Source organism: Micromonospora marina, from assembly GCF_900091565.1.
GTDB lineage: Bacteria > Actinomycetota > Actinomycetes > Mycobacteriales > Micromonosporaceae > Micromonospora > Micromonospora marina.
The window spans coordinates 227706-341404 of the sequence record NZ_FMCV01000001.1 but is presented as its reverse complement, the minus strand read 5'-3'; the positions used below and the strand labels follow the sequence as shown (position 1 = coordinate 341404).

Here is a 113699-nt window from a genome sequence, read left to right as displayed (position 1 = left end):
CGGTGCCCGGCTCGCCGCCGGCCCGCTGCTCGGCGTCGGCGATCAGCTGGACCGCGTCCGCCGCGAACGAGGAGAAGCCGTTGTAGCCGCCGAACCGGGCGGTGTAGTCCTGGAACCACTGCCGTCGCGCGGCCTTGGCCGGGGTGGTGGCGATCACGTCGTCGATCACCATGGTCTGGGTGAAGATCAGCGTCGCCTCGTCGGTCGAGCGGGCCGACGGGCCCAGGAAGAGGTCGCCGGCGGCCGTGGCGTCGAAGAACAGCGACCCGCGGAACTTGCTCTGCCGGGCGGTGGTGGCGGCGAGCATCGCCTGCTCCGGCGTGGTCCACAGGACCAGTGCCTGCGGTTTGCCGTCGATCAGCTCGTTGATCTGCGTGCCGACCTCGGTGTCGGTGACCCGCACCGACTCGTTGCCGACCAGCTTGATCGGGGTCTTGCTCAGTTCGCGGCGCAGGGCGGCGAGCCCTTCCTGGCCGTAGCCCTCGGCGCTGTGCAGCAGCGCCACCTTGCGGATGTTGCGCCGGTCCAGTTCACCGACGAGCGCGGCGGCGCTGTCGGTGGCGTTCGGGGCGAGCTTGAAGACATATCGGCGCTCGGCCACCGGCTCGGTGATGGCACTCGACGACCCGAGTGCGATCGTCGGAATGCGCTTCTCGCCGATCGTTCGGGCCGCGCCGACGGCGCATTCGTTGCAGCCGCCCATGATGACCGCGCTCACGCGTGAGTCACTGCTGAAATCGTTGATGTTCCGCAAGGACTCCGCCGCGTCCGAGCGGTTGTCCTTGACCCGCAGATCGATCTTCCGGCCGCCCAGCGCGCCGGAGGCGTTCAACTGCTCGACCTTCAGTTGCAGAGCCCGTTGGTAGACCTTGCCGACCGGCGCCGACGCGCCGGAGAGTTCCAGGTCGGCGGCGATCACGATCGGGCTGGTGTCCTGCGGTTCCCCGCCGATCCCGCAGCCGGTGAGCGTGGTGGCCAGCACGGCCGATGCGAGCGCCGCGATGCTCGCGGAGCGGATGGGGCTCAACTCAGTCCTCCAGGTGCGGCGCGGGCCGACGCCCGACCACCGCCGCTCGTCCGTCCTCAGTGGAGGAACGGGATTGGTTTGCCGTACGGTGTGCGCGAAGCCTGCAAAACCTTGCCAATGCCGGGGCCTGTGGTCAAGCGGGGATGTCGGGTGCTGTTTCGGGACAACCATCCCACATGCTGGGGTCACGGAGCATTAACCGACAATTACTGCACAGAAGCGTGTGACCACTCTGGAGTGACATCCCCTGTTCAGGGGGTCGGAGAAAAGAAGGTATTAGGTGATCGGATCCCGGGTTGCGTCAGCCGCGACCGTTTCCTGCCTCACTGCGGCTTCCCAAACAGGATCTCGTCTGATGAAATCGCGGCCGTGCCGCGCGCGGCGCTGGCCGCTGCGCCAGGCACGGGTCAGCGGGTCGCGCGTGGAAGAAACGACGGAGGCGATGTCGTGAGCACCGGACCTACGGCCCTGCCCGGGACCCCCGACGCCGAACAGCGGAACCGGCGCCGGCGCCTGCCCAGGCTGCGCGACGCGCGGATCCGCTCCAAGCTCGCCCTCATCCTGGTCGTTCCGGTCGCAGCTGTCATCGCACTGGCAACTATCCGACTCGTCTCGGTCGGTCAGGGCGCGTACGAGGCGGACCAGGTCCGGGCGCTGAGCGCGGTGTCGGTCGACATCGCGGCGCTCACCCAGGACCTGCACAAGGAGCGGATGGCGGCGGCGGTCTTCCTGGCCGACGCGAACCAGAAGCCGGACGCCTACAACCTGCGGGTGCGCCAGACCGACGAGCGCATCGCGGCGTACCAGGACGAGCGGGGTAGGCTCGGCGACCTGACGGGCGCCATCAGCAACCAGCTCAAGGTGATCGACGCCCACCTGTCCACGTTGAACGGCACCCGCCAGGAGGTGCTGGACCGGCTGCAGATGCCGGTGGCCGAGGCGGCCCTGCGCTACGGCATCGTGCTGGACGACCTGGTCGCGTACAGCGACGCGCTGGCCCAGCAGCCGGGCGCGGACAGCCTGGCCGACGCCCGCCGTGCGGTGGCCGCGTTCGCCCACGCCAAGGCCGAGGTGGCCGAGGAGCAGGCGGTGGCCTTCACCGCACTCGACGGCGGCGCGGTCGACGAGGAGCAGTTCTCGTCCTTCGTGGCCACGCTCACCGGTCAGCAGGAGGCGCTGCTCACCTTCTCCCGGACCGCGACGCCGAGCCAGCGGGCCCTGGTGGACCGCACCGTCTCCGGTGACGCCGTCCAGCTCGCCGACCGGGTCGCCGGCGACATCTCCCGGTCCGTCGGGCGCCCGGCGCTGGTCACCCGCGACGAGGCGTCCGCCGCCGTCGGCGCGGTCGACGACCTGATGCGGTGGGCCGAGATCCAGCTCCTGGACGACATGCTCGCCGACGCCGACGAGGTACGCGCCGACGTGATCCGGCAGGCGATCGTGGAGAGCCTGCTCGTGCTGCTCACGCTCGCGGTCGCGGTGACGCTCGCCGTGGTGCTCGCCCGCTCGCTCAACGACTCGCTGCGGCGGCTGCGTGAGGGCGCGCTCGCCGTGGCCAACCACGACCTGCCGGACGCGGTGAGCCGGCTCCAGAACGTCAACGCCATCGGCGACGGCGGCGTGGACGAGATCGTCCAGCAGGTACGGGATCCGATCAAGCTGAGCAACCGCGACGAGGTCGGCCAGGTGGCAGTGGCCTTCAACGTGGTCCACCGCGAGGCGGTCCGGGTCGCGGCCGAACAGGCCGCACTGCGGACGAGCGTCTCGGCGATGTTCCTCAACCTGGCCCGCCGCTCGCAGAGCCTGGTCGACCGGATGATCGGCGAGCTGGACGCGATCGAGCGGTCCGAAGAGGACCCGAAGCGTCTGGCGCAGCTGTTCGAGCTGGACCACCTCGCCACCCGGATGCGCCGCAACGACGAGAACCTGCTGGTGCTCGCCGGCGCCGACTCGGCCGTGCCGCGTCGCGACGACGCGCTCCTGGTCGACGTGCTGCGCGCTGCGCAGTCCGAGGTCGAGCTCTACAACCGGATCGAGTTCGGCACCGTCGACAACGACATCTCGGTCGCCGCGCACGCCGTCAACGACGTCGTCCGGCTGGTCGCCGAGCTGCTCGACAACGCCACCCGGTTCTCGCCACCGAACACCGCAGTGGTCGCCGACGGCCGCCGGATCCGCGACTACGTGCTGATCCAGATCGAGGACCGCGGTCTGGGCCTCAGCGACGACCAGCTCGACTCGCTCAACCGGCGCCTGGCCGCGCCGCCGACCGTCGACGTGGCGGCGTTCCGGCTGATGGGCCTGGCCGTGGTGAGCCGGCTCGCGTCCCGCTACGGGATCCGCGTCGAGCTGCGCCGCAACGTCGAGGGCGGCACCGTCGCCCAGGTCACGCTGCCGAACTCGACAGTCGTGCTGCCGGCCAACCGGGGCCAGGCCCCGCTGACCCGGCCGCGTCAGCCGCTCGCCGTCGAGCAGTCGCCGCTCAGCCAGGTCGGCGGCACCGACGCACTCGCCGGCGCCGGGCGGGGCGCGGCCACCGCGACGCTCGCCGACCAGTGGCGCGGGACGACCACCGCTCCGCCGTCCCGGTGGCAGACGCCCGCCGAGACGCGCGACACCACGCCCGCCGTGCAGCTGGGTGGGGCGACCGGCGCGCTGCCCACGGTGGCGACGCCCGCCCCGGTGGCCGCGGCGCCCGCGCCCGCGACCGCGCCGGCTCCGGTCTCCGGAGCGGGCTGGTCGGCGGGGGGACCGACGGTGGCGTACCCGGCGCTGGACCCCCTGCCGAAGCGGACGCCGGGTGTCGAGACCACGGCACCCGCGTCCCAGGCCGCGCCTCCGGCCTACCAGCCGCTGGCCGCGGCGCCGGCGGTGGAGAGCACGCCGGCGACGCCGGTGGTGGCCCGGCCCGAACAGCGGGCCGAGGCGCCGATATTCCGGGAGATGGAGGCGGTCTGGTTCCGTTCGCACGGAGACGACGAGACCACGATCTTCACCCGTCCCACGTTCGACGAGCCGCCCGCGCCGGCACAGCCGGCGGTGGCACCCCCCACGGCGTCGGCACGTCCGAAGCTGCCCACCCGCACCCCGGGGGCCCAGGCGTCGGGGCTGACCACGCCGCCCGCGTACAGCCCGCCGGACGTTCCGGCCACGCCGCCGGCGGCCGCGACGCCGCCCCCGGCGCCACCCGCCGCCGAGCCCGCGCCCGCGCCGTCGATCGACCCGGAGGCCTGGCGTACGGCGGCCGACGAGGGCTGGTCGCGGGCCAACCGTGCCGCGGAGCCCACCACCGGCGGCACCACCCGCTCCGGTCTGCCCAAGCGGGTGCCGCAGGCCCAGCTCGTGCCCGGCGGGATAGAGCCGAAGAGCGGCCGGGACCGCAGTCGGCGCACGCCGGACGAGGTACGCGGCCTGCTCTCCGCCTACCACCGTGGCGTCCAGCGGGGCCGTACGGCCGGCGCCGATCTGAACAGCACCTCGACCAAGGAGACGAACCGATGAACAGGCCGGCGGCCATGCAGGACATGGGGTGGCTTCTCACCAACTTCGCCGACAGCGTCGCGGGCATCGCGCACGTGGTGGCGGTGTCCGCGGACGGGCTGCTGCTCGCCTCCTCCCGGGACCTGCCCGGCGACCGGGCCGACCAGCTCGCCGCGATCACCTCCGGCGTGGTGAGCCTGACCGAGGGCGCGGCGCGGATGTTCAGCGCCGGCGGGGTGTTGCAGACCGTGATCGAGATGGACAGCGGCTACCTGTTCCTGATGTCCATCAGCGACGGTTCGTCGATGGCCGTGCTCGCGGCGCGCAGCTGCGACGTCGGCCAGGTGGGTTACGAGATGGCGCTGCTGGTGGAGCGGGTCGGCCAGGCGCTGGTCCCGCTGCCGAGGGACGCGGTCCGGTCCTGATCGGACCGGGGAGCTGACGACCGGAGCCGGTGCGGCTCCGAACGAGGGGAGGTGATCGCGAGATGGACCCGCGACGTGATCCACGTGGCGCGCTGGTGCGTCCGTACGCGGTCACCCGGGGCCGCACCGAGCCGTTGCAGAACATCGCGCTCGAAGCGGTGCTGTCGAGCACGCCGACGCAGTCGGCCGAGGCGCGTTTCGCCGGGCACGACAAGTACCGCATCTCCTCGGTCTGTGAGGGCCGGGCGCAGTCGCTTGCGGAAATCGCCGCTTACACCCGGATGCCGCTGGGCGTCACCCGGGTGCTGGTCGCCGACATGGTGGCCGAGGGCCTGCTGACGCTACATACTGCCGCTCCCGCGACGGGTTTCGCGGCGCGGATGAACCTGCTTGGAAGGGTGCTAAGTGGACTTCGCGAACTATGACCCCGACGGGGCGAGCCGCGGCCGGGAGATCATCTCCGCGAAGATCGTGATCGCGGGTGGCTTCGGCGTGGGCAAGACCACGCTCGTCGGGGCGATCTCCGAGATCCAGCCGCTGACCACCGAGGCGCTGATGACCGCGGCTGGCGTGGGCATCGACGACGCGTCGAAGGTGCCGGGCAAGGAGACCACCACGGTCGCCATGGACTTCGGCCGTATCACGATGGCCGAGGACCTGATCCTCTATCTGTTCGGGACGCCGGGCCAGACCCGCTTCTGGTTCATGTGGGACGAGATCATCCGGGGCGCGGTGGGCGCGGCGGTGCTCGTGGACACCCGCCGGATCACCGACGCGTTCGCGCCGCTGGACTACTTCGAGAACCGCAAGCTGCCGTACGTCGTGGCGTTGAACCGCTTCGGCGACGCGCCGCACTACGAGCTGGAGGAGGTCCGGGAGGCGCTCGCGATCTCCCCGGACGTGCCGATGGTCATGTGCGACGCCCGCCAGCGGGACTCGGTCAAGCAGGTGCTCGTCACGGTGGTCGAGCACGCGATGCTCCGCCTCCAGGCCGAGCACGGCTACCCGGCCTCGGTGGGCTGACCGCCTGCGGGTCAGTCGACCCGCAGGCGGTAGCCCCGCTTGACCACTGTGTGCACCACACGGGGGGCGTTCAGCCCGGCCCGCAGGCGGGCGACAGCCATCTCCACCGCGTGCTCGTCGGCGCCGCGCGGCAACGTCCGCAGCAGCGCGGTGCGGGAGAGCACCTTACCCGGCGACGCGGCCAGCGCCCGCAGCACCGCCATCGGCGCCGGCGCCAGCTGACGCAGCTCCCCGTCCACCACCGCGGCGTGCCCGCGCAGCGTCAGCACGTGCCCGGCCGCCTTCACCGAGACCGTGCGCCGGGGCAGTTCCTCGACGATGGTGCGGACCAGGGCGCCCAGCCGGGCCCGGCTCGGCGCGCTCACCGGCACCCCGCGCCGCACCAGTGGTTCGGCGGTGACGGTGCCGACGCACCCGGCCAGCACGTCGCCGCGCAGCGCCTCCAGCACCGTCTCGGTACGGTCCCCGGCCGCCCGCAGCAGTGCCTCGGCCGCCGGGGCCGAGGTGAACGTGACGGCGTCGACGAGACGCCCGGCCACCAGGTCGATCAGCCGGTGCAGCGGCGCCGGGTCGGCCGGTGGCGCCCACCGGTACACCGGCACCTCGATCACCGTGGCGCCGGCCGCCACCAGCGCGTCGGCGCACTCGGGCTGCCGTTCACCGTGTAGCTGCATCGCCACCACCTGGCCGGCCACCCCGCGCCGGACCAGGTGCTCGACCACCTCGTCGCAGCTCTCCGACTCCGGGGACCAGTGCTCGCGCAGCCCGGCGGCACGGATCGCGCCGGTCGCCTTCGGACCACGGGACACCACGTACGCGCGGTCGAGCGTGCCGCGCAGCGGCTCGGCCAGCCCCCAGCCCTCGGCCGCCTCCAGCCAGCCGCGCATGCCGATGCCGGTGTTGGCCATCAGCACGTCCGGCGGGTGTTCCAGGCAGGCCCGGGTGGCCTCACGCAGGTCGGTGTCGTCGGCCAGCGGGACGATCCGCAGCGCCGGGGCGAGCACCACCCGCGCGCCGCGCCGCTGGAGCAGCGCGGCCAGTTCGTCGCGCCGCCGGTCGGCGGTGACGCCGATGGTGAAGCCGGCCAGCTCGTCCCGCATCATTCCTCCTGCCGTAGCCGCACCTCGACCAGGCCGTCCCGGCAGCGCACCGGGTGCCGGCGCAGCGTCACGCCCGGCAGGTCCAGGCACCGCCCGGTGGTGAGGTCGTAGACCTGCTTGTGCAGCGGCGAGGCGAGCGTGGGCACCCCGCCCCGGCTGCCGACCAGGCCCCGGGACATGACGTACGCGCCGCCGACCGGGTCGAGGTTGTCCACCGCGTACAGGCCGTCGGTGGTCCGGAAGACCGCAACCTGGACGTCCTGGACGAGCGCGGCCACGCCCCGGTCGGGGTCGAGCCGGTCCAGCGGGCAGACCGGGGTCCAGTCCAGCGTGACGACGGGCCTCATCGGCGTACCTCCGGCAGGCCCAGCACGACGGGCTGGCGACGGTGCCCGCCGTCCGGGGGCGTGCCCCGGACCGGCACCGGCTGACCCCGCTCCTGGGTGAACGTGATGGACGGGTCGGGCACGTCGGGCGCGTTGACGAAGGAGGTGAAGCGGCGCAGCCGGTCCGGGTCCTCCAGCACGTCGCGCCACTCGTCGGAGTAGCCCGTGACGTGCCGGGCCATCGCCGCGTCGAGGTCGGCGCAGAGCCCGAGCGAGTCGTCCACGAGCACCGACCGGAGGTGGTCCAGGCCGCCGTCCATGGCCTCGATCCAGGCGGCGGTGCGCTGCAACCGGTCGGCGGTGCGAATGTAGTACATGAGGAACCGGTCGATCAGGGTGACCAGTTCGGCGGTGCTCAGGTCGGTGGCGAACAGGTCGGCGTGCCGGGGCCGGAAACCGCCGTTGCCGCCGACGTACAGGTTCCAGCCGGTCTCGGTGGCGATGACGCCGAAGTCCTTGCTCCGGGCCTCGGCGCACTCCCGGGCGCAGCCGGAGACCGCCGACTTGAGCTTGTGCGGCGCACGCAGGCCCCGGTAGCGCAGCTCCAGGGCGACCGCGAGCCCGACCGAGTCCTGCACGCCGTAGCGGCACCAGGTGTCGCCCACGCAGGACTTCACAGTGCGCAGCGCCTTGCCGTACGCGTGGCCCGACTCGAAACCCGCGTCGACCAGCCGGCGCCAGATCTGCGGCAACTGGTCGACCCGCGCGCCGAACAGGTCGATCCGCTGCCCTCCGGTGATCTTGGTGTAGAGCCGGAAGTCGCGCGCCACCTCACCGATCGCGATCAGCTTCTCCGGGGTGATCTCGCCACCGGGAATCCGCGGCACCACCGAGTAGCTGCCGTCGCGCTGCAGGTTGGCCAGGAAGTGGTCGTTCGTGTCCTGGAGCGACGCCTGCTCGCCGTCGAGCACGTGCCCGGTGCCGAGCGACGCCAGGATCGAGGCCACCACCGGCTTGCAGATGTCGCACCCGCTGCCGCGCCCGTGCTCGGCGACGAGCCGGGAGAACGTACTGATGCCCCGCACCCGGATCAGGTCGAACAGCTCCTGCCGGCTGTGGTCGAAGTGCTCGCACAGCGCCGTCGACTGGCGTACCCCGGCGGCGTCCAGCAGCTGCTTCAGCATCGGGACGCAGGAGCCGCAGCTCGTACCGGCGCGGGTGCACGCCTTCAGCGCCGGCACGTCGGTCGCCCCACCGGCGATCGCCGCGTCCAGGTCGGCCCGGGTCACCGCGTTGCAGGAGCAGACCTGCGCGGTGCCGGGCAACGCGCCCGCACCCGCGCCCGCGCCGCCGGCCGGCGCAAGCAACGCCAGCGGGGGAGCGGGTAGCGGCCCGCCGACACTGGCCCGCAACGTCGGGTACGCGCTCGCGTCCCCGACCAGCACGCCGCCGAGCAGCGTCCGCGCGTCGTCGGAGAGGACCAGCTTCGCGTACGAGCGGGTGGCCGGATCGGTGTACGTCACGTCGAGGCAGCCGGGGGTGACGCCGTGCGCGTCACCGAACGAGGCCACGTCCACGCCGAGCAGCTTGAGTTTCGTGGCGGTGTCCGCGCCGGGGAACGTCGCCGCGCCGCCGAGCAGCCGGTCCGCGACCACCTCGGCGGTGGCGTACCCGGGGGCGACCAGACCGTGGCAGACCCCGTCCACCGCCGCGCACTCGCCGACCGCCCAGATCCGCTCGTCGGCGGTCCGGCAGGACGCGTCCACCAGCACGCCGCCGCGCGGGCCCAGCGGCAGCCCCGCCACCCGGGCCAGTTCGTCGCGTGGACGGATCCCGGCGGCCACCACCACCAGCTCCGCGTCGACGGTCCGGCCGTCGGCCAGGTCGAGTGCGGCCACAGTGCCGTCCGGCCCGGTGCGCAGCGCCGTGGTGGCCACCCCGAGGTACGGCGTGACGCCCAGCTCCTCGACGTACCGCCGGAGCATCGCGCCACCCGCCTCGTCCACCTGGACCGGCATCAGCCGGGGCGCGAACTCGACAACGCTCGTGGCGAGTCCGAGCAGCCGCAGCGCGTTCGCCGCCTCCAGCCCGAGCAGCCCGCCACCGATCACCGCGCCGGTACGGCGGCCCCGGGCGTGCTCCCGGATCGCGGACAGGTCGTCCAGCGTCCGGTAGACGAAGACGCCTGGCAGATCGGTGCCGTCGACCGGCGGCACGAACGCGTACGAGCCGGTGGCCAGCACCAGCGCGTCGTACGGGTACTCGCCGGCCGCCGTGGTCACCACCCGCCGGGCCCGGTCGACGCCGGTGGCCGGTTCGCCGAGTCGCAGGTCCACTCCCGCGTCGGGGGTGTGCAGGTTCAGCTCACCGGCGTCCACCCCGTCGAACACGGCCGAGAGCCGCACCCGGTCGTACGCCGGGCGCCGTTCCTCGGCGAGGACCGTGACCCGCCACCGCCCGTCGGTGTCCCGGGCCCGCAGCGCCTCGACGAAGCGCTGCCCCACCATGCCGTTGCCGACGACGACCAGCCTGCTGACCCGCTCGGTCATGACCCCACCTCCACCGTCTCGCGTACCTCGTCGGTTGTGGACGGATCCGCCTCGGCGAGCCAGCCGGCGATGCCCGCCACCGCGTCCCGGCAGCTGCCGCAGCCGGTGGCGGCCCGGGTCGCCGCGGACAGCGCCGCCGCCGTCCGGGCGCCCGCCCGCCAGCACGCCACCAGTGCGCCCTTGCTCACGTCGTTGCACCGGCACACGGTCGCGGCGTCCGGCATCAGCGCCGGTGACGCGGCCGGTCCGGCCGGCATCTCGCCGAACGCCCGGCCGAGCAGCAGCGAACGCCGGTCCGCCGGCACCGGCGCGCCCCTGTCGAAAAGCTGCACCACGGTGCCGACCGCCGGATTGTCGCCGAGCAGGATCGCGCCGGTCAGTCGCTCGTCCCGGATGCGCAGCCGGGCGTAGGTGCCCCGGGCCGGGTCGGCGAAGGTCAGCTCCTCGACCGGTCCGTCCGGGTCGCCCGTGCCGGCCACGTCGCCCATCGCGGCCAGGTCGATGCCGGCCGCCTTGAGCCGGGTCACCGCCGGCCGGGGCCGGTAGCGGGCCAGCGGGTCCGCGCCGGTCAGCACGTCGGCCACCACCCGGGCCTGTGCCCAGGCGGGCGCGACCAGCCCGGTCAGCGTGCCGTCGTGCTGCGCGCAGTCGCCGATCGCGGAGATCCGCCGGTCGCTCGTCCGCATCCGGTCGTCCACCACCACACCCCGCTCGACGGCGAGCCCGGCCGCCGCGGCGAGCGCGGTGTCGGGGCGTACCCCGCAGCAGAGCACCAGCAGGTCGGCGTCGAGCGGTTCGGCGTCGCCCAGGTGCAGGCGGACGCCGTCGGCGTCGGCGGTCACGGCGGTCGCCGGCACCCCGAGCCGGGACCGGACGCCCAGGCCGGCGAGCGTGCCCGCGAGGACCGCGCCGGCGGGCGGGTCGAGCTGCCGTTCCATCAGGTGGCCGACCGGGTGGACCACAGTCACGTCGAGACCCCGGGCGGCCAGCCCGCGGGCCGCCTCCAGACCCAGCAGCCCGCCGCCGAGCACGATCACGCGTCGCGCGCCCTCGGCGGCGGCGAGGATCCGGCGGCAGTCGCCGAGCGTGCGGAACGGGACGACCCGCTCGGGCAGCGGGGCGAGGCCCGGCAGCGGCGGCACCACGGCCCGGCTGCCGGTGGCGAGCACCAGGTGGTCGTACCCGTGCCGCTCGCCGTCGTCGGTGACCACCTCGCGGGCGGCCCGGTCCACGGCGGTGACCGCCGCGCCGGTGCGGACCCCGACGCCCGGCCCGATTGCTTCGACCAGTTCCACGTCCGGCTCGCCGATGCGCCCGGCGAGCAGCGTGGAGAGCATGATCCGGTTGTACGCGCGGTGCGGCTCCGCCCCGAGCACTGTGACCGAATGGTTCCCGCCGCGCGCGTGCAGCTCGGCGGCGAGCCGGGCGCCGGCCATGCCGTAGCCGACGACGACGATGCGCTCGCTCATGCCGCCTCCACCCGGACCGCGCAGATCTTGAACTCGGGCATCCCGGAGACCGGGTCGAGGGCGTCGTTGGTGACCGAGTTGGCGCGTTGCGCGCCGGGCCAGTGGAACGGCGCGAAGACGGTGTCCGGCCGGATCGCCGTGCTGAGCCGGGCCGGCGCGCGCAGTTCACCCCGGCGGGAGACCACCCGTACCGGTGTCCCTTCGGTCACGCCGATCCGGGCCGCCAGGTCCGGGTGCAGCTCGACGAAGCCGCCGGGTGCGGCCCGGCGCAACGCGGCCACCCGCCGGGTCTGCGCGCCGGACTGGTACTGCGCGAGCACCCGGCCGGTGGTGAAGTGCAGCGGGTAGTCGGCGCACACCGGCTCGGCGGCCGGCCGGTGGGTCACCGGATGGAACCGGGCCCGGCCGTCCGGGGTGGGGAAGCGGTCGGCGAACAGCCGGGGGGTGTCCGGGCCGTCCCGGTCCGGGCAGGGCCAGAACACGCCGGTGTCGGCGTCGATCCGGTCCCAGGTGATCCCGGCGTAGTCGGCCGGCCCGCCGGCCGAGGCCCGGCCCAGCTCCGCGAACACCTCGCGCGGATCGGTCGGCAGCGGGGGCCCGCCGGTCAGCCGTCCGGCGAGCGCGGCGAGGATCTCCAGCTCGGTACGGACGCCGGCGGGTGGCTCGCGCAGTGCCCGGCGGCGCAGCACCCGGCCCTCCAGGTTGGTCATCGTCCCGTCCTCCTCGGCCCACTGGGCGACCGGCAGCACCACGTCGGCCAGCTCGGCCGTCTCGGAGCGGACGAGGTCCGCCACCACGAGCAGGTCCAGGGCACGCAGGCGGGACTCGACCCGCGCCGCGCGGGGCGCGGAAACGACCGGGTTGGAACCGAACACCAGCAGCGCTTGCGCGCCGGACGGCGTGCCGAGGGCGTCGAGGAGCTGGTACGCCGGAACACCCGGCCCGGGTAGCGAGTCCGGGTCGACGCCCCACACCCCGGCCACGTGCGCGCGGGCCGCCGGGTCGTCGATGCGCCGGTATCCGGGGAGCTGGTCGGCCTTCTGCCCGTGTTCCCGGCCGCCCTGTCCGTTCCCCTGCCCGGTCAGGCAGCCGTAGCCGGAGCCGGGACGGCCGGGCAGGCCCAGGGCGAGTGCCAGGTTGATGAAGGCGGTGACGGTGTCGACGCCCTTGGCGTGCTGCTCGGCGCCCCGGGCGGTGAGGACGACCGCCCGGTCCACTGTGGCCAGTGCGCGGGCGGTCGCGTACAGGTCGGCCACCGACACGCCGGAGAGCCGTTCGACCTCCGCCGGCCAGTAGCCGGCCACCGTCCGCCGGACCTCGTCGAAGCCGGTGGTCCGCTCCGCGACGTACGTCCGATCCAGCCAGCCCTCGGTGAGCGCGATGTGCAGCAGCGCGTTCGCCACCGCGAGGTCGGTGCCGGGCAGGGGTTGCAGGTGCAGGTCTGCCTGGCGGGCGGTGGCGGTGGCGCGCGGATCGACCACGATCAGCCGGCCGCCGCGTTCCCGCAGGTCGGCGACGTGCCGCATCAGCGGCGGCATGGTCTCGGCCGGGTTCGCGCCCACCAGCAGCAGCGTGTCCGCGCGGCCGAGGTCGGCGAGCGGGAACGGCAGTCCACGGTCGATTCCGAACGCCCGGTTCCCGGCCGCGGCGGCCGAGGACATGCACCAGCGCCCGTTGTAGTCGATGTGCCGGGTGCGCAGCGTCACCCGGGCGAAGCGGCCGAGCGCGTACGCCTTCTCGTTGGTGAGCCCACCGCCGCCGAAGACCGCGACCGCGTCCGGCCCGTGGCGGTGCTGCACGTCCCGGACCCCGGCGGCGACGCGGTCCAGCGCCTCGTCCCAGGCCGCCGGCCGCAGCTCGCCGCCGGGCCGGTCGCGCAGGAGCGGGGTGGTGAGCCGCTCCGGGTGGTCGAGCAGGTCGGCGGCGGTCCAGCCCTTCTGGCACAGCCCGCCCCGGTTAGTGGGGAAGTCGCGTGCGGCGACCTCGACACCGTCACCGGTGGCGCGCAGCACCATGCCGCACTGCAACGCGCAGTACGGGCAGTGCGTGGCGGCCTCGACGGGGCGCAACCCCGTTCGCGTCGCCGTGCGTGCACCGTCTGTCATGTCGGAAAAGCGTGCCGTCGGGCGGTTTCCGGTCCGGGTCTGCTCTGTTTCGGTCCTGTCACGACCGCTTCACACCGCACGTGGGTGACGTCGTTCTCCGCGGGGTTTGCAATGTGGGAAGCTTGTCTCAAATGACGGGAGCAATGATGAGCGTGGCGGACGCGTTCGACGCGGTGGCCGGCAGCTACGACCAGGCCCGGCGCCGACTCGTGCCCTGCTTCGACGCCTTCTACGGCACCGCTGTCGAGGTGGCCGCACCCCCGCTGCGCGCCGCGCTCACCGCCGGGCGTACCCCCGAGGTGCTGGACCTCGGCGCGGGCACCGGCCTGCTGTCCCTGCTGCTGGCCGCGGCCGTCCCCGGGGTCCGCCTGACGCTCGTGGACGGCGCCCCCGGCATGCTCGCGGTGGCCGCCGCGCACCTGGACGCCCGTGGCGTGCCGCACCGCACGGTCCACGCCGACCTGGCCGGCCCGCTGCCCGCCGGCCGCTACGACGCGGTGGTCTCCGCGCTGGCCGTCCACCACCTCGACGACTCCGGCAAGCGGGCGCTGTACCGGCGGGCCGCTGACGCGCTCGTCCCCGGCGGGGTGTTCGTCAACGCCGAGCAGGTCGCCGGGCCGACCTCCGCGCTGGACCGCCGCTACGACGAGGTGTGGACGGCCCGGATCACCGAGCTGGGCTCCGACGCCGAGGAGATCGCCGCCGCGCGGGAGCGGATGCGGCACGACCGGCCGGCGACGGTGGCCGAGCAGTGCCGGTGGCTGGCCGAGGCGGGCCTGGTGGACGTGGACTGCTTCTTCAAGGAATGGCGCTTCGCGGTCTTCGGCGGTCAGCGGCCGGGGGGACCGGCGAGATGATTCTCGAGCCGCTCGGCGAAACGGGGTGCGCCGGCCTTCCGTAGGTGGGCGATCAGTTCGACCAGGTTCTTGTCCTCGGCGACCAGGCTGCGCCGGTAGTAGTCGATCTGCCGCGCCATCGTCTGCAGGACCAGCGGCGTCGAATGGTCGGCCACCCAGTTGAGGAACTCGTCGGCGGTCAAGACCGACAGTGATTCCCGTACGCATTCCGGCGGAAAGGCGCGCCGGTCGTCGGTCACCAGGATGTCGGCGCGCCCGTGGACGGCGGCGGCCAGCACGTGCCGGTCGTCCGGGTCCGGCGGGCACGGCACGTCGTTCGGCGAACAGCCGGTGACGAGGCCGTACGGGAACGCCTGGACGAAGCGTCGCCGCTGCCCGCCGATCGCCTGCTCGGAATGCTCGGGCCGCTTGCGGCGCAGGCGGTACATCCATTCCGCCAGGACGTCCTCGCTGTACCGCAGATCGAAGACGGCGCAGTCGCCTTCGAGCGCGAGAAGGCTGATCCAGTCGCGAAGGGTCCTGGAATAGAGAACGTTCGCGTCCAGGAACACCAGGGCGGCGCTGGGGATCACAGTGGACACCCTACCCAGCGCCCCGTGGCCGGTCCGGGAACTACACGTCGTCGGTGAAGCCCAGCGCGTCGGACTCCCACATCAGGGCCTCGTACGACTTCCGTCGCTCCTCCATCTGCCGTTGCCGGAATGCGAGGACGTCGCGGAGGAAGAGGCGCCGGTGGCTCCCGACGCGGTGGGACGCGATCGCCCCGCTCTCCAGAAGGCGCACGAGTGTGGGGCGGGACATGCCCAGCAGCTTCGCCGCCTCGGTCGTCGTCAGTTCGCGGGAGACGGCGCTGATCGCGACGCCGTCGCCGCGGGCGAGCATCGCCGAGATCTGATGGAGGACGTCGAACATCTGGGCGGGAACCTCGACCTCTTCGCCGTCCGCCGAGACGAGGCGGGCTACCCCCTCGCCTGCGTCAAGGGGGTGCCGCACGAGGAACTCCTCCATGGCGGCTGCCTTCTGGCGCTCCGCTCCATCGGTGGGCATGACCGAGGCGGCCATGCCGGTGCTGAGGCTCATGGCGGCTCCCTGTGGCAGATGCGGCTCGCGTCCTGACCGTCCGGACTCATCCCATGGTCCCTTCCAAGTGCAATATCCGCAACCAGCTTCGGTTGTTTCACCTGATGGTGTCCCAATCCCCGATCGGCGGGGACGAGGATGACTGGCGGTCACACCGATGGGTAGTCTTCCCGGCATGACCGCCAAGGTGACGTTGTCGTTCTCCGACGAGACGATCGAGGAGGCGCGTCGGTTCGCCAAGCGGGAAGGGCTCTCCCTCTCCGCCTGGATGGACCAGGCCGCCCGGGAGAAGGCGCTGCGGGAGGTCTTCACCGCGCACGCCGACGCGGTCGGCCGCGCCGGCCTGGACCTGGAAACCGCCGCCGTGGCCGACGCCCAGGAGGCCGCGCTCGTCGACGACGCCCTGTTCGGCGGGCGTCCGCGTGCTGCGTAGGGGTGAGGTCTGGCGCATCTCCGGCGCCCGGGAACGGCTCGGCCTGGTGATCAGCTCCGACGTCTACAACGCCACGGCGGTGCCCATCGTGATCGTGGCCGAGGTGGTCGAGGAGACGCTGCTGCGCGACTCGCCGCTCGCCGTGCCGATGGGCCCGTACGTGGTGATGCCCGACCGGATCTCCGCACCGATGAAGAAATGGTTCACCGAGTGCGTGGACGTGGCCGACACCGAGACCATGCAGCGGGTCGGCCGGGCGCTGCGGATCCTCCAGGAGCTGTGAGCACCTCACCGGCGCCGTCCGGCGGACGTGCGATCTCCGTTGCCGGGCCGACGCGCGCGGGGCACGCCGGGGAAACCACCGGCTGAGAGCGTCGCCCTCGTCATCGACGAGGAGGAGTCCGTCAGTGAGCACGCTCGCTTCCGCACCGACCACGCCGCCGGCCCCCACCGCCGGCCGGCTCACCGAATGGCGGCCGGAGGACCCGGCGTTCTGGGCGGCCGGCGGCGCCCGGGTGGCCCGGCGCAACCTGTACGTCTCGATCTTCGCCGAACATGTCGGCTTCTCCGTGTGGAGCCTCTGGTCGGTGACGGTGCTGTTCCTGGGCCCCGAGTACGGCATCGACCCGGCCGGGAAGTTCCTGCTCACCGCCGTGCCGGCCGCGCTGGGCGCGGTGCTGCGGCTGCCGTACACGCTGGCCGTGGCCCGGTTCGGCGGCCGGAACTGGACCATCGTGAGCGCCCTGCTGCTGCTCGTGCCGGCGGTGCCGATGGCAGTGCTGATCGAACCCGGGGTGTCGTACGCCACGCTGATGGTGCTGGCCTGCCTGTCCGGCGTCGGCGGCGGCAACTTCGCCTCGTCGATGGCGAACATCAACCTGTTCTTCCCGGAGCGGCTCAAGGGCCGAGCACTCGGGCTCAACGCCGGCGGCGGCAACCTGGGCGTACCGGCCGTGCAACTCGTGGGGCTGGCGGTGCTGGCGACCGCCGGCGCCGCGTACCCCCGGTTGGTGCCGGCGGTCTACCTGCCGCTGATCGTGCTGGCCGCGCTGGCCGCGGCCCGGTGGCTGGACAACGTGCCGGGGGCGCGCAACGAGCCCGGCGCGCTGCGCGCGGCCGCCCGCGACCCGCACACCTGGGTGATGTCGCTGCTCTACGTGGGCACGTTCGGCTCGTTCATCGGCTTCGGGTTCGCCTTCGGCCAGGTGCTCCAGCTCCAGTTCCACGAGCGGTTCCCGACGCCCGTCGACGCCGCCTGGCTGACCTTCCTCGGCCCGCTGATCGGGTCGCTGATCCGGCCCGTGGGCGGCCAGCTCGCCGACCGGCTGGGCGGCGCCCGGGTCACGTTCTGGAACTTCGTGGCGATGGCCGCCGGGGCCGGGCTGGTGCTGTACGCCGCCCGGGACCGGTCGTTCCCGCTCTACCTGGCCGGGTTCCTGGCGCTGTTCGTCTTCTCCGGCATCGGCAACGGCTCGACGTACAAGATGATCCCGGCGATCTTCCGGGCCCGGGCCGTCGCGGAGGGCGAGCTGACCGGCGATCCGGAGGCGGCGCAGCGGCGGGCCCGGCGGCTGTCCGGGGCGGTGATCGGCATCGCCGGGGCGGTCGGCGCCTCCGGCGGCGTGCTGGTGAACGTGGCGTTCCGGCAGTCGTTCCTGACCTCCGGCACCGCCGACGCCGCCTACCTGGCCTTCATCGGCTGGTACGCGCTCTGCTTCCTGGTGACCTGGGTGGTCTACCTGCGCCCCGGGCCGCGTACGCTGACCAACGTGTGACCTGTGCCATGACGAACCCGCAGGCCACGCGCGGTGCGACCCCGTTTTGACCTGCCGCCGGGCGGCCGGGTATCGTTGCCTGCTGTTGTACGACATTCTTAGGCGTGCCGCATCAGGTACGCTTGGTCGTTCGTGCGCGCTGGTCCGGCTGGGTACTCCCGGTCACCTCGGCGCGCGACCCCAGACCGACGACGAGACAAGGTAGACCTGTGCGTACGTACAGCCCGAAGCCGGGTGAGATCGAGCGTCAGTGGCACGTCATCGACGCCTCTGATGTCGTGCTGGGCCGCCTGGCGACCCACGCCGCCACGCTCCTGCGTGGCAAGCACAAGCCGACTTTCGCGCCGCACGTCGACACGGGCGACTTCGTCGTCATCGTGAACGCGGGCAAGGTCGCGCTGACCGGCAACAAGCGTCAGACGAAGGTCGCTTACCGCCACTCCGGTTACCCGGGTGGCCTGAAGCGGGTCGGCTACGACGAGCTGCTGACCAAGCGGCCCGAGCGGGCCATCGAGCTGGCCGTGAAGGGCATGCTCCCGCACAACAAGCTGGGCCGCCAGATTCTCAAGAAGCTGAAGGTCTACGCCGGTGCCGAGCACCCGCACACCGCGCAGCAGCCGGTGCCGTTCGAGATCAAGCAGATCGCGCAGTGAGCGCGGGCGAAGGAAGCAGCATGACCGACATCACCGCCACCGAGGTCGCCCCCGAGGCCACCGAGGCGCCGGCGCCCGTCGCGCGCGCGCCCCGTGGTGACCGCCCGATCCAGACCGTGGGTCGGCGCAAGGAAGCCATCGTCCGGGTCCGGATCGTGCCGGGCACCGGCAAGATCACCTGCAACGGCCGCGACCTCGAGGCCTACTTCCCGAGCAAGGTGCACCAGCAGCTCATCAAGGACCCGCTGGTCACCGCCGAGAAGCCCGAGGCGTTCGACGTGATCGCCAACCTGCGTGGCGGCGGCACCACCGGCCAGGCCGGCGCGCTGCGGCTCGCCATCGCCCGGGCGCTGATCGTCAGCGAGCCCGACGACCGCCCGGCCCTGAAGAAGGCCGGCTTCCTGACCCGTGACGCCCGGGTCAAGGAGAGCAAGAAGTACGGCCTCAAGAAGGCCCGCAAGGCTCCCCAGTACTCGAAGCGCTGATCACCACAGGCGCCTTGTACTTCTGACGGACGGCCGGTCCGCTTCCCCTCGCCGGGAGGCGGACCGGCCGTTCCGCGTTTCTCTCCTTATCGGCAGTTCCACGGAGGTTGGCGGGTATGGGCCGGTTGTTCGGCACGGACGGCGTACGCGGGCGGGCGAACGCGGATCTCACCCCGGAGTTGGCGCTGGCGGTCGCGGTGGCCGCGGCCCACACGCTGGCCGAGACCGACAAGAGCCATCCGCCGCTCGCGGTGGTCGGCCGGGACACCCGGGCCAGCGGCGAGATGCTGGAGGCGGCGGTGGTCGCCGGGCTCACCAGCGCCGGCGCCAACGTGGTCCGGGTCGGCGTGCTGCCCACCCCGGCGGTGGCGTTCCTCACCGCCGAGGCCAAGGCCGACCTGGGCGTGATGCTCTCCGCCTCGCACAACCCGATGCCTGACAACGGCATCAAGCTGTTCGCCGCCGGCGGGCACAAGCTGCCCGACGAGATCGAGATGCGGATCGAGGAGGCGGTGAAGGCCAACGCCACCACCGCCTGGAAGCGCCCGATCGGCGCCGGCGTGGGCCGGGTACACGACCTGCTCGACGGCGCCGACCACTACGTCCAGCACCTGGTCGGCACCGTGCCGCACCGCCTCGACGGGATCAAGGTCGTCGTCGACTGCGCCAACGGCGCGGCGGCCGACGTCGCCCCGGTCGCCTACCGGGAAGCAGGCGCCGAGGTGGTCGCCATCCACGCCGAGCCGGACGGGCTCAACATCAACGACGAGTGCGGCTCCAACCACATCGACGCGCTGCGCGCCGCCGTGGTCGAGCACGGCGCCCACCTCGGCATCGCCCACGACGGCGACGCCGACCGCTGTGTCGCGGTCACCGCCGACGGCGACGAGGTCGACGGCGACCAGGTCATGGCGATCCTCGCGCTGGCCATGCGGGACGCCGGCGAGCTGACCCAGGACACCCTGGTCGCCACCGTGATGAGCAACCTCGGTCTCCGGCTGGCCATGTCCGAGCACGGCATCCGGCTGGTCGAGACCAAGGTCGGCGACCGGTACGTGCTGGAGGAACTGCGCGCCTCCGGTCTGGCGCTCGGCGGAGAGCAGAGCGGACACATCGTGCTGCCCGCCTACGCCACCACCGGCGACGGCGTGCTGACCGGCCTGCACCTGATGGCGCGGATGGCCGCCACCGGCACCTCGCTGGCCGAGCTGGCCGCCGTGGTCACCAAGCTGCCCCAGGTGCTGATCAACGTGCCGGTCGGGGACCGTACCGTCGGCGCCGCCGCACCCGCCGTCCGCGCCGAGGTCGAGCGCGCCGAGGCGGAACTGGGCGAGACCGGCCGGGTGCTGCTGCGGCCCTCCGGCACCGAGCCGCTGGTGCGGGTCATGGTCGAGGCGGCCACCGAGACCACCGCGCGCGAGGTCGCCGAGCGCATCGCCGAGCAGGTCCGCACCGCCAGCCCGGCCGCCTGACCGGACCGGCCGCCTGGTCCGGCGGCCCGCCGGCCACCTGATCGAGTGCGGCGAGCTGCTCCCGGACGGAGGCCGGGCGTACGCCGGAGAGCATCGTGTCGCAGCCGCGCTGGGCGGCGAACCGGCGCAGCCGCGTGACCTGCCCGTCGCTCATCCCTTCTCCTGGAGCCGGCGCAGCCGGGTCACCGCTTCGGCCAGCACCTCGGATCGCTTGCAGAACGCGAACCGGACCAGCCGGCGGCCGGCCTCCACGTCGTCGTAGAACACCTGCGTGGGCACCGCCACCACACCGCAGCGCTCCGGCAGCGCCCGGCAGAACTCCACCCCGTCCCGGCCACCCAGCGGCGTGACGTCGGCGGTGACGAAGTAGGTGCCCTCCGGCGCGAGCACGCCGAAGCCGGCGTCGGCCAGGCCGGCGGCGAGCTGGTCCCGGCGGCGTTGCATGTCGTCCCGGAAGCCGGTGAAGTACGCGTCCGGCAGCCCGAGCGCCACCGCCACCGCCGGTTGCAGCGGCCCGGCGTTGACGAACGTCAGGAACTGTTTCACCCGCAGCACCGCCGCCACCAGCGGTGCCGGACCGCTCACCCAGCCGACCTTCCAGCCGGTGCAGGAGAACGTCTTCCCGGCCGACGAGATGCGCAGCGTCCGCTCCCGCATGCCGGGCAGCGTGGCCAGCGGTACGTGCGGCGCGGCGGCGTCGGTGAACACCAGATGCTCGTAGACCTCGTCGGTGACCGCGTACACGTCGTGTGCCCGGCACAGCTCGGCCACCGTCGTCAGCTCGTCGGCGGTGAAGACCTTGCCGGTCGGGTTGTGCGGCGAGTTCAGCAGCACCAGCCGGGTACGTGGCCCGAACGCGGCGCGCAGCTCGTCCGGGTCGAACGCGTACCGGCCGTCGGGGCCGGGCCGCAGCGTCACCGGACGGCGGACCGCACCGGCGAGCGCGACCGAGGCGGCGTACGAGTCGTAGTACGGCTCGAAGCAGATCACCTCGTCACCCGGCTCGCAGAGTGCGAGGATGCTCGCCGCGACCGCCTCGGTCGCCCCGGCGGTCACCACGATCTCGCCGTCCGGGTCGTACTCCAGCCCCCAGAACCGGCGCTGGTGGTCGGCGACGGCGGCGCGCAGCGCGGGGATCCCCGGACCGGGCGGGTACTGGTTGTGGCCGGTACGCAGCGCCTCGGCGGCGGCGGCGAGCATCTCCGGCGGGCCGTCGGTGTCCGGGAAGCCCTGCCCGAGGTTGACCGCTCCGGTGCGCACTGCGAGCGCGGACATCTCGGCGAAGACGGTGGTGCCGAACGGCCGCATCCGGGCCACCAGGGGATCGGTCGTCGTCACGGCGGCCAGCCTACGGCCCGCCGCCGACCGCTCACCAGCCGAAGCAGGCCACACCCCATCTTCCCGAGTTCTGGGCGACGACCTTGCCGTCGATGGTTATCCGGCAGGTCACTTGGCCGGCGCGTCCGGCGCTTGTGACGATCTGGACCCGCTCACGGTCGCTTGTGGTGAATCTCAGCCGCCAGGGCGAGTCGACGGAGTCGAGCAGGTGGAAGTCGCCGTTCGCGTCGTAGAACTGCACCTCAGCCTCGCCCTCGGAGCCGGTCACCTCGTACAGGACGGTGAACCGGCCCGGGCCGCCCGAGGGGGTCGTGGCCGGCGTGGCCGGGGGAGGGGTGGGCTCGTCGGCCCATCCGTCGGGTTCGCCGTAGAACGGGTCGTCGTACCGCTCGCCGGAAGCGCTCCCGCCGTCCATGGCCCGGCCGAGGAAGGACAGCCCGACGCAGCCGCAGACGATGAGCGCCAGCACGGTGACGATGCCGATCACCAGGCCGGCCACCCAGCCGTTGCCGCCGCGCTGTGCCGGCATGCCCGGATACGCGTACGGCGGCGGGTAGGGCCCGGGCGGGTGCGGGCCGGGCGGGTACGACCCGGCCTGGTAGGGGCCGGGCGGGTAGGCGCCCGGCCCCCAGCCGGGCGGTGCCGGGTGGCCCGGGGCGCCGGGCTGGGACGGCCGCCCGGCCGCGCCTGGGAGCCCGGACGCCTGGGGATCGCCGGGAACCGGTGGGACGGCCGGGCGCGGCATGGCGACCGGGTCGGCCGGAGCTGCCCAGCCCGGTTCGCCCACCGCCCGGCCGGTGCCGCTCGGGGACGCGGCCGGGTCGGCTCCGGACGCGCTCACCGGGCCGGCCGCCGCCCACGGGCTCGGAGCCGGGGGCGGCGACCAGGGCGCGGGAGGCGTCCACGGCTGCGGTGCGGCCAGCGGGTCCGGCGGCGTCCAGGACGAGGGCTGCGGCGTGGCCGGCGCGGCGGTCGGGTCGCTCGGTCCGGCGGCCGGTTCGGGGGCGGGGGTCGTCTCGGACATCAGGTCAGCTCACAGGGGTACGGCGCGGACGACCGCGGAACGGTGGGCCCGGGGGGACGGCACCCGGCCTCAATGTAGGCGGTGGTGGTCGGCTGCGCGGTCCCGGCCGGCGGTCCGCGTGCCGCGTCCCGAACCGGTCCGGACGGGCGGAACGACGTACGTGCTCGGTTCGCTCAAATTCAGTGATCGTTAACCGGCTTTCCGAGCACGCGCGATGAGCGAAACTCGGCTAGGCTGCGGACCATGTGTGGAATCGTGGGTTACGCCGGTGCGCGCCCGGCACTCGGCATCGTGCTTGACGGACTGCGGCGTCTCGAATACCGCGGCTACGACTCGGCCGGTGTCGCCGTGGTCTGCGAGGACGAGCTGCTGACCGAGAAGAAGGCCGGCAAGCTCGCGAACCTGGAGAAGGTCCTCTCCGAGCGGGCGGCCGACAACCCCGACGACTGCGCCGCCAGCCCGATCGGCATCGGCGACGGCACCACCGGCATCGGCCACACCCGGTGGGCCACGCACGGCGGCCCGACCGACCGCAACGCCCACCCGCACCTCTCCCCGGACGGCCGCGTCGCGGTGATCCACAACGGCATCATCGAGAACTTCGCGAAGCTGCGCGCCGAACTGGAGGACGAGGGCGTCGAGTTCGCCAGCGACACCGACACCGAGTGCGCGGCGCATCTGATCGCGCGCGCGCTGGCCGACCTGCGCTCGGCCGGTGAGACCGACAGCCCGCAGCTCCTCGCCGCCGCCATGCGCGTGGTCTGCGCCCGCCTGGAGGGCGCGTTCACGCTGCTCGCCGTCGACGCCGGCATCCCCGGCGCGGTGGTCGGCGCCCGGCGCAACTCGCCGCTGGTGGTCGGCCGGGGCGACGGCGAGAACTACCTGGCCAGCGACGTCGCCGCGTTCATCGAGCACACCCGGGACGCGGTCGAGCTGGGGCAGGACCAGATCGTCCTGATCACCCCGGACAGCATCGACATCACCGACTTCCACGGTCAGCCGGCGAGCGGCACCGACTTCCACATCGACTGGGACTCGTCGGCCGCCGAGAAGGGCGGCTACGACTGGTTCATGCTCAAGGAGATCGAGGAGCAGCCGCAGGCCATCGCCGACACGCTGCTGGGCCGGCTCACCGAGACCGGCGAGATCGCCCTCGACGAGGTCCGCCTCAGCGAGCAGGACCTGCGCGACGTCGACAAGATCTTCATCGTCGCCTGCGGCACCTCGTACCACGCCGGCCTGGTCGCCAAGTACGCCATCGAACACTGGACCCGCATCCCCTGCGAGGTGGAGCTGGCCAGTGAGTTCCGCTACCGCGACCCGGTGCTGGACCGGTCCACGCTGATCGTGGTGATCTCGCAGTCCGGCGAGACCATGGACACGCTGATGGCGCTGCGCCACGCCAAGGAGCAAAAGGCCCGCGTGCTGGCGATCTGCAACACCAACGGCTCGACCATCCCGCGTGAGTCCGACGCGGTGCTCTACACCCACGGCGGCCCGGAGATCGCTGTCGCCTCCACCAAGGCGTTCCTCACCCAGGTCGTCGCCTGCTACCTGATCGGCCTGCACCTGGCCCAGGTGCGCGGCATCAAGTTCGCCGACGAGGTGGGCGCGGTGGTGGCCCAGCTCCAGGAGATGCCGGGCAAGCTGCGGGAGCTGCTGGACCGGATCGAGCCGGTCCGTGAGCTGGGCCGCGAGCTGAAGTCCGAGCCGACGGTGCTGTTCATCGGCCGGCACGTGGGCTACCCGGTGGCGCTGGAGGGTGCGCTGAAGCTCAAGGAGCTGGCGTACATGCACGCCGAGGGCTTCGCCGCCGGCGAGCTGAAGCACGGCCCGATCTCGCTGATCGACCAGGGCACCCCGGTGATCTGCATCGTGCCCTCCCCGGTGGGCCGGGGCATGCTGCACGACAAGGTCGTCTCCAACATCCAGGAGGTCCGCGCCCGCGGCGCCCGCACCATCGTGATCGCCGAGGAGGGCGACCAGGCGGTGGTCCGCTACGCCGACCATCTGATCTACGTGCCGCGTACGCCGACGCTGCTGGCGCCGCTGGTGACCACAGTGCCGTTGCAGGTGCTGGCCGCGGAGATCGCCGCCGCCCGCGGACACGACGTCGACCAGCCCCGGAACCTGGCCAAGTCGGTCACCGTCGAGTAGCGGATCCCGTCCACGGTCCCTCCGCCCGTCCACCGGGCGGAGGGACCGCGTCGTCTCCGGCCCGCCTCGCGGGCGACCGCCGGACGGGCGTGGCCGGCCGCCGGAAGGCCACGGGTGGCGGGTCATCGGCCCAGCACGATCCGCGCCATGCCGTCCAGCGCCGGGTTGCCGGGATCCCAGTAGCCGGTGTGGCCGTGCGGAGCGCTCGGGAAGCGCCTCCCGCCGAAGCCCGGCGCGCTCGGGTCGGCGCCGAACCAGAGCCGCTCGCCGTGCGGGTCGAGCACGGCGAGCGCCGGACCGAGCGGCGTACCCGCGAGCAGGGCGCGGCGGGCCAGCTCGTCCGGCGGCCGGGCCAGCCGGATCACGTCGTCCGGCGCGGTCGACGACCAGACCTGACCGGCGGGCATGCGCAGGTCGGCGGCGTGGTCCACGCCCACCCCCGGCGAGCCGACGAAGACCAGCGCATCGGCGCCCAGCCCGTGGTCGCGCGCGGCGGTGCCGACCACGAGCGAGCCGTAGCTGTGCCCGAGCACGGTCTGCCGGGCCGGTGGGCCCTCGTGCGCGGCCCGCAGCCCGTCCTGGAACCGGTGCAGTGCCGGGCCCGCGTCCGCGGCCTGCCGGGTGCCGGCCGCCTCGGTGAGGAAGTCGGGCGCGTCGTAGTCCAGCCAGAGCACCGCCGCCGTCTCCTCGCCCGGCCCGAGCGCCGCGCACCGCTGCCACACCCGCGCCGCCCGGCCCAGCTCGGCCGGCGCGTCGGCGAGATCCGAGGTCATGCCCGGGACGTAGGTGAGCACCGAGGCGGCGCGGTCCGGGTTGCCGAGCGCCACCACCGCGCGGCCGTCGCCGGCCGGGTCCAGCCCCAGCAGGTACGCCCGGGGCGCCCCGCCCGCGGCCAGCCGATCGCCGAGCCCGTCCAGCCCGCGCAACGCCGCCTCGACGGCGGCGAGCCGGACCCGCCGGGACGCCTCCAGCGGCCCGGCCGGAAGCGGGTGCAGCAGCGCGAGCCGCCGCGCGAGCAACTGCTCCCGCCGGTCGCCGAGCAGCAGCCGGTTCGCCTGGTCCCGGGCGGCGGCCGGAAGCCCGTCGAGGCGTCCGATCCGGCCCGGTTCCCGTCCCACCAGCCAGCGCCGTTCGGCCGCGTTCAGTCCGGCCCACCAGCGGCTCACCTCGGCCGGTCCGGCGCCGGCCCCGGGCCGCCACGCGGGCGGGACGCTCACCCAGCCGCGTACCGCAGCGGTGGTCAGCTCCGCCAGCCTTCCGGCCGCCTCCCGGTCGGCGGCACCGGCGAGCGTCAGCGCGCCCTGGATCGCGGCGTGCGCCTGGACCACCGCCGGTCCGGTCTGCGCCACCGGCCGCGCCGGGTCGGGCCGGACCGCGCCGGTGCGGTCGACGAGCAGGCCACCGGACTCGGCGCGGGCCACCTCGGCACCGAGCCGGGCCTTCGCCGTGCCCAGCCGGGCGCCGAACTCGGCGAGCACCTGGTCGACCTCGACCAGCGCGGGCAGCACGTCGGTGAGGTCGGTGCGCAGGTCCTCGATGCGCCGCCGGGCGGCAGTCGAGGCCGCGCCCGACCACCCGGGCCGGAGCCCGCCGATCCGGGCGGTCAGCGCGTCGGCGCGCTGCCGTACCGGCCCGGCGAGGCCCCGCCACGCCGTACCGGCGGCCGGCCAGGCGCCCGGATCGGCCCGCCAGAGCTGCGCGTAGCCGACCGGCACGTCCGCGGGGCCGCCGCCGGACCGCCCGCCGGGCCCTCCGGGGCCTGGCACGGGCTGCCCGGGGGCACCGCTGCTCACCGGAGTACCCCGGTGAGGCGGCGGGCGGCGCGTTCGTCCACCGCCTCGTAGCCGTCCGCCCCGTGGCGCAACGCCTGCGCGGTGTCGGCCACCCGGGCACCGAGCGCGCCGGACCAGCGCCGCACGGCCGACTCCAGGTCGGCCAGCGCCACCGCGGACCGCCAGCCGTCCGGCGCCGCCACCAGCAACGACTCCGGTGCCGCGCCCGGCCCGCAGGCCAGCCGGTACGCGTCGTCGGCCAGCTCGCGCGCCACCGATCGCAGCAGCTCCGGGTCGACGTCGAACGGTCTCTCCACCATGTGCCCTCCCTCGCCCGGCGCCACCGGCCGGCCCCGGAACCGGGACGCTAGGCGGTACCCGACGGCGGCCGCCGACCCCTGTGGACAACGTGCCGGGTTGTCCACAGGGACTGTCTGCGAGCCGGTCCCGGGCGTGTACCGCCGGTAGGGTGAGGCCGTGATCGGGGGAGCCGCGAAGTGGATGCTGAGCCGGCGCGACGAGCGGGGTGGGGTGGCATGAAACAGGTGTGGCGGGTCGCCGACGTCCGCGCGGCGGAAGCGGGCCTGATGGCCACCCTTCCGGCCGGTGCGCTCATGCAGCGGGCCGCCGCCGGGCTGGCCCGCCGCTGCGCGTTGCTGCTCGCCGGCCGGGGCGGCGTCTACGGCGCCCGGGTGCTGGTGCTCGCCGGGTCCGGCGACAACGGCGGCGACGCCCTGTTCGCGGCCGCGCACCTGGCCCGCCGGGGCGCGGCGGTGACCGCGCTGCTGCTCACGCCGGGCCGGGCGCACGCCGAGAGCCTGGCCGCCCTGCGCGCCGCCGGTGGGCGGGTCGCCGACCGGCCGCCCGCGGTGGTCGACCTGGTGCTCGACGGCATCGTGGGCATCGGCGGCACCGGAGGGCTCCGGGAGACGGCCGAGCAGCTGGCCGCGAGCCTGACCGGGCAGCGCGGGCGCGACGGCACGCCCGCCACCGTGGTCGCTGTCGACGTGCCCAGCGGCGTCGCCGTCGACACCGGTCACGTCCCGCTCACCGACGCCGGGCGGCCCCGGGCGGTGCGCGCCGACGTGACTGTCGCCTTCGGCGCGCTCAAGCCCGCACTTGTCGTCGGTCCGGCCGCCGAACTGGCCGGCGAGGTCGAACTGGTCGACATCGGGCTGGCGCCGTGGCTGCGCGGCACGCCCGCGCTCCAGGTGATCGAGCGGACGGACGTGGCCGACTGGTGGCCGGCGCTGGGCGCGTCGTCGGAGAAGTACGCCCGGGGCGTGGTCGGGGTGGCCACCGGCTCGGCCACGTACCCGGGGGCCGCCGTGCTCTCGGTCGCCGGGGCGCTCGCCGGTCCCACCGGCCTGGTCCGCTACGCCGGAAGCGCCAAGGACGAGGTGCTGCACCAGCACCCGTCGGTGATCGCCACCGGCCGGGTCGCCGACGCGGGGCGGGTGCAGGCGTGGGTCTGCGGCTCCGGGCTCGGCACCGGCGAGGAGTCCGCCGCCGAGCTGCGCGCGGTGCTCGCCGCGCCGGTGCCGGTGGTACTCGACGCGGACGCCCTGACGCTGCTCGTCGACGGCAAGCTGGCCGACCGGCTGCGCGGCCGGGACGCGCCGATCGTGGTGACGCCGCACGACCGGGAGTACGCCCGGCTCTGCGGCGAGATGCCGGGGGAGGACCGGGTCGCCGCCGCGCTGCGGCTGGCCGCCTGGATGAACGCTGTGGTGCTGCTCAAGGGCGACCGGACGGTCGTCGGCACGCCCGACGGCCGCGCGTACGTGAACCCGACCGGCACCCCGGTGCTCGCCACCGGTGGCACCGGCGACGTGCTGGCCGGGTTGCTCGGCTCGCTGCTCGCCGCCGGGCTCGCGCCGGAACGGGCGGCGGCTGCGGCGGCGTACCTGCACGGGCTGGCCGGCCGGGAGGCGGCGCGCGGCGGACCGGTGACCGCGCCCGACGTGGCCGCGGCGTTGCGTCCGGTACTGGCCCGGCTGGCCTGATCCGGCCGGCGGCGGGTGGCGGCGGGCACCGCCCGCCCGGCTCACGGCGCTGATGATCACTGACGGAAGTAGGCTGGGGACATGTGGCAGTCGGAGGTGCGCGTCGACCTGGACGCGATCCGGGAGAACGTGACCCGACTCAGGGCCGGCACCAGCGCCGAGCTGATGGCGGTGGTCAAGGCCGACGGGTACGGCCACGGCATGGCGCATGCCGCCCGCGCGGCGCTCGACGCGGGGGCGGACCAGCTCGGCGTCTGCACGCTTGACGAGGCGCTGCGGTTGCGCGAGGCGGGGATCACCGCGCCGGTGCTGGCCTGGCTGCTCGACCCCGGCCTGCCACTGCACGACGGGATCACCGTCGGCGTCGACCTCGGCTGCGCCAGCCTCGCCCAGCTCGACGAGATGACCCTTGCGAGCCGCCGGGCGGACCGCCCGGCCCGGCTGCACCTCAAGATCGACACCGGGTTGTCCCGGGGCGGCGCCACCGTCGCCGACTGGCCGGCGCTGCTGGAGGCCGCCGCGAAGGCCCAGGCCGACGGCCTGGTCGAGGTGGTCGGCGTGTGGAGCCACTTCGTGTACGCGGACTCGCCCGGCCACCCCACCACCGACCGCCAGCTCGCCGTGTTCCGGGAAGGGCTGGAGATGGTGACGCGCGCCGGGCTGCGTCCGCGCTACCGGCACCTGGCCAACTCGGCCGCCACGCTCACCCGGCCGGACACCCACTTCGACCTGGTCCGCCCCGGCATCGCCGTGTACGGCCTGTCGCCGGTGGCGGGCGAGCAGTTCGGTCTGCGACCCGCCATGACCGCCCGCGCCCGGGTGATGCTCACCAAGCGCGTCGCGGCCGGCACCGGCGTCTCCTACGGGCACACCTACCTGACCGAGCAGGAGTCCAACCTCGCGGTGGTGCCGCTCGGCTATGCCGACGGGGTGCCCCGGCACGCCTCGAACACCGGGCCGGTGCATCTCGCCGGCAAGCGCCGGACCATCTCCGGCCGGGTCTGCATGGACCAGTTCGTGGTCGACTGCGGCGACGACGAGGTGGCCGCCGGCGACGTGGTGACGCTGTTCGGCGGCGGCGCGGACGGCGAGCCCACCGCCGACGACTGGGCCGAGGCGGTCGGCACCATCAACTACGAGATCGTGACCCGCTTCGGCGGCGTGCGCGTGCCCCGCGTCTACGACGGTGAGCGCGCATGAGTGTCCGGTTGCCGCGACCGCGTACCGCCGCCGGCAAGGTGGCCGGGCTGGTCGGCGCCGCCGTCGGTGTGGCCGCCGCCGGGCTCGCGGCGGGCGTGGTCAGCGAGCGGGTGCTGGTCCGCCGGCTCAGGAACGACCCCGCCGACCGGTACGCCGACGAGGTCTTCGGCGAGCAGCGCAGCGACGAGACGTACCGGCTGGAGATGCCGGACGGCACCGACATCCACGTGGAGGTGGTCGAACCGACCCGTCCGGTGACCGGGCACCCGACGGTGGTGCTGGTGCACGGCTTCTGCCTGGACATGGGCACGTTCCACTTCCAGCGCAAGCGGCTCGCCGAGCGCGGCGACCACCGGGTGGTGGCGTACGACCAGCCGGGGCACGGCCGCTCCGGCCGGCTGGAGAGCGGTGAGTACGACCTGACCGCGCTGGGCCACACGCTGCGCCGGGTGCTCGACGAGGTGGCCCCGGACGGCCCGCTGGTGCTGGTCGGGCACTCCATGGGCGGCATGACGATCATGGCGTTGGCCGAGCTGTACCCGGAGATGTTCGGCGACCGGGTGGTCGGCACCGTGCTGATGGCCACCTCGGGCGGTCTGGCGGCGGAGACCAAGCTGGTGGCACCCGCGCTGCTCGGCCGCGTCGGCTCGCCGGTGCTCTACATGATGAGCAACGCCACCCGGTACGGCGGCACCGTGATCGACCGGGCGCGACGGTCGACCTCGAACGTGGCCTGGCTGCTCACCCGCAAGTACGGCTTCGGCACCTCGAAGCCGAGCCCGGCCCTGGTGTCGTACGTCGAGATGATGAACTCGCGCACCTCGGCCGACACGGTCACCCGCTACCTGCGCACGATCGCCACCCACTCCCGGTTCCCGGCGCTGGCCGCGCTGGCGGGCACGCCGGTGCTGGTGATCGTGGGGGACAAGGACATGATCACGCCGGTGACGCACTCCGAGGAGATCGTCCGCCGGCTGCCGCACGCCGAGTTCGTGAAGATCCACGACAGTGGGCACGTGGTGATGCTGGAGCACGCCGACGAGGTGAACGTGGCGCTGGAGAGGTTCCTGGACTCGCTATGACGGTGGTCGTGGAGCTGAAGACCGTCGAGGACACCCACGAGTTCGGGCGGCGGCTGGCCGGGGTGCTGCGCGCGGGCGATCTGCTGCTGCTCAGCGGCCCGCTCGGGGCCGGCAAGACGGCGCTGACCCAGGGCATCGGCGCCGGCCTCGGCGTACGCGGGGACATCACCTCACCCACCTTCGTCATCGCCCGGGTGCACCGGCCCGACCCGGCGCGGGGTGGCCGGGTGACGCTCGTGCACGCCGACGCGTACCGCCTGGGTGAGGCCGCCGACCCGCGTGCGGAGATCGACGACCTCGACCTGGACGCCTCGGTGGACGAGGCGGTCACCGTGGTGGAGTGGGGCGAGGGGATGGTCGAGCAGCTGGCCGACGCGCATCTGCGGGTACGCATCGACCGCCGCGACGACGACACCCGGGCGGTCACGCTGGAACCGGTCGGCGGCGACTGGGCCGCCCGGCTGGCCACCCTCGGCTGAGCGCTGTCGTACCCGCTGCCTAGAGTCCCGGGGACGACTGCGAAAGGTTGCCGATGCCCGACGACGCCCCCGCCCTCGACCTGATGGCACTCCTGCCCGAGCCGTGGCGGGAGGCGCTCGCCCCCCACCTGGACCCGGCCCGCACCGCGGCGCTGGCCGAGTTCGTCGCCCGGGAGTACGCGACCGCCACCGTCTTCCCGCCGCTGGAGGACCTGTTCTCCGCGTACCGGCTGTGCGGGCCGGCCGACACCAGGGTGCTGATCCTCGGGCAGGATCCGTACCACAAGGCGGGTCAGGCGCACGGGCTGAGCTTCAGCGTGCGTGAGGGGGTGGCGGTGCCGCCGTCGCTGCGCAACGTCTTCAAGGAGCTGGGCGAGGATCTGGGCGTGCCGAAGCCGCGCAGCGGCAACCTCGACGGCTGGGCCGCGCAGGGTGTTCTGCTGCTCAACTCGGTGCTGACGGTGCGGCAGGCCACGCCCGGCTCGCACGCGAACCGGGGCTGGGAGGAGTTCACCGACGCCACCATCCGGGCACTCGACGCGCTCGACAAGCGCGTGGTCTTCCTGCTGTGGGGCGGCTACGCCCGTAAGAAGGCGGCGCTGGTGACCAACCCGCAGCACGTGGTTCTGGAGGCCGGGCACCCGAGCCCGATGAACCCGCGCGGCTTCCTCGGCAGCCGCCCGTTCAGCGCGGCCAACAAGGCGCTGGCCGACGCGGGGCTGCCCACCGTCGACTGGGAACGCTCAGCCGGCTGACCCGTCCGGCGCCTCGCCCGCCGCGGCGAGGCGTCGGCGGTACCGGGACAGCAGTTCGGCCGCGCGCCGGTCGGTCACCTCCACCTCGACCAGCGGCTCGACCGGATACACACGTTCACCGAGGCGGACCTCGACGGGCGCGGGCAGTTCGTCGCACATCCGGGCCCGCAGCTCGCCGTAGCGGGTCCGCCAGCGGTGCTCGCCCGGCTCCTCGGGCTCGGTGTGGATGCCGCCCCACTCCTGCCATCTGGCGTTCCAGCGCTGTGCGTAAGCCCGATCGAGGAACGCGCTGAACCGGGCGGAGTCCCGCCACCGCACCGCGATCTCGACCGCGTCCACCGGCAGTGACGCGCCCTGCAACAGGGCCGCCGTGCCGCCCGACAGCACGTATGGCAGGTCGCCGAGGGCGTCGATGATCCGGTCCAGCCCGAGATGCTCGATCCGCTCGGTCGGCGCGGTCCCGGCCAGCTCGTCCAGCGCCGCGTCCAGGTGGCTGTCCAGCGGCTCGACCTCGATTCGCAGTTGCCGCCCGAGCGCGGCCAGCAGGCGTTCCGCGGTGGTCAGGCTGGGCAGCCGGTCGCCGCGCTCGATCCGGGCGATGGCGGCCTGACTGATCCCGGCCCGCCCGGCCAGCGCCTGCTGGGTGAGCCCTGCTTGTTCGCGTTCACGCCGCAGGGTGCGGGCGACCTCTCGAACGAGGCGACTCTCCGTCATCCCCGGAGAATGGCAGTCCTCTTCCGAGCCTTATGCCTCTGAGTCATATTCATGACCCAGAGGCATAAGGCTCGCACCGCTTCTCTCTTTGATCCGGGCGCTACGCACCGTGACCGGGCGTGCGGCGAGGGCGTGCCCGGGGCGGGCGGAGCAGGCGGCTAGGCTGGCTTACCGTGCTCGTACTCGTGGTGGACTCCTCGACGCCCGCGGTGACCGCGGCCCTGGCCGAGGTCTCGGCGGACGGCGTCGCGCTCCGCGCGTCCCGGTGCACTGTCGACGCCCGCGCCCACGGCGAGCTGCTCGCGCCGCAGGTCGACGCCGTGCTGGCGGACTCCGGCGCGCGGCCCGCCGACCTGGCCGCGATCGTCGCCGGCCTCGGCCCGGGCCCGTTCACCGGGCTGCGCGTCGGGCTGGTCACCGCCGCCGCCATGGGTCAGGTGCTGGGCGCACCCACGTACGGTGTCTGCTCGCTGGACGGGATCGGCCACCCGGCGGCCGCCGGCGAGCCGGTGCTGGCCGCGAGCGACGCGCGGCGCCGGGAGATCTACTGGGCCGTCTACGACGGCGCCGGCCGGCGCCTGGCCGGGCCGCAGGTGGCGGCCCCGGCGGTGGTCGCGGAACGGGCGCGCGGCCTGGCGGTCACCGTCGCGGCCGGTGATGGCGCACATCGGTACGCGGACGTGCTGGGGCTGCCGGTACGCGACGAGCCGCGTTACCCGGACCCGCTGGCGCTGGCCCGTCTCGCCGCGCCGCGGATCCGCGCGGGCGCGCCCGGTGAGACGCTCACCCCGCTCTACCTGCGTCGCCCGGACGCGGTCGCGGCCACCGGCCACAAGCCGGTCCTGCCATGAGGCTGGGCCGGTTCCGCTGGTGGCACATCGACGAGGTGCTGCCCGTCGAGGCGGACCTGTTCGGCGCCGAGCAGTGGTCGGCGGCCATGTTCTGGAACGAACTCGCCAACGGGCACTTCTACCTGGTCGCCACCGACGACGACGGCAGCCTGCTCGGCTACGCCGGGCTGGCCGTGTCCCCGCCCGACGAGGCGTGGGTGCAGAACGTCGCGGTCCGCCGGGACGCCCAGCGCCGGGGGATCGGCCGCCTGCTGCTGGAGGCGCTGCTCGCCGAGGCGGCCCGGCGCGGCGCCCGCAGCACGCTGCTGGAGGTCGCCGCGGACAACGCGCCCGCGCAACGGCTCTACGCCGGCTACGGCTTCGAGCCGATCGGCGTACGGCGCGGCTACTACCAACCGAGCAACACCGACGCGCTGGTCATGCAGCGCAACGAGGACTGACGCGCATGGCTGACGAACCCCTGATCCTCGGCATCGAGACCTCCTGCGACGAGACCGGCGTGGGCATCGTGCGCGGGCACACGCTGCTCGCCGACGCGCTCGCCTCCAGCGTCGAGGAGCACGCCCGGTTCGGTGGCGTGGTGCCCGAGGTGGCCAGCCGCGCCCACCTGGAGGCCATCGTGCCGACCATGGACCGGGCGCTGCGCGAGGCAGGCGTCACCATCGCCGACATCGACGCCATCGCCGTGACCTCCGGGCCGGGCCTGGCCGGCGCGCTGCTCGTCGGGGTCGCCGCCGCCAAGGGGTACGCGGTGGCGGCGGAGAAGCCGGTGTACGGCGTGAACCACCTCGCCGCGCACGTCGCGGTGGACACGCTCGAACACGGCCCGCTGCCCGAGCCCGTTGTCGCGCTGCTGGTCTCCGGCGGGCACTCCTCGCTGCTGCGCGTCGACGACCTGGCCCGCGACGTGGTTCCGCTCGGCGCCACCATCGACGACGCAGCCGGGGAGGCGTTCGACAAGGTGGCCCGCCTGCTCGGGCTGCCGTTCCCCGGTGGGCCGTACATCGACCGCGAGGCGCGCGCCGGTGACCCGGCTTCGATCGCCTTCCCGCGCGGGCTGACCGCCGCGAAGGACCTGGTCGGGCACCGGTACGACTTCTCCTTCTCCGGCCTGAAGACGGCTGTTGCCCGCTGGGTGGAGGCGCGGCAGCGGGCCGGTGAGCCGGTGCCGGTCGCCGACGTGGCCGCGTCCTTCCAGGAGGCGGTCTGCGACGTGCTCGTCGGCAAGGCGATCGACGCGTGCCGCAGCAGCGGCATCGACACGCTGGTGATCGGCGGCGGGGTGGCGGCCAACTCGCGACTGCGGGCGATGGCCGAGCAGCGGGCCGGCAGGCACGGCATCCGGGTGCGTACGCCCCGGCCGAAGCTCTGCACCGACAACGGCGCGATGGTGGCCGCGCTCGGCTCCCACCTGGTGGCCGCGGGCGTCGCGCCGAGCCGGCTGGACCTGCCGGCCGACTCGGCGATGCCGCTGACAGTGGTCAGCGTGTGAGCGGGGAGGGGACCGACATGATCGTCCGCATGTGGGAGGCAAAGGCCGAGCCGTACGGCTTCGCCGACCTGATCACCTGGGTCTGCGAGACCGCGCTGCCCGAGTTCGAGCACGACCCGATGCACGTCTCCAGCGAGGTGTTCTCCTCCACCGACCACCGGCTCGTGGTCGTCTCCAAGTGGCGTAACACCCCTCGGGAGCTGCCCGAGCCGCCGGCCCGCCTGATCGCCCGCCCGCCGCACAGCTGGGACTTCACCCAGGTCGACCGCTGACGCGACGGCCGTCACGACGGCCGGAATTGGTTGGCGCCCGGGTCGCCCGGCACCTAGCGTCGGTGGGTCATGCGCTTCTCACCGGCCGGCGATCCCGGCACCCCGACGCGCGGTCGGCCACCCGGTACCTCGTGTGGCTCGCCGGGCGGCACCCCGTCATCTTCGGCGCCGGTCTCGCACTCGGCGTGCTCTGGATGCTGGCCCAGGCGCTGGTGCCGGCCGTGCTCGGCCGCGCCGTGGAGGCCGGCCTGGCCCAACGCGACCCGGACGCGCTGGTCCGCTGGAGCCTGGCCCTGCTCGGGCTGGGCCTGGTGCAGGCCGTCGCCGGGATCCTGCGCCACCGCTGCGCGGTGCACAACTGGCTCGGCGCCGCCTACCGCACCGTGCAGGTGACGGTGGACGCCACCAACCGGCTCGGCGCGGCGCTGCCCCGGCGGGTCGCGGCGGGTGAGGTGGTGAGCATCGGCACCGCCGACATCGAGCACATCGGCAGCGCCGTCGACATCACCGCGCGGGGCGCCGGCTCGGTGGTCGGCATCGTCACCGTCGCGGTGATCCTGCTCAGCGCCTCCCAGCCGCTCGGCCTGGTGGTGGTGCTCGGGGTGCCGCTGCTGATGGCGCTCGTGGCGTTGCTGATCCGCCCGCTGCACCGGCAGCAGGCCGCGTACCGGGACTCGACCGGCCGGCTCACCGCCCGCGCCGCGGACATCGTCTCCGGTCTGCGCGTACTGCGCGGAGTCGGCGGCGAGCCGGTGCTGTCGGAGCGCTACCGGCAACGGTCGCAGGCGTTGCGCTCGGACGGACTGCGGGTGGCCCGGGTCGAGTCGCTGTTGCAGGCCGCGCAGATCCTGCTGCCCGGCGTCTTCGTGGTGCTGGTGACCTGGCTGGGCGCCCGGTACGCGCTGCGCGGCGAGATCAGCGCCGGTGAGCTGGTGTCGTTCTACGGCTACACCGCGTTCCTGGTGAGCCCGCTGCGCAACCTCACCGAGGCGGCCGACAAGCTGACCCGGGGACACGTCGCGGCCCGCCGGGTGGTCCGGTTGCTGCGGCTCGCGCCGGAGTTCACCGACCCGGCCACCCCGGTCCCGGTGCCGGCCGGACCGGGTGAGCTGGCGGACGTCCGGTCCGGGCTGGTGCTGCGACCGGGACGGCTCACCGCGCTCGCCGCCGCCACCCCGCAGGACGCCACCGAGATCGCCGACCGGCTCGGCCGGTACGCCGACGGGGACGTCACGCTGCACGGCGTACCGCTGCGGGACGTGGCGCTGGCGACGGTGCGGGAGCGGATCCTGGTGGCCGACAACGACGCGCAGCTGTTCAGCGGCGTGCTGCGCACGGAGCTGGACCCGCACGACCGGGCCGAGCCCGGCGCGGTGGCGGCGGCGCTGGCGGCGGCGAGCGCCACCGACATCGTCGAGGCGCTGCCCGGCGGCCTGGACGGCGAGGTCGCCGAACGCGGCCGGGAGTTCTCCGGCGGGCAGCGGCAACGGCTGCGGCTGGCCCGCGCGCTCGTCGCCGACCCGGAGACGTTGATCCTGGTCGAGCCGACCAGCGCGGTGGACGCGCACACCGAGGCCCGCATCGCCGAACGGCTCGGCCCGGCCCGTCACGGACGCACCACGCTCGTCTGCACCACGAGCCCGCTGGTGCTCGGCCACGCCGACCACGTGGTCTTCGTGGAGGACGGCAAGGTCGTCGCCGAGGGCCGGCACGAGGAACTGCTCGCCGGTGAGCCGCGCTACGCCGCCACGGTGAGCCGGGAGGAGGACCGATGAGCAACGCGCTGCCCGTCGCCGACGTCGCCCAGGTCCGCCGGTACGTGCGGGAGCTGATCCGCCGGCACCCGCGTGGCCTGGCCGCCGCGCTCGGCCTGCACGCGCTCGCCGCGGGCGCCGGGCTCGTCGCCCCGCGCCTGCTCGGTGACCTGGTGGAGGGGATCTCCCAGGGCATCGCCGAGACGACAGTGGACCGGGTCGTGGCGGCCATCGCCGCGTTCGTGGTGGTGCAGGCCGTGCTGGTCCGCTTCGCGCATCTGGCCTCGGCCCGGCTCGGTGAGCGGGTGCTCGCCGAGTTGCGGGAGGAGTTCGTCGACCGGGTGCTCGCGCTGCCGCTGGCCACGGTCGAGCGGGCCGGCACCGGTGACCTGCTCACCCGCACCTCGCGGGACGTCGCCGCGCTGTCCCGCACGGTCCGGTTCGCCGGGCCGGAGACGCTCATCGCGGCGCTGACCGTGCTGCTGATCGTCGGCGCGCTGGTGCTGACCGGCCCGCTGCTGGCGCTGCCCAGCCTCCTGGCGGTGCCGGTGCTGTGGGCCGGCACGCGCTGGTACCTGCGCCGCGCGCCGCAGGGCTACCTGCGGGAGAACGCCGCCTACTCGGACATCACCGACGGGATCAGCGAGACGGTCGACGGGGCGCGGACCACCGAGGCACTGCGTCAGGAGGCCCGCCGCCGGGCCCGCGGCGACGCGGACATCCGCCGGTCGTACGCGGCCGAGCGTTACACGCTCCACCTGCGGACCGTGTTCTGGCCGGTGGCCGAGTTCGGCTACCTGGTGCCGATGGTGGCGACCCTGCTCATCGGCGGCTGGTTCCACCTGAAGGGCTGGGCCAGCCTCGGCCAGGTCACCGCCGCCACGCTCTACGCCCAGCAGCTCACCGACCCGATCGAGCGGCTGCTCGGCTGGCTGGACGAGTTCCAGGTCGGCGGCGCGTCGCTGGCCCGGCTGCTCGGGGTGGCCGCCGAGCCGGACGAGCGCGCCCCGGCATCCCCCGCGCCGGCCCGGCCCGGCGGCGCGGGCCGGCTCGCCGCGCACGACGTCCGGTACGCGTACCGCCCGGGACACGACGTGCTGCACGGCGTGACGCTGGAACCCCGGCCGGGGGAGCGGCTCGCGATGGTCGGCCCGTCCGGGGCGGGCAAGTCGACGCTGGGCCGGCTGCTGGCCGGCGTGCACGCGCCGAGCGCCGGGGAGGTGACAGTGGACGGCCGTCCACTCGCCGGGATGCCCCTGGCCGAGCTGCGTACCCATGTCGCGCTCGTCAGTCAGGAGCACCACGTGTTCATCGGCACGCTCGCCGACAACGTGGCAATGGTCCGGCCGGACGCCGACCCGGCGCGGGTACGCGCGGCGCTGTCCGCCGTCGACGCGCTGGACTGGGCGCTGGCCCTGCCGGACGGGCTCGACACACCGGTCGGCGCGGGCGGCCACCCGCTCACCCCGGCGCAGGCGCAGCAGGTCGCGCTGGCCCGGCTGGTGCTCGCCGACCCGCACACGCTGGTGCTGGACGAGGCCACCTCGCTGATCGACCCGCGGGCCGCCCGGGCCCTGGAACGGTCGCTGGCGGCGGTGCTGCACGGCCGTACCGTCATCGCCATCGCGCACCGGCTCTTCTCCGCGCACGACGCGGACCGCGTGGCGGTGGTCGACGACGGCCGGATCACCGAACTGGGATCACACGACGAACTGGTCGCGGCCGGTGGCTCGTACGCCGCGCTGTGGCGTTCCTGGCACGGCTGAGGACACGCGACGGGCTCCGGCGGACGCGCCGGGGCCCGCTCGACGACCGGGTCACGAACGGCGGGTCAGCCGCCAGGTCGCGTACCCGCCGGTGCCGAGCGCGATCAGGAACACCGCCCACACCACCCCGGTGCCGACCTGGAGTCCACCGCCGCTGCCCACGTTGGCCTGGGCGGCGGCGACGAGCGAGTCGCTCTGCGCGGGCGGCAGCGCGGCCGGCGGCAACTGCTGCCAGCGCACCAGCCCGGTGCTCTCCAGCATGGTCATGTGGTCGTTGACGAACTTGTTGGCGTCCTCGGCCAGCTTGCGCACGATCGGGTCGCGGGTGCTGGCCCGGACCGCGCCGATCACCGGGAAGATCTTGCCGTGGGCGACCCGCAGCCGGGTGACGAAGATCTGGTCGAACCGGGCGCCGGTGGCGTTCTGCATCTCGGTCAGCCACCCCTTCTGCTCGCCGGTCGGGTCGCTCGGCAGCGTGGCACCCAGCTTGTTGGCCGCCTGGACCACGAGCTCGTCCAGCTCCGCGTGCTGCTTGGCGATCTCCGCGCCGACCTCGCGTACCCGGGCGGACTGGCCCTTCTCGGCCGCCATCAGTCCGGCCGGCATCTCCCACAGCCCGGCCAGCCGTACGCCGTTGAGCAATGTCATGTCCGCGGCGTTCATCTGCACGCCGGGAGTGGGTGCGGCCTGCGCCGTCCCGGGAACGACACCGATCCCCGCGCCGAGTGCGGCGAGCAGCAGGACCACCCGGTGCGCCAGCTTGCGGCGTGCGGATTCCAGCGATGCCATGGTTGCGGTGCCTCCTCGGTCCGGACCGGTACGCGTGTCGTGGACGGCCGCCCGTCCGCACACTGGTACGGATCGGCGGGCCGATCAGTTCAGCGGGTCGGCGAGGAGTCGTTCGAAGGCCAGCTCCGCGGCGCCGATCAGCGCCGCGTCGCCGCCGAGCTTCGGGGTACGCAGCCGCACGTGCTCCAGGCACGCGGGCAGCCCGTTCGAGTTGAGCCGGCTGCGTACCTGCGCGGCGGCGGCCAGGTAGAGGTCGCGCATGGTGCCGCCGAAGATGACCATTTCCGGGTTGAAGATGTTCACCAGGTTCGCGACGCCGAAGCCGAGCCAGTCGCCGGCCTGCCGTACCGCGGTCTGGGCTCGGGCGTCGCCGCGGTCGGCGGCGTCGAAGACGGCGAGCAGCGCGTCCCGGCCGCGCGCCTCGGACCGGCCGGCGGCCCGCAGCAGCCCGTGCTCGCCGATCTCGGTCTCCCAGCAGCCGCGCCGGCCGCAGTCGCAGCGCACCCCGTCGCGGACCACCACCATGTGGCCGACCTCGCCGCCGTAGCCGCCGTGCCCGGTCAGCCGCCGGCCCCCGGCGATGATGCCCGCGCCCACACCGACGTCGCCGTAGAGGTAGATGACGTTGTCGCAGCCGACCGCCGCGCCCCGGGCGTGCTCGGCGTACGCGGCCACGTCGGCCACGTTGCCCACCGTGATGGGTACGTCTATCCCCAGCTCGTCGGCGAGCGCCGCACCGATCGGCTCGTCCACCCAGCCGGTGGTCGGGCTCAGCCGGACCAGGCCGTCCTCCCGGCGGACCATGCCGCACACCGCCAGCCCGGCACCCACACAGACCGCGTCCGGCGGCACCGACTGGTGCATCTCCTTCACCGCGCCGGCCAGCAGCGGGGCGGCCTCCCCGGCGACCAGTGTGCGCGGCCGGTCCATCTCCCGGCGGTCGAGCACCTCACCGCCGAGCCCCACGCGCGCCGCCCGCAGCCGGTCCACCTCGACGCTGTACGCGTACGCGTAGACCCGCCCCGACTCGGGCCGGACGACGAGTGACGGTCGTCCGGCCCGGCCGGTCTCCTTCGGCGTCCCCTCGCTGACCAGACCGGCGCCGGCCAGGTCCGCGGTCAGCGCGCCGATGGTGCTGCGGTTGAGTCCGAGCGCTGTGGTCAGCTCGGCCCGGGTGGTGGCGCCGTGGACGTGCACGTAGCGGAGCAATGCGCCCAGGTTCTGCCGACGGATCTCGTCCTGACTGGGGCCCGCGCGCATTGCCACCGCCATGGTTCCCGTACCCCGGGTCAGCGCGTGCCGGTGGCGGCGGCCCGCCGGCGCGACAGCGCGTCGATGGTCGCGGCGGCGAGCAGCACCACGCCGGTGACCACGTACTTGACGCCCGAGCTGTATCCCATCAGTCCCATACCGTTGTCGATAACCGCGATCACCGCGCCACCGAGCACGGCGTCGAGAACCCGGCCCTTGCCGCCGAAGAGGCTGGTGCCGCCGATCACCGCCGCGCCGACGGCGTAGAGCAGTACGTTACTGCCACCGGTGTTGGGGTCGACCGAGTTGGCCCGGCTGGCGGCCACGATGCCGCCGATCGCGGCCATCGAGGAGCAGATGACGAACACGGAGACGCGGATCCGGTCGACGTTGATGCCGGCCCGGCGGGCCGCCTCGGCGTTGCCGCCGACCGCGTAGATGTGCCGGCCGTAGCTGGTGCGCTGGAGCACGAAGGTCCAGACGACGAGCAGCAGCGCGATGAGCGGCACCACGATCGGTACGCCCTTGAGCGAGACGACGAGCACGTTTCGGCTGCGCTCCAGGTTGAGTACGTAGACCGCCATGCCGAGGATCACGGCCAGGCCGGCGATCCGGCCGGCGACCACCGCGATCGGGTCGGTGAGCAGGCCGCGGGCAGCCCGGTTGCGGTGTCGCAGCAGCTGCACGGCCGCGTATCCGGCGACGGCGACGGCGGCCAGCGACCAGCCAAGCACGGGGGAGAGGTTGCGGTTGGCGATCGCGACGAGCACGTCGTCCCGGACGGCGATGTTGGCGCCCTCGTCCATGAGCGTCAGCACGACGCCCTGGAAGGCCAGGAACCCGGCGAGCGTCACCACGAAGGACGGGATGCCGACCTTGGCGACCAGCAGGCCCAGCACGGTGCCGATCACCACGCCGGTGACGACGGCGGAGAGCACCGCCACGTACCAGGGGTAGCCGAGCACCGTCACCACGTTGGCCAGGATCGCAGCGCAGACGCCACTGGCGAAGCCGGCGGAGAGGTCGATCTCGCCGAGCAGCAGGACGAAGACCAGACCCATGGCGATGAGCGTGACCGCCGCGCCCTGGGTGAACAGGTTCGCCAGGTTGCCGGCGGTGAAGAACGACGGGCGGGCGATCGAGAAGCCCACCGCCAGTGCGACGAGCATGACCACGGCGGGGAGCGCACCGATGTCGCCGCCGCGGACCCGGCGCCAGTAGTTGTTCACGTGGCTGCCCAGGGTCGGTGTCGGCGTGACGCCGGCCGGGCCTTCCTTCTTCGTGACGGTGGCGGTCATCGGACGGCTCCTGGGGTGGTGTCGGCGGGCGCGGCGCCGTTGCCGCCCGGCTCGCCGGTGAGGCCGAGGCTGCCGGAGCGGCCGGCGGTGATCAGCTCGACGACCTGCGAGTGGGTGATGTCGGTGGTCTTCACCTGGGCGACCATCTGGCCGAGGTAGAGCGCGGCGATCCGGTCGGAGACGGCGAAGACGTCGTTCATGTTGTGCGAGATGAGCACCACGGCCAGGCCGTTGTCGGCCAGCCGGCGCACCAGTTCCAGCACCTGGGCGGTCTGCGCGACGCCGAGCGCGGCGGTCGGCTCGTCCAGGATGACCAGCCGGCTGTTCCAGAGCACGGCCTTGGCGATGGCGACCGTCTGGCGCTGGCCGCCGGAGAGGCTGGAGACGTGCTGGCGCAGCGACTTCACGGTGCGCACGCTCAGGCCGGCGAGCGTCTCGGCGGCCATCTGCTCCATGGTCGGCTCGTCGAGCACGATGCCGCTGCGCTTCTCCCGGCCGAGGAACATGTTCTGCACGATGTCGAGGTTGTCGCAGAGCGCGAGGTCCTGGTAGACGACCTCGATGCCGAGCGCGGCGGCGTCCCGGGGGCTGTTGATGCTGACCGGCCTGCCGTCGAAGACGAACTCGCCGGCGTCGGTGGGGTGGATGCCGCTGATGCACTTGACCAGGGTCGACTTGCCGGCGCCGTTGTCACCGACGAGCGCTGTCACCTCGCCGGCATGCGCGGCGAAGGCGACGTCTCGCAGCACCTGGACGGGACCGAAGCTCTTGTCGATCCCGCGTAGCTCCAGCAGGGGGGTTGCGGACACGGGGTTCTCCTTTGGGCGGAGGGAGGTCTCGGATCCCGTCCGGCGCGGGTGCCGCCCGGCCCGGGAGAACCCGTGCCGGGCGGCACCGCCTGAGGCGGGTGGGTCAGCTCACGCCGGCGTCGGTGCAGAGCTTGGCGAAGGCACCGGTGCAGAGCTCCTCCTTGGTGACGTAGCCGTCGGCCACCACGTCCTTGACGTTGTCCTTGTAGATGGCCTTGGGCTCCAGCAGCACGGCCGGCACGTCCCGGCCGCCCTCCGGGTCCTTGACCGTCTGGCCGGTGTCCTTCTGCTCGCCCTTGGCCAGCGCGATGGCCAGCTCGGCGGCGGCGTCCGCCTCCTGCTTGACCGCCTTGTAGACGGTCATGCACTGGTCACCGGCGAGGATGTTCTGCAGGCCCTCCTTGGTGGCGTCCTGACCGGTCACCGGGACCTTGCCGTTGAGCTTGTTCTTCTTCAGCACCGAGATGGCCGCGTTGCCGAGGCCGTCGTTGGCGGCGAGCACACCGTCGATCTTGCCGCGGGCCTTGGTCAGCTGCTGCTCGAAGATCGTCGCGGCCTGCGCGTTGTCCCACGCGGGTACCGGGTCGTCGGCGACCTTGGTGTACTCCTTCGAGTCGAACTTCGGCTTGAGCACCGAGTCGTACCCGTTCTTGAACAGGGTGGCGTTGTTGTCGGTCGGCGAGCCGTTGAGGTACGCGATCGACGGGTTCTTGACGCCCTTGTCGGTCAGGCACTTGCTCAGGCCCTCGCCCTGGAGCTTGCCGACCGCCTCGTTGTCGAAACTGACGTAGTACTGGGCGGAGCCGCCAAGGGTCAGCCGGTCGTAGTCGATTGTCGCGACGCCCTGCGACTTGGCCTTGTCGAGCACGGCCTTGCCGGTGCCGGAGTCCAGGTTGACGATCATCAGGACGTTGACGCCGTTGGTGATCATCTGGTCGGCGATGGTCTGGAACGCGGTCTTGTCGTTCTGCGCGTTCTGGATGTCGGACTCGACGCCGGCCGCGTCGAACGCCGCCTTCAGGTACTTGCGGTCCGCGCCCTCCCAGCGGGCGGAGGACTTGCTGTCCGGCAGGATCACGCCGATCTTCGGCTTCTTGGCGTTGGAGCCGCCGGCCTCGTCGGACGAACCGCCGTTGTCACCGCAGGCGGCCATGCTGCCGGTCGCGAGCAGACCGACGGCCGCGAAGGTGAGGAAGCCCTTGCGCATGTGCAGGGTCCTTTCGGAGGTGGGGGAGTGGTGTTTTGTTGTGCCCGGCAACGTATTCCCCGCTTCCGGTGCGCCGCAAGACTGCCGAGGTCAGAAGTTTGTTGGCGGCGGTAACAATTCAGCAACGCGGTTGTCACCCGGTGGACACCCTCGGGACAGCGCGCTCCGGGGAGCCCTCCCGTACGGACCGTCACGAGCTCGCTCAGGCGGACGCGATCGGTGCCGTCGTCGCCCCGGTGAGCGCCACCAGATCCGTCGGTGCGAGCTGCACCTGCAACCCCCGGCGACCCGCCGAGACGTACACCGTCGGGTACGCCAGCGCGGAGGCGTCGACGACAGTCGGTAGCCGCTTGCGCTGCCCGAGCGGGCTGATGCCGCCACGGACGTACCCGGTCGCCCGCTCGGCCCTCGCGCGGTCGGCCATCGTCGCCCGTTTGCCGCCGGCCGCGGCGGCGAGCGCCTTCAGGTCCAGCTCGCCGGTCACCGGCACCACCGCCACCGTCAGCCCGCCGTCGACCTCGGTGACGAGCGACTTGAACACGCGCTCGGGCGCCACCCCGAGCGCCGTCGCGACGAGCGCGCCGTAGTTCGGCGCATCAGGCGAGACGTCGTAGGTGTGGGTGCTGTGGGCGATCTTCCGCTTGCTCAGCAACGCGATCGCCGGAGTGCCAGGGCCCGCCACGGGCTCAAGCTAACCCGCGCGCAGCGGCACCGCGAGCCGGGTCAACCGCCGGCCGGAGCCGGCCGGCAGACGAGCACCGTGGGATCGCCCGCCACCCGGGTCAGCGCCAGGCTCGCCGCCTCGTCGCCGGACAGCCGCAGGTCGCGGCGCAGTTTCTCCGGCTCCAGCGCCGAACCGCGCTTGCGGATCTCGACCCGGCCGACCCGCCGCTCCCGCAGCAGGGCGCGCAGCCGCTTCAGCGAGAACGGCAGCACGTCGGTGATCTCCAGGCAGCGGGCGAACGGAGTGGGCCGGGCCTCGTCGGCGTACAGGTAGGCGATCGACGGGTCGGCGAGCGTGGCGTCCAGGTCGGCGGCCAGCTCGGCGATCAGGTGCGCGCGCACCACCGCCGGGTCCGGGTCGTAGAGGAACCGCCGCACCGGTCCCACCGGCGCCTCGACCGCGCCGGTTCCGGTGAGGTGATAGGAGGGGACCCTTTTACTACCTGAGGCGTTAAGAAGGGGCCCTTCCTTCTCGCGCAGCAGTGTGGCGCGGCGCGGGACGGCGGCCAGGTCGCCGCACCAGAGCGCCGCCTCGACCAGGTCGCCGTCGACGCTGACCCACTCCGCCTCCGCGCCCGCCGGGATCAGCGCGTGGTCCAGTCCGGGCGCCACCTTCACCACGGTGCGCGGCACCCGCGCGGCCAGGCCGGTGACGAAGTCCCACGGCGGCGAGTAGGCGTTCGGGTCGAAGACGCGCCGGCCGGTGCCGGCCCGCCGCCGCGCCGGATCGCAGAACACCGCGTCGACCCCGCTCACGTCGAACGCCGTGGCGTCACCGCACTCGACCGTCACCAGGTCGGCGAGCCCGGCCGCCTCGGCGTTCGCGGCGGCCATCGTGGCGGTCACCGGGTCGGCCTCCACCGCGTACACCCGGATGCCGGCGCGGGCCGCGGCGAGCGCGTCCGCCCCGAGGCCGCACCCCAGGTCGGCCAGCGTGGTCACGCCCGCGGCGCGCAGCCGTGCCGCGCGCCGGTCGGCGACCGCGCGGCGGGTGGCCTGCTCCAGCCCGGCCCGGGTGAGGAGCATCCCGGCCGCCGCCGCGCCGAACTTGCCGTCCGCGCGGCGGCGCAGCTCCGCCTGGGTCAGCGCCGCCGCGGCGAGTCCGCCGGGGATGCCGGCCGAGCGCAGCGCGGCCGCCGCCGCCAGCGGGTCGCCGCCGGCCACCCGCTCGGCCGCGGCGAGCGCCGCCGACCCCTCGGGGGTACGCAGCGCGGCGAGCTGGTCGAGATCCACGCGCTCATTGTCCCGGCCCGGTTCCGGCGCGACACGGAGGGCGACGCGTTGGCACTCTCCTTGACGGAGTGCTAGCCGAGGAATAACCTGCGATTAGCACTCTCACCCTGAGGGTGCCAACCCCCGAGCCTCGCGCCCGGAGGTTGAGCGCCAGGCGGACCGGCACCCGCGACGACGGCCCCGCCCGGTGGCATGAGGCAGATTGACGCTGGTCGGCGTGCCGGCCGGCAACGACACCAAGTACCCGGGAGGGTATGCCCGTGACTACCGCGACCAAGGTTGCGATCAAGCCGCTCGAGGACCGCATCGTGGTCCAGGCGAACGAGGCCGAGACCACCACCGCCTCGGGCATCGTGATCCCCGACACCGCCAAGGAGAAGCCGCAGGAGGGCACCGTCCTCGCTGTCGGCCCGGGCCGGATCGACGACAAGGGCAACCGCGTGCCGATCGACGTGAAGGTCGGCGACACCGTCCTCTACTCGAAGTACGGCGGCACCGAGGTCAAGTACGCCGGCGAGGAGTACCTGGTGCTCTCCGCCCGCGACGTCCTCGCGGTCATCGAGAAGTAAGCAACCGATCAGTGTCGTTGCCCCGGTCCGGCTCGCCGGGCCGGGGCAACGTCGCTTCGAAGGGATACTGATGGCGAAGATCCTCAGCTTCTCGGACGACGCCCGGCACCTGCTGGAGCACGGTGTCAACGCCCTCGCGGACGCGGTCAAGGTCACCCTCGGCCCGCGCGGGCGCAACGTCGTCCTGGACAAGAAGTTCGGTGTGCCCACGATCACCAACGACGGCGTGACCATCGCCAAGGAGATCGAGCTCACCAACCCGTACGAGAACCTCGGCGCGCAGCTGGTCAAGGAGGTGGCGACCAAGACCAACGACGTCGCCGGCGACGGGACCACCACCGCCACCGTGCTGGCCCAGGCGATGGTCCGCGAGGGCCTGCGCAACGTGGCCGCCGGCGCCAACCCGACCGGCCTGAAGCGGGGCATCGACGCGGCGGCCGCCAAGGTCTCCGAGGCGCTGCTCGGCAAGGCCGTCGAGGTCTCCGGCAAGGAGTCGATCGCGCACGTCGCGACCGTCTCCGCGCAGGACGCCGCCATCGGCGAGCTGATCGCCGAGGCGATGGAGAAGGTCGGCCGCGACGGCGTCATCACCGTCGAGGAGGGCTCCGCGCTCGTCACCGAGCTGGAGGTGACCGAGGGTCTCCAGTTCGACAAGGGCTTCATCTCGCCGAACTTCGTCACCGACCTGGAGGCGCAGGAGGCGGTCCTGGAGGACCCGTACATCCTGATCACCACCCAGAAGATCTCGGCGATCGAGGAGCTGCTGCCGCTGCTGGAGAAGGTTCTCCAGAACAACAAGCCGCTGCTCATCGTCGCCGAGGACGTCGAAGGTCAGGCCCTGTCCACGCTCGTGGTCAACGCGCTGCGCAAGACCGTCAAGGTCTGCGCGGTCAAGGCCCCCGGCTTCGGCGACCGCCGCAAGGCGATGCTGCAGGACATGGCGATCCTGACCGGCGCCGAGCTGGTCGCCCCGGAGCTGGGCTACAAGCTCGACCAGGTCGGCCTGGAGGTGCTCGGCACCGCCCGTCGCGTCGTGGTCGACAAGGAGAACACCACCGTCGTCGACGGTGGCGGGCAGTCCGCCGAGGTCGCCGACCGGGTCGCGCAGATCCGCAAGGAGATCGAGGCGTCCGACTCCGAGTGGGACCGGGAGAAGCTGGCCGAGCGGCTGGCGAAGCTCTCCGGCGGCATCGCCGTGATCAAGGTCGGCGCGGCCACCGAGGTCGAGATGAAGGAGCGCAAGCACCGCATCGAGGACGCCATCGCCGCGACCAAGGCCGCGGTCGAGGAGGGTACGGTCCCGGGTGGCGGCGCCGCCCTGGCCCAGATCCTGCCGGCGCTCGACGACGACCTGGGCTTCACCGGTGACGAGAAGGTCGGCGTCTCGATCGTGCGCAAGTCGCTCGTCGAGCCGCTGCGCTGGATCGCCCAGAACGCCGGCCACGACGGTTACGTGGTGGTGCAGAAGGTGGTCGGCAAGGACTGGGGCCACGGCCTCGACGCCGCCACCGGCGAGTACGTCGACCTGGCCAAGTCCGGCATCATCGACCCGGTGAAGGTGACCCGCAACGCGGTCAGCAACGCCGCCTCGATCGCCGGCCTGCTGCTCACCACCGAGAGCCTCGTGGTGGAGAAGCCGGCCCAGCCGGAGCCGGCCGCCGCCGGTGGGCACGGCCACTCGCACGGTCACGGCCACCAGCACGGCCCGGGTTTCTGACCCGAGGAGCACGGCCCGACGTCAGGGCACACCGCCGACCCGGTGGTGTGCCCTGACGCGCATCTGCTTACGGAACGCTGACGACATTGGCAGCCGGACCGGCGGGTCGACCAGACTGGGCGTCGTGAGCACCCTCTCCCGCCGCCGCGCGGCGCTTGCCGGTGTCGTCGCCGCCGTGGTGGCACTCGGCACCGCCGAACCCGTGGCGGTCCTGACCGGTCCCCGGTCCGCTCCGCTCGTCGCCGTCGGCGGGCTCGTCGTCGACGGCGTGCCCGAGCCGCTCAAGCAGTTCGCCATCGACGTCTTCGGCGCGTACGACAAGATCGCCCTGCTGGTCGGGACGGCGCTGCTGCTGGCCGCGTTCGGGGCGCTGCTCGGTCTGGCCGCGGCCCGGCGGCTGGTGGTCGGCCTGGCCGGCATCGCCGCGTTCACAATGCTCGGCGTCGCCGCCGCGCTGACCCGGGCCGGCGCGGACGCGTTCGACGCGCTGCCCTCCCTGGTCGGCGGCGGACTGGGTGCGCTGACGCTCTGGGCGTTCGTGGCCGGTCCGCTGCGGCCCGGCCGGGGCGTGGCCGCGCAGCCGACACCGCCTCCGGCGGTCGCCGCGCTCGCCCGCGAGGGGGAGACCTCCGGCGGCTGGGAGCCGGTCCGGCACGACGACGACGCGGAGTCGCGGCGGCGGTTCCTGCGTGGCGCCGGCCTGCTGACCGGCGCGGCGACGGTGGCCGGGCTGGGCGGGCACTGGCTGGCCGGGCGGCGCGGCGTGTCAGCGGCCCGGGAGGCGGTGACGCTACCCGCCCCGGCCACGCCCGCCCCGCAGGTGCCGGCCGGAGCGGACCTGTCGCTGCCCCGGCTCGCGCCGTACGTGACGCCGAACCGGGAGTTCTACCGGATCGACACGGCGCTGGTGGTGCCGCAGGTGGACCCGGCCACCTGGCGGTTGCGGATCCACGGGCGTGTGCGCAACCCGATCGAGCTGAGCTTCGACGACCTGCTGGCCCGCCCGATGGTCGAGCGGTACGTGACGCTCGCCTGCGTCTCCAACGAGGTGGGCGGTGACCTGATCGGCAACGCGCGCTGGCTCGGCGTACCGATCAAGGAGCTGCTCGACGAGGCCGGTCCGGTCGACGGCGCGGACCAGGTGGTGGGGCGTGCGGTCGACGGCTGGACCTGCGGCACGCCCACCTCGGTGCTGCGCGACGGGCGGGACGCGCTGCTCGCGGTCGGCATGAACGGCGAGCCGCTGCCGATCCAGCACGGCTTCCCGGTGCGGATGGTGGTGCCCGGCCTCTACGGGTACGTGTCGGCCTGCAAGTGGCTCACCGAGCTGGAGTTGACCAGCTTCGCCGACTTCGACGCGTACTGGGTGCCGCGCGGCTGGTCGGCGCAGGGCCCGGTCAAGACGCAGTCCCGGATCGACACGCCCCGACCTCGCAGCCGCCCGGCGGCCGGGACGGTGACGGTGGCCGGTGTGGCGTGGGCGCAGCACCGCGGCATCGCCCGCGTCGAGGTACGCGTCGACGGCGGTGCCTGGCAGGAGGCGACGCTCGCCCCGGCGGTGTCGGCGGACACCTGGGTGCAGTGGTCCTGGCGGTGGGACGCGACGCCGGGCGAGCACACGCTCGAGGTCCGGGCGACCGACACGACCGGTGAGACCCAGACGGAACAGCGCGCCCCGGTCGCCCCCGACGGGGCAACGGGGTGGCACACGGTAAGGGTCACCGTGGCCTGACCACCGCCACCCCGGGGTGGGACGGCACGACGCCGCGCCCCGGAGATCGGGGCGCGGCGTCGGGGGTCGTGAGGCCGGTCAGGCGACCTTGCGCTGGTCCGGCACGGCGGTGTTGTGCGGCCGGCCGAGGCGTGCCTCCAGCCGGGCGATGTCCACAGTGGTCTGCCGGCGGTCGGCCAGGTCCTCCCAGCCGAGGGCGAGCAGCCGCAGCCGCTCGGACTCGCTGAACCCGCCCCAGACGCCGTACGGCTCGCGCACGGAGAGCGCGTGGGCGGCGCACTCGGCGCGTACCGGGCAGGCGCGGCAGACCGACTTGGCGCCGGTCTCGCGGCGCAGCCGGGAGGAGCCGCGCTCGCCGTCCGGGTGGAAGAACTGCGCGCTGTCGCGGCCACGGCAGGCTCCGAGCCGCTGCCAGTCCCAGAGCTCGTCGATCGGTCCAGGCAGCCTACGTACGTTCGACATCAGCACCCCTCCTCCCGCGCGGCACCGCGGAGAATGTTCGTTGCCAGCTACCGGGCGGCGGTCCGCGCGGGATGCCGGTTCCGGATGAACCCTCGGTACCCGAGCGGTCCGCGCCTCACACATCTGTGATCGAAAACCTCGGACATCCGGCGGCATATGCCCCATCTGTCGGAAAAGTTCTGATGATTGCCCGGAACCCCCTCCCGACCTCACCTCCGCATGGTCTGCTCTGAGTCGGAGAGGAGACCACTGTGCGTAGTGTTCTTGTGTGCGTTCGGACACCATTGGCGGCCCAGCATCTGACCTCCGCGGCGGCGCGGCTCGGGCTGTCCGGCGTCGTCCGGACGGCCGTCTCCGATCCGGAGGTGATGTTGCGGCTCGCCGAGCGTCCGGTGGACGTGGTGCTCGCCGACACCGCCCTGACCCGCCCGGACAGCGCCGGCTTCGTCCGGCGGGTGCTCGCCCGCGCCCCGCAGGCAGCGGTGCTGCTGCTCGGCACCGAGGAGTCGGAGTCGGCGGCGGCCACCATCAGCGCCGGTGCGCGCGGCCTGATCCAGAACGCCGACCACGACCTGACCAGCGCGGTGGCCAAGGCGCTGCTGCTGCTCTCCGCCGCCGGGCGGAGCAACAGGCGCCGGGTGGCGGACACCGCCCGGGACGCGGCGGCGGTGGGCGGGCCGACCCGGTCGGCGGCGCCGGGGCGTACCCAGGGTGGGCCCGGCTGGCCGGCGACGGCGCCGGTGGACGCCGCGGGCCTGCCCACCGTGGTGCCCGTGCAACGGGGCGACGATCCGGACGACCCGGCGGCGGCCGACGGCGCGGAGGCGCCCCGGCCGGGGACGGCCCAGCGGCCGGCGCGGGCGCCGCGCAGCGCGATCGGCCTGACCGAGCGGGAGCTTCAGGTGCTGCTCGGCATGGCCGAGGGCAAGAGCAACGCGGAGATCGGGCGGGAGCTGTTCGTCTCCGAGGACACGGTCAAGACGCACGCCCGGCGGCTGTTCCGCAAGCTCGGCGCGCGCGACCGGGCGCACGCCGTGGCGGCCGGGTTCCGGGCCGGCCTGGTGGCCTGACCCGGGCGGGAGTCACTCCGAGGCGGTGTCGTCGGTCCCTTCGGTGAGCGTGTCGTGCACGCCGTCGGCGTAGCCGCGGGCGTAGTCCCAGCTCACGTAGTGGTCCGGGTCCGGGTCGTAGGCCGGCTCGTGCACCCGGGGACGCCCCGAGTTGAGCAGGTGGCGCAGGTTGCCGCGCAGCAGGTCCCAGTCGAAGTAGTGGGGCTCGCGGCAGTCCTCGCACTCGATCACCAGGCCGCGCACGCCGATCGGCTGGAGCAACGCCTGGTAGATCTCCAGATCGGCGAGATCCTCCAGGACGTCCTGGCGCTCGACCTCGGTCAGCGGGTCGAGCGCGTCGTCGTCGCCGGGATCGTGCAGGCCGGCAGCCGGATCGGCCGGGTCGCCGTTGAACGGGTCGATGGGCTCGTCGTGCACCCCTTCACCGTAGACCCCGAGCCGCCGGAAAGCCCGCCCCCGCCCGTGCTGTGGCCCGGCCTACCCTCGGGCCCGCCGCTGCCCGGGCGCGCAGGGGCAGGTGGGTACGATGAGGCGACGCGCCGTCACCAGGCGCCTGCCGGTGCCCCCGCGCGCCGCCTCGCTGCAGCCCGTTCGACCAGCTCAGGGGAGCAATCGTGGAGAATTCGCCCAGCACCGAGATCCCGGCCGGCGCCGACGGCGGAGAGCTGGGTGGCCATCTGCCCGAGCTGCCGGCCGGTTCGGCCCGCGTCGTGCCGCTCGGGCTGACCTTCGACGACGTCCTGCTCCAGCCGGGCGAGTCGGACGTCGTCCCCAGCCGGGTCAACACCCGCACCCGCCTCACCCGCAACATCGAGCTGACCGTGCCGCTGCTGTCCAGCGCGATGGACACGGTCACCGAGGGGCGGATGGCGATCGCCATGGCCCGCCAGGGCGGCATCGGCGTGCTGCACCGCAACCTCTCCGTCGAGGACCAGGCGCTCCAGGTCGACCTGGTGAAGCGCTCCGAGTCCGGCATGATCACCAACCCGGTGACCGCCAGCCCGGACGACACGCTGCGCGAGGTCGACGCGCTCTGCGGGCGCTACCGCATCTCCGGCGTCCCGGTGGTGGACGGGCAGGGTCAGCTGGTCGGCATCGTCACCAACCGCGACATGCGGTTCGTCTCCGACCCGGCCACGCCGGTCCGCGAGATCATGACCCGCACCCCGCTGATCACCGCGCCGGTCGGCGTGAGCAAGGACGACGCGCTCGGCCTGCTGCGCCAGCACAAGATCGAGAAGCTGCCGATCGTGGACGCGGGCGGCAAGCTGCGCGGCCTGATCACGGTCAAGGACTTCACCAAGAGCGAGCAGTACCCGAACGCCACCAAGGACGACGCGGGCCGGCTCCGGGTCGCCGCGGCCATCGGGGTCGGCGAGGACGCCTACAAGCGGGCCCGTGCCCTGGTCGACGCCGGCGTGGACGTGCTGATCGTGGACACCGCGCACGGTCACCAGCGCGCCGTGCTGGAGATGGTCGCCCGGCTCAAGCGGGACGTCACCATCGACATCGTGGGCGGCAACATCGCCACGTACGCGGGTGCCAGGGCGCTCGTCGACGCGGGCGCGGACGGCGTGAAGGTGGGCGTCGGCCCGGGCGCCATCTGCACCACCCGAATCGTCGCCGGGGTCGGCGTCCCGCAGATCACCGCGATCATGGAGGCGGCCCGTGCCGCCCGCCCGGCCGGCGTGCCGGTGATCGGCGACGGCGGCATCCAATACTCGGGCGACATCGCCAAGGCGCTCGTCGCGGGCGCCGACACGGTGATGCTCGGCAGCCTGCTGGCCGGCTGCGAGGAGAGCCCCGGCGAGCTGATCTTCATCAACGGCAAGCAGTACAAGGCGTACCGGGGGATGGGCTCGCTCGGCGCGATGCAGTCGCGCGGCCAGGGCAAGTCCTACTCCAAGGACCGCTACTTCCAGCAGGACGTGCTCGCCGAGGACAAGCTGGTCCCGGAGGGCGTCGAGGGTCAGGTGCCCTACCGGGGGCCGCTGTCCGCTGTCGCCCACCAGCTCATCGGCGGGCTGCGCGCCGCGATGGGGTACGTGGGCGCGGAGAGCATCCCGGAGCTGCACCGGCGCGGCCAGCTCATCCGGATCACCGCGGCCGGGCTCAAGGAGAGCCACCCGCACGACATCCAGATGACGGTCGAGGCGCCCAACTACCACTCCCGCTGACCCACCACCCCCAACCACCTGGAGTCCCCCATGCGTGACGTGGTCGAGATCGGGCTGGGCAAGACCGCGCAGCGCGGCTACCACCTGGACGACATCGCCATCGTGCCGAGCCGCCGCACCCGGGACGTCGACGACGTCTCCACCGCGTGGCAGCTCGACGCGTACCAGTTCGGCATCCCCTGCGTCGCGCACCCCTCCGACGCGACCATGAGCCCCGCCTCGGCGGTCCGGCTCGGCCAGCTCGGCGGCCTCGGCGTGCTGAACGTCGAGGGCCTCTGGACCCGGTACGAGAACCCGGCCAAGATCCTGGAGGAGCTGGCCGGTCTCGGCGAGGACGCGCGGGCGACCAAGCGCCTCCAGGAGGTCTACGCCGAGCCGATCCGCCCCGACCTGATCGCCGAGCGGGTGCGTGAGCTGCGCGAGGGCGGCGGCACGGTGGCGGTGCGGGTCTCCCCGCAGCACACCCTGGCGCTGGCCCCGGTGATCCTCGACGCGGGCGTGGACATCCTGGTCATCCAGGGCACGCTCGTCTCGGCCGAGCACGTCTCCACCACCGACGAGCCGCTGAACCTCAAGGAGTTCATCGCCGACCTGGACCTGCCGGTCGTCGTGGGCGGCTGCACCGACTACAAGACCGCGCTGCACCTGATGCGTACCGGCGCGGCCGGTGTGATCGTGGGCATCGGCGGCGACGACTGGTCGACCACCGAGTCGGTGCTCGGCATCCGGGTGCCGATGGCCACCGCCATCGCCGACGCCGCCGCTGCCCGCCGCGACTACCTGGACGAGACCGGCGGCCGGTACGTGCACCTGATCGCCGACGGCGACATGCAGACCTCCGGCGACATCGCCAAGGCGCTCGGCTGCGGGGCGGACGCGGTGATGCTCGGGGAGCCGCTGTCGCTGTGCGAGGAGGCGCCGGCCGGCGGCGCCTGGTGGCACTCCGCGGCCAGCCACCCGTCGCTGCCCCGTGGCGCGTTCGAGGTGGCCGGTGAGCCGCTCGGCTCGATGGAGAAGCTGCTGTTCGGCCCGGCCGACGAGCCGGACGGCCAGCTCAACCTCTTCGGCGGGCTGCGGCGCGCGATGGCCAAGTGCGGCTACCGCGACCTGAAGGAGTTCCAGAAGGTCGGGCTGGTCCTCGACCGCTGAGCACCACCGAGCACCGCTGAGCACCACCGAGCACCGTTGAGCACCGCATGACGACGTGGGCGCGCGGCGCGGACCTGTTCCGGCCCCGCCCGCGCGCTCGCGCGTCTAGGCTCGCCGGGTGAGACGGGGGCGGATCTGGGCGGCCGGGCTGGTGGCGGCGGCGCTCGCGCTGAGCGGGTGCACCGGCGACGACGGGTTCCGGCCGGGCGCGGCGGACGCCGGTGACCCGTACGTGCCGGGGGCCGGCAACGGCGGCTACGACGTGGGCCACTACGCGCTCGACGTGCGGTACGACCCGGCCACCGACCGGCTCACCGGCACCGCCACGCTGACCGTCACCGCCACCCGCGCGCTGTCCCGCTTCCAGCTCGACCTGGCCGGGCTGGACGTGGAGCGGGTACGGGTGGACGGCGGGGCGGCGAAGCACCGCCACGACGGCGCCGAGCTGATCGTCACCCCGCCGCGCGGGCTGCCGTCCGGGAAGCGGTTCACGGTCGAGGTCACGTACGGCGGGGTGCCGCAGCCGCTGCCGAACGCCGTACTGGGCGACGGCGGCTTCCACGCCACACCGGACGGTGCGATAGCGCTCGGCCAGCCGGAGTCGGCGAGCACCTGGTACCCGGTCAACGACCACCCGTCGGACAAGGCCACGTACGACCTCGCGGTCACCGTGCCGGACGGGCTCGCCGCGCTGTCGAACGGGGTGCCGGAGGGCCGGACCTCCAGCGGCGGGTGGAGCACCTGGCGCTGGGCCGAGCGCGCGCCGATGGCGAGCTACCTGAGCACGCTGGTGATCGGCGACTACCGGGTCAGCAACGGCACACACGCCGGCAAGCCGATGGTCACCGCCGTCGCCGCGGCACTGCCACCGGACGGGCCGGCCGCCGCGTCGGTGGCCCGCACCGGCGAGGTCGCCGACTTCCTGGCCGCGCGCTTCGGGCCGTACCCGTTCGAGGCGTACGGCGGCGTGGTGGTCGCCGACGAGCGGATCCGGTACGCGCTGGAGACGCAGAGCCGGCCGGTCTACGGCCCGGCGTTCTTCCGCGGGGACCGGCCGAACACCGAGGTGGTCGCGCACGAGCTTGCCCACCAGTGGTTCGGCGACAGCGTCTCGGTGGCCCGGTGGAGCGACATCTGGCTCAACGAGGGCTTCGCCACGTACGCCGAATGGCTCTGGGCCGAGCACGACGGCGGCCGGACGGTGGCGCAGACGGTCGCCGAACGGTACGCGACCACCGACTGGTCGCAGCCCACTGTCGACCCGGGCCGGGCCGGGATGTTCGGGGACGCGGTCTACCAGCGGGGCGCGCTGGCGGTGCACGCGCTGCGCCGCGCGGTGGGCGACGAGACGTTCCACCGCGTGCTGCGCGGATGGCTGGCGCAGCACCGCGACGGCAACGTCACCACCGCCGACTTCGTCGGGTACGCCGAACGCACGTCGGGGCGGCCGTTGCGGGCGCTGCTGGACGCCTGGCTGGTCGGCGCGACGCCACCGGGACTGCCGTGACGCACGCGTGACCGCCGCTGGGTAGGCTGCCGCGGTCGGAGCGGCCCGCGGCGGGGCCGCCGAACGGGCCCCGGGAGGGATCGAGGCGATGACGCGGCGTGGCGCACGACGACGGCTCGGGTTGCTGGCCTGCGGGACGCTGCTGGTGACCGGCTGCGGGTCGGCCGAGCCGGACCCGGGACCGGCAACCCCCACCACGGCGACCCCGGCGGCCACGCGCGGGTTCGCGCCCGGCGCGGCCGGCGCGGGCGACCCGTACTTCCCGAGCTACGGCAACGGCGGGTACGACGTCGCGCACTACACGGTCAAGGTGCGCTACGACCCGGCCACGGACAAGCTCAGCGGCACCGCCACGGTGCGGGCCACCGCCACCGCCGACCTGTCCGCGTTCAACCTGGACCTGGCCGGGCTGACCGTCCGCTCGGTGACTGTGGACGGCGCCGATGCCCGGCACAGCCGCACGGACGACGAGCTGGTGATCACCCCGGCCATCGGGCTGACCTCCGGCAACGGGTTCACCGCCGAGATCCGGTACGACGGCCGGCCGGAGGCGCTGCGGAACGAGGTGCTGGGCGAGGGCGGCTGGCTGCACACCGTCGACGGGGCGATCGCGCTCGGGCAGCCGGAGTCGGCGAGCACCTGGTTCCCGGTCAACGACCACCCGTCGGACAAGGCCACCTACGACATCGAGCTGACCGTCCCGAAGGGACTGACGGCGGTCTCCAACGGCGTGCCGAAGGGGAGGTCGACAAGCGGCGCCTGGACCACCTGGAAGTGGTCGGAGACCGCGCCGACGGCCAGTTACCTGACCACTGTGGCGATCGGGAAGTTCCGGGTCACCACCGGCCAGCACAAGGGGCGGCCGGTCTACCACGCGGTCACCACGCAGGTCGCCGAGGGCGCACCGGACCGGTCCATCGCGCGCACCGTGGAGGTCGCCGACTACCTGGAGAGCGTCTTCGGGCCGTACCCGTTCGACTCGTACGGCGGCGTGGTGATCGCCGACGAGCGGATCCGGTACGCGCTGGAGACGCAGAGCCGGCCGGTCTACTCGGCGAGCTTCTTCCGGCAGGGCGACAACACGGGTGTGGTCGCGCACGAGCTGGCCCACCAGTGGTACGGCAACAGCGTGTCGATCCAGCGCTGGCAGGACATCTGGCTCAACGAGGGGCTGGCCACGTACGCCGAGTGGCTGTGGGCCGAGCACAGCGGCTCGACCACGGTGCAGCGCACGTTCGAGCAGAAGTACGCGAACGCCGGCGGGCAGGTGTGGCGTACGCCGCCGGGGAAGCCGGGCGTGGCGAACCTGTTCAGCCGTTCGGTCTACGACCGGGGCGGGATGACTGTGCACGCGCTGCGGGTGGCGGTGGGCGACACCGCGTTCTTCACGATCCTGCGCACCTGGGCGGCGGAGCGGAAGAACGGCAACGCCACCACCGCCGACTTCGTGGCGCTGGCCGAGCGGATCTCCGGCAAGAAGCTGGCGAAGGTCTTCGACCCGTGGCTGTACGGCACCGAGCGCCCGCCCGCCCCGAAGCCGCTGTAGGGGGGTCAGTTCCTGACGCGCAGCGACGGGTGGGCGGCCAGGAACGTGTCGGCCCGCCCGCCGCGCAGCGCGGTGAGGAAGTCGCGGCCCAGCGGCTCGAGCTGCTCACCCCGGTAGGCGCCGCCGCTGCTCACCCCGGCGCCGGGCAGCACGACCAGGGTGAGCCGGTCCGCCGGCAGGCCACCCAGCGCGTACGCGAAGTCGATCAGCTTCCGGCCGCCACCGGCGTACACCAGGGTCCGGCCCAGCGCGGCCACCACCTGCTCGACCCGCTGCGGGTCGCGGGCGGTGCCCTGGTCGAGGATCTTGCGGGCCAGCGCCCGGAGCAGTTGCTGCTGGTGCCGCTGCCGGGTGTAGTCACCGCCGGCGGTGTAGCGCTGCCGCGCGTAGTCGAGCGCCTGCCAGCCGGTCAGGTGCCGGGTGCCCTTCTCGTAGACCATCTGCGGCCCGACGTACCCGCCGCCGGTCAGGGTGCGCATGGTGCCGTCCGGGCGGCGGTGCCGGGAGGCGACCCGCTGGTCCACGTAGAGGTCCACCCCGCCGAGCGTGTCCACCAGCTTGTCGAAACCGCCGAAGGTGATCACCGCCCCGGCGTCGATGCGCAGCCCGGTGTATCGGGAGACGGTGGTGCGCAGCAGTTCGTACCCCTGGGCGGTGCTGGGGTGGGCCTTGTCGCCCGGCACCCGGCTGCCGTAGCTCATCGCGTGGGTGAGCTTGGTCCGCCCGCCCGGGTAGCGGGCCTTCGGGTAGGCGGGGATGTCCACCACCAGGTCGCGGGGGAGCGAGAACAGGTACGCCCGGTCCAGCCCGGCGGGTACGTGCAGCAGCAGGACGGCGTCGGCGTGCGGCTCCCAGCCGGGGATGCTGACCCGGGTGTCGACGCCGACGAGCAGCAGGTTGAGCGGGCCCTTCAGGTCGGCGCCGGGCGGGGGCGCCGGGCTGGCGGTGGTCGGGGCGGGCGTCGGCGGGGCCGGCGACGCGGTGGTCGGGCCGGCGGCCGGGGCGGCCGGACGGTTCGCCACCAGCCGGGTGGTGACCACCGCTCCGGTGGCGACCAGCAGCGCCGCCACCGGTACGGCCAGGCCCAGCAGGCGTCGTCTCGTCACGTCCGTTCCTCCCGTGGAGTTCGACGCGCCACGGGCCGCCGGAGGTTGCAGCGGCGGGAATCCCGGCGGATCGAGCGCTCTGCATGATCTGCGAAAAACACTTGCTGGCGCCATAGCTACCGGTCGGTAATGATGCGTTCATGCGTTACGACGTGCTCGTCATCGGTTCGGGCTTCGGCGGCAGCGTCACCGCGCTCCGGCTGGCCGAGAAGGGCTACACGGTGGGCGTCCTGGAGGCGGGGCGGCGCTTCGCCGACGACGAGTTCCCGCGTACGTCCTGGCGGGCCCGGCGGTTCCTGTGGGCGCCCCGGCTCGGCTGCTTCGGGCTGCAGCGGATCACGCTGCTGCGCTCGGCCGACCGCAAGGCCGGCGGCGGCGTGCTGGTGCTGTCCGGCGCCGGGGTCGGCGGCGGGTCGCTGGTCTACGCGAACACGCTCTACGAGCCGCTCGACGCGTTCTACGCCGACCCGCAGTGGCGGGACATCACCGACTGGCGCGACGAGCTGGCCCGCCACTACGACCAGGCGAAGCGGATGCTCGGCGTCACCACGTACCCGGTCGACACCCGCGCGGACCGGGCCGTCCGCGCGGTGGCCGAGCGGATGGGGGTGGCGCACACCTACCACCCGACGCCGGTCGGGGTGCACATCGGCCGCCCCGGCGAGCGGGTGGCCGACCCGTACTTCGGCGGAGCCGGGCCGGACCGCACCGGGTGCAACCACTGCGGATCGTGCATGACCGGCTGCCGGCACGGCGCCAAGAACACGCTGGTGAAGAACTACCTGTGGCTGGCCGAGCGCCTCGGCGCGCAGGTGCACCCGCTGACCACGGTGACCGCCGTCCGCCCCGACCCGGCCGGCGGGTACGCGGTGCACACCGAACGCACCGGCGCCTGGCTGCGCAAACGGCGCGAGGTGATCCACGCCGACCAGGTGGTCTTCGCGGCCGGCGCGCTCGGCACCCAGCGACTGCTGCACGAGATGAAGGCGGCCGGCGCGCTGCCGGCGCTCTCGCCCCGGCTGGGCGAGCTGACCCGGACCAACTCCGAGGCCATCCTCGGCGCATCGGTGGCGGCCGGCGCGGCCCGCCGGCGCGGCCTCGACTTCACCGAGGGGGTGGCGATCACCAGCTCGTTCCATCCCGACCCGCAGACCCACATCGAGCCGGTCCGCTACGGCAAGGGCTCCAACGCGATGGGCCTGCTCCAGTCGCTGCTGGTCGACGGCGGTCCCCGCCGGGCCCGGCGCTGGCTGGGCAGCATCGTCCGGCAGCCCGTGCTGGCGGCACGGATGCTGTCGGTACGCCGCTGGTCCGAGCGCACCGTGATCACGCTGGTCATGCAGTCGGTCGACAACTCGCTCACCACCCGCTACCGCAAGGGCCGGCTGGTCTCCGGCCCCGGCCACGGCGCGCCCAACCCGACCTGGATCCCGGCCGGCAACACGGCGGTCCGGCTGCTCGCCGAGGAGATCGGCGGCACCCCCGGCGGGGCGGTCACCGAGCCGTTCAACATCCCGGTGACCGCGCACATCCTCGGCGGCGCGGTGATCGGGGCCACCCCGGACGACGGCGTGATCGACCCCTGGCACCGGGTGTACGGCCACCCGGGGCTGCACGTGGTGGACGGCGCGGCGGTCTCGGCGAACCTGGGCGTCAACCCGTCGCTGACCATCACCGCGCAGGCCGAGCGGGCCATGTCGTACTGGCCGAACCAGGGGGAGGCGGATCCGCGCCCGATGCTCGGCTCGGCGTACACCCGGGTGGCGCCGGTCCCGCCGCGGCGGCCGGCTGTCCCCGCGCACGCCCCCGCCGCCCTGCGCTAGGCGGGCGAGCCGGCGGGCCGGCCGCGCCGGTCCAGCCAGGCGACCACCGCGGAATGCGGCACGGTCAGGGCGGCCAGGGCGGCGACAGTCACGGACAGTGGATCGAACGGCCGTCCCGGCCACACCGCCAGCGCCACCGGCACGGCTGCGGCGACCAGGGTGGGCAGGGCGGCGGCTCGCGCGAAGCGACCCAGCGGCGCCCCCCACCGGCCGTCGGCCAGATCGGACCGGTTGGCGGGGTGCGCGCGCAACAACCGGGAGACGTGCCGGGCGGAGTGCCAGGCGGCGAAGTACGCCCCGACGGCCAGCGCGGGTGGCACGGCGGCGAAGAGGGCGACGAGGAGGACCGGTTCGGCGGCGTCGAGGTGACGCCCGCCGCGCAGGTCCCGGACGACCGTGACCGTGCCGGCGACCACCAGGCATCCGAGAGCCAGGAGCCGCAGCCCGGGACCGAGCACCGCCGGTACGCCGGGCGCGACCGCCGCCAGCAGCGGGTCCACCGTCTCGGGCCAGACCAGCAGCGGTACGACCACCGGTGGGCCGCCTCGGGCGAGCACCCCGGCCGGACGGTGGCGGACCGGTCGCCCGTCCCGTTCGGCGTGGAACGCCTCGTCCGCGGCGCCGAAGTGGATCACTGACAGGACGAGGAAGGCCAGCAGTGCCGGTGTCGGCGCGGCCTGGAACGCCACCAGGACCACGGCGGCGACGGCGGCGTAGCCGAGCGGGACGGCCAGCCGGACCCCCGGTGAGCGGGCCCGTGCGGAGCACCAACCGGGCACCAGGTGATCCACCGCCCCGTGTGGCAGGCCGGCGAGCAGTCCGGCCAGAAGGTACGCGGGCGAACTGCCCACGCCCGTGTGACGTGCCAGCGGCGCCAGGGCGAGCAGGCCGGCGACGGTCAGGACGGAGGCGCGTCCCGTACCCGCCGGCGGCCCGGTCGCCGTCCTCTGCGCCGTGGCGGCCGCGAGCCGGCGCCCCGAGGTGTACGGGGGCCCGGTGGGCGTGGTCACGGCGGTCCCGCCACCGCGAGTCCGGTGCGCCGGGCGAGGCCGCGCAGCCGGGCCAGGTCGAAGGCGCCCCAGCCGACCTTGGACGCGATGGAGAGCAGCACGAACAGGGCGGTGTCGGTGGTCGGGCTGAGCAGACCGACGCCGGACGGGCCGCCGAGCCAGACCAGTGGGTACCCCAGCCAGAGGACGGTCAGCAGCGCCGCCGCCTCCACGTAGGCGTGGTGCAGCCCTTCGGGCTGGCGGCGTGCGACGGACCGCAGCGGTCCCCAGATCACCGCGAAGATGCCCGACAGCGCCAGGCTGCCGAGGGTGAAGTACAGGTACCGGCTCCACGTCCCGGCGGCGAGATCGGCGAGGAGGCCGGCGGCGACCATCGTGGCGTTCAGGCCGACCAGTGCGGCCGACAGCCCCGGGTGCCGGCCGGGCAGGGCGTGGGTGGCAGTGAGCGCGAGCGCGACGAGCAGGAGTGAGGCGCTGACCGCCCAGTCGGCGTAGCGGGCCCAGTAGACCGGCTGGCCGCCGGGATCCGTCACCCGGCCGTCGCCGAGGGCCAGGACGGCGTACCAGAGGCCGGACCAGACGGGCACCGCGACCGCGACCTGGTACTCGATCGCGGGGACGCCGCAGGGCCGTGCCCACAAGGCGAGGAAGAGCACCGTCCCGCCTGCCATCGCGGCGACGTAGGACCACAACCACCAGCCGGTCACGCCGCGCTCCGGATCGGAGATCGGCAGTTTCCCGTCGGCGCCGCGCTCACCACCATACGGTAACGGTTGATAAGGGATTTATCTCCCAGTCTGGACGGCCGGAGGCGGGGCACCGGATGAACTTCGAGAACACCCTCTCGTACAACGTGGACCAGTTCACACTGATCTCCCACGTGCTCAGCCTGGGTTTCGCGGTGATGGCGGCCGGGCTGGTCTATTTCCTGGCGACCCGTCGTTCGGTGGCGCCGCGTTACCAGCTCTCGTCGGTGCTCTCGGCAGTGGTGATGGTGTCGGCGTTCTTCGAGCTGCTCCTGCTCTACCAACGGTGGGTGGGCGCCTTCGAATGGGACGGCACGGCCTTCGTCCAGTCCGGCGCCCTGTTCTCCAACGGCTACCGCTACGTCAACTGGTCGATCGACGTTCCGGTGCTGTTGATCCAGCTACTTGTGGTGCTCGGTGTGACGGGCCGCCGGTTCCACCTGACCTGGGTCGCATTCGTCGCCGGCGGGCTCGCCATGATCTACACCGGGTACGCGGGCCAGTTCCACGAGGTGCAGCGGTCGGCGCCGTTCTGGGTGTGGGGGCTGGTCAGCACCGTCTTCTTCGTGTTCCTGCTGGTTCTCGTCGCCCGGACCATCTTCGGCAGCCTGGACCGCCTGCCGCCGACCGCGCGACCACTGGCCCGCGGCGTGTGGTGGCTGGTACTCGTGTCCTGGCTGCTCTACCCCGGTGCGTACCTCATGCCGGCCCTCTGGGACTCGGCCGACGGCGTGGTGGCGCGGCAGATCACGTACACGGTCGCGGACATCACCTCGAAGGTCGTGTACGGCGTCCTGCTCGGGATCATCGCCCGCCGGATCAGCGCGACCGAAGGCTATTCGCCCGCCGTGGCCGACGAGGTCGCCCTGCCCCGCGGGGGGATGACCGGCGGGGGCGGCGCGGCGGGCAGTGGCGGTCGGGACGGCGAGCGCGGCGGGGCCGGTCACGGTCGGTAGGATCGTGGACCATGAGCACGCCTCGCCCCGTCCTCGTGGTGGACTTCGGAGCCCAGTACGCCCAGCTCATCGCGCGCCGTGTCCGCGAGGCGAAGGTCTACTCGGAGATCGTCCCGCATTCCATGCCGGTGTCCGAGATGCTGGCGAAGAACCCGGCCGCGATCATCCTGTCGGGTGGCCCGTCCAGCGTCTACGCACCGGGTGCGCCGCAGATCGACGCCGGGATGTTCGACGCCGGGGTGCCGGTCTTCGGCATCTGCTACGGCTTCCAGGCCATGGCCCAGGCGCTCGGTGGCACCGTGGCGCGCACCGGCAACCGCGAGTACGGCGGCACCCCGCTGCGCCCGCGCCTGACCGAGCCCGGCGTGCTGCTGCGCGACCTGCCGGCCGACCTGCCGGTCTGGATGAGCCACGGCGACTGCGTCACCGAGGCCCCGGACGGCTTCACCGTCACCGCCGAGTCGGCGGGCGCCCCGGTCGCCGCGTTCGAGGACGTGGCCGGCCGCCGCGCCGGGGTGCAGTTCCACCCCGAGGTCGGGCACACCGCGCACGGCCAGGAGATGCTGACCCGCTTCCTGTACGACATCGCCGGCATCGAACCGACCTGGACGCCGTCGAACATCATCGACGAGCAGGTCGCCCGGATCCGTGAGCAGGTGGGCGACAAGGAGGTCATCTGCGGCCTCTCCGGCGGCGTCGACTCGGCGGTCGCCGCGGCGCTCGTGCACCGCGCCGTGGGTGACCAGCTCACCTGCGTGTTCGTGGACCACGGGCTGCTGCGGGCGGGTGAGGCCGAGCAGGTCGAGAAGGACTACGTGGCGGCGACCGGCATCAAGCTCAAGGTGGTCGACGCCCGGGAACGGTTCCTCGGCGCGCTCGCCGGGGTGACCGACCCGGAGCAGAAGCGCAAGATCATCGGTCGGGAGTTCATCCGCGTCTTCGAGGCCGCCGCCCGGGAGATCGCCGCGCACGGCGACGTGGAATACCTGGTGCAGGGCACGCTCTACCCGGACGTCGTGGAGTCCGGCGGCGGCACCGGGACCGCCAACATCAAGAGCCACCACAACGTCGGCGGTCTGCCCGAGGACCTGAAGTTCGCCCTGGTCGAGCCGCTGCGGACGCTGTTCAAGGACGAGGTCCGCACGATCGGCCTGGAGCTGGGGCTGCCCGAGGCGATGGTGTGGCGGCACCCGTTCCCCGGCCCGGGCCTGGCCATCCGGATCATCGGCGCGGTCGACGAGGAGCGCCTCGCCGTGCTCCGCAAGGCCGACCTGATCGCCCGGCAGGAGCTGACCGCGGCCGGCCTGGACCGGGGCGTCTGGCAGTTCCCGGTGGTGCTGCTGGCCGACGTCCGCAGCGTCGGGGTGCAGGGCGACGGGCGCACCTACGGCCACCCGGTGGTGCTGCGCCCGGTCTCCAGTGAGGACGCGATGACCGCCGACTGGTCCCGGCTGCCCTACGACGTGGTGGCCCGGATCTCCACCCGGATCACCAACGAGGTCGCCGAGGTCAACCGCGTGGTCCTGGACGTCACCAGCAAGCCGCCGGGCACCATCGAGTGGGAGTGACGCGGCTCAGGCCGCGGGCGGCGCTGCGGCGTCCGGCCGGGCCGCCTGTGCGCCGGCGTCCGGCCCGGCCGGCGTCTGCGGCGTAGCCGGCCGGACCGGTGCGGCCGGCGGGACCGGCGGCCAGCCCGGCGCGGTGCCCGGTGGGTGCGGCCACGCGGGCGCGCCGTCCGGCTCCTCGGGCATCAGGAACCACATGATCGGGTACGCGAGCGCGGCGAGCCCGCCGGTGAGCACCGTGGCGGTCGCGAAGACCACCCGGACCAGCGTGGGATCGGCGGCGAAGTAGCGGCCGAGGCCGCTCGCCACACCGGCGATCATGCGGTCGCTGACCGGCCGGCGGAGCTGCTTGTACGGGGTCTGGGAGGGGTTCGGGAAGGTCATGTGTCAACGGTCCCGCGCGCTGCGGCGGGCGACCTCGGTGACCGCCCGGACGCCTACCCTGAACCGTCCCTGAGACGCCAGCATAGAGTCAGGAATCTGACTCTTTTCGATGTCGGTAACCCGCTCCGGGGAGAATTTGCTCCCGTGACCACCTCGCTGGAGCCGCTCCGCAGGATCGCGGCATACGCAGTCTGTGCTGACTCAAACGGTCGAGTGTTGCTGGTCCGCGCATCGGAGCGCTCCGGCACCCCCGGCACCTGGTCGCTCCCCGGGGGAGCGGTCGACCACGGTGAGGACCCCAAACACACGGTCGTCCGGGAGACCGCGGCCGAGACCGGGCTCTCGGTGGCGGTCGCCGGCCTCCAGGACGTGCTCGCCGACATGCGGGCGCTGCCCGAGCGGCGCATCACGATCCACACCGACCGGCTCCTCTACACCGTGTCGGTCCGCGGGGGGACGCTCACCGAGCGGGTCGACCGCCCGACCGACCTGGCCCGCTGGTTCACCCTCGACGAGGCCCGGGAGCTGCCGCTGCGGTTGTTCACCGCGCGTGCCCTGGGCCTGCCCACCTCCACCGACGACATCGTGCCGGAGGAGGTGCCCGAGTTCCCCTCGTTCTACGCCGTCCCCGGCCCGGACGGGCTGCACCGGGCGCAGCGCTTCGCCGCGTACGCGGTGGTGACCGACCCGGAGGAGCGGGTGCTGCTGACCCGGGTCTCCGACGGCTACCCGGGTGCCGGCTGCTGGCACCTGCCCGGCGGCGGCACCGACTACGGTGAGCAGCCGGGCGCGGCGCTGATCCGGGAACTGGTCGAGGAGACCGGCCAGACCGGCCGCCTGGTCGAACTGCTCGGGGTGGCCAGCCACCGGGACGCCGCCTCACTCGGCCCGGAGGGCTACCCGATCGACTGGCACGGCGTACGCGCGTTCTACCGGGTGGTGGTCGACCAGCCCGCGCCGCCCACCGTGGCCGACATCGGCGGCTCCACCTGCGAGGCCCGCTGGTTCCGCCGCGAGGAACTCGGCGCCCTCCCCACCGACCGCCTCACCGAGGTGACCGCCGAAGCGGTCCAGGCCGCCCACCTCCTCTGACCGACCCGCTCACACCCGGGCCCCACCCCGGCGATCATGAAGTTGACGGCGCGAAATGTCCGCCTCGCTACCGCTAACCTCATGATCGACGGAGTGGGCGCGGGAGGGGCGGGCTGTGGAGCAGCGGCGGCGTCGAGCACGCCGAGCACCCGGCGACACCGTCGTACGCGAGTTCGCCGAGGAGACCGGTCTGACCGTCGCGCCCGGCGCGATCCGGGCCGCTATCGCCGGCGTGGCCGTGCTGGAGAAGGTCACAGGTCTGTCGATGGCGGACGTGGCGGCGTGGGCCACCGGGCGGCGGGTGACGTGAATCGCTCGCCGAGCCGCTCTGGGTGCCCTCCGGTACAGTCGGAAGTACGGCTGACCGACGAAAACGGGCGTAGAGGCCCGAGGTGGGAATAAGTGGGCGGTTCGCGCGGTTAAGGGAGATATAAGTACCGCCGGCAGCTATCGCCAAGCCCCTGTCCCCTGTGCAATGGTGTACTCCGCAAAAGGGCTGCCGGACCCGAAAGGTCCGGCACGAGACAGCCGGACACCCGCCCCGCAGTGGGCGGCCAGCCGATCCGGTGATGGAGGAAACGTGCCGAGAGCCCCATGGCGCCGGCGTCGTACGACTGACAGTCCGCGCCCCGCAGGGCGTCGCTGGGCGGGCAGGTTGCGCCGCAGCAGTACGTTCGCCCGCCAGGTGCTGCTGGTCCGCGTGGGCCGCCGGGACGGCGCGACCGTCTCGGGGACCGACCGGGTCACCCCCGACCACCGTTACGCCGACCGCCAGCGCCTCCGCTACGGACGGCTCGACACCGACATCGAGACGGTACGCCCGATCAGCCCGGCGCTCGCGCCGACCGCCCCGGTCGACGACGAGTCTCCGGCGATGTCGATCCCGCTTCTGCCGGGTGAGCGCACCGCCGCCCGCCGGGCCAAGTTCGCGCTCGTCAACGCGTGCACGCTGAGCAGCCTCATGCTCGGCATGCTGGCCATCTTCCTGGCCATGCGCGGTGACGTGCAGATCGCCGCGATCTGCCTGATCGCGTGCGTCGCGTTCGACGGCCTCGACGGCGCGCTGGCCCGCAAGCTCGGTGTGGCCAGCCCGTTCGGCGCGCAGATGGACTCGCTCGCCGACATGTGCTCGTTCGGCCTCGCCGCGCCGGTCGTGGTCTACGCCTCGCTGGCCGGTTCGGTGCCGCCGGCGGCCGCCGCGGTCTCCTGCGCGCTCGTCGCCGGCTGCGCCGCGATCCGGCTCGCCCGGTTCAACGTCTCGCCGAAGGACGGCCGCTTCTTCTGCGGCGTGCCCACCACCATGGCGGCGGCGGTGCTCGCCCTGACCGTGGCCATCGGCGTGCCGGTCTCCGGCCTGGTCATGGTGGCCGGCGTGGCGCTGCTCGCCTTCGCCATGGTGTCCAGCTTCCCGTACGCCAAGCTCGCCCGGCTGCTGAAGCTGCCGCCGTGGTTGTGGCTGGCTCCGGTGGTCGGCGCGCTCGTCGACATCCGGCTCACCTTCGCCCTCGTGGTGGTGGGCTACCTGGTCAGCGGGCCGCTGCTCTGGCTGCACCAGCGCCGTACCGCCTGACCCGAGAACGACGGAAGGGGCGCCGCTGCAGCGGCGCCCCTTCCGCGTGTCCGGCGCTCAGCGCCAGCGGGCGATCACCGTCGCGCCGCCGACCACCTTGTCGCCCGGACCGACCAGCGGGTCCGCGGCGTCGGCCGGCAGGTAGACGTCGGTACGCGAGCCGAACCGGATCAGGCCGAAGCGCTCACCCCGGGCCAGCAGCGAACCCACCGGCGCCCGCTGCACGATCCGGCGGGCGATCAGACCGGTGCGCTGCGCCACCACCACGGTGCCGTGGTCGGTGTCCAGCACCGTGTACGCGGCCACGTTGTGCTCGGCGTCCGGCTTCATGGCGTTGACGAACCCGCCGTCGGCGACGAAGTAGTCGACCACCTTGCCGGCCACCGGCGCGCGGTTGACGTGCACGTCCAGCACCGACAGGAAGACCGCGATCCGCAGCCACTCGCCGTCACCGAAGCGCTCGTCCTGCAGGCGCTGCACGGACAGCACCTGACCGTCGGCCGATGCGACGACCGCCGACGGATCCTCCGGCACGTCCCGCTCCGGGTCACGGAAGAACGCGGCCACCGGCGCGGCGGCCAGCGCCGGCAGCAGCCAGAGCTTCGACTTCGGCCGCGCGGCCCGGGCCAGAGCGGCCAGGCCGAGCGTGATGCCGGCCGCGGCCACCCCGTTCGAGTCGATGTGCATGCCCCGGGTCAGCGGCACGCTCGACGGCCGGTACGCCGGGGACAGCGAGGCCGCGAGCGCGACCGGTGCCGGGGTGAACCGCAGGTGGTGCACGCGTACCGGCGGGGTGTTGCGCAGCACCAGGTCGGTGCGCACGCCGTGCAGCACACCCTGCCGGTCCAGCTCGCCGTCGGCGCCCCCGGTGCGGAACAGCGGCGCGGCGACGCTCAGCACCGCACCCTCGGCGAGGTACTTCGCCAGCCCGTCGATCGCGACGCGCGCCTCGTCCGCGGTGCCGGTGAACGGCTCGGCGACGACCACCACCGCGGCAGCGTCGGCCTCGGCGAGGGTGTCGACCACGCGTACCCGGTCGGCGACCCAGCGGCCCTGCGCGGTCACGTGTTCGCGCAGCGCGGCCGCGGCGGCGCCCTCCGCCGGCACCACGGTGAGCCGGTCGCCGGGGAGCAGCGCCTCGATCGCGGCGGCCAGTACCGCGGACTCCGGCGTCGCGCCGACCAGCAGGCCGGCCTTCGGGTCGTTACGCCGGGCGAACTCGCTGACGAGCGTGCGGGCGGCGCGCTCGCCCAGGCGCACCGCACCGGAGGGACCGGTGACGCGCACGGCGGGGGACTGGGTCATGTCGGACGGGCTCCTGACGAGATAGCGAACGGACGCCGGCGGCTCCGGCGACCCGACCGGCGGCTCCGGCATGGTCCTGGTGCGCAGGCCGGCCGGCGGAGGCGAGATCTCCGCCGACCAGCATAGGCCGCGTCCGAAGGTCGCCGCAGTGGCGCGGTCAGGCCGGATCCCCCGGCGTACGGCGCTGCGGAGTCGCCTCGTCGGCCGGTGGATCGAGCGGCGGTAGCTCGCGCGTGGCCGGCTCCGCGGAGTCGGTGGTGGCCTCGGTGGCCCTCTCGTCGGCCCCACCGGCCGTCCCCGTGCCGCCGGCCGTTTCCGCGCCGGCGTCCGGGGAGCCGTACGGCGCCGAGACAGTGACCTCGGGCGCGGACTGCGGCGCGGCCTGCTCCGGTGCGCGGCCCGAGCGCAGCGCGCCGATCAGCCCGAGCAGTCCGATCAGCACCAGCCCACCGGCCAGGAACCAGCCGACCGGGGGTACGGAGAGGCCGAGGATCCGGGCCAGCAGCCACCAGACGGACAGGCCGAGGAAGACGAGTCCGAAAGCGAACGACACGACGTCGGTACGGTGTGCCTTCACCGGGTCACCTCCAGCTTGCCGGCGTTCACGTAAACGTAGAGGCGCAGCTTGCCGCCACCGGGGCCGTCGGCGCCCGGGTCGGTGGTCTCCCACTGGCGACCGCCGAGCCCGCCGCTGCTCCGGCCGAAGACCGTGGCGTCGCCGGCGTTCACGTCGGCCACCGTGGTCACGTCGACGTCCGGAGGTACGACGACTGTCGCGTTGCCGAGGTTCACGTCGACCGTCACCTGGACGTCCTGCTTGTCGAAGTCGATCCCGCGCAGGTCGAGCGTCGCGTCACCGAGGTTGTTCTCGTACCGGTTCGCCAGGTCGCGCAGATCGGTCGGGGCCCAGGTGACGTTGCCGTCCATGCCGCGTACCCGGTCGTAGGACTCGGCGACGGTGGCGATGCCGAGCGCCGCCGCGGTCACCAGGCCCAGGGCGATCAGCCAGCGGGCCCGGCCGAACCAGGTGCCGACGAGCAGGCCGAGGCCGATGGTCGCGAGCACCGCGGCGAAGTAGCCGGCGGCACCGACCGGGAAGACGTCGAGCAGGTCGAGCATGGCCACCACGCCGAGTGCCAGGAAGATCAGCGAGAACGTGATCGCCCCGAGCGGCGAGCGCTCCTTGGGTCGCTTGGGCGGTCGCGGCGGCCGACCCGGTGGCGGCACGGGTGGCGATCCGGCGTAGGGGCCGTGCGGGGCGAACGGCGGCCGGTAGCCGCCGGGCGGCAGCGGTGCGCCCACCGGCGCGGGCGGCGGTACGGCAACCGGCTCCTCCAGCCGGGCACCCGCGTCCCGCGCGCCCGGCCAGGCCGGGTTCGCGCCGTAGGCCGGCCAGGCGGCGGTGTCGGCGACCGGGCCGGTCACCTGCTGCATCGCGACGGTCGTCGGTTCGGACGGGCCCGGCCGGGTGCCGGCCGCGGCGGGCCAGCCCGGCGCCGGCAGCGTCGGGTAGCCGGTGGCGGGCCCGGCGTGGCCCGGCTCGCGCGCCGCGTCGGACGTGGCCGGGTGATCCGGCTCGGACCCCGGCACCGGCGGGTAGCCGGGCTCGGACACGGACGCGGGCGCCGAGGACACGGACGCCGGGGGGTAGCCCGGCTCCGGGCGGCCGACCGGCGGATAGCCGGGCTCGGCGGGCAGGCCGCCGGACGGCGCCGTGTGTACCGGCGGCACGGCCGGTCCGGCCGGTGTGCCGGTCCACTCTGCCGCGGGGGGAGCCGCGGTCCAGGTACCCGGTGCCGGGGCCGGCGGCGCGGGCCAGGCCACCGGTGGCACCGGGCCCGGCGGGGGACCGTGCGGCGGTGCCGGCTGGGCCGGGCGCTGCCCCGGGCCGCGCTGCTCGCGGTTGAGCAGGAGCGCGCCGCCGATCAGGATCACCGCGCCGAGCAGGATCGCCCGGAACCCGTCGGTGACGACGTAGGCGAAGCCGAGCGCCACCACGATGCCGAGCACGATCACCGTGATCGGGGACATGCTGGACCGGCCCCGGCCGAGCATGGCCTCCACCGGTGAGGCGGTGTCGCCCTCGCCGGGGATGATCAGCCAGCTGGCGACGTACACGATGATCCCGATGCCGCCGAAGAAGCCGAGCACGGCCAGCAGCACACGCCACAGCACCGGGTCGGTGTTTGTGGCCCGGCCGATGGCGGCACACACCCCGGCCAGGTAGCGGCCCTCGCGGGGACGTACCAGGCCGTACCGGGTGGTGAAGCCGGCGGCGCCGGGCGGTGGGGCGTACCCACCGGGTGGCGGACCGGCGAACGGCGTGCCGCCGCCGGGCGGCGGGGCCGCCTGGCCGGTCGTGGGCGCCGCTCCCGGCGGGGGCGGCGGGGCGTCCTGTGCTGCCGCCCAGGGGCGGGGCGGACGGGCAGCGTCCTCGTTCATGCCTCCGATACTGCTGCCCCGGCCGCCCGAGCAGCCTCCGGACCCGACCCTGACCCCACCCTGATATCCACCGCCGGTGAAACTCCGGGGCGTCCCCGTGGTCCGGGGCGTCACGGCCGTGTGACGATCGGAGCGTCGGCGCCGCCGGCCCGCCCCGCCTCGACCTGGGAGCCTCCGATCAGCAGCACCCCCGCCCCGCACGCCCCGCGCCTCTACCGGGCCACCGACCACCGGCTGGCCGCCGGGGTGGCCGCGGGCATCGCCGAGCACCTGGGCATCCCGGTGCTGCGGGTACGGATGGCGTTCATGGTGCTGCTCGGGCTCAGCGGTCTCGGGTTGCTGCTCTACGCCGCCTTCTGGGCGGTGGTCCCGCCCCGGCCCGGCGACACCGCGGTCCCGCCCCGCCGCGACCTCAACCAGCTGCTGCCGTTCGTGGCGATCGGGCTCGGCGTGCTGCTGCTCCAGGTGTTCGCGTTCAACTCGGTGGGCGCGGCCGGCACCGCCGGCTGGCTGGTGGCGATCATCGCGGTCGGCGCGGGCGTCATCTGGCACCAGTCCGCCCCGGAGCGGCGCCGGCAGTGGGGCGATGCGGCGGTGCCCTGGCTGGGCGCGGTGGTGGAGGAGAGCGACCGGCGCGCTTTCGTGCTGCGCTTCGTCGGCGGCGGCGTGCTCGTCGCGGTCGGCATCATCGGCGTGGCCGCCGTCTACTCGCCGGCGCAGAACTTCGACGCGGTGCTCAACGGCGTGATCTTCGCACTGGTCGGGCTGGCCGGCGTGGGTGTGGTCACCGGCCCGGTGCTCTGGCGCACCTGGAACCAGCTCCGCTCCGAGCGGGAGGGCCGCATCCGGGAGCAGGAGCGCGCCGAACTGGCCGCGATGGTGCACGACCAGGTGCTGCACACGCTGGCCCTGATCCAGCGCAACGCCAGCGACGTCAAGACGGTGCAGCGGCTGGCCCGCGGCCAGGAGCGCTCGCTGCGCAACTGGCTCTACAAGCCGACCGCCTCGCCCACCGAGCGCTTCGCGGCCGCTCTGGAGCAGGCCGCCGCCGAGGTGGAGGACACGTTCGCCATCACCGTCGAGGTGGTGGTGGTCGGCGACCGGGAGACCGACGAGCGGGTGGGTGCGATCGTGGCCGCCGCCCGGGAGGCCCTGGTCAACGCGGCCCGGCACGCCGGTGTGCAGACCGTGTCGCTGTACGCCGAGGTGGAGCCGGAGCAGGTGAGCGTGTTCGTCCGGGACCGGGGCAAGGGCTTCGACCCGGATACGGTGGAGAATCACCGGCACGGCGTCCGGGGTTCGATCATCGGGCGGATGAAGCGGCACGGCGGCCGGGCGGAGATCCGGTCCGAGCCGGGGGAAGGGACCGAGGTCCGGCTGATCCTGCCGATCAGCGGCTCCGGCTCCACGGCGGAAAGGGACAGGTGACATGTCCGAGCAGGAACCGGTCGAGGCAACGGCGCCGCGCGGGCCGCTGCGGGTGTTCCTCGTCGACGACCACGCGATGTTCCGGGCCGGCGTCCGTGCCGAGCTGGGCACCCGTGTGGAGGTGGTCGGCGAGGCCAGCTCGGTGGCCGAGGCGGTGACCCGGATCGCGGCCACCGCGCCGGACGTGGTGCTGCTCGACGTGCACATGCCCGACGGCGGCGGTCGCGCGGTGCTGGAGGCGATGCGGCGTACCCACCCGCAGGTGCGGTTCCTGGCGCTGAGCGTCTCCGACGCCGCCGAGGACGTGATCGGCCTGATCCGCGCCGGTGCGCGGGGGTACGTCACGAAGACGATCTCGCCGGAGGAGTTGACCGACGCGATCCGGCGGGTGGCCGACGGCGACGCGGTGTTCAGCCCGCGGCTGGCCGGGTTCGTGCTCGACGCGTTCGCCTCCCGGCCGGACGCGCCGGTGGCCGACCCGGAGCTGGACCAGCTCACCAACCGGGAGCGCGAGGTGCTGCGGCTGCTGGCCCGGGGGTACGCGTACAAGGAGATCGCCAAGGAGCTGTACATCTCGATCAAGACGGTCGAGACGCACGTCTCCAACGTGTTGCGCAAGCTCCAGATGTCGAACCGGTACGAGCTTTCCCGCTGGGCCGCCGACCGCCGGCTGGTCTAGAGATCCCACTCCGCCCGGCGGCGGGGCCTCGGCAGCCTCGTACCCCCGGGTGCCCGTGTCGCCCGCTCGGTTGGCACGGCATCATCCGGACGGACAGAAAACGCGACAGACGGGCGTCCGCCGGAGGGTGTCGAGGCCGGCGCGGTCAACGTCACAGCCTCCCGCGCCGCAGGGACGTCCGTCGACTCGTCTGTGCCCGTCTTGCCTGTTCAGGGTCCTATCGTCCGTACGCTTTGTGATCTTTTCTCAAGTATCGGCAACGTGGCGAGCAACTAACGGCTTGATAACGGCACCTTCACGGAAAGGGCCGGTTGGTGTCACAGTGGCAGCACCTCACCCCCCGGTGTGAGGCATCTTGTCGGGCCTGCCGACCACGTGACGCCGTGTTCAACGCCGCCGCGTGGCCGACGGCCCTGCGCGATGTCTCGTCCAGGGTGTGGCGCCCGGCGGATCGGTCCCCCTGGGGTGTCCCGAATTCCTCTGCGGTAAACCGGCGTCCTGCGGTTCGGGTCGCCGGTGGTGTCACCCCCAAGACGTGCGTGAAACCCACGACGGAACCAGGTTAAGAAAGAGGAGGCCCCTCGGAATGAGAGTCTCGAAGCGGGCGAGCGGCGCGCTCGCGGTGGGCGCGGCATTCGCGCTCGTCGCGTCCGGCTGCTCCAGCGGGAACAACGACGGTGGCGACGCCGGCGCCAGCAGCGACGGCGCGATCGTCATCGACGGCACCCAGCCGGAGAACCCCCTGGTTCCGGCGAACACCACCGAGACCGGTGGTGGCGCGATCATCGACTGGATGTGGAGCGGTCTGGTCGAGTACCCCAACAATGGTGGGGCGCCGCAGAACCTGCTCGCCGAGTCGATCGACACGACCGACTCGAAGGTCTTCAAGATCAAGATCAAGCAGAACACCAAGTTCCACGACGGCACCACCGTCAAGGCCGAGAGCTTCGTCAAGGCCTGGAACTGGGCGGCCTACGGCCCGAACGGCGCGCAGAACGCCTCCTTCTTCTCCGACATCCAGGGCTTCGACGAGGTCTACACCGAGGACCCGGACGGCCCGGAGGGCCCGCAGAAGGCCCCGGAGCCGAAGGCCAAGGAGATGTCCGGCCTGAAGGTCGTCGACGACTGGAACTTCGAGGTCACGCTCGCCGCGCCGACCTCCGTGTTCCCGACCAAGCTCGGCTACAGCGCCTTCGTGCCGCTGCCGGACGCGTTCTTCTCGTCCACCCCGGCGGACTTCGGCAAGAAGCCGATCGGTAACGGCCCGGTCAAGCTCGTCTCCTGGCAGGACGACGTCGAGATCAAGCTGACCCGCTTCGACGACTACAGCCTGCGCGACAAGATGAAGATCAAGGACGTCACCGTCAAGATCTACCAGGACGACACGGCGGCGTACAACGACCTGCTCGCCGGCAACCTGGACTTCCAGCAGCAGGTTCCGGTCTCCGCGCTGGCCGGCGAGAAGTGGAAGACCGACCTGGGCGAGCGGGCTCTGTCCTCGACCACCCCGTCGACCGGCATCATCGCCTTCCCGATCTACGACAAGCGCTTCGAGAACCCGAAGCTGCGCAAGGCGATCTCGCTGTCCATCGACCGGCAGTCGATCACCGACAAGATCTTCTTCGGTACCCGCAAGCCGGCCGACAGCTGGGCCAACCCGCTGACCCCGGGCGCCGAGCCGGGCAACTGCACCGCCTGCAAGTTCGACGTGGCCCAGGCCAAGCAGCTGTACGCCGAGTCCGGTGGCTTCCAGGGCAAGCTGACCCTGTCGTACAACGCGGACGCCAGCCACAAGGAGTGGATGGAGGCCGTCGCCCAGCAGATCAAGACCAACCTGGGCATCGACGCGGTCGCCGTCGGCGTGCCGACCTTCGCGGTCTTCCGCGCCAACATCAACGCCTACAAGATGACCGGCGCCTACCGGGCCGGCTGGCAGCAGGACTACCCGGACGTCGAGAACTGGATCAACCCGCTCTACGTCACCGGCGGTTCCTCGAACGACGGCAAGTACAGCAACCCGCAGGTGGACGCCCTCGCCAAGGAGGCCACCGCGGCCCCCAGCCTCGAGGAGGCCCACAAGAAGTTCGCTGAGGCCGTCAAGCTGATCGACCAGGACGTCCCCTCCATGCCGATCTACTTCGGTGGCCAGCAGTCCGGCCACTCGGAGAAGATCAAGAAGGTGGAGCTGACCAACGTCGGCGAGCTCGACATCACCTCGGTCGAGCTCTGATCCGAACGGTCTGACCCCGGGTCGGGCTCGCCTACCGGTGAGCCCGACCCGGGGCCGTTCCGCGAGGGGGTGTACAACGAACCCCTCGCATGTTGTCGTCGCCGCGCCGGCTCACCCGGCGCTCCCTGTCTGGAGGACCACCCCATGGGCCGTTATCTCTTGAGACGGCTGCTGCAACTCGTGCCGGTGTTCATCGGCACGACGTTCCTGATCTACTGGCTCGTCTGGTCAGTGCCCGGTGACCCCTTCGCCGGCAAGTGCGGCGATCGCGGTTGCCCGCCCAACTACCGGGCCATGATGACCGAGAAGTACAACCTCGACGAGTCGATCTGGGTGCAGTACGCCAGCTACATGAAGAACCTCTTGCAGGGGGACTTCGGTATCACGTTCGGCGGTCGCGAGATCAGCGACATCATCGCCACGTCGTACCCGAACACCCTGAAGCTGGCGGTGGTCGCCCTCGCGATCGAGGCCGTGATCGGTCTCGGTGCGGGCATCCTCACCGGTCTGCGGCGCAACGGCTTTCTGGACAACCTGGTCCTGGTCTCCACGCTCTTCCTGATCGCCCTGCCGGTCTTCGTCATCGGCTTCGTGCTGCAGTGGCTGCTGGGCGTCAAGTGGGGCATCATCACCCCGACCGTCTCCAACGAGATGCGGTTCAGCGAGCTGATCGTGCCCGGCTTCGTGCTCGGCAGCGTGTCGATGGCGTACGTGGCGCGGGTCGCGCGGACGAGTATCGCCGAGAACCGGCGTGCCGACTACGTCCGCACCGCGATCGCGAAGGGCCTGCCGATGCGTCGCGTGGTCGGCGTGCACCTGCTGCGCAACTCGCTCATCCCGGTGGTCACCCTGCTCGGCACCGACCTCGGCGCCCTGATGGGTGGCGCGATCGTGACCGAGGGCATCTTCGGCATCAACGGCATCGGCCGCCAGGTGCTCCGCTCGATCGTGACGAAGGAGAGCGCTACCGTTGTCGGCATCGTGGTGGTGCTGGTTCTCGTCTATCTCATCATGAACCTGGTGGTCGACCTGCTCTACGCCGCCCTCGACCCGAGGATCCGCTATGAGTGACCGCCGCAGCGAACGAATCGTCCCAGCAGTCTGCGCGGGTAACCACGCTCGCGCCGAGCGCAGCGAGGTGCGGGCATGAGTGACCCGAATACCGCGTCGATCGTGACGACGCCGCCCGCGACCATGCCCACCGAGGCCGGGTCGGGCGCACCCACAAACGCCGGCCTCCCGGAGAGCGCCAAGCAGCAGAAGCCCCGCGGCCTGCTCGGCGACGCCTGGATCGACCTGCGCCGCAAGCCGCTGTTCTGGATCTCGGCGACGTTCATCCTGATCTTCATCGTGATGGCCGCCTTCCCGTCGCTGTTCACCTCCGGCGACGCGGTCAACGGCACGCTGGAGCGCAGCCGGGTCGAGCCGTCGTCGGCCGCCTGGTTCGGCTACGACGTGCAGGGCCGCGACGTCTACTCGCGGGTCATCTACGGCGCCCGCGCCTCGATCGTGGTCGCGGTGGTCTCCACCATCCTGACGCTGCTGGTCGGCGGCACGATGGGCATCATCGCCGGCTACCGCGGCGGCTGGGTGGACGCGCTGCTCTCCCGCATCGCGGACATCTTCTTCGGCCTGCCGTTCGTGCTCGGCGCGATCGTCATCCTGACCACGTTCAACGGGTCCGGCACCGACAACGGTGAGTGGACGATCATGGGCCTGGTGATCATGTCCCTGAGCGTGCTGAGCTGGCCGGTCGTGATGCGGCTGATGCGGTCCTCGGTGCTGGCCACCAAGGAGGCCGACTACATCGTCGCGGCCCGCGCCCTGGGCGCCGGCACCGGCCGGATCATCCTCAAGCACCTGCTGCCGAACTGCCTGGCCCCGCTGCTGGTCTACGGCACGATCATGGTCGGCTCGTTCATCGGCGCCGAGGCCACGCTCTCCTTCCTCGGCATCGGCCTGAAGAACCCGGTGGTCTCCTGGGGCATCATGATCAGCGAGGCGCAGAACTACATCCGGGTCTCGCCGTACCTGCTGTTCTTCCCCGCCGCGTTCCTCGTCACCGCAGTGCTGAGCTTCGTCATGCTCGGCGAGGCGGTCCGCGAGGCCCTCGACCCGAAGCTCCGATAGGGGAACTGAGTTGTCCGACATTCTCGTGTCCGAGCAGTCCGCGCCGGGCGCCGACGGATCCGGCCGCTCCTCGGGCCGCCTGCTCGAGGTCGACGACCTGAGGGTCGAGTTCCGCACCCGGGACGGCGTCGCCAAGGTCATCAACGGAGTCACGTACCACGTCGACGCGGGGGAGACCCTCGCCGTGCTCGGCGAATCCGGCTCCGGTAAGAGCGTCACCGCGCAGACCATCATGGGCATCCTGGACACCCCGCCCGGGTTCGTCACCGGTGGGCAGGTCCGCTTCCACGGCAAGGACATGCTCACCATGTCCCCCGAGCAGCGGCGGCGGATCCGGGGCGAGGGCATCGCCATGATTTTCCAGGACTCGCTCTCGGCCCTCAACCCGGTTTTCACAGTCGGCTTCCAGATCGCCGAGCAGTTCCGCATCCGGCGCGGCATGAGCCGCTCGGACGCCAAGAAGCGCGCGATCGAGATGCTCGACCAGGTGAAGATCCCCAACGCCAAGGGCCGGTTCAGCAACTACCCGCACCAGTTCTCCGGCGGTATGCGGCAGCGCGCGATGATCGCCATGTCGCTGGCGCTGGACCCCGAGGTGCTGATCGCCGACGAGCCGACCACCGCGCTGGACGTGACGGTGCAGGCCCAGATCATGGACCTGCTCGGCGAACTCCAGCGGGAACGGCAGATGGGCATGATCCTGATCACCCACGACCTCGGCGTGGTCGCCGACGTCGCGGACCGGATCGCGGTCATGTACGCCGGGCGGATCGTCGAGGAAGCCGACGTCTACGACCTGTACCGCAAGCCGGCACACCCGTACACGCTCGGCCTGCTCAACTCGATCCCGCGGATGGACGAGAAGGGGCAGGAGCTCCGCACCATCAAGGGCCTCCCGCCGAACCTGATGAACATCCCGCCGGGCTGTGCGTTCAACCCGCGCTGCCCGATGGCGCAGCCGGTGTGCCTGGAGAAGGTCCCGCCGCTGCTGCAACTGGGCAACGGCCGGGCCAGCGCCTGCCACTTCGCGGAGGAACTGGTGAACCGTGACTGAGAACATCATCGAGGTTCGTGACCTGGTCAAGCACTACCCCGTGACCCGGGGCGTGGTGTTCAAGAAGACCATCGGCCACGTCAAGGCCGTCGACGGCGTCTCGTTCGAGCTGAAGGCCGGCGAGACGCTCGGCGTGGTCGGCGAGTCCGGCTGCGGCAAGTCGACGCTGGCCCGGGTGCTGATGAACCTGGAGAGGCCGACCGCCGGTCAGGTGCTCTACAAGGGCCAGGACATCTCCAAGCTCTCCGGTGGCGCGCTGCGGCGGCTGCGCCGGCAGATCCAGCTGGTCATGCAGGACCCGTACACCTCGCTGAACCCCCGGATGACGGTGGGTGACCTGATCGGCGAGCCGTTCGAGATCCACCCCGACGTGGCTCCGCGCGGCAGCCGGCGCACCAAGGTCAAGGAGCTGCTCGACCTGGTCGGCCTCAACCCGGAGCACATCAACCGGTACCCGCACCAGTTCTCCGGCGGCCAGCGGCAGCGCATCGGCATCGCCCGGGCGCTGGCGCTGCGGCCCGAGGTGATCGTCTGCGACGAGCCGGTGTCGGCCCTGGACGTCTCGATCCAGGCCCAGGTGATGAACCTGCTGGAGAAGCTCCAGGCCGAGTTCGGGCTGTCGTACGTCTTCATCGCCCACGACCTGTCCGTGGTGCGGCACCTCTCCGACCGGGTAGCCGTGATGTACCTGGGTAAGATGGTGGAGATCGGCACCGAGGACGAGATCTACGAGCGGCCGACCCACCCGTACACCCAGGCGCTGCTGTCGGCGGTGCCGGTGCCGGACCCGACCTTGCGGGAGAGCAAGGCGATCATCCGGCTCCAGGGCGATGTGCCCTCGCCGGTCAGCCCGCCCTCGGGCTGCCGGTTCCGCACCCGGTGCTGGAAGGCGCAGGACGTCTGCGCCCAGGAGGTGCCGCTGCTCCAGATCCGGCCGGGCTCGGACCACCCGAGCGCCTGCCACTTCGCGGAGAAGCGGGAGATCGTCGCCACCCACGAGGTGGCCTGATCCGTTCCGGACCGCCTGCCGGCGTCAGCTCGACGTCGGCAGGCGGTTCGTCGTATCCGGGGGCGTGTCGCCACGTCACAGCGGGCCGCGGCCGGCGCGCAGCAGCAGCAGCGCGAGCTGGGTGCCGTCGGCGCCGAGTTCGGACCGGAACCGCTCCAGGATCTCCCGCTCGCGGGAGAGCACCAGCCGGGTGCCGCCGGACGCCATCCGGGTCGCGCCGACCTCCTGGGAGAGCGCCGCCCGCTCCTGCCAGAGCGCGATGAGGGTGCGGTCGATCTCGTCGATCCGCCGCCGGATCTCGCCGATCCGCTCGGCCGCCGCCGCGTCGTCGGTGCCGGTCCGGGCCGCCGCGGCCCCGGTCGGGTCGCCGCCGGCCGTCAAGTCGTGCCGCGCCAGGCTGCCGCTGGACTCCACCACGTCAGTCATCATCGTCGTCCCTCTCGGGGCTCGGGCCCGGTACCCGGATCCCGGAACGAAAACGCCCCGGGCTCTGGGAGCCCGGGGCGTTTCGCAGGTCTGTGATCAGGCGCGACCTACGGCTGCCGGACTCCCGGTGCCGTAGTAAAAGGAGAAGCGCTGATCGAACACGCTGTCGAGTATGCCGACCATCCGGGCGGGCGCGCAAGGAGACGCACCAACAGGTGAGACGTGACCGTGTGCGCGCAGCGGTGGCGCGGGCGGGGAAGTGTCCGCCCGGCGGCATAGACTCGGGCTGCGATGCATCCTCTCTTCGACATTCCCGCGTCCCCGCCCGCGCCGGAGTCCCGGCCGACCCCGCCGCGCCGTCCCGGGGGCACCGGGTCGGACCCGGTTGCCCTCCTCGACGGCCTGAACGGCCCGCAACGGGACGCGGTGACCCACGCCGGCTCCCCGCTGCTGATCGTGGCCGGCGCCGGGTCCGGCAAGACCCGGGTGCTGACCAACCGGATCGCCTACCTGCTCGCCGCCCGCGACGTGCACCCGGGCGAGATCATCGCGATCACGTTCACCAACAAGGCCGCCGGTGAGATGAAGGAGCGGGTGGCCGCACTGGTCGGCCCGCGCGCCCGGCTCATGTGGGTCTCGACGTTCCACTCCGCCTGCGTACGCATCCTGCGGGCCGAGCACGAACACGCCGGCCTGAAGTCGACGTTCTCGATCTACGACGCGGACGACTCGCGCCGGTTGATGCAGATGGTCGCCCGCGAGCTGGACCTGGACCCGAAGCGCTACCCGGCCCGGGGCCTGGCCGCGCAGGTGTCGAACCTGAAGAACGAGCTGGTCGACCCGGAGGAGTTCGCCGGCCGGGCCAAGGGGCCGAACGAGCGGGCGCTGGCCGAGGCGTACACGCTCTACCAGCGGCGGCTGCGCGAGGCGCACGCGCTGGACTTCGACGACCTGATCATGACGACGGTGCACCTGCTCCAGTCGCGCCCGCACGTGGCGGAGAGCTACCGGCGCCGGTTCCGGCACGTGCTGGTGGACGAGTACCAGGACACCAACCACGCCCAGTACGTGCTGATCAAGGAGCTGGTCTCCGGGACCGAGGGGGTCGCGCCGGCGGAGCTGTGCGTGGTCGGTGACGCCGACCAGTCGATCTACGCGTTCCGCGGTGCGACCATCCGCAACATCCTGGAGTTCGAGCGGGACTTCACCGACGCCCGCACGATCCTACTGGAGCAGAACTACCGCTCCACCCAGACCATCCTCAACGCGGCCAACGCGGTGATCGACCGCAACACCTCCCGGAAGCCGAAGCGGCTGTGGAGCGACGCCGGGTCCGGCGAACAGATCGTCGGGTACGTCGCCGACACCGAGCACGCCGAGGCCGACTGGGTGGCCCGGGAGATCGACCGGCTGGTCGACGACGGCGAGACCCGCCCGGGCGACGTGGCGGTGTTCTACCGCACCAACGCCATGTCCCGGGTGTTCGAGGAGGTGTTCATCCGGGTCGGCCTGCCCTACAAGGTGGTCGGCGGGGTGCGCTTCTACGAGCGCAAGGAGGTGCGCGACGCGCTCGCGTACCTGCGCGCGGTGGTGAACGACGACGACACGGTCAGCCTGCGCCGCATCCTCAACACCCCGCGCCGGGGCATCGGCGAGCGGGCGGAGGCGTGCGTGGAGGCGCTGGCCGCCCGGGACCGCGTCTCCTTCGGTGCCGCGCTGCGCCGGGCCAAGGACGCACCGGGCATCTCCACCCGGGCCGCGAACGGCATCGCCGAGTTCGTCGCGCTGCTCGACGCGGCCCGGGAACTGGCCGGCACCGGCACGCCGGAGGAGGTGCTGGAGGCGGTGCTGACCCGCTCGGGCTACCTGGCCGAGCTGGAGGAGAGCCTCGACCCGCAGGACGCCGGCCGGGTGGACAACCTCCAGGAGTTGGTGAGCGTCGCCCGGGAGTACACCGAGCGGATCGAGGCGCTCGGCGCCGACGACGAGCGGGCCACGCTCGCCGGTTTCCTGGAGCAGGTGGCGCTCGTCGCCGACGCCGACCAGATCCCTGCGTCACCGGGCTCGGCGCCTGACGGCGCGGAGGCAGACGATGCCGCGCCGCATCAGGGTGTCGTCACGCTGATGACGCTGCACACGGCCAAGGGCCTGGAGTTCCCGGTGGTCTTCCTGACCGGCCTGGAGGACGGCGTCTTCCCGCACCTGCGCTCGCTCGGCGACACCCGCGAGCTGGAGGAGGAGCGGCGGCTGGCGTACGTGGGCATCACCCGGGCCCGCCAGCGCCTCTACCTGTCCCGCGCGGTGACCCGCTCGGCGTGGGGCGCCCCCGCCTACAACCCGCCGTCTCGGTTCCTGGAGGAGCTGCCACCGGAGCTGGTCCGCTGGGAGCGCACCGAGGGGTCGTACACCTCGTGGGGCGGCGGAGGCGGCGGCGTGGGTGGCCGGGCGGACCGGCTCGGCCGCGGCGGCTTCGCCGGCGGCACGCCCAAGGCGACCGAACTGGCGAAGCGGCTGGGCGTGGACGCCAGCCGTCTGGCCACCGCGAGCGAGCTGAAGCAGGCCCCGAAGGTCTCCGTCGGGGACCGGGTCAACCACCAGCGGTACGGCCTGGGCCGGGTGCTGGCGGTGGAGGGGGCCGGGCCGGGTGCCCGGGCCCAGATCGACTTCGGCGACCAGACCATGTGGCTGGTGCTGCGGCACGCCCCGATCGACAAGCTCTGAACGTGGGCGGGCCCGGTCCGGCTCGTTGCCGGGCCGGGCCCTCCTCCTGTCGTGGCGTTGTAGATTCTCGTCGACCTTGTCGTCGGGCGCGTGGCTGACCTGGGTGTGACGGTTGTTTTCTCAACGGTTTGTCGGCCGGTTCTTCTCACCGACTTGTCGTTTCTTGATGCCCTTGGGTGGCGGAGGCGTTACCCGTAGCGCTGGTGTGCACGTGGTTTTGGTAGCGGTGCCGTGACGCCAAAGGAATCTCGGTGGCGAGATGAGAGGCGAAGTCGTAGCCTCGGCCTCGTCAGCGCTCAGTCGGGGAGGTCGACATGGCATGCATGGTCGTCAGCGAGGTAGCTGCCATCGCGGCGATGCGGGAGTCGACCGCGCGTTGATCCGCTGCCACTAGCTTCGAGTGGCTGTCGCCGGGCTCCTGGAGTCTGGCGGGACGTTCGGCTCCTCGCGTCGTTGCGGTTCGTCTGGCCGTGGATCGGTTCCGCGTTGCCAGTTGCTGGCGCCCGTTGTTCGGCGCCATGTTCACCGCTTACTGCGCTGATTTGAGGAGAATTTCGTGGATTCCGTATCCTCCTTCGAGCCGCTGCCGGCGGCCGAAGGCGGCCCCAGCCGCGCTGTTCGCGTGGGGAACACCGTGCGTCGTCCGGTCCGGCCGTGGACCGGCACTGTGCATGCTCTGCTGCGCCATTTGGAACAGGTCGGATTCTCAGGCTGTCCGCGGGTGGTCGGCGACGGCGTCGACGCCGACGGCAACGAGGTGCTGACCTGGATCGAGGGCAGCTTCGTGCACCCTTACGCCTGGTCGGACGAGGGCGTGTGGCGGGCCGGTGCTTTGCTGCGCGATCTGCACCATGCCACGGCCAGTTTCGAGCCGCCGCCGGATGCGGTCTGGCAGCCGTGGTGGATGCACCGTCCCGGTGAGGGCTCGCTGATCGGGCACTGCGATGCCGGGCCGTGGCACGTCGCCATCGTCGATGGTCGTCCGGCGGCGTTGATCGATTGGGAGCTGGCCGGGCCAGTCGACGCGCTCGACGAGGTTGCCGTGGCCGGGTGGTGGAACGCCCAATTGCACGGCGATGACGTGGCCGAACGCAACGACCTGCCGGACGCCGCCACGCGGGCGCGACACCTGCGGCTGTTCCTGGACGGCTATGAACTGCCGGTAGCTGCTCGGGACGGGTTTGTCGGGCGGATGATCGAGCTGGCGATTCGGGACTGCGCCGCTGAGGCGGCCCGTGCCGGGATCACGCCGGACTCGACCGATCCGGCACCGTTGTGGGCGCTGGCCTGGCGGGCCCGCGCCGCTGATTGGATGATCCAGCACCGCAACCTGCTCGAACACGCCATCGGCGTGTAGAGCGGGTTTCGTCAAACGTGGGCCGTCGGCGTACGCGTCGGCGGCCCACGGTCATGCCGGGATCGCTCGCTGGATGCGGTGCCGATTGTAGGGGCCGACTTTGGGTCGGGCGTTGGTTGGCACCGGCATAGCGGCGCAGTAGTTCGCGGACGGCTGGCTGGTCGAGATCGTCGAGCAGGCTTTGGCCGCGTGGGGTTGGGGTTGGGGTCATGGGCGCGTAGCGGTGCGGTGCGCGTAGGAGTGGCTGGGCGCCGATGTCGGCTTCGAGGCGTTGCAGTTGCAGGTTGAGGTTCTGGGTGTGCAGGCCGAGCGCTGCTGCCGCGCTGTTCATGCTGGGGTAGGTCGGCATCTGCTGGAGCGGTGCAGGCGTTGCCATCCAATGCGTTGGCCTTCGACCGCGCGGCGGACGTCGCGGGGCAGGCCGGGGTGGTTGAGGCAGGTGACGGTGTGGCCGTTCCCGCACCGGCAGACCACCGGCAACGTCGTCAACAACCACATGATCAAGCGACGAGTCGACCACAGCGTCGGTACCCGACCGGAACGCCACCGCGACATCTCGTGCCTCAAGCTTCCCATGGGACGATCCGTGGTCAACTCATTTGAGGATGGGACATCTCTTTCGAGAACCTACAGACGCGGTCAGCAGGCCACGTCGACGCCCCGGGCGCGCAGGAACGGCGCCGGGTCGATCTGGTTCCACATCGCGCCCTGGTGCACCTCGAAGTGCAGGTGCGGGCCGGTGGAGTCGCCGGTGGAGCCTTCGTACCCGATGACCTGATCGGCCTTGACCGTGTCGCCGACGCCGACGGCGAGCCGGCTCTGGTGGGCGTAGTGGGTCAGGTAGCCGTTGTGGTGGTCGATGAAGACCGAGATGCCGTAGCCGTCGCCCACGTCACCGGCCTTGACCACGGTGCCCGCCGCGGCGGCGTGGATCGGCGTGCCGGCCGGCATGGCGAAGTCGATGCCGGCGTGCTGGGTGCCCCAGCGGGGCCCGTAGCAGGACGTGATGTCGGCGCCCTTCATCGGGATGACCCACGTCGGCTTCTTCGCCACTGGCTTCTTCGTCGGCTTGGGCTTGGGCTTGGCCGTCGCTGTCTTCTTCGGTGCCGGGGTGGTGGCGCTCGGGCTCGGCGACGGGCTGGCCGGTACGGCGGACGGGGTGACCGGTTCGCGGGCCGAACGGTCGGCGCGGGCGGCGTCGTCGGCGCGGGCCGCGACGCCGAGGTCGACGGCGGCAGGCTTCGGGTCGGACGGGACGGTGGTGGCGACCACGCCACCGATGCCGAGGCCGAGCACTGCTACCGCGCCGGTGACCAGGTAGACGGTGCGCCGGGCGCGGCGCGGACGCCGGTGCCGGGCGGGAGCGTTGTCCGGGGTGGGGCTGCTGTGCTGCACGGGGTCCTTCATCGGTTTCGAGGGGCACGTGACCTCGAAATACTGGTGTCGGTGCAGGTCGCAGCGGGTATCGGGGGGTGGCGGCGGTGGCCCGCGTCGCTGCCACGCGTCCCGTTTGCGACAGGTCGGCCGGTTCGGCCGAAGAGATGATCATTCGTCGATGTGTTCCCGCCCACATCCGCAGGTGTGACGTGGCATACATCGGCGCAGACGAAACCGCCCGGACCGTGCGGTCCGGGCGGTGATGGGGCGGTACGGAGCGTCAGGACGCGGCTACGTCGCTGTAAACTGCCTCGACTTCGAGCTGAATGTCCACTCCGCGATCCCTGAGGAACGCCACCGGGTCCTCCGGCTGACCCTTGACATGGATCTCCAGGTGCAGGTGGGAGCCGTAGGAGTGCCCGGTGTTGCCGACCAGGCCGAGCTGGTCGCCGGCCTTCACCTCCTGGCCCTCCTTGACCGTCACCGCGGAGGAGTGGCCGTAGATGGCCTCGCTGCCGTCGGAGTGCTTGACGATGACGGCGTAGCCGTAGCCGCCGAACCAGCCGGCCTTGGTGACGGTGCCGGCGTGGACCGCCTTGTAGGGCGTGCCCTCCGGGGCGACCAGGTCGATGCCGGTGTGCAGCTTGCCCCAGCGCATGCCGTAGGGGGACTTGAAGTCGTAGCCGTGCAGCGGCAGGAGCCACGGATCCTGCTCGGCGGCCTCGCTGTCGGAGCGGTCGGCGCGGGACGGGCGCTCCGCGCTGTCGGCCCGGGCGGCGGCGTCCTGGCTGGCGACCGAGGCCTGCCGGAGCTCGTCGAGGACCGACGGGTTGACGCTCTTGGCGTCGGGGAGGGCGTTCGCGCCGATGGCGACGATGCCGGCGCCGACGAACGCGGTGGTGACCACCGCGGCGTAGCGGCTCCGCGGGGGGGTGGGTACGCGGCGACGGCCGCGATAGCGATCGGGCTCAGACGACAGGCGCTGACGCACGCACACCCTCCGTTGTCGGGGATCCGATGCGACTCCGGACCGTTCGGTGAAGCTCGTTCGAACCTCCGGTGTCGCGTCGTCACCCGTCCGTGGACCTGATGACAACCGTGGACACGTTAGCCAACCGCCACTCCTGTCACAAGCCGAAGCGCCGAAATGCCGATTCGTTATGTCCAATTCCATCCGACCTTGTCATATCTCGTGCCGCCGGTCGGATGGCCTGTCGACCGCCCGTTCGTCGCGGACAGTGACCGAACGGCGGAGGTGTCCGGCTTTCCGCGTACCCGGGTGGGCGGTAGGGGGTGGCGCATATGTGGGATGATCCGGCCCGGCTTCCCGCCTCCCGCCCGGCCGGGTTACCGTTCGTTAAGGTCAGCAGTGCCGGTGAAAGGTGTGCGCAGATGAGCTCTCGTATCCGGGTCGTCGTCGCGAAGCCCGGCCTGGACGGCCACGACCGGGGCGCGAAGGTGGTCGCCCGCGCCCTGCGTGACGCGGGCATGGAGGTCATCTACACCGGCCTGCACCAGACGCCGGAGCAGATCGTCGAGACCGCGATCCAGGAGGACGCGGACGCGGTCGGCCTCTCGGTGCTCTCCGGCGCGCACATGACGCTGTTCAAGCGCGTCGTCGAACTTCTCACCGAGCGCGACGCCACCGACATCGTGGTGTTCGGCGGCGGCATCATCCCCGAGGCCGACATCCCGGAGCTGGAGCGGCTCGGCGTCGCGAAGATCTTCACCCCGGGCGCCACCACCGGGTCCATCGTCGAGTGGGTGCGGGAGAACGTAGCCCAGCCGGTCGGCTGACCGGCTCGGATCCCGGCCCCCGCGGGCCCGGCCACCGCATTTGCGGCTCCGGGCACGGGGGAGGGGCCGGACGCACCCCTCACACGCCCGGCCCCTCTATGCACGATGCCCCGCCGCCACCCCTCGACCGACAGGGCATCGGCCGCTCCCGTCGTCGCGCTTGACCAGCGCGCCGACATCACACTCAACGACGCCCCCGACGGGCGGTTACGCCCCGGCCCGGACATCCCCCGGACGGCTGACGCCCGGCGCGGCCGGGACCGCCCGGCCGCCCCGGCCTGTGCATTACCGCACACCCCGCACCCGCTCGGTTGCCGCCGGTTCCCATCTCGTTAGGCTGCGGCAAATGGCCTGTCTCTTCTGATGACAGGCGTCAAACTGATTTTCCGAAGCTGGTGGCGGCGCGACGGCGCGCCGCGGAGACGGGACGGGACGCGCAATCGTGGACCTGTACGAGTACCAGGGGCGGGACCTGTTCGAGCGGCACGGCTTGCCCGTGCTCGCCGGCGGCGTCGCCACTACCCCGGAGGAGGCCCGCGCGATCGCCGAACGCCTCGGCGGCCGGGTGGTCGTCAAGGCGCAGGTGAAGGTCGGTGGCCGCGGCAAGGCCGGCGGCGTGAAGCTGGCCGAGGGCGCGGAGGAGACGGTGGCCCGGGCCACCGACATCCTCGGCATGGACATCAAGGGTCACACCGTCCACAAGGTCATGATCACCGTGACCGCGGACGTGGCCGAGGAGTACTACTTCTCGTATCTGCTCGACCGGGCGAACCGCACCTTCCTCTGCATCGCCAGCGTGGCCGGCGGCATGGACATCGAGCAGGTCGCGGCCGAGACCCCGGAGCGGGTCGTGAAGGCGCCGATCGACGCCAACACCGGCGTGGACGAGGCCAAGGCGCGCGAGATCGTCACCGCGGCCGGCTTCCCGGCCGAGATCGCCGACCAGGTGGTCGAGGTGGCGGTCAAGCTGTGGCAGGCGTTCGTGGCCGAGGACGCCACGCTCGTCGAGGTGAACCCGCTGGCCACCACCAAGGACGGCAAGCTGCTGCTCCTGGACGCCAAGGTGACCCTGGACGAGAACGCCGGGTTCCGGCACCCGGACCACGAGGCCCTGGTCGACCAGGCGTCGGTGGACCCGCTGGAGCAGGCCGCGAAGGCCAAGGACCTCAACTACGTCAAGCTCGACGGCGAGGTCGGCATCATCGGCAACGGCGCGGGCCTGGTCATGTCCACGCTCGACGTGGTCGCGTACGCGGGCGAGCGGCACGGCGGCGTCAAGCCGGCCAACTTCCTCGACATCGGCGGCGGCGCGAGCGCCGAGGTGATGGCGAACGGGCTGGAGATCGTCCTGTCCGATCCGTCGGTCAAGAGCGTCTTCGTCAACGTCTTCGGCGGCATCACCGCCTGCGACGCGGTCGCCAACGGCATCGTGCAGGCGCTGGCGCTGCTGGAGCAGCGCGGCGAGAAGGCCACCAAGCCGCTCGTCGTCCGCCTCGACGGCAACAACGCCGAGGCCGGTCGGGCGATCCTCGACGGCGCGGCCAACCCGCTGATCCAGCGGGTCGACACCATGGACGGCGCGGCCGAGCGGGCCGCCGAGCTGGCAGCTGCGGGGGTCTGACAATGGCTATCTGGCTGACCAAGGACTCCAAGGTCATCGTGCAGGGGATGACCGGTTCCGAGGGTTCGAAGCACACCCGGCGGATGCTCGCCGCCGGCACCAACGTGGTCGGCGGCGTCAACCCGCGCAAGGCCGGCACCACTGTCGACTTCGACGGCACCGAGCTGCCCGTCTTCGCCTCCGTCGCGGACGCGATGAAGGACACCGGCGCGGACGTCACTGTCATCTTCGTACCGCCGCAGTTCACCAAGGCCGCCGTGGTCGAGGCGATCGACGCCGGCATCGACCTGGCCGTGGTGATCACCGAGGGCGTGCCGGTGCACGACACCGCCGCGTTCTGGGCGTACAACCGGGCCCAGGGCGAGCGCACCCGGATCATCGGCCCGAACTGCCCGGGCATCGCCTCGCCGGGCGCGTCGAACGCCGGCATCATCCCGGCCGACATCACCGGCTCCGGCCGCATCGGCCTGGTCAGCAAGAGCGGCACGCTGACCTACCAGATGATGTACGAGCTGCGCGACATCGGCTTCTCCACCTGCGTCGGCATCGGCGGTGACCCGATCATCGGCACCACCCACATCGACGCCCTGGCCGCCTTCGAGGCGGACCCGGAGACCGACGCGATCGTCATGATCGGTGAGATCGGTGGCGACGCCGAGGAGCGGGCGGCCGAGTTCATCAAGGCCAACGTCACCAAGCCGGTGGTCGGCTACATCGCCGGCTTCACCGCCCCGCCCGGCAAGACCATGGGCCACGCCGGCGCGATCATCTCGGGCTCGGCGGGCACCGCCGACGCCAAGAAGGCGGCGCTGGAGGCGGTGGGCGTCAAGGTCGGCAAGACCCCGACCGAGACCGCCAACCTGATGCGGGAGATCATGTCCGGCCGCTGAGCGGCCGTACGACGCGCCGAGAGGGCCGACCGGGGAACCGGCCGGCCCTCTCGCGTTCAGCGATACCAGTACGGGTAGTACGAGTTGCCCCGCGCGCTCACGATGGCGCTGGCGACGATGTTGATCACACCGAACGCGATGCCCAGCCAGCCGAGCAGTTGCGACCTGCCGTTGCGCCGCGCGTCGCGGATCGACAGCGCGCCGAAGACGATGCCCAGGATGCCGCAGCAGAACAGGCCGAAGACGATGCCGAGGACGCCCCAGAGGGTGGTCCGGTCCCGGCCGACGGCCGGTGGCGGCGGGGGCGGCGGAAACGGAGCGTGCACGGCTTCCTCCGAGCGGTCGGCGCCGCGACGGGAACTGTCGCGTCTGAGGCCGAGGCTAGACCGGAACACCACCACGGGACCGGGGATCGGCGAACTCACCACGCTGCCGACGCGGTATCGGACTGCCGTCCTTCTCGCGGCGTGCCAGAGTAGACACGATGTCACGCGTCACCCCTGACCAGCCCCGCCGTCCGGCCACCGGTCCCCCCGCCGGCGCCCGGCCGGCCGGCCGTGCCCGCCCGGCCGCGCGGGTGCCCGCCCCCCGATCGGGTGAGGAGCGCCGCAGCCGGGCCCCGCTGCCGGTCGCGGCGGGGGTGGCTGCACTCTGGGCGGCGCTGACCTCCTGGCTGCCGGTCTCCGCGGTGCTGGGCCTGGCCCAGCTCAGCGAGGACGCCGGATCGTTCGGCGGCGCGTTGCGCGCCGGCCTGGCCGGCTGGCTGCTCGGGCACGGGGTGCCGTTGCAGACCACCGCCGGGCCGCTCGGCCTGGCGCCGCTCGCGCTCAGTGCGCTCGCCGTCTGGCGGCTCACCCGCGCCGGGGTGCACGTCAGCCGGGCCGTCGGCGCGCGCGGGGCCGGCTCACCCCGCCAGGCGCTCACCGTCGCAGTCGCGGTCGGCATCGGGTACGCGCTGCTCGGCGCGCTCGCCGCGTTCGCTGTCGACGCGGGCGGCCTGCGTGTCTCCCCGGTCACCGCCGCGCTCGTGTTCGCCGCGTTCGGCGTACCGGCCGCTCTGGTCGGCGCCCTGCGCACCACAGGCGTGTGGGCGCTGCTGGCCGCACGCTGCCCGCCGCCGGTGCGCGACGGTCTGCGTACCGGACTGGTCGCGGCGCTGCTGCTGTGCGGCGCGGGCGCCGGCGCGGCCGGGCTGGCGGTGGCCACCGGTGGCGGCGACGCGGCCGACATGATCGGGGCCTACCAGACCGGGGTGGCCGGCCAGGCGGGCATCACCCTGGTCAGCCTCGCCTACGCGCCGAATGCGGCCGCCTGGTCGGCGAGTTACCTGCTCGGCCCCGGGTTCGCGGTCGGCACCGACACCGCCGTCCGCACGAGCGAGGTCTCCGTCGGCGCGCTGCCGGCCGTACCGTTGCTGGCCGGTCTGCCGCGTGGCCCGATGGACGGGCTCGGTGGCGCGCTGCTGGCCGTGCCGGTGCTGGCCGCGATGGCGGCCGGCTGGCTCCTGGCCCGGCGGCTGCTGCGTGCCGCGGCGGAGGAACGCGCCGAGGTGGGCTGGCCGGCGCTGCTGGTGCCGGCCGTGCTCGCGGGACCGGTCGCCGGCGCGCTGCTGGGGCTGTTCGCGGCGGCCTCCGGCGGGTCGCTCGGCGGTGGCCGGCTGGCCGAGATCGGCCCGTCGCCGTGGGCGGTGGCCGCGGTGGCCACGCTGGTGATCGGCGTGGGGACGGTGCTGGGTGCCGCCGCCACCCGGACGCTGACCCGCCCGGCGCGCCGCACGCCCCCGCCCCGCTGACCGGGACGCGCGAGGGGCGCCCGGCGGTCGCCGGACGCCCCTCGTCGTACGACGGTCAGGAACCGAAGTTGTTCATGTTGATCGCGGCGCCGGCGATGGCGCTGATGATGCCGACGACCACACCGACGGCACCGCAGATCAGGGCGGCCCTCGCCTGGCCGGCGTTGCTGGCCTCACCGGACTGGACCTTCTTCTGACCCAGCACGCCGAGGATCACGGCCGCGATACCGGCCGGGACACCCAGCAGCGGGCAGCACAGGCCGAGCACGATCGACGTGATGCCGACGATCATGCCGATCAGGCCCATCGTGTTGTTCTGCCCCTGCCCCGGCCCCGGGCCGCCCGGGTAGCCGGCGGCCGGGTACTGCGGCGCGGCGCCGTACGGCTGCTGCTGCGCGTACGGGTCCTGACCGTAGGCGGGCTGACCCGAGGTGGGCTGGCCGTACGGCTGGCCCGAGGTCGGCTGCTGTCCGTACTGCGGCTGCTGTCCGTACTGCGGGGCCTGCGGCGGCTGCGCGTACGGGTCGTTCGGCTGGGCGGTCGGGTCCTGGTTCGGCTGCTGGCCGTACGGGTCCTGTCCGGGGTAACCGGGCTGCATGTCAGGTGCTCCTCAGGTCGGTTCTGTTCGTCAGTCAGTTCGTGCCGCTGTCGCCGGCGAGACCAGCCAGGCCGCCGAGGAGGCAACATCCCACCACGATGACGGCGATCCAGACCAGGCCGACGATGAGGGCCCACTTGGACCACTTCTTCGACTCGGCGGCGGCGGCCTGCGCGCCGGCGTAGTCACCCTGCTGGATCAGCGGGTTGACCTTCGACGCGTTGATGATGGCCGGGATCGCGAGCGGCCAGAACAGGAAGATCGCGACGATGGACATCGTCATGTTGTTGTCGATCTGCGGTGGCTGCTGCGGGGGGTATCCGGGCTGCATGGCGGTACTCCTCGGTCCGACGGCACGCGGCGTGCCGGTTTCATCGTGGGGTGCGGGCCAGGCGCGAGGCCGGACACCGGGCGACCGGCAGCGTACCGCGACCACGCCATCCGAGAGGTCACCTGACGAGCCGCCGCCCCGCGGCCGGACGGCCTGACCTGCCCGATAGGGTTGCCCGGTGACCGAGCCCGCGTCCGTCGCCCGCCTCGTCGTCCTCGTCTCCGGTTCCGGCAGCAACCTCCAGGCGCTGCTGGACGCCACCGCCGACCCCGGGTACGGCGCCCGCGTGGTCGCCGTCGGCGCCGACCGGGACGGGATCGCCGGCCTGGACCGGGCCGCCGCCGCGGGTGTGCCGTCCTTCGTCGAGCGCGTCAAGGACCACCCCACCCGCGCCGACTGGGACAAGGCGCTCACCGATCGGGTCGCCGAGCACCGGCCCGACCTGGTCATCAGCGCCGGGTTCCTCAAGCTGGTCGGGCCGGAGTTCCTGGCCGCGTTCGGCGACCGCTACCTCAACACGCACAACACGCTCCTGCCGGCGTTCCCCGGCATCCACGGCCCCCGCGACGCGCTGGCGTACGGCGTCAAGCTCACCGGGGCCACCCTGTTCTTCGTCGACGCCGGCATGGACACCGGCCCGATCGTGGCCCAGGTCGCGGTGCCGGTGCGCGACGACGACGACGAGGACACGCTCACCGAGCGCATCAAGTCCGCCGAGCGGCGCCAGCTCGTCGAGCAGGTCGGCCGCCTGGTCCGTGAAGGTTGGACGATCACCGGCAGAAAGGTCACCATCCCGTGAACGCCACTGAGGACACCGGCCGCCGCCCGATCCGGCGCGCGCTGGTCAGCGTCTACGACAAGGCCGGCCTGGTCGAGCTGGCCCGTGCCCTGCACGAGGCCGGCGTGGAGATCGTGTCGACCGGGAGCACCGCGTCGACGATCTCCGGCGCCGGGGTGCCGGTGACGCCGGTCGAGCAGGTCACCGGCTTCCCGGAGATCCTCGACGGCCGGGTCAAGACGCTGCACCCGAAGATCCACGGCGGCCTCCTCGCCGACCTGCGCAAGGACGAGCACGCCGGGCAGCTCGACGAGCACGGCATCGCCGGCATCGACCTGCTGGTCTCCAACCTCTACCCGTTCCAGGCCACAGTCGCCTCCGGCGCCGGCACCGACGAGTGCGTGGAGCAGATCGACATCGGCGGTCCGGCGATGGTGCGGGCCGCGGCGAAGAACCACGCCTCGGTGGCGGTGGTGACCGACCCGGCCGCGTACCCGGCGGTGGTGGCCGCGCTCGCCGAGGGCGGCTTCACAGCCGCCCGGCGCCGGGCGCTCGCCGCCCGCGCGTTCGCCGACATCGCCGACTACGACGTCGCGGTGGCCGACTGGTTCGCCACCACCGTCTCGCCGGCGCAGGACGGCTGGCCGGAGTTCGCCGGGCTGGCGCTGCGCCGCCAGGCGGTGCTGCGGTACGGCGAGAACCCGCACCAGGCGGCGGCGCTCTACACCGACCCGGGTGCGCCGGCCGGGCTGGCCCAGGCCGAGCAGTTGCACGGCAAGGAGATGTCCTACAACAACTACGTCGACGCGGACGCCGCCTGGCGGGCCGCGAACGACTTCCCGGACCAGCCGGCGGTGGCGATCATCAAGCACGCCAACCCGTGCGGCATCGCGGTGGGCGCGGACGTGGCCGAGGCGCACCGCAAGGCGCACGCCTGCGACCCGGTCTCCGCGTTCGGCGGCGTGATCGCGGTGAACCGTCCGGTCGACGCGGCGATGGCCGGGCAGGTCGCGGAGATCTTCACCGAGGTGCTGGTGGCGCCCGGCTTCGACGAGGACGCGCTGGAACTGCTGCGCGCCAGGAAGAACCTCCGGCTGCTGCGGGCACCCGTGTCCGCCGTCCGTCCGGCCGAGTGGCGGCAGGTCAGCGGCGGCGTGCTGGTGCAGACGCGGGACGCCGTCGACGCGCCCGGCGACGACCCGTCCGGCTGGACGCTCGCCACCGGCGACCCGGCCGACGCAGCGACCCTGCGGGACCTGGCGTTCGCCTGGCGGGCGGTGCGCGCGGTCAAGAGCAACGCGATCCTGCTGGCCCGTGACGGCGCCACCGTCGGCGTCGGCATGGGCCAGGTCAACCGGGTGGACTCGGCGCGGCTGGCGGTCAGCCGGGCCGGTGACGAGCGGGCCCGCGGCTCGGTCTGCGCCTCGGACGCGTTCTTCCCGTTCGCCGACGGTCCGCAGATCCTCATCGACGCCGGGGTGCGGGCGATCGTCCAGCCGGGCGGCTCGATCCGGGACGAGGAGACCATCGCGGCCTGCAAGGCGACCGGCGTCACCATGTACCTCACCGGCACTCGGCACTTCTTCCACTGACGGGTCCGGCCGGCCCGTCCGGGTGTGTCGGCAGTCCCTACGGCGGACGCACCCGGAGGTCGTGCCGCTGCCGCGCGGCCGGCTCGCCGCACGCGCGCCGCACGCCGCCGGGCCCCCGTCCGCGCGTGCCCGTATCGGAGGCCCCGCCCCCTCTTCCTCCGGGGGACGGGGCCTTCGTCGTCACGCCTCGGTGCGCACCTCGGCGAAGTGGCAGGCGCTGGGGTGCGGGTCCGCCGCGCGGGGTACCGCCTGCGGATCCTGCGTCGCACAGACCTCCTCGGCCTTCCAGCAGCGGGTCCGGAAATGGCAGCCGGACGGCGGTTCGGCCGGGCTGGGCACGTCGCCGGTGAGCCGGATGATGGTCCGCCGGTCGCGGGCCTCCGGGTCGGGCACCGGCACCGCCGACAGCAGCGCCTGGGTGTACGGGTGGGTGGCGCGCTGGTAGATCTGCTCCTCGGTGCCGATCTCCACGATCCGGCCCAGGTACATCACCGCCACCCGGTCCGAGATGTGCCGCACCACCGACAGGTCGTGGGCGATGAAGATGTACGACAGCCCCAGCTCGTCCTGAAGCTCCCGGAGCAGGTTGATCACCTGGGCCTGGATCGAGACGTCGAGGGCCGACACCGGCTCGTCGCAGACGATGATCTCCGGCCGCAGCGCGAGCGCCCGGGCGATGCCGATGCGCTGCCGTTGACCGCCGGAGAACTGGTGCGGGTAGCGGTTGACGTGCTCCGGATTGAGCCCGACCACGTCGAGCAGCTCCTGCACCCGCTGCCGCCGGCTGCGCTTCGGTGCCGCCTCCGGGTGGATCTCGAACGGCTCGCCGATGATGTCGCCGACTGTCATGCGCGGGTTCAGCGAGGTGTAGGGGTCCTGCATCACCATCTGCATGTTCCGGCGCAGCCGGCGCAGGTCCGCCCCGGTCGCCCGGAGCAGGTCGCGCCCCTCCAGCGTGACCCGCCCGGAGGTGGGCGTCTCCAGGCGCATCAGCAGCCGGGCCAGCGTGGACTTGCCGCAGCCGGACTCGCCCACCACGCCGAGCGTCTCGCCGCGCCGCAGCTCGAACGAGACGCCGTCGACCGCCTTGACCTGGCCGATGGTCTTCTTGAACAGCACGCCCTGGCTGATCGGGAAGTGTTTGACCAGCTGGTCGACGGCGAGGATCGTCTCGCCGCGCACCTTGGCGGGTTCAGTCGTCGCGGTCATCGTGCACCTCCTGGGCGAAGTGGCACGCGCTGGTCCGCCCGTCGCCGAGCACCAGGTCGTGCGGCACCTCGTCCACGCAGACCTGCTGGACGTACGGGCACCGGGGGTGGAACGGGCAGCCGGACGGGATCGCCATCAGGTTCGGCGGCAGCCCGCGGATGCTGGACAGCGCCTGGCCGCGCACGTCCAGTCGCGGGATCGACTCCAGCAACCCCTTCGTGTACGGGTGGGCCGGCGCCCGGTACAGCGCGTGCACGTCGGCGTGCTCGACGATGCGGCCCGCGTACATGACCGCGATCCGGTCCGCCACACCGGCTACCACGCCCAGGTCGTGGGTGATCAGGACGAGCGCCATGCCGAGGTCCCGGCGCAGGTCGGCCAGGAGGTCCATGATCTGCGCCTGCACCGTGACGTCCAGCGCGGTGGTGGGCTCGTCGGCGATCAGCACCTTCGGGTCCAGCGCCAGCGCCATCGCGATCATGACGCGTTGCCGCATGCCGCCGGAGAACTGGTGCGGGTAGTCGCCGATCCGCTTCGCCGCGGCCGGGATCCGGACCAGGTCCATCAGCTCGACGGTGCGCCTGCGCGCGTCGGCCCGCGACATCCCGGCCCGCTCGCGCAACGACTCGCCGATCTGCCAGCCGACCGGGAAGACCGGATTCAACGCCGACAGCGCGTCCTGGAAGATCATCGCGATCTCGGCGCCGCGGATCTGCCGGCGTTCCTCCTCCGGCCGGGTGAGCAGGTCCCGCCCCTGGTAGAGAATCTGCCCGGCGCGCACGTACGCGGGCGGGCTGTCCAGGATGCCCATGATCGCCTGGGCGGTGACGGACTTGCCCGAGCCGGACTCGCCCAGCACCGCGAGCGTCTCACCGGCGTCCAGGTGGTACGTCACCCCGTTGATCACCCGGGCCACACCCTCCCGGGTGCGGAACTCGACGTGCAGGTCCCGTACCTCCAGCAGGTGGCCGCCGGGCGGGGTGGGCGAGGCCGGCGTGGGCCGGACCGCGTTCTGCGTCATGGGGAGTCACCGGAGCTTCGGGTCGAAGGCGTCGCGGATCGCGTCGCCGAGCATGATGAAGGCGAGCACGGTCAGGGCGAGGAACGTCGACGGCACGATCAGCGGCGTCGCCGACTCCCGCATGTGCACCCGGCCGGCGTCGATGTCGATGCCCCAGGAGATGGTCGGCGCCTTCAGCCCGATGCCGAGGAAGCTCAGTGTCGCCTCGGCCGCGATGAACGACCCGAGCGCGATGGTGAGCACCACGACGGCCGGGGCGAGCGCGTTCGGCAGGATGTGCCGCCACATGATCCGGCCGTTGCCGGCCCCGAGCATCCGGGCCGCCGCCACGTAGTCCTGCTCCCGGGCGGTGATCACCGAGGAGCGGACCACCCGGGCCGCAGTGGTCCAGCCGAGCAGCGCCAGGACGAGGATCACCGCGAACAGGCGTACCGTGTCGCCGCTCGTGCTCACGCGCTTGAGCAACACGATCGCGGCCAGCAGCAGCGGGATGCCGAGCACGATGTCGATCACCCGGGACAGCACCGCGTCGACCCATCCGCCGAAGTAGCCGGCGAGCATGCCGACGACGAGGGCGATCACGCCGGTGATCAGCGCGGAGAGCGCGCCGACGAGCAGTGAGGCACGGGCGCCGTAGACCGCGCGGGCGAACGTGTCGCAGCCCTGGAAGTCGTACCCGAAGATGGCCCCGCCGGACGGCCCGGCGTGCTGCCGCGACAGCACGCAGTCGCGCGGGTCGTTGGCGGCGAACAGCCCGGGCGCCACCGCCATCGCGGCGACCAGCACCACCAGGAGCAGGCTGATCCAGAAGACCGGGTTGCGGCGCAGGTCCCGCCAGGCGTCACCGGCCAGGCTGCGGGCGCGGTCCGGCCGGCCGGCCCGGCCGGGCGTGCCCGGCTCGCCTGACACGCCGCGCCGCGCGGCCTGGTTCTCGGTCGCCGCCACCGTCTCGAAGTCGCTCACGGCCGCACCTCGCTGCGCTCACTCATAGCGGATCCTCGGGTCGAGTACGGCGTAGAGCACGTCCACCACCAGGTTGGACAGCAGGTAGACCACGACGAGCACGCTGACGATGCCGACCACCAGCGGGCCGTCCTCGGTGCGGATGCCGCGGAACAGGTTGAAGCCGACGCCCGGGACGTTGAACACGCCCTCGGTGATGATCGCGCCGCCCATCAGGTTGCCCAGCTCGACGCCGAGGAAGGTGACCACCGGGATGAGCGAGTTGCGCAGCACGTGCACGCCGACTATCCGGCGTCGCCGCAGGCCCTTGGACCGGGCGGTCCGGACGTAGTCGGCGCGCAGGTTCTCGGTCACCGAGGTACGCGTCAGCCGCAGCGCGGTGGCCAGTGACAGCGAGCCGAGCACGATGCCGGGCAGCAGCAGCGCGTAGAAGGAGGGCTGGGCTCCGGCGGTGGGCGGGAAGACCGGCCATCGGACGCCGAGGAAGTACTGGGCCAGCGGGGCCAGCACGATCGTCGGGATGCCGAGCACCAGCAGCGTGAGCACGAGCGTGGCGTGGTCGAACACGCCGGAGCGGCGGATCGCCGCGATCACGCCCGCGGTGACCCCGAAGATCACCGTCACGGCCATCGCGATCACCGCGAGCTTCACCGTGACCGGCCAGGCGGCGGCGAGGATGTCGCTGATCTGCCGCCCGGTCAGCGACTCCCCGAGGTCACCCTGGACCAGGCCGCCCAGATAGTCGAGGTAGCGGTAGAAGAAGCCGCCGACACCCGTCGCGTCCAGGTGGTACTTCTCGGTCAGGTAGGCGCGCTGCGCGGCGGTCACCGGCCGCTCCCCGGCGAGGGCCTGGATCGGGTCGCCCTGCCCGGCGAACATCAGCGCGTAGACGATCAGCGTGGTCCCGAAGAAGGCGAGGACCATCTGGAGCAGTCGCCGCAGGATGAAGCGGAGCATGCTGGCAAGTCTGCCGAAAACGGGTGAAATGCGTGCCAATGCGAGGGCCGGGCCACCCGGTGGGGGTGGCCCGGCCCGTCAGCGGGGTGTCAGGCGCGTTCGATCTTCAGCAGGTCCACCCGGTCGAAGAGGTCCACGTGGACGTTCTTGACCTTGGTCGAGTGGCCGAAGTTGTTCTGCCCGTACCGCAGCGGGATCACCGGCAAGTCCTGCGCGAGCAGGTCCTCCGCCGCCTGGTACTTCTTGACCGCCTCGTCCTCGGTCGTCGCGCGGGCGCCCTCGGCGAGCAGCTTGTCGAACTCCGGGTTGCTGTAGCCGTAGTAGTTCGACGAGCCGGTGGTGCTGTACAGCGGGCCGAGGTAGTTCTCCATGGACGGGTAGTCCATGACCCAGCCCATCCGGAACAGGCCGACCGACTGCTTCTGCTTGAGCTTGGTCAGCAGGTCCGCGAACTTCGGCTCGGCGGTGCCCACGCACTCCACGCCCAGGTTGGCCTTGAGCTGGTTGCAGGTGGCGTCGATCCAGTCCTTGTGGCCGCCGTCGCCGTTGTAGGACAGCTCGATCTTCTTCGGGCCGCCCGCGGCCTCGTACTCGGCCTTGGCCTTGACCGGGTCGAACGCGCCCGCGGTGCCGATGGTGTTCTCCCGGTAACCGGCGACCACCGGCGAGACGAACGAGCGGGCCGGCTGCTGCGAGTCCTTGAAGATCGACTTGGTGATCTCGTCCCGGTCGATCGCCATCGAGATCGCCTTGCGCACCTCGGGCTTGCTGAACTCCTCCTGGAACGTCGGGAAGGCCAGCACCTGCAGCGACGAGGCGGGGCTCTGCTGGAAGCGGTCGCCCAGGTCGGTCGCGGCGGTCGACAGGTTCTCGGTCGGGATCGTCTTGATCACGTCGAGGTTGTCCGACAGCACGTCCGCGTACGCGGCGGTCGGCTGCTGGTAGATGCGGAACTCGACGCCGCCGACCTTGGGCTGCTGGCCCGGGAACGCGTCGTAGCGCTCCACCTCGACCTTGGCGTCGTGCTGCCAGCTCCCCTTCATCTTGAACGGGCCCTGACCGATCGGCGCCTGCTCGTAGCTCTCGGCGAGCACGCCCGGCGCGGAGAAGGCCGCCTCGGGCAGCGGGTAGAAGGCGGTGTAGCCGAGCATGGACTTGAAGTCCACGTACGGCTCGCTGAGCGTCACCGTGAAGGTCAGGTCGTCGACCTTCTTCAGGCCGCTGAGCGTCGTCGCCTTCGGGTTCTCGCCCTGGAGGTCGTCGTAGCCGGCCACCTTCTCGAAGAAGTAGCTGGAGTTCTGGCCGTTCGGGGCGTACGCGCCGTAGTTCCAGGCGTCGATGTAGTTGTCGGCGGTGACCTTCTCGCCGTTGTGGAACGTGTAGCCGGGCTTCAGCTTGATCGTCCAGACCTTGTTGTCCGACGTCGTCACCGAGTCCGCCGCCACCTCGTGCGGCTTGTTCGCCTCGTCGTAGTCGACGAGCGGGCTGAACAGGGCCGACAGGACCTGGGAGCCGCTCGTCTCGTTGGTGTTTGTGGGCACCAGGTGCTGCGGCTCGGCGATCTCGATCCGCACGGCCGCGTCGGAGTCGTCGGCGCCGCCGCCACCACCGCCCGAGCCGCAGGCCGTCAGGCCCAGCGTCACCGCGAGCGGGAGCGCGGCCCAGGCCGCGAGCCTACGAACACGCATGGAGTCTCCTCATCTCCTCACGCTGCGCGGTCGGCCCGACGCTGGGTGACTCTGCGCAACGAGCGGTAACGGTAGGTCGCGATTCGGGCCGGCGACAACTGGTGCGTGGTCAACTGATGACGGATTGTGTTCGGCGCGTCTTGCCGCTGCCGCTCGCGCGTGCTAGAACCCACCGCTTCCTGCTCTTTTCTTCGCCACCGCTGGTGGGGTCAGGGCGTTGGTGGAGGCGTCCGGGGTGTCTGGCCCGGGTGTCCGGTCCCTACCCGTCCGGGCGTGACCGGCCGGGTGCGTCCCAGTGTTGGTCACTCACCGTGACTTAGGGCACGTTGCGCAGCGTGATCGTCGGCCGTCGTCGTCCGGGCCCGCCCGCGGGCGTGAGACGATCACGACGTGACGGCGACGATCCTGGACGGCAAGGCCACCGCGGCGGAGATCAAGGACGAGCTACGGGCCCGGGTGAAAGCACTCGCGGAACGCGGCATCAACCCCGGCCTCGGCACGGTGCTGGTCGGCGAGGACCCCGGCTCCCAGGCGTACGTCAACGGCAAGCACCGCGACTGCGCCGAGGTCGGCATCGCCTCGCTGCGCGTCACGTTGCCGGCCGACGCCACCCAGGAGCAGCTCGACGCGGCGCTCGCCGAGCTGAACGCCGACCCGGCCTGCCACGGCTACATCGTCCAGCTCCCGCTCCCCGGTCACCTCGACACGCAGCGCGCGCTGGAGTCGATCGACCCGGACAAGGACGCCGACGGGCTGCACCCGGTCAACCTGGGCCGGCTCGTCCTCGGGTACGACGGGCCGCTGCCCTGCACCCCGCGCGGCGTCGTGGAACTGCTGCGCCGGCACGACGTGCCGCTGCGCGGCGCGAACGTGGCTGTGGTCGGCCGGGGCAACACGGTCGGCCGCCCGCTGGGTCTGTTGCTGACCCGGCGCAGCGAGAACGCCACCGTGACGCTCTGCCACACCGGCACGCTCGACCTGGCCGCGCACACCCGCGCCGCGGACGTCGTCATCGTCGCCGCCGGGGTGCCCGGCCTGCTCACCGCCGACATGATCAGCCCCGGTGCGACGGTGGTGGACGTCGGTATCACCCGGGTGATCGGCGAGGACGGCAAGGGCCGCTACACCGGTGACGTGGACCCGGAGGTGGCCGAGGTCGCCGGAAAGCTGGTGCCGATGCCCGGCGGCGTCGGCCCGATGACCCGGGCGATGCTGCTGACGAACGTGGTCGAACGGGCCGAGCGGACCGCCTGACACCCAGGCAGGTCATAACCGTCCGCCCCTGACCCGATCGGTGCCAGGATGGCTGATACGGTCCGGAAAACCGACTGGTATCAGGGAGTTGGACGACCATGGGTAAGAAGGTCACTGTCGTCGGCGCCGGTTTCTACGGCTCCACCACCGCACAGCGCCTGGCCGAGTACGACGTCTTCGACACCGTCGTCATCACCGACATCGTGGAGGGTAAGCCGGCGGGTCTCGCGCTCGACCTCAACCAGTCCCGCGCGGTCGAGGGCTTCGAGACCACTGTCGTCGGCGTCACCACCGGCCCGAACGGCGAGGGCTACGACGCCATCGAGGGCTCGGACGTCGTCGTCATCACCGCCGGCCTGCCGCGCAAGCCGGGCATGAGCCGGATGGACCTGCTGGAGACCAACGCCAAGATCGTCCGGCAGGTCTCCGAGAACGTCGCCAAGTACGCCCCGAACGCCGTCGTCATCGTGGTGTCGAACCCGCTCGACGAGATGACCGCGCTGGCCCAGCTCGCCACCCAGTTCCCGAAGAACCGGGTGCTCGGCCAGGCGGGCATGCTGGACACCGCCCGGTTCACCAACTTCGTCGCCGAGGCGCTGAGCGTGCCGGTGAAGTCGGTACGGACCCTGACGCTCGGCTCGCACGGCGACACCATGGTCCCGGTGCCGTCCAAGAGCACCGTGAACGGCAAGCCGCTGCGTGACGTCATGCCGGCCGAGCAGATCGAGGAGCTGGTCGTCAAGACCCGCAACGGTGGCGCCGAGGTCGTCGCGCTGCTCAAGACCGGTTCCGCGTACTACGCCCCGTCCGCCGCCGCGGCCCGGATGGCGAAGGCCGTGGCCGAGGACTCCGGCGCGGTCATGCCGGTCTGCGCCTGGGTCGACGGCGAGTACGGCATCTCCGGCGTCTACCTGGGCGTCGAGGCCGAGATCGGCGCCGAGGGCGTGAAGCGGGTCGTCGAGACCGACCTGGACGCCGACGAGCTGGCCGCGCTGAAGGGGGCCGCCGAGGCCGTCCGCGCCAAGCAGGGCGACGTCGCCAGCATGTGACACCCGACCGCTGCGTGGCGCAGGCCCGCCGGCTCCGCCGGCGGGCCTGCGCCGTCCGCACCCACCGGCCACCCCGTCGATCATGAAGTTGACGGCTGAGTCGATCTCCGTTCCCGCCGCCAACCTCATGATCGACGCGGCGGCCGGTGGAGGGTGGGGGGACGAGCACCGACTGGTGGCCGGGCGTGTGCAGCAGCCGTACCCCCGGGGCGAGGGACGTCTCGCCCTCGACCACCCGCAGCCGGCCGGCGGCGCGCAACGGCGTCAGCAGCCGGGCCGGCAGCGCCGGGTGGAACAGCTCCACGGCCGTCGTCGGTGACGGACCCCGGGTCGAGCCGGTCGGCGGCCTGCCAGTGCGCCTGCGTGGCATCGGGAAACGCCTCGCCGCGAGGCTGGAAGAAGGGCCCTCGCCGTCGGAGAGTGCAATGACCGTGATAGACCCGATGGTGCGGCTGCGCGGCGTCGGCCGACGATGCCAGCGGGTCGCGGCGCAGCCCGCTTTTCCGTCGGTCCACCCGGGCCGCCTGGGGACTGCCGGCCAGTTTCCAGTACGCTCGTACTGCTTGAGCACGTGTCCCCCGAGAGGAGCGCCGGCCGATGGCGAAGATCAAGGTAAACAACCCGGTCGTGGAGATCGACGGCGATGAGATGACCCGGATCATCTGGAAGCAGATCCGGGAGCAGCTGATCCTGCCCTACCTCGACGTCGACCTGCACTACTACGACCTGTCGATCCAGCACCGTGACGCCACCGACGACCAGGTCACCGTCGACGCCGCCAACGCCATCAAGGAGCACGGCGTCGGCGTCAAGTGCGCCACCATCACCCCGGACGAGGCCCGGGTGGAGGAGTTCGGCCTGAAGAAGATGTGGCGGTCGCCGAACGGCACCATCCGCAACATCCTCGGCGGTGTGGTCTTCCGCGAGCCGATCATCATGTCGAACGTGCCGCGGCTCGTCCCGGGCTGGACCAAGCCGATCATCATCGGCCGGCACGCGCACGGCGACCAGTACAAGGCCACCGACTTCGTCGTCCCCGGCCCGGGCACGGTGACCATCACCTACACCCCGGCCGACGGCGGCACCCCGATGGAGATGGAGGTCGCCAACTTTCCCGGCGGCGGCATCGCCATGGGCATGTACAACTACGACGAGTCGATCCGGGACTTCGCCCGCGCCTCGTTCCGGTACGGCCTGGACCGCGGCTACCCGGTCTACATGTCGACCAAGAACACCATCCTCAAGGCGTACGACGGCCGGTTCAAGGACATCTTCGCCGAGGTGTTCGAGAACGAGTTCAAGGCCGAGTTCGACGCCGCCGGCCTGACCTACGAGCACCGGCTGATCGACGACATGGTCGCCGCCGCGCTCAAGTGGGAGGGCGGGTACGTCTGGGCGTGCAAGAACTACGACGGCGACGTGCAGTCCGACACCGTCGCGCAGGGCTTCGGCTCGCTCGGCCTGATGACCTCGGTGCTGCTCTCCCCGGACGGCCGCACCGTCGAGGCCGAGGCCGCGCACGGCACCGTCACCCGGCACTACCGGCAGTACCAGAAGGGCGAGAAGACCTCGACCAACCCGATCGCCTCGATCTACGCCTGGACCCGGGGCCTGGCCCACCGGGGCAAGCTGGACGGCACCCCGGCGGTCACCCAGTTCGCCGACACGCTGGAGAAGGTCATCGTGGAGACCGTCGAGGGCGGCCAGATGACCAAGGACCTCGCGCTGCTCATCTCGCGGGACGCCCCGTGGCTGACCACCGACGAGTTCATGAACGCGCTCGACGAGAACCTGGCGCGCAAGCTCGCCGCCTGACGCGTAAGGAAGGGCCCCTTGTTAACGCCTCGCGTTGTAGAAGGGGCCCTTCTTAACACTCTCGGGACCGACGGCCCGGCGTGTCGACCGGACGACGCCGGGACGGCGTGACTTCGTCCGGTGCGCCCTCGTTGACAGGGTGGACGAGATGCCAGTCGCGTCCAGGAAGGTGGGCCGTGGCCTTGCGCCGCCCGGCCCGACCTTCGCGGCTGCTGACCGCAGCCAGCCGTCCCTTCCCTGCGGGGGGTCCTGTCCCGGGCCCCCCGCGCCCCCATGCTCGGCCGTGGTGGTTAAGAAGGGGCCCTTCCTCTACCGCAGGCGTTAATAGGGGGCCCGTCCTTTCAAGCGGTGCGGAGCAGGTCGGCGGCTCGTTCCGGGGCGATGTCGTTGATGAACACGCCCATGCCGGACTCCGACCCGGCCAGGTACTTCAGCTTGTCCCTGGCCCGCCGGATGCTGAACAGCTGAAGGTGCAGGTGGCCCAGCTCCCGGTCGATCCGTACCGGTGCCTGGTGCCAGGCCGCGATGTACGGCATCGGCAGGTCGAACAGCCCGTCGAAGCGGCGCAACAGGTCCAGGTAGAGCGGCCCGAAGGCGTCCCGCTCGGCGTCGTCGAGCGCCGGGATGTCCGGCACCGGCCGGTGCGGCGCCACGTGCACCTCGAACGGCCAGCGGGCCGCCGCCGGGACGTACGCGGTCCAGTGCTCGTTGCTCGTCACCACCCGCTCCCCGGTGGCCCGTTCGGCGGCGAGCACGTCGGCGTAGAGGTTGCCCCCGGTGCGGTCGGCGTACCGCCGGGCGGCGGCCAGCATCGTCCGGGTGCGCGGCGTGACGAACGGGTACGCGTAGATCTGCCCGTGCGGGTGGTGCAGCGTCACCCCGATCTCCACGCCCCGGTTCTCGAACGGGAAGACCTGCTCCACGCCGGGCAGCGCGCTCAACGCGGTGGTGCGGTCGGCGAGCACGTCGAGCACCGTCCGCACCCGCTGCGGGGAGAGCCGGGCGAACGAGGCGGTGTGGTCGTCGGTGAAGCAGACCACCTCGCACCTGCCGCGGGCGGGGCGTACCGGGGTGAACGGCGTGATCTCGGCCGGTTCGTCGGCCACCCGCTGGCTCAGCGAGGGGAACCGGTTCTCGAACACGACCACGTCGTAGCCGGGCGCCGGGATCTCGCTGTGCCGTTCGCCGCGGGACGGGCACAGCGGGCACTGGTCGGCCGGGGGCAGGAAGGTCCGGGTCTGCCGGTGCACCGCCACCGCCACCCACTCGTCGGTCAGCGGGTCGTACCGCAGTTGTGAGGCAGGCGGGGGAGGGGGCAGATCCCGCCGGTCCGGCTGGTCGCGGACCGCGTCGTCCCGCTCGTCGAAGTAGATCAGCTCGCGACCGTCGGCCAGCGCGATCTGCGTACGCTTCACTCCGCTCCCCTCGTCGTGGGCACGGTCACCAGCTCGCCCACCCTGTCCTCGAGTACCCGTCGAGCCTCGGGCGCCAATCGGTCGTCGGTGACCAGCACGTCCGCCGCGTCCAGCGGCACGATCGACGAGATGCCGACAGTGCCCCACTTGGTGTGGTCAGCGAGCACCACCAGCCGGTCCGCCGCCGCCACGAGTGCCCGGTTCGTGTCCGCCTCCATCAGATTGGGCGTGGTGAAGCCGGCCCGTTCGCTGATCCCGTGCACGCCGAGGAAGAGCAGGTCCAGGTGCAGTGCGGCGATCGCGGCCACGGCGAGCGGGCCGACTAGCGCGTCCGACGGCGTGCGGACGCCGCCGGTGAGCACCACCGTCTGGTCCGGCCGGCCACCGACGTGCAGGGCCTCCGCCACCGGCAGCGAGTTGGTGACGACTGTGAGGCCGGGCACGTCCACCAGCCGCCGGGCCAGCTCGGCGGTGGTGGTGCCGGCGGACAGCGCGATCGCGGCGCCGGGCCGGACCAGCCCTGCGGCGTGCTCGGCGATGGCGGCCTTCTCCGCGGACTGGCGGACGGACTTGGCGTGGAAGCCGGGCTCGTCGGTCGAGCCGGGGCCGGCGGGCGTCGCGCCGCCGTGCACCTTGGCGAGCAGGCCCTGTTCGTGCAGCGTGTCCAGGTCGCGCCGGATGGTCATGTCGGAGACGCCGAACTCGGCCGCCAGCTCGGTGACCCGGACGCCACCGGCGCGGCGCAGTCGTTCCAGGATGGCGGTCTGCCGCTGCCGCGCCAGCATCCCCCGGCTCACCTCCGCGCCTCACCGACCACGCGTACGCTCCACGCGGTCGAACGTGTTCCAACAAAGGCGAACACTACCGCGCAGAGAGGGGTGATGCGAGACCGCCGCCGTCCGGAAGCCGGACGACGGCGGTCGAGATGCGGGATGCCGGAACGCGGCCGGCGGTCAGGCGGGCTGGAGGCGGGGCTCCACCCAGCCGGTCTCGGTCAGGTGCTCCATCACCTTCCCGATGGCCTCCTCGACGCTCAGATCCGAGGTGTCCACCACCAGGTCGGCGTCCGTGGGCTCCTCGTACGGGTCGTCGATCCCGGTCATCCCGGTGATCAGACCGGCCCGGGCGCGGGCGTACAGGCCCTTGCGGTCACGCTGCTCACACACCCCCAGCGGCGTCGCCACGTGGACCAGCAGGAAGCCCGCCCCGGCCGTCTCCGCCATCTGCCGGGCGGTGGCGCGCGCCGCCGCGTACGGCGCGATCGGGCAGCAGATGCCGACGCCCCGGTGCCGGGCGATCTCGGCGGCGACCCAGCCGATCCGGCGCACGTTGAGATCCCGGTCGGCCTTGCTGAACCCCAGACCGGCGGAGAGTTCCCGCCGCACCACGTCGCCGTCGAGCAGCGTGATCGTGCGGTCGCCCTGCTCGCGGAGCACGTCCGCCAGCCCTCGGGCGATCGTCGACTTGCCCGAGCCGGACAGACCGGTCAGGAAGATCACCAGACCGCGGTGCCGGCGCGGCGGGCGGGCCCGGGCCAGTTCCTTCGCCACCGCCGGCGGGGTGTGCCACTCGGGCAGCGGGAACCCCCGGTCCAGCAGGTCGTCGATCTCGCGCGTGCTCAGCGCCAGCCGCCGGTTGCGCGGCGGGATGTCCTCACGCCAGCGCCACTGCCCGTCCCGGTTGTCGTAGGCCAGCTCGCGGGGCACCAGCACGCGCAGACCGGCGCCGGAGAGCATGCCCTCGGTCGAGAGCAGGTGGGTCACCCCGTACGCGGCGGCGACCCGGGCCCGCAGCAGCGCGTCACTGATCTCGTCGCGCCGCCGGGCCAGCGGCACCGCCACGAGCGTCGCCGGGGGCATCCGGTCGCGGGCGGCGAACACGCCGCGCACCAGCGCCTCGGCCGGCAGGCCGTTGATCGACTCCTCGCCCACCGGGATCATCACCAGCAGGTGCGCGCCGAGCGTACGGGCCGCGTGCGCGATCTGCGCCAGCTGCGGCCGGTGCAGCGGGCGGTCGGCGAACACGCCGAGCACCCGGCCCGGCGGCAGCAGCCCGCGTACCTCGTCGGGGCCGCGTCGCAGCCGCTGGAACGGGCCGTGACCGCCGTCGCCCAGGCGGCGCACCGCGCCCCCGACGCCCACCATGCCCTCGCGGCCCGGCCAGACGTCGGTCACGTCCATCGCCGCCACCGGCGCGCCCTCGCCGTCGGTGAGCACCACCGCCCGGCGGGCCGGGTCGGCCGGGTCCAGCCCGTCGGCGAGCGCCGCCGGCACCTGGAGCGTCACCGGCACCGGCCACGGTGTGCCGTCGGCCAGCCGGCCGCGCCGGTTCAGCGAGGCCAGGTCGGCCCGGCTCATGAAACCGGTGAGCGGAGCGTACGCCCCGCTCAGCAACAACTGGAGATCGGCCAGTTCAGCGGGCCTGGGCGCGTACGACGGCGCATCCCGCAGAACGTCCTCGGGCAGCAGCCACCCGTTGCTCATCGAACCCCCAACTCACCGGCCGGCACACAGTTTCGCAGCCCACCGGCGATCGGTCGAGAGCGCCACCCGGCCTCCCGGTGATCGCGTGTCCGGCGACCGCGCCGACGACGACCCGGGGTGACCGAATCCTCACCGGTGGGCGGCGGCCGGTCGATCGTGCGAACGGCTGCCCGCGCGCGCCGACCGGCCGAGAGCACACCACCGGGCTCCCGCCACCTAGGGGCCGCGGTGGCCGAGGATCAGGGGATCGCCGGGGTCGGGAGAGGCTCCGGCGAGGCGCCCGGGTTCTACGCTGAACGGCGTGACACTGCTCGCGACCGAGTCGCTGACCAAGACGTATGGAGGCCGGGTCACCGCGTTGGCCGACCTCACCGTGTCGGTCGAGCCGGGGATCATCGGGCTGGTGGGCGCGAACGGCGCCGGCAAGTCCACTCTGATCAAGATCCTGCTGGGTCTGCTCCCGCCGACCAGCGGCCGGGTGCAGGTGCTCGGCCTCGACCCCACCACCGACCCCGCCGCGGTCCGCGCCCGAGTCGGCTACATGCCCGAGCACGACGCCCTCCCGCCCGACCTGTCCGCCGCCGAGCTGGTCACCCACCTGGGCCGGATCAGCGGGCTGCCGCGCACCGTCGCCCGGGAACGGGCCTCCGAGGCGCTGCGCCACGTCGGTCTGCACGAGGAGCGGCACCGGGCCGTCGGTGGCTACTCCACCGGCATGAAGCAGCGGGTCAAGCTCGCCCAGGCGCTCGTACACGATCCCGACCTGCTGCTGCTCGACGAGCCGACGAACGGCCTCGACCCGGCCGGCCGGGACGCCATGCTCGCCCTGATCCACCGGATCGGCACCGAGTTCGGCATCTCGGTGGTGGTCTGCTCGCACCTGCTCGGCGAGGTGGAGCGGATCTGCGACACGCTCGTCGCCATCGACGGTGGCCGGTTGCTGCGCGCCGACCGGGTGTCCGCCATGACCACGGCCACCGACGTGCTCGCCGTCGAGGTGAGCGAGGGCACCGAGGAACTGGCCGCCCGGCTCACCGCGCTCGACCTGCCGGTGACCCGCGACGGGCGGCTGCTGCTCGTCCCGCTCGCCGACGACGCCACCTACGACCAGATCCTCGGCGCGGTCGCCGAGCTGGACCTGCCACTGCACCGGCTGGACCAGCGGCGGCACCGGGTGGCCGAACTCTTCGCCGCGAGGGAGCCCAGCCATGTCTGACGCGACCGGGGTCATCCACGACATCGGCTATCAGCGTTACACCGGTCCGCGGCTCGGCCGTCGGCAGGTCTTCGGCGCGCTCTACCTGCACGGCGTGCGTACCGTCTTCGGGCTGGGCCGCAGCGCCAAGGCCAAGATCTTCCCGTGGCTGGTCGTCTCCGTGGTGACTGTGGTGGCCGCCGGGGTGACCGCGGTGCGCAGCCAGATCGGCGAGGTGGTGATGACGTACGCCCAGTTCGCCGACGCGATGAGCTGGCTGGTCATCTTCTTCGCCGCGGTGGCCGCGCCCGAGCTGGTTTCCCGCGACCTGCGCAGCGGCGTGCTGCCGCTGTACTTCTCCCGCCCGCTGCCGCGCGGCGACTACGCGCTGTCCAAGCTGCTGGCGCTCGTCACCGCGCTGTGGCTGCTGCTCGGCGGTCCGCAGCTGGTGATGTTCCTCGGTGCCGCGTTCACCACGAACCGGGGCGTACGCGGGGTGTGGGACGAGCTGCTCGACCTGCTGCCCGGGCTGCTCTACGCCGGGCTCTGGGCGGTGGTGTTCGCCTCGATCGCCCTGCTCGTCGCCTCGCTCACCGGCAAGCGCGCGTTCGCCGCCGGCGGCATCGTGGCCGTCTTCCTGATGACCACCCCGGTGGTCGGCGTGCTGTCCATCCTGCCCTCGCAGACGATCAACCAGCTGGCCTTCGTGGCCTCCCCGCCGACGCTCGTCGGGGGCGTCGGCAACTGGGCGCTCGGCGACCGGCTGACCCAGGGACGGGGCGGCATGCCGATCGGCGACTTCGGGCCGGTCTACGCCGTGGCCGCCGTTCTGCTGGTCGCCGGCTGCGTCGCCCTGCTGCTCCTGCGATACCGGAAGGTGGCCGCCCGATGACGGCGATCAGCACCCAGGCGACGGCCGGCCCGCCCGCCGCCGCGACGAGCACGCTCGACCTGGCGGGCGTCTCCCGCTGGTACGGCAACGTGGTGGCGGTCAACGACGTCACCATGCGGCTCGGCCCCGGCGTGACCGGCCTGCTCGGTCCCAACGGCGCCGGGAAGACCACGCTGCTGCACATGATGGCGGGCTTCCTGTCCCCGTCGCGCGGCACAGTGGCGCTGGACGGGGAGCCGACCTGGCGCAACCCCGCCGTCTACCGGCGGCTCGGCCTGGTCAGCGAGCGCGAGGCGGTGCACACGTTCCTCAGCGCGTACGAGTTCGTGCTCGCCAGCGCCAAGCTGCACCGGCTGCCCGACCCGGAGGCCGCCACCCGGCGGGCGATCGAGCTGGTCGAGATGGAGGACGCCCAGACCCGCCGGATCGGCACCTACTCCAAGGGCATGCGGCAGCGCACCCGGGTCGCCGCCGCGCTCGTGCACGACCCGCAGGTGCTGCTGCTCGACGAGCCGTTCAACGGGATGGACCCGCGCCAGCGGCTGCACATGATGGCGCTGCTGCACCGGCTCGGCGACGCGGGGCGGACCATCCTGTTCAGCTCGCACATCCTGGAGGAGGTCGAGCAGGTCTCCGGCACGGTCCAGGTGATGGTGGCCGGCCGGCTCGCCGCGTCCGGCGACTACCGGACCATCCGCCGCCTGATGACCAACCGGCCGCACGTGTTCGGGGTCCGCTCCACCGACGACCGGGCGCTGGCGGTGGCGCTGATGGCCGAGGCGTCGGTCTCCGGCGTCGAGCTGGACCGAACCGGCCTGACGGTCAAGGCCGGCGACTACGGCGCGTTCACCCGGGCGCTGCCCCGGATCGCGCTCCGGCACGGCATCCGGGTCCGGCAGCTCCTGCCGGAGGACGAGTCGCTGGAGAGCGTCTTCTCGTATCTGGTGGAGGCATGATGTCGACAGTCACCTGGATCACCGCGCGCGGCCTGTTCGGCCGGAGCCGGTTCCTTATGCTGCTGCCGTTGCCGCTGGTCCTGATCGGCCTGGCGGTACTCTGCCGGTCGCTCGGCGTCGACCCGGGACAGTGGGGCCCGCCGGTGCTCGTCGGCCTCGGTCTCGCGGTGGTGCTGCCGGTGGTGGCGCTGATCGTGGGCACCGGCGTGCTCGGCGCGGAGATCGACGACGGCACCGTCGTGCACATCCTCACCAAGCCGCTGCCGCGCTGGCAGATCGTGCTGCCGAAGCTGGCGGTCGCGGCCGGCGTCACAGCGGTCACCGTCGGCGTCCCGATCTACGTCGCGGGCGTGCTCGCCGATTCGGTACGTCTCGGACTGGCGCTGGTCGCCGCCTCGGCGGCGGGCGCGCTGGCGTACTCGGCGCTGTTCCTGGCGCTGAGCCTGGTGACCCGGCGGCCGGTGCTGCTCGGCCTGGTCTACGTGCTGATCTGGGAGGGGCTGCTGGGCCGGTTCGTCAGCGGCACCCGGGTGCTGTCGATCCAGCAGTGGGTGATCGCCCTGGCCGACCGGATGGCGCCGACGCCGCTGCTCGGCACCACCGTCTCGGTGCCGGTCGCGGCGGTGCTCACCGCTCTGGTGGCGGTCGGGTTCACGGTGCTGGCGATCGACCGCCTGCGCTCGTTCAGCGTGGCCGGCGAGACGAGCTGAACCCGCCGGCGCGGCGGCGCCCTCCGCCCCCGCCGCCATGTCCGTGCCGCCGGTGACCCCGGCGCCGGCGGGCCTCGACGAGACCACCAGGAAGACCTGCGCGACGGCAGAGACGGACATCTC

103 protein-coding genes and 1 pseudogene (2 of these 104 cut by a window edge) are annotated in these 113699 nt (G+C 72.8%); 61 read left to right on the top strand and 43 right to left on the bottom strand.

What is annotated here, in order from left to right:
* A protein-coding gene (locus tag GA0070215_RS01545) for an ABC transporter substrate-binding protein (protein WP_018784585.1) crosses the window boundary here: on the bottom strand, positions 1–1027 show its 5' portion. The gene continues 155 nt to the left of window position 1, outside the view; only the first 1027 of its 1182 coding nucleotides appear in the window; it begins with the start codon at positions 1025–1027; the stop codon falls past the left edge of the window.
* 447 nt (positions 1028–1474) lie between these two features.
* Between GA0070215_RS01545 and GA0070215_RS01540 the strand changes: the two genes are divergently transcribed.
* The 4 genes from GA0070215_RS01540 (at position 1475) to GA0070215_RS01525 (ending at position 5955) form a co-directional block, all read left to right on the top strand.
* Entirely contained in the window at positions 1475–4528 is a 3054-nt protein-coding gene (locus GA0070215_RS01540; RefSeq protein WP_091041105.1) for a sensor histidine kinase, read from the top strand.
* Positions 4525–4932 (top strand): roadblock/LC7 domain-containing protein, encoded by a 408-nt coding sequence (locus GA0070215_RS01535; protein WP_013288588.1) that lies wholly within the window; start codon positions 4525–4527, stop codon positions 4930–4932. The genes GA0070215_RS01540 and GA0070215_RS01535 overlap by 4 nt, the downstream gene beginning before the upstream one ends.
* Positions 4933–4994: 62 nt before the next feature.
* Positions 4995–5357 carry a DUF742 domain-containing protein gene (locus GA0070215_RS01530; RefSeq protein WP_013288587.1) on the top strand — a complete coding sequence of 121 codons (363 nt, stop codon included), beginning with the start codon at positions 4995–4997 and terminating at the stop codon, positions 5355–5357.
* Positions 5338–5955 (top strand): GTP-binding protein, encoded by a 618-nt coding sequence (locus tag GA0070215_RS01525; RefSeq protein ID WP_018784589.1) that lies wholly within the window; start codon positions 5338–5340, stop codon positions 5953–5955. The genes GA0070215_RS01530 and GA0070215_RS01525 overlap by 20 nt, the downstream gene beginning before the upstream one ends.
* Before the next feature lie 11 nt (positions 5956–5966).
* Here the strand turns inward: GA0070215_RS01525 and GA0070215_RS01520 are convergent, their stop codons facing one another.
* Genes GA0070215_RS01520 through GA0070215_RS01500 form a run of 5 tightly spaced genes read right to left on the bottom strand, consistent with a single transcriptional unit; the run spans position 5967 to position 13504 of the window.
* A complete protein-coding gene (locus GA0070215_RS01520) occupies positions 5967–7055 on the bottom strand; it encodes a uroporphyrinogen-III synthase (protein WP_018784590.1) in 1089 nt (362 codons plus the stop codon).
* Entirely contained in the window at positions 7055–7402 is a 348-nt protein-coding gene (nirD, locus tag GA0070215_RS01515) for a nitrite reductase small subunit NirD (protein WP_091041104.1), read from the bottom strand. Before nirD ends, GA0070215_RS01520 begins: the two co-directional genes overlap by 1 nt.
* Positions 7399–9930 (bottom strand): nitrite reductase large subunit NirB, encoded by a 2532-nt coding sequence (gene nirB / locus GA0070215_RS01510; protein ID WP_091041103.1) that lies wholly within the window; start codon positions 9928–9930, stop codon positions 7399–7401. Before nirB ends, nirD begins: the two co-directional genes overlap by 4 nt.
* Positions 9927–11399: an FAD-dependent oxidoreductase gene (locus tag GA0070215_RS01505; protein WP_091041101.1), complete on the bottom strand. Its 1473-nt coding sequence runs from the start codon at positions 11397–11399 to the stop codon at positions 9927–9929. Before GA0070215_RS01505 ends, nirB begins: the two co-directional genes overlap by 4 nt.
* Positions 11396–13504, bottom strand: a complete 2109-nt coding sequence (locus tag GA0070215_RS01500) for a molybdopterin oxidoreductase family protein (RefSeq protein ID WP_091041099.1) — start codon at positions 13502–13504, stop codon at positions 11396–11398. Before GA0070215_RS01500 ends, GA0070215_RS01505 begins: the two co-directional genes overlap by 4 nt.
* 131 nt (positions 13505–13635) lie before the next feature.
* On the opposite strand from GA0070215_RS01500, the gene GA0070215_RS01495 reads away from it, so the two are divergent.
* Entirely contained in the window at positions 13636–14361 is a 726-nt protein-coding gene (locus GA0070215_RS01495; protein WP_244166826.1) for a class I SAM-dependent methyltransferase, read from the top strand.
* On the opposite strand, the gene GA0070215_RS01490 is transcribed toward GA0070215_RS01495, so the two are convergent.
* Together GA0070215_RS01490 and GA0070215_RS01485 are read right to left on the bottom strand one after the other, a co-directional pair.
* Complete coding sequence (locus tag GA0070215_RS01490) at positions 14334–14933, bottom strand: PIN domain-containing protein (protein ID WP_091041094.1); 600 nt, start codon at positions 14931–14933, stop codon at positions 14334–14336. The genes GA0070215_RS01495 and GA0070215_RS01490 overlap by 28 nt on opposite strands.
* Before the next feature lie 40 nt (positions 14934–14973).
* Positions 14974–15441 carry a helix-turn-helix domain-containing protein gene (locus tag GA0070215_RS01485; protein ID WP_018784597.1) on the bottom strand — a complete coding sequence of 156 codons (468 nt, stop codon included), beginning with the start codon at positions 15439–15441 and terminating at the stop codon, positions 14974–14976.
* Between the two features lie 175 nt (positions 15442–15616).
* Between GA0070215_RS01485 and GA0070215_RS01480 the strand changes: the two genes are divergently transcribed.
* From GA0070215_RS01480 to glmM, 6 genes are all read left to right on the top strand, one after another.
* Positions 15617–15874, top strand: coding sequence for a DUF6364 family protein (locus GA0070215_RS01480; RefSeq protein ID WP_018784598.1), 258 nt, complete (start codon positions 15617–15619; stop codon positions 15872–15874).
* The gene (locus GA0070215_RS01475; RefSeq protein ID WP_018784599.1) at positions 15864–16157 is read left to right on the top strand and encodes a type II toxin-antitoxin system PemK/MazF family toxin; all 294 of its coding nucleotides are present in this window, start codon (positions 15864–15866) and stop codon (positions 16155–16157) included. The genes GA0070215_RS01480 and GA0070215_RS01475 overlap by 11 nt, the downstream gene beginning before the upstream one ends.
* 124 nt (positions 16158–16281) lie before the next feature.
* On the top strand, positions 16282–17649 hold the full coding sequence (locus tag GA0070215_RS01470; RefSeq protein WP_091041091.1) for an MFS transporter: 1368 nt from the start codon (positions 16282–16284) through the stop codon (positions 17647–17649).
* A gap of 209 nt (positions 17650–17858) precedes the next feature.
* A complete protein-coding gene (gene rplM / locus GA0070215_RS01465; RefSeq protein WP_018784601.1) occupies positions 17859–18302 on the top strand; it encodes a 50S ribosomal protein L13 in 444 nt (147 codons plus the stop codon).
* A 20-nt stretch (positions 18303–18322) separates the two neighbouring features.
* Positions 18323–18787: a 30S ribosomal protein S9 gene (gene rpsI / locus GA0070215_RS01460; RefSeq protein ID WP_018784602.1), complete on the top strand. Its 465-nt coding sequence runs from the start codon at positions 18323–18325 to the stop codon at positions 18785–18787.
* Between the two features lie 116 nt (positions 18788–18903).
* Positions 18904–20259, top strand: a complete 1356-nt coding sequence (gene glmM / locus GA0070215_RS01455; RefSeq protein ID WP_091041088.1) for a phosphoglucosamine mutase — start codon at positions 18904–18906, stop codon at positions 20257–20259.
* 150 nt (positions 20260–20409) lie between these two features.
* On the opposite strand, the gene GA0070215_RS01445 is transcribed toward glmM, so the two are convergent.
* Both GA0070215_RS01445 and GA0070215_RS01440 read right to left on the bottom strand, forming a co-directional pair.
* Complete coding sequence (locus GA0070215_RS01445) at positions 20410–21597, bottom strand: pyridoxal phosphate-dependent aminotransferase (protein ID WP_091041082.1); 1188 nt, start codon at positions 21595–21597, stop codon at positions 20410–20412.
* A gap of 31 nt (positions 21598–21628) precedes the next feature.
* Positions 21629–22621 (bottom strand): MmpS family transport accessory protein, encoded by a 993-nt coding sequence (locus GA0070215_RS01440; RefSeq protein ID WP_091041079.1) that lies wholly within the window; start codon positions 22619–22621, stop codon positions 21629–21631.
* A 243-nt stretch (positions 22622–22864) separates the two neighbouring features.
* On the opposite strand from GA0070215_RS01440, the gene glmS reads away from it, so the two are divergent.
* Positions 22865–24778 carry a glutamine--fructose-6-phosphate transaminase (isomerizing) gene (gene glmS / locus GA0070215_RS01435; RefSeq protein ID WP_026267690.1) on the top strand — a complete coding sequence of 638 codons (1914 nt, stop codon included), beginning with the start codon at positions 22865–22867 and terminating at the stop codon, positions 24776–24778.
* Positions 24779–24900: 122 nt separating this feature from the next.
* On the opposite strand, the gene GA0070215_RS01430 is transcribed toward glmS, so the two are convergent.
* Both GA0070215_RS01430 and GA0070215_RS01425 read right to left on the bottom strand, forming a co-directional pair.
* The gene (locus tag GA0070215_RS01430) at positions 24901–26493 is read right to left on the bottom strand and encodes an alpha/beta hydrolase (protein ID WP_208600258.1); all 1593 of its coding nucleotides are present in this window, start codon (positions 26491–26493) and stop codon (positions 24901–24903) included.
* A gap of 74 nt (positions 26494–26567) precedes the next feature.
* A complete protein-coding gene (locus tag GA0070215_RS01425; protein ID WP_018784607.1) occupies positions 26568–26870 on the bottom strand; it encodes a type VII secretion target in 303 nt (100 codons plus the stop codon).
* 216 nt (positions 26871–27086) lie between these two features.
* On the opposite strand from GA0070215_RS01425, the gene GA0070215_RS01420 reads away from it, so the two are divergent.
* The 5 genes from GA0070215_RS01420 to ung all read left to right on the top strand — a co-directional run bounded on the left by GA0070215_RS01420 (position 27087) and on the right by ung (position 32072).
* Positions 27087–28556: an NAD(P)H-hydrate dehydratase gene (locus GA0070215_RS01420; RefSeq protein WP_091041076.1), complete on the top strand. Its 1470-nt coding sequence runs from the start codon at positions 27087–27089 to the stop codon at positions 28554–28556.
* A gap of 81 nt (positions 28557–28637) precedes the next feature.
* Positions 28638–29756: an alanine racemase gene (gene alr / locus GA0070215_RS01415; protein WP_018784609.1), complete on the top strand. Its 1119-nt coding sequence runs from the start codon at positions 28638–28640 to the stop codon at positions 29754–29756.
* Positions 29753–30838, top strand: coding sequence for an alpha/beta fold hydrolase (locus tag GA0070215_RS01410; RefSeq protein WP_018784610.1), 1086 nt, complete (start codon positions 29753–29755; stop codon positions 30836–30838). Before alr ends, GA0070215_RS01410 begins: the two co-directional genes overlap by 4 nt.
* Positions 30835–31317 carry a tRNA (adenosine(37)-N6)-threonylcarbamoyltransferase complex ATPase subunit type 1 TsaE gene (tsaE, locus tag GA0070215_RS01405; protein ID WP_091041073.1) on the top strand — a complete coding sequence of 161 codons (483 nt, stop codon included), beginning with the start codon at positions 30835–30837 and terminating at the stop codon, positions 31315–31317. Before GA0070215_RS01410 ends, tsaE begins: the two co-directional genes overlap by 4 nt.
* 53 nt (positions 31318–31370) lie before the next feature.
* Complete coding sequence (ung, locus tag GA0070215_RS01400) at positions 31371–32072, top strand: uracil-DNA glycosylase (protein ID WP_018784612.1); 702 nt, start codon at positions 31371–31373, stop codon at positions 32070–32072.
* Here the strand turns inward: ung and GA0070215_RS01395 are convergent.
* Entirely contained in the window at positions 32061–32786 is a 726-nt protein-coding gene (locus tag GA0070215_RS01395; RefSeq protein WP_091041070.1) for a helix-turn-helix transcriptional regulator, read from the bottom strand. The two genes, ung and GA0070215_RS01395, sit on opposite strands and share 12 nt — an antisense overlap.
* Positions 32787–32959: 173 nt before the next feature.
* Here GA0070215_RS01395 and tsaB point away from each other — a divergent pair, with 173 nt between their 5' ends.
* From tsaB to GA0070215_RS01365, 6 genes and pseudogenes are all read left to right on the top strand, one after another.
* Positions 32960–33637 (top strand): tRNA (adenosine(37)-N6)-threonylcarbamoyltransferase complex dimerization subunit type 1 TsaB, encoded by a 678-nt coding sequence (gene tsaB, locus GA0070215_RS01390; RefSeq protein WP_091041068.1) that lies wholly within the window; start codon positions 32960–32962, stop codon positions 33635–33637.
* Complete coding sequence (gene rimI, locus GA0070215_RS01385; protein ID WP_018784615.1) at positions 33634–34077, top strand: ribosomal protein S18-alanine N-acetyltransferase; 444 nt, start codon at positions 33634–33636, stop codon at positions 34075–34077. Before tsaB ends, rimI begins: the two co-directional genes overlap by 4 nt.
* Before the next feature lie 5 nt (positions 34078–34082).
* On the top strand, positions 34083–35129 hold the full coding sequence (gene tsaD, locus GA0070215_RS01380; protein WP_018784616.1) for a tRNA (adenosine(37)-N6)-threonylcarbamoyltransferase complex transferase subunit TsaD: 1047 nt from the start codon (positions 34083–34085) through the stop codon (positions 35127–35129).
* Positions 35130–35146: 17 nt separating this feature from the next.
* Complete coding sequence (locus tag GA0070215_RS01375) at positions 35147–35401, top strand: hypothetical protein (RefSeq protein ID WP_026267691.1); 255 nt, start codon at positions 35147–35149, stop codon at positions 35399–35401.
* A gap of 69 nt (positions 35402–35470) precedes the next feature.
* Positions 35471–37176, top strand: a pseudogene (locus GA0070215_RS01370) (ABC transporter ATP-binding protein).
* A complete protein-coding gene (locus GA0070215_RS01365; RefSeq protein WP_091041065.1) occupies positions 37173–38921 on the top strand; it encodes an ABC transporter ATP-binding protein in 1749 nt (582 codons plus the stop codon). The pseudogene GA0070215_RS01370 and the gene GA0070215_RS01365 overlap by 4 nt, the downstream one beginning before the upstream one ends.
* A gap of 51 nt (positions 38922–38972) precedes the next feature.
* Here the strand turns inward: GA0070215_RS01365 and GA0070215_RS01360 are convergent, their stop codons facing one another.
* From GA0070215_RS01360 to GA0070215_RS01330, 7 genes are all read right to left on the bottom strand, one after another.
* The gene (locus GA0070215_RS01360; protein WP_018784620.1) at positions 38973–39710 is read right to left on the bottom strand and encodes a DUF4142 domain-containing protein; all 738 of its coding nucleotides are present in this window, start codon (positions 39708–39710) and stop codon (positions 38973–38975) included.
* A gap of 84 nt (positions 39711–39794) precedes the next feature.
* The gene (locus GA0070215_RS01355; protein ID WP_091041062.1) at positions 39795–40970 is read right to left on the bottom strand and encodes an ROK family protein; all 1176 of its coding nucleotides are present in this window, start codon (positions 40968–40970) and stop codon (positions 39795–39797) included.
* A gap of 29 nt (positions 40971–40999) precedes the next feature.
* Complete coding sequence (locus GA0070215_RS01350) at positions 41000–42259, bottom strand: sugar ABC transporter permease (protein ID WP_018784622.1); 1260 nt, start codon at positions 42257–42259, stop codon at positions 41000–41002.
* Complete coding sequence (locus tag GA0070215_RS01345; protein ID WP_018784623.1) at positions 42256–43068, bottom strand: ATP-binding cassette domain-containing protein; 813 nt, start codon at positions 43066–43068, stop codon at positions 42256–42258. The genes GA0070215_RS01350 and GA0070215_RS01345 overlap by 4 nt, the downstream gene beginning before the upstream one ends.
* A gap of 103 nt (positions 43069–43171) precedes the next feature.
* On the bottom strand, positions 43172–44275 hold the full coding sequence (locus GA0070215_RS01340) for a sugar ABC transporter substrate-binding protein (protein WP_091041059.1): 1104 nt from the start codon (positions 44273–44275) through the stop codon (positions 43172–43174).
* Positions 44276–44477: 202 nt separating this feature from the next.
* A complete protein-coding gene (gene ybaK, locus GA0070215_RS01335; protein ID WP_018784625.1) occupies positions 44478–44957 on the bottom strand; it encodes a Cys-tRNA(Pro) deacylase in 480 nt (159 codons plus the stop codon).
* Between the two features lie 41 nt (positions 44958–44998).
* Positions 44999–46231: a THUMP-like domain-containing protein gene (locus tag GA0070215_RS01330; protein ID WP_091041056.1), complete on the bottom strand. Its 1233-nt coding sequence runs from the start codon at positions 46229–46231 to the stop codon at positions 44999–45001.
* A gap of 254 nt (positions 46232–46485) precedes the next feature.
* Between GA0070215_RS01330 and groES the strand changes: the two genes are divergently transcribed.
* The 3 genes from groES to GA0070215_RS01315 all read left to right on the top strand — a co-directional run bounded on the left by groES (position 46486) and on the right by GA0070215_RS01315 (position 50249).
* Positions 46486–46800 carry a co-chaperone GroES gene (gene groES / locus GA0070215_RS01325; protein ID WP_018222648.1) on the top strand — a complete coding sequence of 105 codons (315 nt, stop codon included), beginning with the start codon at positions 46486–46488 and terminating at the stop codon, positions 46798–46800.
* Positions 46801–46870: 70 nt separating this feature from the next.
* The gene (gene groL / locus GA0070215_RS01320) at positions 46871–48517 is read left to right on the top strand and encodes a chaperonin GroEL (RefSeq protein WP_018784627.1); all 1647 of its coding nucleotides are present in this window, start codon (positions 46871–46873) and stop codon (positions 48515–48517) included.
* Between the two features lie 124 nt (positions 48518–48641).
* A complete protein-coding gene (locus GA0070215_RS01315; RefSeq protein WP_091041054.1) occupies positions 48642–50249 on the top strand; it encodes a sulfite oxidase in 1608 nt (535 codons plus the stop codon).
* Between the two features lie 78 nt (positions 50250–50327).
* On the opposite strand, the gene GA0070215_RS01310 is transcribed toward GA0070215_RS01315, so the two are convergent.
* Positions 50328–50711, bottom strand: a complete 384-nt coding sequence (locus GA0070215_RS01310; protein WP_026267694.1) for a WhiB family transcriptional regulator — start codon at positions 50709–50711, stop codon at positions 50328–50330.
* A gap of 251 nt (positions 50712–50962) precedes the next feature.
* Between GA0070215_RS01310 and GA0070215_RS01305 the strand changes: the two genes are divergently transcribed.
* Positions 50963–51781 (top strand): helix-turn-helix transcriptional regulator, encoded by an 819-nt coding sequence (locus GA0070215_RS01305; RefSeq protein ID WP_026267695.1) that lies wholly within the window; start codon positions 50963–50965, stop codon positions 51779–51781.
* Positions 51782–51793: 12 nt separating this feature from the next.
* Here GA0070215_RS01305 and GA0070215_RS01300 read toward each other — a convergent pair whose 3' ends face one another.
* Positions 51794–52198, bottom strand: coding sequence for a DUF5319 domain-containing protein (locus GA0070215_RS01300; protein ID WP_018784631.1), 405 nt, complete (start codon positions 52196–52198; stop codon positions 51794–51796).
* 197 nt (positions 52199–52395) lie between these two features.
* Here GA0070215_RS01300 and guaB point away from each other — a divergent pair, with 197 nt between their 5' ends.
* The 4 genes from guaB to GA0070215_RS01280 all read left to right on the top strand — a co-directional run bounded on the left by guaB (position 52396) and on the right by GA0070215_RS01280 (position 58160).
* Positions 52396–53958, top strand: coding sequence for an IMP dehydrogenase (guaB, locus tag GA0070215_RS01295; RefSeq protein WP_091041051.1), 1563 nt, complete (start codon positions 52396–52398; stop codon positions 53956–53958).
* 30 nt (positions 53959–53988) lie between these two features.
* Entirely contained in the window at positions 53989–55107 is a 1119-nt protein-coding gene (locus GA0070215_RS01290; protein WP_013288539.1) for a GuaB3 family IMP dehydrogenase-related protein, read from the top strand.
* A gap of 118 nt (positions 55108–55225) precedes the next feature.
* On the top strand, positions 55226–56614 hold the full coding sequence (locus tag GA0070215_RS01285; RefSeq protein ID WP_026267696.1) for a M1 family metallopeptidase: 1389 nt from the start codon (positions 55226–55228) through the stop codon (positions 56612–56614).
* An 88-nt stretch (positions 56615–56702) separates the two neighbouring features.
* Positions 56703–58160: a M1 family metallopeptidase gene (locus GA0070215_RS01280; protein WP_091041048.1), complete on the top strand. Its 1458-nt coding sequence runs from the start codon at positions 56703–56705 to the stop codon at positions 58158–58160.
* Positions 58161–58165: 5 nt separating this feature from the next.
* On the opposite strand, the gene GA0070215_RS01275 is transcribed toward GA0070215_RS01280, so the two are convergent.
* Positions 58166–59266 carry an LCP family protein gene (locus tag GA0070215_RS01275; protein WP_091041046.1) on the bottom strand — a complete coding sequence of 367 codons (1101 nt, stop codon included), beginning with the start codon at positions 59264–59266 and terminating at the stop codon, positions 58166–58168.
* A 140-nt stretch (positions 59267–59406) separates the two neighbouring features.
* Between GA0070215_RS01275 and GA0070215_RS01270 the strand changes: the two genes are divergently transcribed.
* On the top strand, positions 59407–61089 hold the full coding sequence (locus GA0070215_RS01270; RefSeq protein ID WP_091041043.1) for an FAD-dependent oxidoreductase: 1683 nt from the start codon (positions 59407–59409) through the stop codon (positions 61087–61089).
* Here GA0070215_RS01270 and GA0070215_RS01265 read toward each other — a convergent pair.
* Both GA0070215_RS01265 and GA0070215_RS01260 read right to left on the bottom strand, forming a co-directional pair.
* A complete protein-coding gene (locus GA0070215_RS01265) occupies positions 61086–62099 on the bottom strand; it encodes a Brp/Blh family beta-carotene 15,15'-dioxygenase (RefSeq protein ID WP_018784637.1) in 1014 nt (337 codons plus the stop codon). The two genes, GA0070215_RS01270 and GA0070215_RS01265, sit on opposite strands and share 4 nt — an antisense overlap.
* Positions 62096–62806 (bottom strand): bacteriorhodopsin, encoded by a 711-nt coding sequence (locus GA0070215_RS01260; RefSeq protein ID WP_091041041.1) that lies wholly within the window; start codon positions 62804–62806, stop codon positions 62096–62098. Before GA0070215_RS01260 ends, GA0070215_RS01265 begins: the two co-directional genes overlap by 4 nt.
* 116 nt (positions 62807–62922) lie before the next feature.
* Between GA0070215_RS01260 and GA0070215_RS01255 the strand changes: the two genes are divergently transcribed.
* A complete protein-coding gene (locus GA0070215_RS01255) occupies positions 62923–63801 on the top strand; it encodes a bacteriorhodopsin (RefSeq protein WP_091041038.1) in 879 nt (292 codons plus the stop codon).
* Positions 63802–63812: 11 nt separating this feature from the next.
* The gene (guaA, locus tag GA0070215_RS01250) at positions 63813–65369 is read left to right on the top strand and encodes a glutamine-hydrolyzing GMP synthase (protein ID WP_091041036.1); all 1557 of its coding nucleotides are present in this window, start codon (positions 63813–63815) and stop codon (positions 65367–65369) included.
* Between the two features lie 6 nt (positions 65370–65375).
* Here guaA and GA0070215_RS01245 read toward each other — a convergent pair whose 3' ends face one another.
* Complete coding sequence (locus GA0070215_RS01245) at positions 65376–65750, bottom strand: PspC domain-containing protein (protein ID WP_091041034.1); 375 nt, start codon at positions 65748–65750, stop codon at positions 65376–65378.
* Positions 65751–65894: 144 nt separating this feature from the next.
* On the opposite strand from GA0070215_RS01245, the gene GA0070215_RS01240 reads away from it, so the two are divergent.
* The 3 genes from GA0070215_RS01240 (at position 65895) to GA0070215_RS01235 (ending at position 68412) form a co-directional block, all read left to right on the top strand.
* The gene (locus tag GA0070215_RS01240; protein WP_091041031.1) at positions 65895–66842 is read left to right on the top strand and encodes an NUDIX hydrolase; all 948 of its coding nucleotides are present in this window, start codon (positions 65895–65897) and stop codon (positions 66840–66842) included.
* 115 nt (positions 66843–66957) lie between these two features.
* The gene (locus GA0070215_RS28795; RefSeq protein ID WP_244166824.1) at positions 66958–67152 is read left to right on the top strand and encodes a hypothetical protein; all 195 of its coding nucleotides are present in this window, start codon (positions 66958–66960) and stop codon (positions 67150–67152) included.
* Between the two features lie 345 nt (positions 67153–67497).
* On the top strand, positions 67498–68412 hold the full coding sequence (locus GA0070215_RS01235) for a CDP-alcohol phosphatidyltransferase family protein (protein ID WP_018784643.1): 915 nt from the start codon (positions 67498–67500) through the stop codon (positions 68410–68412).
* Between the two features lie 57 nt (positions 68413–68469).
* Here GA0070215_RS01235 and GA0070215_RS01230 read toward each other — a convergent pair whose 3' ends face one another.
* From GA0070215_RS01230 to GA0070215_RS01220, 3 genes are all read right to left on the bottom strand, one after another.
* On the bottom strand, positions 68470–69717 hold the full coding sequence (locus GA0070215_RS01230) for a phosphatidylserine decarboxylase (protein ID WP_018784644.1): 1248 nt from the start codon (positions 69715–69717) through the stop codon (positions 68470–68472).
* 157 nt (positions 69718–69874) lie between these two features.
* Entirely contained in the window at positions 69875–70294 is a 420-nt protein-coding gene (locus GA0070215_RS01225; protein ID WP_091041029.1) for a hypothetical protein, read from the bottom strand.
* On the bottom strand, positions 70291–72159 hold the full coding sequence (locus GA0070215_RS01220) for a PspC domain-containing protein (RefSeq protein ID WP_091041026.1): 1869 nt from the start codon (positions 72157–72159) through the stop codon (positions 70291–70293). Before GA0070215_RS01220 ends, GA0070215_RS01225 begins: the two co-directional genes overlap by 4 nt.
* Positions 72160–72336: 177 nt before the next feature.
* On the opposite strand from GA0070215_RS01220, the gene GA0070215_RS01215 reads away from it, so the two are divergent.
* From GA0070215_RS01215 to GA0070215_RS01185, 7 genes are all read left to right on the top strand, one after another.
* Entirely contained in the window at positions 72337–73587 is a 1251-nt protein-coding gene (locus GA0070215_RS01215) for an ATP-binding protein (RefSeq protein ID WP_026267700.1), read from the top strand.
* 1 nt (position 73588) lies between these two features.
* Positions 73589–74266 carry a response regulator gene (locus GA0070215_RS01210; protein ID WP_091041022.1) on the top strand — a complete coding sequence of 226 codons (678 nt, stop codon included), beginning with the start codon at positions 73589–73591 and terminating at the stop codon, positions 74264–74266.
* A gap of 586 nt (positions 74267–74852) precedes the next feature.
* Positions 74853–76496, top strand: coding sequence for a peptide ABC transporter substrate-binding protein (locus GA0070215_RS01205; protein WP_091041019.1), 1644 nt, complete (start codon positions 74853–74855; stop codon positions 76494–76496).
* A 144-nt stretch (positions 76497–76640) separates the two neighbouring features.
* Complete coding sequence (locus GA0070215_RS01200) at positions 76641–77567, top strand: ABC transporter permease (protein WP_018784650.1); 927 nt, start codon at positions 76641–76643, stop codon at positions 77565–77567.
* Between the two features lie 75 nt (positions 77568–77642).
* Positions 77643–78626 carry an ABC transporter permease gene (locus tag GA0070215_RS01195; protein WP_026267701.1) on the top strand — a complete coding sequence of 328 codons (984 nt, stop codon included), beginning with the start codon at positions 77643–77645 and terminating at the stop codon, positions 78624–78626.
* 25 nt (positions 78627–78651) lie between these two features.
* Entirely contained in the window at positions 78652–79680 is a 1029-nt protein-coding gene (locus GA0070215_RS01190) for an ABC transporter ATP-binding protein (protein ID WP_018784652.1), read from the top strand.
* The gene (locus GA0070215_RS01185; protein ID WP_018784653.1) at positions 79673–80689 is read left to right on the top strand and encodes an ABC transporter ATP-binding protein; all 1017 of its coding nucleotides are present in this window, start codon (positions 79673–79675) and stop codon (positions 80687–80689) included. Before GA0070215_RS01190 ends, GA0070215_RS01185 begins: the two co-directional genes overlap by 8 nt.
* A 75-nt stretch (positions 80690–80764) precedes the next feature.
* Here GA0070215_RS01185 and GA0070215_RS01180 read toward each other — a convergent pair whose 3' ends face one another.
* Positions 80765–81118, bottom strand: coding sequence for a chorismate mutase (locus tag GA0070215_RS01180; RefSeq protein ID WP_091041016.1), 354 nt, complete (start codon positions 81116–81118; stop codon positions 80765–80767).
* A 288-nt stretch (positions 81119–81406) separates the two neighbouring features.
* On the opposite strand from GA0070215_RS01180, the gene pcrA reads away from it, so the two are divergent.
* Together pcrA and GA0070215_RS01170 are read left to right on the top strand one after the other, a co-directional pair.
* Positions 81407–83836, top strand: coding sequence for a DNA helicase PcrA (gene pcrA / locus GA0070215_RS01175; protein ID WP_091041013.1), 2430 nt, complete (start codon positions 81407–81409; stop codon positions 83834–83836).
* Between the two features lie 556 nt (positions 83837–84392).
* On the top strand, positions 84393–85193 hold the full coding sequence (locus GA0070215_RS01170; RefSeq protein ID WP_141708146.1) for an aminoglycoside phosphotransferase/kinase family protein: 801 nt from the start codon (positions 84393–84395) through the stop codon (positions 85191–85193).
* A gap of 639 nt (positions 85194–85832) precedes the next feature.
* Here the strand turns inward: GA0070215_RS01170 and GA0070215_RS01165 are convergent.
* Complete coding sequence (locus GA0070215_RS01165) at positions 85833–86600, bottom strand: M23 family metallopeptidase (protein ID WP_018784657.1); 768 nt, start codon at positions 86598–86600, stop codon at positions 85833–85835.
* Between the two features lie 250 nt (positions 86601–86850).
* Positions 86851–87561, bottom strand: coding sequence for a M23 family metallopeptidase (locus GA0070215_RS01160; protein WP_026267704.1), 711 nt, complete (start codon positions 87559–87561; stop codon positions 86851–86853).
* 401 nt (positions 87562–87962) lie between these two features.
* On the opposite strand from GA0070215_RS01160, the gene icmB reads away from it, so the two are divergent.
* From icmB to sucD, 3 genes are all read left to right on the top strand, one after another.
* A complete protein-coding gene (icmB, locus tag GA0070215_RS01155; RefSeq protein WP_013288515.1) occupies positions 87963–88367 on the top strand; it encodes a coenzyme B12-dependent isobutyryl CoA mutase small subunit in 405 nt (134 codons plus the stop codon).
* Positions 88368–88809: 442 nt separating this feature from the next.
* The gene (gene sucC / locus GA0070215_RS01150) at positions 88810–89988 is read left to right on the top strand and encodes an ADP-forming succinate--CoA ligase subunit beta (protein ID WP_013288514.1); all 1179 of its coding nucleotides are present in this window, start codon (positions 88810–88812) and stop codon (positions 89986–89988) included.
* 2 nt (positions 89989–89990) lie between these two features.
* Positions 89991–90878: a succinate--CoA ligase subunit alpha gene (gene sucD, locus GA0070215_RS01145; protein WP_018784660.1), complete on the top strand. Its 888-nt coding sequence runs from the start codon at positions 89991–89993 to the stop codon at positions 90876–90878.
* A 56-nt stretch (positions 90879–90934) separates the two neighbouring features.
* Here sucD and GA0070215_RS01140 read toward each other — a convergent pair whose 3' ends face one another.
* Positions 90935–91204, bottom strand: coding sequence for a hypothetical protein (locus GA0070215_RS01140; protein ID WP_018784661.1), 270 nt, complete (start codon positions 91202–91204; stop codon positions 90935–90937).
* 158 nt (positions 91205–91362) lie between these two features.
* Between GA0070215_RS01140 and GA0070215_RS01135 the strand changes: the two genes are divergently transcribed.
* Positions 91363–92670, top strand: a complete 1308-nt coding sequence (locus tag GA0070215_RS01135; RefSeq protein ID WP_091041007.1) for a cell division protein PerM — start codon at positions 91363–91365, stop codon at positions 92668–92670.
* 55 nt (positions 92671–92725) lie between these two features.
* Here the strand turns inward: GA0070215_RS01135 and GA0070215_RS01130 are convergent, their stop codons facing one another.
* Entirely contained in the window at positions 92726–93268 is a 543-nt protein-coding gene (locus GA0070215_RS01130) for a DUF4190 domain-containing protein (RefSeq protein WP_091041004.1), read from the bottom strand.
* Between the two features lie 34 nt (positions 93269–93302).
* Entirely contained in the window at positions 93303–93599 is a 297-nt protein-coding gene (locus tag GA0070215_RS01125; RefSeq protein ID WP_018784664.1) for a CD225/dispanin family protein, read from the bottom strand.
* Between the two features lie 178 nt (positions 93600–93777).
* Between GA0070215_RS01125 and purN the strand changes: the two genes are divergently transcribed.
* Together purN and purH are read left to right on the top strand one after the other, a co-directional pair.
* A complete protein-coding gene (purN, locus tag GA0070215_RS01120) occupies positions 93778–94398 on the top strand; it encodes a phosphoribosylglycinamide formyltransferase (protein WP_091041000.1) in 621 nt (206 codons plus the stop codon).
* A complete protein-coding gene (gene purH / locus GA0070215_RS01115; RefSeq protein WP_091040997.1) occupies positions 94395–95969 on the top strand; it encodes a bifunctional phosphoribosylaminoimidazolecarboxamide formyltransferase/IMP cyclohydrolase in 1575 nt (524 codons plus the stop codon). The genes purN and purH overlap by 4 nt, the downstream gene beginning before the upstream one ends.
* A 180-nt stretch (positions 95970–96149) precedes the next feature.
* Here the strand turns inward: purH and GA0070215_RS01110 are convergent, their stop codons facing one another.
* The 5 genes from GA0070215_RS01110 to GA0070215_RS01090 form a co-directional block, all read right to left on the bottom strand.
* Entirely contained in the window at positions 96150–97178 is a 1029-nt protein-coding gene (locus GA0070215_RS01110; RefSeq protein WP_018784667.1) for an ABC transporter ATP-binding protein, read from the bottom strand.
* The gene (locus GA0070215_RS01105) at positions 97162–98199 is read right to left on the bottom strand and encodes an ABC transporter ATP-binding protein (RefSeq protein ID WP_018784668.1); all 1038 of its coding nucleotides are present in this window, start codon (positions 98197–98199) and stop codon (positions 97162–97164) included. The genes GA0070215_RS01110 and GA0070215_RS01105 overlap by 17 nt, the downstream gene beginning before the upstream one ends.
* Positions 98200–98205: 6 nt before the next feature.
* On the bottom strand, positions 98206–99162 hold the full coding sequence (locus GA0070215_RS01100; protein ID WP_091040994.1) for an ABC transporter permease: 957 nt from the start codon (positions 99160–99162) through the stop codon (positions 98206–98208).
* An 18-nt stretch (positions 99163–99180) separates the two neighbouring features.
* A complete protein-coding gene (locus GA0070215_RS01095; RefSeq protein WP_018784670.1) occupies positions 99181–100119 on the bottom strand; it encodes an ABC transporter permease in 939 nt (312 codons plus the stop codon).
* 89 nt (positions 100120–100208) lie between these two features.
* A complete protein-coding gene (locus GA0070215_RS01090; RefSeq protein WP_091040991.1) occupies positions 100209–101807 on the bottom strand; it encodes a peptide ABC transporter substrate-binding protein in 1599 nt (532 codons plus the stop codon).
* Positions 101808–102197: 390 nt separating this feature from the next.
* Between GA0070215_RS01090 and GA0070215_RS01085 the strand changes: the two genes are divergently transcribed.
* From GA0070215_RS01085 to GA0070215_RS01070, 4 genes are all read left to right on the top strand, one after another.
* Entirely contained in the window at positions 102198–103061 is an 864-nt protein-coding gene (locus GA0070215_RS01085; protein WP_091040988.1) for a bifunctional methylenetetrahydrofolate dehydrogenase/methenyltetrahydrofolate cyclohydrolase, read from the top strand.
* A 98-nt stretch (positions 103062–103159) separates the two neighbouring features.
* Positions 103160–104110: a malate dehydrogenase gene (locus GA0070215_RS01080; protein ID WP_018784673.1), complete on the top strand. Its 951-nt coding sequence runs from the start codon at positions 103160–103162 to the stop codon at positions 104108–104110.
* An 82-nt stretch (positions 104111–104192) separates the two neighbouring features.
* A complete protein-coding gene (locus tag GA0070215_RS28605; protein WP_208600257.1) occupies positions 104193–104429 on the top strand; it encodes a hypothetical protein in 237 nt (78 codons plus the stop codon).
* A gap of 278 nt (positions 104430–104707) precedes the next feature.
* On the top strand, positions 104708–105925 hold the full coding sequence (locus tag GA0070215_RS01070; protein WP_091040985.1) for an NADP-dependent isocitrate dehydrogenase: 1218 nt from the start codon (positions 104708–104710) through the stop codon (positions 105923–105925).
* 341 nt (positions 105926–106266) lie between these two features.
* Here the strand turns inward: GA0070215_RS01070 and galT are convergent, their stop codons facing one another.
* From galT to cysC, 3 genes are all read right to left on the bottom strand, one after another.
* On the bottom strand, positions 106267–107340 hold the full coding sequence (galT, locus tag GA0070215_RS01065) for a galactose-1-phosphate uridylyltransferase (RefSeq protein ID WP_091040982.1): 1074 nt from the start codon (positions 107338–107340) through the stop codon (positions 106267–106269).
* Positions 107337–108125: a DeoR/GlpR family DNA-binding transcription regulator gene (locus GA0070215_RS01060; RefSeq protein ID WP_018784677.1), complete on the bottom strand. Its 789-nt coding sequence runs from the start codon at positions 108123–108125 to the stop codon at positions 107337–107339. Before GA0070215_RS01060 ends, galT begins: the two co-directional genes overlap by 4 nt.
* Before the next feature lie 168 nt (positions 108126–108293).
* On the bottom strand, positions 108294–109823 hold the full coding sequence (gene cysC, locus GA0070215_RS01055) for an adenylyl-sulfate kinase (protein WP_018784678.1): 1530 nt from the start codon (positions 109821–109823) through the stop codon (positions 108294–108296).
* A gap of 301 nt (positions 109824–110124) precedes the next feature.
* Between cysC and GA0070215_RS01050 the strand changes: the two genes are divergently transcribed.
* The 5 genes in view from GA0070215_RS01050 to GA0070215_RS01030 are tightly spaced (at most 37 nt apart) and all read left to right on the top strand, a layout consistent with a single transcriptional unit that may run on beyond the window.
* A complete protein-coding gene (locus tag GA0070215_RS01050) occupies positions 110125–111039 on the top strand; it encodes an ABC transporter ATP-binding protein (RefSeq protein ID WP_013288493.1) in 915 nt (304 codons plus the stop codon).
* Positions 111032–111910 carry an ABC transporter permease gene (locus GA0070215_RS01045; protein ID WP_018784679.1) on the top strand — a complete coding sequence of 293 codons (879 nt, stop codon included), beginning with the start codon at positions 111032–111034 and terminating at the stop codon, positions 111908–111910. Before GA0070215_RS01050 ends, GA0070215_RS01045 begins: the two co-directional genes overlap by 8 nt.
* On the top strand, positions 111907–112866 hold the full coding sequence (locus tag GA0070215_RS01040) for an ABC transporter ATP-binding protein (RefSeq protein WP_091040980.1): 960 nt from the start codon (positions 111907–111909) through the stop codon (positions 112864–112866). The genes GA0070215_RS01045 and GA0070215_RS01040 overlap by 4 nt, the downstream gene beginning before the upstream one ends.
* Entirely contained in the window at positions 112866–113576 is a 711-nt protein-coding gene (locus tag GA0070215_RS01035; RefSeq protein WP_018784681.1) for an ABC transporter permease, read from the top strand. Before GA0070215_RS01040 ends, GA0070215_RS01035 begins: the two co-directional genes overlap by 1 nt.
* A 37-nt stretch (positions 113577–113613) precedes the next feature.
* Positions 113614–113699 carry the 5' end (the start) of a hypothetical protein gene (locus tag GA0070215_RS01030; protein ID WP_244166823.1) on the top strand. Its footprint extends 256 nt past the window's final position, so 86 of the gene's 342 nt are visible here — the first part of the coding sequence; it begins with the start codon at positions 113614–113616; the stop codon falls past the right edge of the window.

Bases quoted from the DNA above. Each gene is read 5' to 3' on its own strand.
- GA0070215_RS01535 (WP_013288588.1), top strand. From the start codon at position 4,525: ATGAACAGGCCGGCGGCCATGCAGGACATGGGGTGGCTTCTCACCAAC.
- GA0070215_RS01530 (WP_013288587.1), top strand. From the start codon at position 4,995: ATGGACCCGCGACGTGATCCACGTGGCGCGCTGGTGCGTCCGTACGCG.
- GA0070215_RS01520 (WP_018784590.1), bottom strand. From the start codon at position 7,055: ATGCGGGACGAGCTGGCCGGCTTCACCATCGGCGTCACCGCCGACCGG.
- nirD (WP_091041104.1), bottom strand. From the start codon at position 7,402: ATGAGGCCCGTCGTCACGCTGGACTGGACCCCGGTCTGCCCGCTGGAC.
- nirB (WP_091041103.1), bottom strand. From the start codon at position 9,930: ATGACCGAGCGGGTCAGCAGGCTGGTCGTCGTCGGCAACGGCATGGTG.
- GA0070215_RS01505 (WP_091041101.1), bottom strand. From the start codon at position 11,399: ATGAGCGAGCGCATCGTCGTCGTCGGCTACGGCATGGCCGGCGCCCGG.
- GA0070215_RS01500 (WP_091041099.1), bottom strand. From the start codon at position 13,504: ATGACAGACGGTGCACGCACGGCGACGCGAACGGGGTTGCGCCCCGTC.
- GA0070215_RS01495 (WP_244166826.1), top strand. From the start codon at position 13,636: ATGACGGGAGCAATGATGAGCGTGGCGGACGCGTTCGACGCGGTGGCC.
- GA0070215_RS01485 (WP_018784597.1), bottom strand. From the start codon at position 15,441: ATGAGCCTCAGCACCGGCATGGCCGCCTCGGTCATGCCCACCGATGGA.
- GA0070215_RS01480 (WP_018784598.1), top strand. From the start codon at position 15,617: ATGACCGCCAAGGTGACGTTGTCGTTCTCCGACGAGACGATCGAGGAG.
- rpsI (WP_018784602.1), top strand. From the start codon at position 18,323: ATGACCGACATCACCGCCACCGAGGTCGCCCCCGAGGCCACCGAGGCG.
- glmM (WP_091041088.1), top strand. From the start codon at position 18,904: ATGGGCCGGTTGTTCGGCACGGACGGCGTACGCGGGCGGGCGAACGCG.
- GA0070215_RS01440 (WP_091041079.1), bottom strand. From the start codon at position 22,621: ATGTCCGAGACGACCCCCGCCCCCGAACCGGCCGCCGGACCGAGCGAC.
- glmS (WP_026267690.1), top strand. From the start codon at position 22,865: ATGTGTGGAATCGTGGGTTACGCCGGTGCGCGCCCGGCACTCGGCATC.
- GA0070215_RS01425 (WP_018784607.1), bottom strand. From the start codon at position 26,870: ATGGTGGAGAGACCGTTCGACGTCGACCCGGAGCTGCTGCGATCGGTG.
- GA0070215_RS01420 (WP_091041076.1), top strand. From the start codon at position 27,087: ATGAAACAGGTGTGGCGGGTCGCCGACGTCCGCGCGGCGGAAGCGGGC.
- alr (WP_018784609.1), top strand. From the start codon at position 28,638: ATGTGGCAGTCGGAGGTGCGCGTCGACCTGGACGCGATCCGGGAGAAC.
- GA0070215_RS01410 (WP_018784610.1), top strand. From the start codon at position 29,753: ATGAGTGTCCGGTTGCCGCGACCGCGTACCGCCGCCGGCAAGGTGGCC.
- tsaE (WP_091041073.1), top strand. From the start codon at position 30,835: ATGACGGTGGTCGTGGAGCTGAAGACCGTCGAGGACACCCACGAGTTC.
- ung (WP_018784612.1), top strand. From the start codon at position 31,371: ATGCCCGACGACGCCCCCGCCCTCGACCTGATGGCACTCCTGCCCGAG.
- GA0070215_RS01395 (WP_091041070.1), bottom strand. From the start codon at position 32,786: ATGACGGAGAGTCGCCTCGTTCGAGAGGTCGCCCGCACCCTGCGGCGT.
- rimI (WP_018784615.1), top strand. From the start codon at position 33,634: ATGAGGCTGGGCCGGTTCCGCTGGTGGCACATCGACGAGGTGCTGCCC.
- tsaD (WP_018784616.1), top strand. From the start codon at position 34,083: ATGGCTGACGAACCCCTGATCCTCGGCATCGAGACCTCCTGCGACGAG.
- GA0070215_RS01375 (WP_026267691.1), top strand. From the start codon at position 35,147: ATGATCGTCCGCATGTGGGAGGCAAAGGCCGAGCCGTACGGCTTCGCC.
- GA0070215_RS01365 (WP_091041065.1), top strand. From the start codon at position 37,173: ATGAGCAACGCGCTGCCCGTCGCCGACGTCGCCCAGGTCCGCCGGTAC.
- GA0070215_RS01360 (WP_018784620.1), bottom strand. From the start codon at position 39,710: ATGGCATCGCTGGAATCCGCACGCCGCAAGCTGGCGCACCGGGTGGTC.
- GA0070215_RS01355 (WP_091041062.1), bottom strand. From the start codon at position 40,970: ATGCGCGCGGGCCCCAGTCAGGACGAGATCCGTCGGCAGAACCTGGGC.
- GA0070215_RS01350 (WP_018784622.1), bottom strand. From the start codon at position 42,259: ATGACCGCCACCGTCACGAAGAAGGAAGGCCCGGCCGGCGTCACGCCG.
- GA0070215_RS01340 (WP_091041059.1), bottom strand. From the start codon at position 44,275: ATGCGCAAGGGCTTCCTCACCTTCGCGGCCGTCGGTCTGCTCGCGACC.
- groES (WP_018222648.1), top strand. From the start codon at position 46,486: ATGCCCGTGACTACCGCGACCAAGGTTGCGATCAAGCCGCTCGAGGAC.
- groL (WP_018784627.1), top strand. From the start codon at position 46,871: ATGGCGAAGATCCTCAGCTTCTCGGACGACGCCCGGCACCTGCTGGAG.
- GA0070215_RS01310 (WP_026267694.1), bottom strand. From the start codon at position 50,711: ATGTCGAACGTACGTAGGCTGCCTGGACCGATCGACGAGCTCTGGGAC.
- GA0070215_RS01290 (WP_013288539.1), top strand. From the start codon at position 53,989: ATGCGTGACGTGGTCGAGATCGGGCTGGGCAAGACCGCGCAGCGCGGC.
- GA0070215_RS01280 (WP_091041048.1), top strand. From the start codon at position 56,703: ATGACGCGGCGTGGCGCACGACGACGGCTCGGGTTGCTGGCCTGCGGG.
- GA0070215_RS01270 (WP_091041043.1), top strand. From the start codon at position 59,407: ATGCGTTACGACGTGCTCGTCATCGGTTCGGGCTTCGGCGGCAGCGTC.
- GA0070215_RS01255 (WP_091041038.1), top strand. From the start codon at position 62,923: ATGAACTTCGAGAACACCCTCTCGTACAACGTGGACCAGTTCACACTG.
- guaA (WP_091041036.1), top strand. From the start codon at position 63,813: ATGAGCACGCCTCGCCCCGTCCTCGTGGTGGACTTCGGAGCCCAGTAC.
- GA0070215_RS01245 (WP_091041034.1), bottom strand. From the start codon at position 65,750: ATGACCTTCCCGAACCCCTCCCAGACCCCGTACAAGCAGCTCCGCCGG.
- GA0070215_RS01230 (WP_018784644.1), bottom strand. From the start codon at position 69,717: ATGACCCAGTCCCCCGCCGTGCGCGTCACCGGTCCCTCCGGTGCGGTG.
- GA0070215_RS01220 (WP_091041026.1), bottom strand. From the start codon at position 72,159: ATGAACGAGGACGCTGCCCGTCCGCCCCGCCCCTGGGCGGCAGCACAG.
- GA0070215_RS01210 (WP_091041022.1), top strand. From the start codon at position 73,589: ATGTCCGAGCAGGAACCGGTCGAGGCAACGGCGCCGCGCGGGCCGCTG.
- GA0070215_RS01205 (WP_091041019.1), top strand. From the start codon at position 74,853: ATGAGAGTCTCGAAGCGGGCGAGCGGCGCGCTCGCGGTGGGCGCGGCA.
- GA0070215_RS01200 (WP_018784650.1), top strand. From the start codon at position 76,641: ATGGGCCGTTATCTCTTGAGACGGCTGCTGCAACTCGTGCCGGTGTTC.
- GA0070215_RS01195 (WP_026267701.1), top strand. From the start codon at position 77,643: ATGAGTGACCCGAATACCGCGTCGATCGTGACGACGCCGCCCGCGACC.
- GA0070215_RS01180 (WP_091041016.1), bottom strand. From the start codon at position 81,118: ATGATGACTGACGTGGTGGAGTCCAGCGGCAGCCTGGCGCGGCACGAC.
- pcrA (WP_091041013.1), top strand. From the start codon at position 81,407: ATGCATCCTCTCTTCGACATTCCCGCGTCCCCGCCCGCGCCGGAGTCC.
- GA0070215_RS01165 (WP_018784657.1), bottom strand. From the start codon at position 86,600: ATGAAGGACCCCGTGCAGCACAGCAGCCCCACCCCGGACAACGCTCCC.
- icmB (WP_013288515.1), top strand. From the start codon at position 87,963: ATGAGCTCTCGTATCCGGGTCGTCGTCGCGAAGCCCGGCCTGGACGGC.
- sucD (WP_018784660.1), top strand. From the start codon at position 89,991: ATGGCTATCTGGCTGACCAAGGACTCCAAGGTCATCGTGCAGGGGATG.
- GA0070215_RS01135 (WP_091041007.1), top strand. From the start codon at position 91,363: ATGTCACGCGTCACCCCTGACCAGCCCCGCCGTCCGGCCACCGGTCCC.
- GA0070215_RS01130 (WP_091041004.1), bottom strand. From the start codon at position 93,268: ATGCAGCCCGGTTACCCCGGACAGGACCCGTACGGCCAGCAGCCGAAC.
- GA0070215_RS01125 (WP_018784664.1), bottom strand. From the start codon at position 93,599: ATGCAGCCCGGATACCCCCCGCAGCAGCCACCGCAGATCGACAACAAC.
- GA0070215_RS01110 (WP_018784667.1), bottom strand. From the start codon at position 97,178: ATGACCGCGACGACTGAACCCGCCAAGGTGCGCGGCGAGACGATCCTC.
- GA0070215_RS01105 (WP_018784668.1), bottom strand. From the start codon at position 98,199: ATGACGCAGAACGCGGTCCGGCCCACGCCGGCCTCGCCCACCCCGCCC.
- GA0070215_RS01095 (WP_018784670.1), bottom strand. From the start codon at position 100,119: ATGCTCCGCTTCATCCTGCGGCGACTGCTCCAGATGGTCCTCGCCTTC.
- GA0070215_RS01090 (WP_091040991.1), bottom strand. From the start codon at position 101,807: ATGCGTGTTCGTAGGCTCGCGGCCTGGGCCGCGCTCCCGCTCGCGGTG.
- GA0070215_RS01080 (WP_018784673.1), top strand. From the start codon at position 103,160: ATGGGTAAGAAGGTCACTGTCGTCGGCGCCGGTTTCTACGGCTCCACC.
- GA0070215_RS28605 (WP_208600257.1), top strand. From the start codon at position 104,193: ATGAAGTTGACGGCTGAGTCGATCTCCGTTCCCGCCGCCAACCTCATG.
- GA0070215_RS01070 (WP_091040985.1), top strand. From the start codon at position 104,708: ATGGCGAAGATCAAGGTAAACAACCCGGTCGTGGAGATCGACGGCGAT.
- GA0070215_RS01060 (WP_018784677.1), bottom strand. From the start codon at position 108,125: ATGCTGGCGCGGCAGCGGCAGACCGCCATCCTGGAACGACTGCGCCGC.
- cysC (WP_018784678.1), bottom strand. From the start codon at position 109,823: ATGAGCAACGGGTGGCTGCTGCCCGAGGACGTTCTGCGGGATGCGCCG.
- GA0070215_RS01045 (WP_018784679.1), top strand. From the start codon at position 111,032: ATGTCTGACGCGACCGGGGTCATCCACGACATCGGCTATCAGCGTTAC.
- GA0070215_RS01040 (WP_091040980.1), top strand. From the start codon at position 111,907: ATGACGGCGATCAGCACCCAGGCGACGGCCGGCCCGCCCGCCGCCGCG.
- GA0070215_RS01035 (WP_018784681.1), top strand. From the start codon at position 112,866: ATGTCGACAGTCACCTGGATCACCGCGCGCGGCCTGTTCGGCCGGAGC.